At 64.5% G+C, this 115343-nt stretch carries 93 protein-coding genes, 1 tRNA gene and 5 pseudogenes (2 of these 99 running past the window's edge); 62 read left to right on the forward strand and 37 right to left on the reverse strand.

Annotated features, from left to right (window positions below; all coding sequences use genetic code 11):
- Both purF and HWX62_RS24230 read left to right on the forward strand, forming a co-directional pair.
- Positions 1 to 169 carry the 3' portion of an amidophosphoribosyltransferase gene (gene purF / locus HWX62_RS24225; RefSeq protein WP_175931662.1) on the forward strand. It extends 1364 nt beyond the left edge of the window, so the window shows 169 of its 1533 coding nt (coding positions 1365–1533); the start codon falls outside the window, past its left edge; it ends in the stop codon at positions 167 to 169.
- Between the two features lie 259 nt (positions 170 to 428).
- Positions 429 to 1619 (forward strand): O-succinylhomoserine sulfhydrylase, encoded by a 1191-nt coding sequence (locus HWX62_RS24230; protein ID WP_175931663.1) that lies wholly within the window; start codon positions 429 to 431, stop codon positions 1617 to 1619.
- Positions 1620 to 1720: 101 nt separating this feature from the next.
- Here the strand turns inward: HWX62_RS24230 and HWX62_RS24235 are convergent, their stop codons facing one another.
- From HWX62_RS24235 to HWX62_RS24245, 3 genes are read right to left on the reverse strand one after another with little or no spacing between them, the layout of a single operon-like run.
- Positions 1721 to 2686, reverse strand: a complete 966-nt coding sequence (locus HWX62_RS24235; protein WP_175931664.1) for an NAD-dependent epimerase/dehydratase family protein — start codon at positions 2684 to 2686, stop codon at positions 1721 to 1723.
- A complete protein-coding gene (gmd, locus tag HWX62_RS24240) occupies positions 2673 to 3719 on the reverse strand; it encodes a GDP-mannose 4,6-dehydratase (protein ID WP_175931665.1) in 1047 nt (348 codons plus the stop codon). Before gmd ends, HWX62_RS24235 begins: the two co-directional genes overlap by 14 nt.
- Positions 3720 to 3754: 35 nt before the next feature.
- On the reverse strand, positions 3755 to 4819 hold the full coding sequence (locus HWX62_RS24245; protein ID WP_175931666.1) for an acyltransferase: 1065 nt from the start codon (positions 4817 to 4819) through the stop codon (positions 3755 to 3757).
- A gap of 445 nt (positions 4820 to 5264) precedes the next feature.
- Here HWX62_RS24245 and HWX62_RS24250 point away from each other — a divergent pair, with 445 nt between their 5' ends.
- Genes HWX62_RS24250 through HWX62_RS24260 form a run of 3 tightly spaced genes read left to right on the forward strand, consistent with a single transcriptional unit; the run spans position 5265 to position 11450 of the window.
- Positions 5265 to 7481 carry a hypothetical protein gene (locus HWX62_RS24250; protein WP_175931667.1) on the forward strand — a complete coding sequence of 739 codons (2217 nt, stop codon included), beginning with the start codon at positions 5265 to 5267 and terminating at the stop codon, positions 7479 to 7481.
- A gap of 37 nt (positions 7482 to 7518) precedes the next feature.
- Positions 7519 to 8985, forward strand: coding sequence for a flippase (locus tag HWX62_RS24255; protein WP_175931668.1), 1467 nt, complete (start codon positions 7519 to 7521; stop codon positions 8983 to 8985).
- Entirely contained in the window at positions 8982 to 11450 is a 2469-nt protein-coding gene (locus tag HWX62_RS24260) for a glycosyltransferase family 4 protein (RefSeq protein ID WP_175931669.1), read from the forward strand. Before HWX62_RS24255 ends, HWX62_RS24260 begins: the two co-directional genes overlap by 4 nt.
- 379 nt (positions 11451 to 11829) lie before the next feature.
- On the opposite strand, the gene HWX62_RS24265 is transcribed toward HWX62_RS24260, so the two are convergent.
- On the reverse strand, positions 11830 to 13005 hold the full coding sequence (locus HWX62_RS24265) for an acyltransferase (protein ID WP_175931670.1): 1176 nt from the start codon (positions 13003 to 13005) through the stop codon (positions 11830 to 11832).
- A 217-nt stretch (positions 13006 to 13222) separates the two neighbouring features.
- Between HWX62_RS24265 and HWX62_RS24270 the strand changes: the two genes are divergently transcribed.
- Together HWX62_RS24270 and galU are read left to right on the forward strand one after the other, a co-directional pair.
- A complete protein-coding gene (locus HWX62_RS24270; protein ID WP_006479318.1) occupies positions 13223 to 13366 on the forward strand; it encodes a hypothetical protein in 144 nt (47 codons plus the stop codon).
- 230 nt (positions 13367 to 13596) lie between these two features.
- Entirely contained in the window at positions 13597 to 14484 is an 888-nt protein-coding gene (galU, locus tag HWX62_RS24275; RefSeq protein WP_175931671.1) for a UTP--glucose-1-phosphate uridylyltransferase GalU, read from the forward strand.
- A gap of 374 nt (positions 14485 to 14858) precedes the next feature.
- Here galU and HWX62_RS24280 read toward each other — a convergent pair whose 3' ends face one another.
- Positions 14859 to 15977 (reverse strand): acyltransferase, encoded by a 1119-nt coding sequence (locus tag HWX62_RS24280; RefSeq protein WP_175931672.1) that lies wholly within the window; start codon positions 15975 to 15977, stop codon positions 14859 to 14861.
- A gap of 257 nt (positions 15978 to 16234) precedes the next feature.
- Between HWX62_RS24280 and HWX62_RS24285 the strand changes: the two genes are divergently transcribed.
- Both HWX62_RS24285 and HWX62_RS24290 read left to right on the forward strand, forming a co-directional pair.
- Positions 16235 to 16684, forward strand: a complete 450-nt coding sequence (locus HWX62_RS24285) for an HU family DNA-binding protein (RefSeq protein ID WP_006492882.1) — start codon at positions 16235 to 16237, stop codon at positions 16682 to 16684.
- A 279-nt stretch (positions 16685 to 16963) separates the two neighbouring features.
- On the forward strand, positions 16964 to 17755 hold the full coding sequence (locus HWX62_RS24290; RefSeq protein ID WP_175931673.1) for an AadA family aminoglycoside 3''-O-nucleotidyltransferase: 792 nt from the start codon (positions 16964 to 16966) through the stop codon (positions 17753 to 17755).
- Positions 17756 to 17905: 150 nt separating this feature from the next.
- Here the strand turns inward: HWX62_RS24290 and HWX62_RS24295 are convergent, their stop codons facing one another.
- From HWX62_RS24295 to HWX62_RS24305, 3 genes are all read right to left on the reverse strand, one after another.
- Positions 17906 to 18379, reverse strand: a complete 474-nt coding sequence (locus tag HWX62_RS24295; protein ID WP_175931705.1) for a VOC family protein — start codon at positions 18377 to 18379, stop codon at positions 17906 to 17908.
- Positions 18380 to 18775: 396 nt separating this feature from the next.
- Complete coding sequence (locus HWX62_RS24300; protein WP_175931674.1) at positions 18776 to 19936, reverse strand: porin; 1161 nt, start codon at positions 19934 to 19936, stop codon at positions 18776 to 18778.
- Positions 19937 to 20352: 416 nt separating this feature from the next.
- Complete coding sequence (locus HWX62_RS24305) at positions 20353 to 21288, reverse strand: YihY/virulence factor BrkB family protein (protein WP_175931675.1); 936 nt, start codon at positions 21286 to 21288, stop codon at positions 20353 to 20355.
- Between the two features lie 143 nt (positions 21289 to 21431).
- Here HWX62_RS24305 and fdnG point away from each other — a divergent pair, with 143 nt between their 5' ends.
- The 7 genes and pseudogenes from fdnG (at position 21432) to HWX62_RS24340 (ending at position 30939) form a co-directional block, all read left to right on the forward strand.
- On the forward strand, positions 21432 to 24503 hold the full coding sequence (fdnG, locus tag HWX62_RS24310; protein ID WP_175931676.1) for a formate dehydrogenase-N subunit alpha: 3072 nt from the start codon (positions 21432 to 21434) through the stop codon (positions 24501 to 24503).
- Positions 24504 to 24513: 10 nt separating this feature from the next.
- Positions 24514 to 25428: a formate dehydrogenase subunit beta gene (fdxH, locus tag HWX62_RS24315; RefSeq protein ID WP_059639188.1), complete on the forward strand. Its 915-nt coding sequence runs from the start codon at positions 24514 to 24516 to the stop codon at positions 25426 to 25428.
- Positions 25425 to 26051, forward strand: a complete 627-nt coding sequence (locus tag HWX62_RS24320) for a formate dehydrogenase subunit gamma (protein WP_027805740.1) — start codon at positions 25425 to 25427, stop codon at positions 26049 to 26051. Before fdxH ends, HWX62_RS24320 begins: the two co-directional genes overlap by 4 nt.
- A 389-nt stretch (positions 26052 to 26440) precedes the next feature.
- On the forward strand, positions 26441 to 27376 hold the full coding sequence (gene fdhE, locus HWX62_RS24325; RefSeq protein ID WP_175931677.1) for a formate dehydrogenase accessory protein FdhE: 936 nt from the start codon (positions 26441 to 26443) through the stop codon (positions 27374 to 27376).
- 74 nt (positions 27377 to 27450) lie between these two features.
- Complete coding sequence (selA, locus tag HWX62_RS24330) at positions 27451 to 28890, forward strand: L-seryl-tRNA(Sec) selenium transferase (protein ID WP_175931678.1); 1440 nt, start codon at positions 27451 to 27453, stop codon at positions 28888 to 28890.
- A pseudogene (selB, locus tag HWX62_RS24335) lies at positions 28887 to 30811 on the forward strand (selenocysteine-specific translation elongation factor). Before selA ends, selB begins: the two are co-directional and overlap by 4 nt.
- Before the next feature lie 32 nt (positions 30812 to 30843).
- Positions 30844 to 30939, forward strand: a tRNA-Sec gene (locus HWX62_RS24340).
- 131 nt (positions 30940 to 31070) lie between these two features.
- Here the strand turns inward: HWX62_RS24340 and HWX62_RS24345 are convergent.
- Positions 31071 to 31488 (reverse strand): annotated as a pseudogene (locus HWX62_RS24345) (transposase); the annotation flags it as partial.
- Between the two features lie 60 nt (positions 31489 to 31548).
- Between HWX62_RS24345 and HWX62_RS24350 the strand changes: the two are divergent.
- Together HWX62_RS24350 and HWX62_RS24355 are read left to right on the forward strand one after the other, a co-directional pair.
- Positions 31549 to 32373: pseudogene (locus HWX62_RS24350) on the forward strand (IS110 family transposase); the annotation flags it as partial.
- A 293-nt stretch (positions 32374 to 32666) separates the two neighbouring features.
- A protein-coding gene (locus HWX62_RS24355) for an IS5 family transposase (protein ID WP_175931680.1) occupies positions 32667 to 33484 on the forward strand; the annotation gives its coding sequence in 2 pieces (ribosomal slippage) (positions 32667 to 33015 and positions 33015 to 33484; 819 coding nt in all).
- A 60-nt stretch (positions 33485 to 33544) separates the two neighbouring features.
- Here HWX62_RS24355 and HWX62_RS24360 read toward each other — a convergent pair.
- A complete protein-coding gene (locus HWX62_RS24360) occupies positions 33545 to 34729 on the reverse strand; it encodes an MFS transporter (protein WP_175931681.1) in 1185 nt (394 codons plus the stop codon).
- A 91-nt stretch (positions 34730 to 34820) separates the two neighbouring features.
- On the opposite strand from HWX62_RS24360, the gene HWX62_RS24365 reads away from it, so the two are divergent.
- The 3 genes from HWX62_RS24365 to HWX62_RS24375 all read left to right on the forward strand — a co-directional run bounded on the left by HWX62_RS24365 (position 34821) and on the right by HWX62_RS24375 (position 37424).
- Positions 34821 to 35639 (forward strand): helix-turn-helix transcriptional regulator, encoded by an 819-nt coding sequence (locus tag HWX62_RS24365; RefSeq protein WP_244136087.1) that lies wholly within the window; start codon positions 34821 to 34823, stop codon positions 35637 to 35639.
- Positions 35640 to 35973: 334 nt separating this feature from the next.
- Positions 35974 to 36909 (forward strand): N-acyl homoserine lactonase family protein, encoded by a 936-nt coding sequence (locus tag HWX62_RS24370; RefSeq protein ID WP_161785081.1) that lies wholly within the window; start codon positions 35974 to 35976, stop codon positions 36907 to 36909.
- 116 nt (positions 36910 to 37025) lie between these two features.
- Positions 37026 to 37424, forward strand: coding sequence for a RidA family protein (locus HWX62_RS24375; RefSeq protein WP_175931682.1), 399 nt, complete (start codon positions 37026 to 37028; stop codon positions 37422 to 37424).
- 74 nt (positions 37425 to 37498) lie between these two features.
- Here HWX62_RS24375 and HWX62_RS24380 read toward each other — a convergent pair whose 3' ends face one another.
- The gene (locus HWX62_RS24380) at positions 37499 to 38029 is read right to left on the reverse strand and encodes a MarR family transcriptional regulator (RefSeq protein WP_175931683.1); all 531 of its coding nucleotides are present in this window, start codon (positions 38027 to 38029) and stop codon (positions 37499 to 37501) included.
- Between the two features lie 761 nt (positions 38030 to 38790).
- Here HWX62_RS24380 and cnbCb point away from each other — a divergent pair.
- The 21 genes and pseudogenes from cnbCb to HWX62_RS24485 all read left to right on the forward strand — a co-directional run bounded on the left by cnbCb (position 38791) and on the right by HWX62_RS24485 (position 63166).
- Entirely contained in the window at positions 38791 to 39705 is a 915-nt protein-coding gene (gene cnbCb / locus HWX62_RS24385; RefSeq protein ID WP_034184936.1) for a 2-aminophenol 1,6-dioxygenase subunit beta, read from the forward strand.
- A gap of 51 nt (positions 39706 to 39756) precedes the next feature.
- Positions 39757 to 40572, forward strand: a complete 816-nt coding sequence (locus HWX62_RS24390; protein WP_175931684.1) for a tRNA U-34 5-methylaminomethyl-2-thiouridine biosynthesis protein — start codon at positions 39757 to 39759, stop codon at positions 40570 to 40572.
- A gap of 106 nt (positions 40573 to 40678) precedes the next feature.
- Complete coding sequence (locus HWX62_RS24395; protein ID WP_175985244.1) at positions 40679 to 42154, forward strand: 2-hydroxymuconic semialdehyde dehydrogenase; 1476 nt, start codon at positions 40679 to 40681, stop codon at positions 42152 to 42154.
- Positions 42147 to 42932 carry a fumarylacetoacetate hydrolase family protein gene (locus HWX62_RS24400; RefSeq protein WP_175931686.1) on the forward strand — a complete coding sequence of 262 codons (786 nt, stop codon included), beginning with the start codon at positions 42147 to 42149 and terminating at the stop codon, positions 42930 to 42932. Before HWX62_RS24395 ends, HWX62_RS24400 begins: the two co-directional genes overlap by 8 nt.
- Positions 42933 to 42941: 9 nt before the next feature.
- Positions 42942 to 43712, forward strand: coding sequence for a fumarylacetoacetate hydrolase family protein (locus HWX62_RS24405; RefSeq protein WP_175931687.1), 771 nt, complete (start codon positions 42942 to 42944; stop codon positions 43710 to 43712).
- A gap of 5 nt (positions 43713 to 43717) precedes the next feature.
- Positions 43718 to 44149 (forward strand): RidA family protein, encoded by a 432-nt coding sequence (locus HWX62_RS24410; RefSeq protein ID WP_175931688.1) that lies wholly within the window; start codon positions 43718 to 43720, stop codon positions 44147 to 44149.
- Positions 44150 to 44234: 85 nt separating this feature from the next.
- Entirely contained in the window at positions 44235 to 45176 is a 942-nt protein-coding gene (locus HWX62_RS24415; protein ID WP_175931689.1) for an acetaldehyde dehydrogenase (acetylating), read from the forward strand.
- A gap of 10 nt (positions 45177 to 45186) precedes the next feature.
- A complete protein-coding gene (gene dmpG, locus HWX62_RS24420; RefSeq protein ID WP_175931690.1) occupies positions 45187 to 46224 on the forward strand; it encodes a 4-hydroxy-2-oxovalerate aldolase in 1038 nt (345 codons plus the stop codon).
- A gap of 27 nt (positions 46225 to 46251) precedes the next feature.
- Entirely contained in the window at positions 46252 to 48567 is a 2316-nt protein-coding gene (locus HWX62_RS24425) for a molybdopterin-dependent oxidoreductase (RefSeq protein WP_175931691.1), read from the forward strand.
- A gap of 65 nt (positions 48568 to 48632) precedes the next feature.
- Complete coding sequence (locus HWX62_RS24430) at positions 48633 to 48848, forward strand: 4-oxalocrotonate tautomerase (RefSeq protein ID WP_175931692.1); 216 nt, start codon at positions 48633 to 48635, stop codon at positions 48846 to 48848.
- Positions 48849 to 49090: 242 nt separating this feature from the next.
- Entirely contained in the window at positions 49091 to 50167 is a 1077-nt protein-coding gene (locus HWX62_RS24435; protein ID WP_175931693.1) for an AraC family transcriptional regulator, read from the forward strand.
- Positions 50168 to 50225: 58 nt separating this feature from the next.
- Complete coding sequence (locus HWX62_RS24440; RefSeq protein WP_175931694.1) at positions 50226 to 51092, forward strand: arylamine N-acetyltransferase; 867 nt, start codon at positions 50226 to 50228, stop codon at positions 51090 to 51092.
- A gap of 297 nt (positions 51093 to 51389) precedes the next feature.
- Positions 51390 to 51794, forward strand: coding sequence for a heme-binding protein (locus HWX62_RS24445; protein ID WP_175931695.1), 405 nt, complete (start codon positions 51390 to 51392; stop codon positions 51792 to 51794).
- A 118-nt stretch (positions 51795 to 51912) separates the two neighbouring features.
- A complete protein-coding gene (locus HWX62_RS24450) occupies positions 51913 to 52527 on the forward strand; it encodes an NAD(P)H-dependent oxidoreductase (protein ID WP_175931696.1) in 615 nt (204 codons plus the stop codon).
- Between the two features lie 372 nt (positions 52528 to 52899).
- On the forward strand, positions 52900 to 54336 hold the full coding sequence (locus HWX62_RS24455; protein ID WP_175931697.1) for a cytosine permease: 1437 nt from the start codon (positions 52900 to 52902) through the stop codon (positions 54334 to 54336).
- Between the two features lie 192 nt (positions 54337 to 54528).
- The gene (locus HWX62_RS24460; protein ID WP_175931698.1) at positions 54529 to 55308 is read left to right on the forward strand and encodes a cyclase family protein; all 780 of its coding nucleotides are present in this window, start codon (positions 54529 to 54531) and stop codon (positions 55306 to 55308) included.
- Between the two features lie 494 nt (positions 55309 to 55802).
- On the forward strand, positions 55803 to 56906 hold the full coding sequence (locus HWX62_RS24465; protein WP_175931699.1) for a porin: 1104 nt from the start codon (positions 55803 to 55805) through the stop codon (positions 56904 to 56906).
- Between the two features lie 464 nt (positions 56907 to 57370).
- Positions 57371 to 59621, forward strand: a pseudogene (locus HWX62_RS24470) (glycoside hydrolase family 3 C-terminal domain-containing protein).
- A gap of 353 nt (positions 59622 to 59974) precedes the next feature.
- Positions 59975 to 61033 (forward strand): alpha/beta hydrolase, encoded by a 1059-nt coding sequence (locus tag HWX62_RS24475; RefSeq protein WP_175931700.1) that lies wholly within the window; start codon positions 59975 to 59977, stop codon positions 61031 to 61033.
- 7 nt (positions 61034 to 61040) lie between these two features.
- Complete coding sequence (locus tag HWX62_RS24480; RefSeq protein ID WP_175931701.1) at positions 61041 to 61787, forward strand: glucose 1-dehydrogenase; 747 nt, start codon at positions 61041 to 61043, stop codon at positions 61785 to 61787.
- Between the two features lie 238 nt (positions 61788 to 62025).
- Positions 62026 to 63166: pseudogene (locus tag HWX62_RS24485) on the forward strand (IS3 family transposase).
- 89 nt (positions 63167 to 63255) lie between these two features.
- On the opposite strand, the gene HWX62_RS24490 reads toward HWX62_RS24485, so the two are convergent.
- The gene (locus tag HWX62_RS24490; protein WP_175931707.1) at positions 63256 to 64179 is read right to left on the reverse strand and encodes a LysR family transcriptional regulator; all 924 of its coding nucleotides are present in this window, start codon (positions 64177 to 64179) and stop codon (positions 63256 to 63258) included.
- Between the two features lie 1347 nt (positions 64180 to 65526).
- Here HWX62_RS24490 and HWX62_RS24500 point away from each other — a divergent pair.
- The 6 genes from HWX62_RS24500 to HWX62_RS24525 all read left to right on the forward strand — a co-directional run bounded on the left by HWX62_RS24500 (position 65527) and on the right by HWX62_RS24525 (position 74682).
- Entirely contained in the window at positions 65527 to 66207 is a 681-nt protein-coding gene (locus HWX62_RS24500) for a response regulator transcription factor (protein WP_175931703.1), read from the forward strand.
- Positions 66208 to 67189: 982 nt separating this feature from the next.
- Positions 67190 to 70405 (forward strand): YadA-like family protein, encoded by a 3216-nt coding sequence (locus HWX62_RS33335; protein ID WP_175985250.1) that lies wholly within the window; start codon positions 67190 to 67192, stop codon positions 70403 to 70405.
- Positions 70406 to 70631: 226 nt separating this feature from the next.
- Positions 70632 to 71771 (forward strand): DUF2827 domain-containing protein, encoded by a 1140-nt coding sequence (locus HWX62_RS24510; protein ID WP_175928730.1) that lies wholly within the window; start codon positions 70632 to 70634, stop codon positions 71769 to 71771.
- An 88-nt stretch (positions 71772 to 71859) separates the two neighbouring features.
- Positions 71860 to 72972 (forward strand): EAL domain-containing protein, encoded by a 1113-nt coding sequence (locus tag HWX62_RS24515; protein WP_175985248.1) that lies wholly within the window; start codon positions 71860 to 71862, stop codon positions 72970 to 72972.
- Between the two features lie 62 nt (positions 72973 to 73034).
- Positions 73035 to 74189: a DUF2827 domain-containing protein gene (locus tag HWX62_RS24520; protein WP_175928177.1), complete on the forward strand. Its 1155-nt coding sequence runs from the start codon at positions 73035 to 73037 to the stop codon at positions 74187 to 74189.
- A gap of 25 nt (positions 74190 to 74214) precedes the next feature.
- Positions 74215 to 74682 carry a DUF4019 domain-containing protein gene (locus HWX62_RS24525; protein ID WP_175928178.1) on the forward strand — a complete coding sequence of 156 codons (468 nt, stop codon included), beginning with the start codon at positions 74215 to 74217 and terminating at the stop codon, positions 74680 to 74682.
- 303 nt (positions 74683 to 74985) lie between these two features.
- Here HWX62_RS24525 and HWX62_RS24530 read toward each other — a convergent pair whose 3' ends face one another.
- Positions 74986 to 75222, reverse strand: a complete 237-nt coding sequence (locus HWX62_RS24530) for a hypothetical protein (RefSeq protein WP_244136089.1) — start codon at positions 75220 to 75222, stop codon at positions 74986 to 74988.
- 854 nt (positions 75223 to 76076) lie between these two features.
- Between HWX62_RS24530 and HWX62_RS24535 the strand changes: the two genes are divergently transcribed.
- Positions 76077 to 76289, forward strand: coding sequence for a hypothetical protein (locus HWX62_RS24535; RefSeq protein ID WP_175928179.1), 213 nt, complete (start codon positions 76077 to 76079; stop codon positions 76287 to 76289).
- 60 nt (positions 76290 to 76349) lie between these two features.
- Here the strand turns inward: HWX62_RS24535 and HWX62_RS24540 are convergent, their stop codons facing one another.
- Both HWX62_RS24540 and HWX62_RS24545 read right to left on the reverse strand, forming a co-directional pair.
- A complete protein-coding gene (locus HWX62_RS24540) occupies positions 76350 to 76775 on the reverse strand; it encodes an NUDIX hydrolase (RefSeq protein WP_175928180.1) in 426 nt (141 codons plus the stop codon).
- An 85-nt stretch (positions 76776 to 76860) separates the two neighbouring features.
- Positions 76861 to 78249 (reverse strand): nucleobase:cation symporter-2 family protein, encoded by a 1389-nt coding sequence (locus HWX62_RS24545; RefSeq protein ID WP_175928181.1) that lies wholly within the window; start codon positions 78247 to 78249, stop codon positions 76861 to 76863.
- 76 nt (positions 78250 to 78325) lie between these two features.
- Here HWX62_RS24545 and HWX62_RS24550 point away from each other — a divergent pair, with 76 nt between their 5' ends.
- The gene (locus tag HWX62_RS24550; RefSeq protein ID WP_244136090.1) at positions 78326 to 78466 is read left to right on the forward strand and encodes a hypothetical protein; all 141 of its coding nucleotides are present in this window, start codon (positions 78326 to 78328) and stop codon (positions 78464 to 78466) included.
- Between the two features lie 23 nt (positions 78467 to 78489).
- Here the strand turns inward: HWX62_RS24550 and HWX62_RS24555 are convergent, their stop codons facing one another.
- A complete protein-coding gene (locus HWX62_RS24555) occupies positions 78490 to 79467 on the reverse strand; it encodes a LysR family transcriptional regulator (RefSeq protein ID WP_175928731.1) in 978 nt (325 codons plus the stop codon).
- Positions 79468 to 79600: 133 nt separating this feature from the next.
- On the opposite strand from HWX62_RS24555, the gene HWX62_RS24560 reads away from it, so the two are divergent.
- The 3 genes from HWX62_RS24560 (at position 79601) to HWX62_RS24570 (ending at position 82051) form a co-directional block, all read left to right on the forward strand.
- Positions 79601 to 80320, forward strand: a complete 720-nt coding sequence (locus tag HWX62_RS24560; RefSeq protein ID WP_175928182.1) for an SDR family oxidoreductase — start codon at positions 79601 to 79603, stop codon at positions 80318 to 80320.
- A gap of 241 nt (positions 80321 to 80561) precedes the next feature.
- Positions 80562 to 80897 carry a putative quinol monooxygenase gene (locus tag HWX62_RS24565; protein WP_175928183.1) on the forward strand — a complete coding sequence of 112 codons (336 nt, stop codon included), beginning with the start codon at positions 80562 to 80564 and terminating at the stop codon, positions 80895 to 80897.
- Positions 80894 to 82051 carry an iron-containing alcohol dehydrogenase gene (locus HWX62_RS24570; protein WP_175928184.1) on the forward strand — a complete coding sequence of 386 codons (1158 nt, stop codon included), beginning with the start codon at positions 80894 to 80896 and terminating at the stop codon, positions 82049 to 82051. Before HWX62_RS24565 ends, HWX62_RS24570 begins: the two co-directional genes overlap by 4 nt.
- A gap of 40 nt (positions 82052 to 82091) precedes the next feature.
- On the opposite strand, the gene HWX62_RS24575 is transcribed toward HWX62_RS24570, so the two are convergent.
- Positions 82092 to 84272 (reverse strand): ornithine decarboxylase, encoded by a 2181-nt coding sequence (locus HWX62_RS24575; protein ID WP_175928185.1) that lies wholly within the window; start codon positions 84270 to 84272, stop codon positions 82092 to 82094.
- 527 nt (positions 84273 to 84799) lie between these two features.
- On the opposite strand from HWX62_RS24575, the gene HWX62_RS24580 reads away from it, so the two are divergent.
- Both HWX62_RS24580 and potE read left to right on the forward strand, forming a co-directional pair.
- A complete protein-coding gene (locus HWX62_RS24580) occupies positions 84800 to 87100 on the forward strand; it encodes an Orn/Lys/Arg decarboxylase N-terminal domain-containing protein (RefSeq protein WP_175928186.1) in 2301 nt (766 codons plus the stop codon).
- A 75-nt stretch (positions 87101 to 87175) separates the two neighbouring features.
- Entirely contained in the window at positions 87176 to 88561 is a 1386-nt protein-coding gene (gene potE / locus HWX62_RS24585; protein ID WP_175928187.1) for a putrescine-ornithine antiporter, read from the forward strand.
- Positions 88562 to 88564: 3 nt separating this feature from the next.
- Here potE and HWX62_RS24590 read toward each other — a convergent pair whose 3' ends face one another.
- Entirely contained in the window at positions 88565 to 89473 is a 909-nt protein-coding gene (locus tag HWX62_RS24590) for a LysR family transcriptional regulator (RefSeq protein ID WP_175928188.1), read from the reverse strand.
- Between the two features lie 197 nt (positions 89474 to 89670).
- On the opposite strand from HWX62_RS24590, the gene HWX62_RS24595 reads away from it, so the two are divergent.
- The gene (locus tag HWX62_RS24595; protein ID WP_175928189.1) at positions 89671 to 90255 is read left to right on the forward strand and encodes a putative glycolipid-binding domain-containing protein; all 585 of its coding nucleotides are present in this window, start codon (positions 89671 to 89673) and stop codon (positions 90253 to 90255) included.
- 4 nt (positions 90256 to 90259) lie between these two features.
- On the opposite strand, the gene HWX62_RS24600 is transcribed toward HWX62_RS24595, so the two are convergent.
- Together HWX62_RS24600 and HWX62_RS24605 are read right to left on the reverse strand one after the other, a co-directional pair.
- Complete coding sequence (locus HWX62_RS24600) at positions 90260 to 91252, reverse strand: sulfonate ABC transporter substrate-binding protein (RefSeq protein WP_175928190.1); 993 nt, start codon at positions 91250 to 91252, stop codon at positions 90260 to 90262.
- Between the two features lie 211 nt (positions 91253 to 91463).
- Positions 91464 to 91871 (reverse strand): DUF427 domain-containing protein, encoded by a 408-nt coding sequence (locus HWX62_RS24605; protein ID WP_175928191.1) that lies wholly within the window; start codon positions 91869 to 91871, stop codon positions 91464 to 91466.
- A 371-nt stretch (positions 91872 to 92242) separates the two neighbouring features.
- Between HWX62_RS24605 and HWX62_RS24610 the strand changes: the two genes are divergently transcribed.
- Complete coding sequence (locus tag HWX62_RS24610; RefSeq protein ID WP_175928192.1) at positions 92243 to 93904, forward strand: ABC transporter substrate-binding protein; 1662 nt, start codon at positions 92243 to 92245, stop codon at positions 93902 to 93904.
- Positions 93905 to 93948: 44 nt separating this feature from the next.
- On the opposite strand, the gene HWX62_RS24615 is transcribed toward HWX62_RS24610, so the two are convergent.
- From HWX62_RS24615 to HWX62_RS24640, 6 genes are all read right to left on the reverse strand, one after another.
- Complete coding sequence (locus tag HWX62_RS24615) at positions 93949 to 94896, reverse strand: TauD/TfdA family dioxygenase (RefSeq protein ID WP_175928193.1); 948 nt, start codon at positions 94894 to 94896, stop codon at positions 93949 to 93951.
- Between the two features lie 157 nt (positions 94897 to 95053).
- On the reverse strand, positions 95054 to 96007 hold the full coding sequence (locus HWX62_RS24620; protein ID WP_175928194.1) for a TauD/TfdA family dioxygenase: 954 nt from the start codon (positions 96005 to 96007) through the stop codon (positions 95054 to 95056).
- A 149-nt stretch (positions 96008 to 96156) separates the two neighbouring features.
- On the reverse strand, positions 96157 to 97002 hold the full coding sequence (locus HWX62_RS24625) for an ABC transporter ATP-binding protein (RefSeq protein WP_175928195.1): 846 nt from the start codon (positions 97000 to 97002) through the stop codon (positions 96157 to 96159).
- Between the two features lie 41 nt (positions 97003 to 97043).
- Positions 97044 to 97859 (reverse strand): ABC transporter permease, encoded by an 816-nt coding sequence (locus HWX62_RS24630; protein ID WP_175928196.1) that lies wholly within the window; start codon positions 97857 to 97859, stop codon positions 97044 to 97046.
- 35 nt (positions 97860 to 97894) lie between these two features.
- Positions 97895 to 98737: an ABC transporter permease gene (locus HWX62_RS24635; protein WP_175928197.1), complete on the reverse strand. Its 843-nt coding sequence runs from the start codon at positions 98735 to 98737 to the stop codon at positions 97895 to 97897.
- 14 nt (positions 98738 to 98751) lie between these two features.
- Positions 98752 to 99819: an ABC transporter substrate-binding protein gene (locus HWX62_RS24640; protein WP_175928198.1), complete on the reverse strand. Its 1068-nt coding sequence runs from the start codon at positions 99817 to 99819 to the stop codon at positions 98752 to 98754.
- Positions 99820 to 100047: 228 nt separating this feature from the next.
- Here HWX62_RS24640 and HWX62_RS24645 point away from each other — a divergent pair, with 228 nt between their 5' ends.
- The gene (locus HWX62_RS24645) at positions 100048 to 100422 is read left to right on the forward strand and encodes a phage protein NinX family protein (protein WP_175928199.1); all 375 of its coding nucleotides are present in this window, start codon (positions 100048 to 100050) and stop codon (positions 100420 to 100422) included.
- A gap of 28 nt (positions 100423 to 100450) precedes the next feature.
- On the opposite strand, the gene HWX62_RS24650 is transcribed toward HWX62_RS24645, so the two are convergent.
- The 5 genes from HWX62_RS24650 to HWX62_RS33245 form a co-directional block, all read right to left on the reverse strand.
- Entirely contained in the window at positions 100451 to 101437 is a 987-nt protein-coding gene (locus tag HWX62_RS24650; RefSeq protein WP_175928200.1) for an ABC transporter substrate-binding protein, read from the reverse strand.
- 315 nt (positions 101438 to 101752) lie between these two features.
- Positions 101753 to 102964 (reverse strand): LysR family transcriptional regulator, encoded by a 1212-nt coding sequence (locus HWX62_RS24655; protein ID WP_175928201.1) that lies wholly within the window; start codon positions 102962 to 102964, stop codon positions 101753 to 101755.
- 61 nt (positions 102965 to 103025) lie between these two features.
- Complete coding sequence (locus HWX62_RS24660) at positions 103026 to 103754, reverse strand: aspartate/glutamate racemase family protein (RefSeq protein WP_175928202.1); 729 nt, start codon at positions 103752 to 103754, stop codon at positions 103026 to 103028.
- A gap of 21 nt (positions 103755 to 103775) precedes the next feature.
- Positions 103776 to 105329: an NCS1 family nucleobase:cation symporter-1 gene (locus tag HWX62_RS24665; protein WP_175928203.1), complete on the reverse strand. Its 1554-nt coding sequence runs from the start codon at positions 105327 to 105329 to the stop codon at positions 103776 to 103778.
- 315 nt (positions 105330 to 105644) lie between these two features.
- Positions 105645 to 105767, reverse strand: coding sequence for a hypothetical protein (locus tag HWX62_RS33245; protein ID WP_279610473.1), 123 nt, complete (start codon positions 105765 to 105767; stop codon positions 105645 to 105647).
- A gap of 252 nt (positions 105768 to 106019) precedes the next feature.
- Here HWX62_RS33245 and HWX62_RS24675 point away from each other — a divergent pair, with 252 nt between their 5' ends.
- On the forward strand, positions 106020 to 106571 hold the full coding sequence (locus tag HWX62_RS24675; protein WP_006491052.1) for a DUF3005 domain-containing protein: 552 nt from the start codon (positions 106020 to 106022) through the stop codon (positions 106569 to 106571).
- Between the two features lie 64 nt (positions 106572 to 106635).
- Here HWX62_RS24675 and HWX62_RS24680 read toward each other — a convergent pair whose 3' ends face one another.
- Positions 106636 to 107397, reverse strand: a complete 762-nt coding sequence (locus HWX62_RS24680) for a DUF4397 domain-containing protein (RefSeq protein WP_175928204.1) — start codon at positions 107395 to 107397, stop codon at positions 106636 to 106638.
- Positions 107398 to 107840: 443 nt separating this feature from the next.
- Here HWX62_RS24680 and HWX62_RS24685 point away from each other — a divergent pair, with 443 nt between their 5' ends.
- Entirely contained in the window at positions 107841 to 108173 is a 333-nt protein-coding gene (locus tag HWX62_RS24685; protein WP_175928205.1) for a hypothetical protein, read from the forward strand.
- Positions 108174 to 108288: 115 nt separating this feature from the next.
- Here the strand turns inward: HWX62_RS24685 and mmsB are convergent, their stop codons facing one another.
- The 3 genes from mmsB to HWX62_RS24700 all read right to left on the reverse strand — a co-directional run bounded on the left by mmsB (position 108289) and on the right by HWX62_RS24700 (position 112167).
- Entirely contained in the window at positions 108289 to 109179 is an 891-nt protein-coding gene (gene mmsB / locus HWX62_RS24690) for a 3-hydroxyisobutyrate dehydrogenase (protein WP_175928206.1), read from the reverse strand.
- 23 nt (positions 109180 to 109202) lie between these two features.
- Complete coding sequence (locus tag HWX62_RS24695) at positions 109203 to 110729, reverse strand: CoA-acylating methylmalonate-semialdehyde dehydrogenase (RefSeq protein WP_175928207.1); 1527 nt, start codon at positions 110727 to 110729, stop codon at positions 109203 to 109205.
- A gap of 118 nt (positions 110730 to 110847) precedes the next feature.
- Positions 110848 to 112167: an MFS transporter gene (locus HWX62_RS24700; protein WP_175928208.1), complete on the reverse strand. Its 1320-nt coding sequence runs from the start codon at positions 112165 to 112167 to the stop codon at positions 110848 to 110850.
- Between the two features lie 157 nt (positions 112168 to 112324).
- Between HWX62_RS24700 and HWX62_RS24705 the strand changes: the two genes are divergently transcribed.
- Complete coding sequence (locus HWX62_RS24705) at positions 112325 to 113284, forward strand: LysR family transcriptional regulator (protein ID WP_175928209.1); 960 nt, start codon at positions 112325 to 112327, stop codon at positions 113282 to 113284.
- Positions 113285 to 113315: 31 nt separating this feature from the next.
- On the opposite strand, the gene HWX62_RS24710 is transcribed toward HWX62_RS24705, so the two are convergent.
- Positions 113316 to 114038: a haloacid dehalogenase type II gene (locus tag HWX62_RS24710; RefSeq protein WP_175928210.1), complete on the reverse strand. Its 723-nt coding sequence runs from the start codon at positions 114036 to 114038 to the stop codon at positions 113316 to 113318.
- A 212-nt stretch (positions 114039 to 114250) separates the two neighbouring features.
- A complete protein-coding gene (locus HWX62_RS24715; RefSeq protein ID WP_109342213.1) occupies positions 114251 to 114889 on the reverse strand; it encodes a hydrolase in 639 nt (212 codons plus the stop codon).
- A gap of 119 nt (positions 114890 to 115008) precedes the next feature.
- On the opposite strand from HWX62_RS24715, the gene HWX62_RS24720 reads away from it, so the two are divergent.
- On the forward strand, positions 115009 to 115343 hold the beginning of the coding sequence (locus tag HWX62_RS24720) for a LysR substrate-binding domain-containing protein (RefSeq protein ID WP_175928211.1). It continues 559 nt past the right edge of the window; 335 of the gene's 894 nt are visible here — the first part of the coding sequence; its start codon is at positions 115009 to 115011; the stop codon falls past the right edge of the window.

Raw genomic sequence — 115343 nt, forward strand, 5'->3', positions numbered from 1 at the left:
GCGCTTCGAGGCGTCGTGCTTCGACGGCAACTACATCACCGGCGACGTGACGCCCGAGTATCTCGATGCGATCGAGCGCGCGCGCCTCACGCCCGCGTCGCAAGCCGACCGCGATACGGCGAGCGACACCGAGCGCTCGCAGATGAACCTGCAGCTGTCGGTCGAGTAACGCCAGCGCACGCTTCGATCGAGGCGTGATAGGATGTGGCCTTGCGTCGATTTGATATCAGCTTGCGGACGCGGGGCAACTTCCCAAAACAGCTAAAGCGAAGGCCGGCGGCAGCCGGCCCGAGTCGATCGCTGTCGTACCGCACCGAAGCCCGCTGATGCCGACGCATAGCGGGCTTTTTGTTTTTTGGCCTCGGTTTTGACCGGGTCCGCGCCGCCTGAACGACCGTCGGCGCGGCCCTCGAATACGGAAAACGAACATGGACGACTCCCTCAACTTCGATACGCTTGCCGTGCGCGCGGGCACGCTGCGCAGCGACTTCAACGAACATTCGGAAGCGCTGTTCCTCACGTCGAGCTTCTGCTTCTCGAGCGCGGCCGACGCGGCCGAACGGTTCGCGAATTCGGAAGACTATTTCACCTATTCGCGCTTCACGAACCCGACCGTCACCATGTTCCAGGAGCGTCTCGCGGCGCTCGAGGGCGGCGAGGCGTGCATCGCGACGGCGTCGGGGATGGCCGCGATCATGTCGGTCGTGATGTCCGCGCTGCAGGCGGGCGACCACCTCGTCAGCTCGCGCAGCCTGTTCGGCTCGACGCTCGGGATGTTCTCGCAGATCTTCAGCAAGTTCGGGATCACGACGACCTTCGTCGACCCGACCGACCTGAACGCGTGGCAGGAAGCGGTGCGGCCGGAAACGAAGATGTTCTTCCTCGAAACGCCGTCGAACCCGCTGACCGAACTCGCCGACATCGAGGCGATCGGCAAGATCGCGAAGGCGGCGAACGCGCTGTTCGTCGTCGACAACTGTTTCTGCAGCCCGGTGCTGCAGCAGCCGCTGAAGCTCGGCGCGGACGTCGTGATGCACTCGGCGACGAAATTCCTCGACGGGCAGGGCCGCGTGCTCGGCGGCGCGCTGGTCGGCTCGAAGGAATTCATCATGGGCAAGGTGTTCCCGTTCGTGCGCAGCGCAGGCCCGACGCTGTCGGCGTTCAACGCGTGGGTGCTGCTGAAGGGGATGGAGACGCTGTCGCTGCGCGTCGAGAAGCAATCGGCGAATGCGCTGGAGATCGCGCGCTGGCTCGATTCGCATCCGGCGGTCAAGCGCGTGTTCTACCCGGGCCTTGAATCGCATCCGCAGCACGAGCTCGCGAAGCGCCAGCAGAAGGCGGGCGGCGCGATCGTGTCGTTCGAGCTGAAGGGCGACACGCCCGAGCAGCAGCGCGCGAACGCATGGCGCGTGATCGACAACACGAAGCTGCTCTCCATCACCGGCAACCTCGGCGACACGCGCACGACGATCACGCATCCGGCGACGACCACGCATGCGCGGATCACGCCGGAAGCGCGTGCGGCGGCGGGGATCACCGAAGGGCTGATCCGTCTCGCGGTCGGCCTCGAGCACGCGGGCGACATTCGCAACGATCTTTCGCGGGGCCTGGACGGCTGAGCGATACAGCCGCGTGTCGGATCGACATCGACGAAACGGGCCGCTCGAGAGAGCGGCCCGTTATCGTTTCGGCGCATGCCGTCGCGCGTGCGTTTTCGCGTTCAGTGAGCGGCGTGCCCGTGCGGTGCGGCGCGCATCGCGTCCACCATCCACCGCAGCGTTTGATCGAGCGGCGTGACCGGCAATTCGCCCACCGCGCGCCGCAGCTTGTCGCGTGAGCCGCTCAGGCTTTTCACTTCGTTGTGTCGCACGAAGCGCGGATCGATCGTCACGTCGATCACGTAACCGGCGATGCGCGACAGCATCGCCAGCACTTCCTTCAGCGAATACGCGCGCTCCGAGCAGACGTTGAACGTCTCGCCGGCCGGCGCGGCTTCGATGAGCTTCAGATAGGCGGCCGTCACGTCGCGCACGTCGGAGAAGTCGCGGCTCACGTCGAGGTTGCCGAGCGAGATCCGCGGGGCGTTGCTCGCATAGTGTGCGACGAGCTTCGGCAACAGATACGCATCGCTCTGGCCGACACCCGTGTAGTTGAACGGCCGCGCGATCACGATCGGCAGCCGGTCGGCCCAGAGCTTCGCCGCATATTCCATCGCGAGCTTGCTGACCGCGTAGTCGTTCGCCGGAGCGGGCGCGACGGTTTCGTCGAGCACGCCGGCCGTCGAGTTGCCGTAGATGTTCGCGCTGCTGGCCAGCAGCACGGCCGACGGACGGCGATCGAGGCCGGCGAGCGCCGCCAGCAGGTTGCGCGTGCCGACGATGTTGACCGCGTAGGTCTGCGACGGCTCGTCCTGCGCGACATGCGCGCGCGCGGCGAGGTGCACGACCGCGTCGGGCCGTGCGTCGGCCGCGGCCGCGCGCATGGCCTGCGCGTCGAGCAGGTCGACGGGCAGCAGCGTGCAGTGCGCGAACGCCGGATCGGCGGGGCGCGGCGCGCCGGGCGCGACCGTGCCCCAGACGTCATAGCCGGCCGCCTGCAGGCGTTCGGCCATGTAGCGACCGGTGAAGCCCGTCAGGCCCGTGACGAACGCACGGCGCGACGGACGCCCGGTGTCAGAACGTGTCATGGTGTTGGTTCCGCGTCAAATCCGCTTCGACCATCATCTGGCAAAGTTGTTCGAGCGTCGTCTTCGGTTCCCAGCCGATTTTGCTTTTCGCCTTGTCCGCACAGCCGATCAGCAGGTCGACTTCGGCCGGGCGGTAGAACTTCGGATTCACTTCGACGAGCACGTTGCCGGTCGATGCGTCGAGGCCGCGCTCCTGCTCGCCCTTGCCGGTCCATTCGAGCTGGTAGCCGGCCGCCGCGAACGCCATCCGCACGAAGTCGCGCACCGTCTCGGTGCGATTGGTGGCCAGCACGTAGGTGTCGGGTTCGTCGGCCTGCAGCATCCGCCACATCCCTTCGACGTATTCGAGCGCGAAGCCCCAGTCGCGTTTCGCGTCGAGATTGCCGAGCTCGAGCCTGGTCGCCTTGCCGAGCCGGATCTTCGCAACGGTGTCCGTGATCTTGCGGGTGACGAATTCGCGGCCGCGCAGCGGCGATTCGTGGTTGAACAGGATCCCGCTGCTGCCGAACAGGCCGTACGATTCGCGATAGTTCACGGTCATCCAGTGCGCGTACAGCTTCGCGACGCCGTACGGGCTGCGCGGATAGAACGCGGTGGTTTCCGTTTGCGGGATGGCTTGCACCTTGCCGAACATCTCGGACGTCGATGCCTGGTAATAGCGGGTCTTCGGGCTCACGACGCGAATCGCCTCGAGCAGGTTCAGCGGGCCGATGCCGGTCACTTCGGCGGTCGTCGCCGGCTGGTCGAACGACACGCCGACGAAGCTTTGCGCGGCCAGGTTGTAGAGCTCGTCCGGCTGCGTGCGTTCGAGCAGGCGCAGGCTCGAGCCCGCGTCGGTCAGGTCGTGCTCGACGAGCGTCAGGTTCGGGTGCGTGTCGACGCCCAGCTCGGCGATACGCCAGAAATTCACCGAGCTGGTGCGGCGGTAGGTGCCGGTGACTTCGTAGCCCTTGTCGAGCAGCAGTTTGGTCAGGTACGCACCGTCTTGCCCCGAAATTCCGGTGATGATGGCCTTTTTACGCGTTTGGCTCATGGCGTTGTCCTGGTAGAAACGATGGGTGATGAAATTCAGGCGGTCGTGCCGGCGGCTGCCGGCACCGCGCGGCGCACCGGCCCGCGCGTCAGGCGCCGTTCGAAGCCGTACCAGCTCAGGGTCGCGTACGCGAGCGTGATCGCGAGCGCGAGCGCGGCCGTGACGAAGCGGTTCAGGTGCAGCGGCCACAGCGCGTACAGCACGCTCAGGTGGATCAGGTAGACGGTGTAGCTGACGGTGCCGACGTAGACGAGCATCGGGTTCGTCAACACGCGCTGCACGAGGCCGCGGCCGCGCAGCGCGATCACGACGATCGACGTGCACAGCAGCAGCGAGATGCTGTAGAGCGCCGCGTTCGACAGCGGCGTGTTGGCGGCGCGAAAGCGCGGGAACGACAGGTGCAGCCAGCCGAGGATCGCAAGCGACACGAGCGCGCCGACGATCGCGAGCGGGTAGAACGGCTCCAGCGCGCGCCGGTCGCGGCGCAGCACGATCGCGAGCAGGGCGCCTGCCGCGAGCAGGTCCATCCGGAACGGCGTCAGGTAGTAGATCGGCCAGAACGAATCGAACCACGGCGTCGCGATCGCGCGCAGCACCGGCGCCGCGACGATCAGCGCGGCGGCGACCCACAGCAGCGCGCGCTCCGAGCACCACAGCACGACGAACGGCCAGAAGATGTAGAACTGCTCCTCGACCGCGAGCGACCACAGTACGTTCAGGCTGTCATGGCCGATGCTGCCGAGCGACAGCCCGATATTGGTCGAGAAGAACGCGAACCACGGCCAGTGCGGCAGCCAGCTCGCGCCGAACAGGAGCGTCGATACCGCCAGCAGCAGCACGTACGGCGGCAGGATGCGGCGCACGCGGCGCGCATAGAAGTGGCTGAAGTACGACTGCCCGCGCGCCTTGCGATCGAGCAGGATGCCGGTGATCAGCAGCCCGCTCAGCACGAAGAACAGATCGACACCCATCCATAGCGGCGCCTTCAGCGCGTGCTGCAGGAATACGGCGCCCACCGCGATCGCGCGCAGCCCGTCGAGCTGCACGATGCGGCCGTGTTGCGGCGGGGCGAGGTCGACGGGGCGCGAAAGGGCCGTCATCGTGCGGCTCCTTCACGACCTGCGTCCGGTGCGTGTACGTATCGCATGCGTTTAAATGGATTAAGAAATCGGAAACGATTCTAGGGAAAAGAAATCGGCAAAAAAACGCGTGTCATTTATCTGACGGCGAATAAGCAAATGCCGGTTATTACGATCGCGGAATGAAAGGTTGACGCTCTGGCAGGCGCGACAGGGCTGCGTGGAGCGGAATTTTCTACGCGACGGGGCGCGGAGGGCGGTCGTTATTGCCGTTTTCGGCCGTCATTGGCTTGCTGTTCCGGCGCGATATTTCAGGCGGAAACATCCCCAAATATTTCCAAATTTCTTGTGATTATTTTTGCTTGTAACCTGCATCGCGACGTTTGAAACCCATTTAGCGACAGGGCGCACTGGCGGCACGCCGCGGCGGCGCCGGTCGCTGTTGCATCGAGTCTGGAGAAGCGCATTGCGACGTCTGATTCTGGTTGGCGTGACGGCATGCGCGGCGCTGCTGACGAGCGCCGTGGCGGCCGAGACGGTGTTGCCCGCGACGACGTCGTGGATCGGCAACACGTTCGGCTATGGCGACGGCACCTGGACGCAGATCGACATCCGCGCGATCGCGGTGACACCCGAGGGCAAGGTGTATACGAATGCGCCGTGGGACGAGAGCGGCGCGGAGGCGAGCGTCTACCAGGACGGCAAGATGCTCGGCTTCGCCGGCGGCACGCATGGCTGGGGCAACCTCGGCGGCAGCGCGATCGCGGTGAACGGCAAGTACGCGTATGTCGCGATCGGCGTCGGCAACGAGCGCGGCCACCTGCAGTCGCCCGGCATCTGGCCGGACAAGGGCAAGCAGTGGTTCGGCATCTCCCGCCGCACGATCGGCGACATGAAGCAGCCCGCGCCGTTTCGTGCGTCGCCGCAGGTCGCACCGGGCGGGCGGGCCGATGCCGGCCGCGCACGGATGGCCGCCAGCTTCATGATGATGAACGAGGTGCCGGCGCCCGCGCGCTCGGAAGTGGGCGAGGCGAAGGCGGAAGTGGGCGGCCTCGCGGCCGACGACAAGACGCTGTTCGCGACCAATCCGTCGCACGACGCGGTGGTGGTGTACGACGCGGAGACGATGCAGCAGAAGGGCACGTGGAGCGCGCACGAGCCGGGCCGCATCGCGCTGGCGGGCGACGGCACGCTGTGGCTCTTGACCGATACGCTGGGCGGCCCCGCGCATCTCGCGCACGTGCGGGCCGACGGCCGCAAGCTCGACGACGCGCCGGCGCTGCCGGAAGGCACCGACGCGGTGGACGTGGCGGTCGATGCGAAAGGGCGCGTGCTCGTCGCGGACAACGGGCCGCGCCAGCAGATCCTGATCTTCTCGAAGGGCGGTAAGGGTTATGCGCAGACGGGCACGCTCGGCGAGCGCGGCGGCATCTTCGCGGGCCCGGTGCCGGGGCGGCCTGGGCCGCAGCGCTTCAACGGGCTGACGGGCGTCGGCGTCGACCGCGCCGGCAACATCTATGTGGCGATGAACGGGATCGGGCCGCGCCACGACACGATCGGCGCCGGGCTCGGCGCGGTGCTGGAAAGCTACACGCCGGACGGCAAGCTGCGCTGGCAGGTGCAGGGGCTGCTGTTCGTCGACGGCGCGTGGCTCGACCCCGCGCGGCCGAACAGCGTGTACACGGGCAACAAGCGCTTCGAGCTCGACCTGTCGAAGCCGCCGGGCCAGGACTGGAAATATGTCGGCTTCCTGTCGAACCGCTTCAAGTATCCGGACGACCCCGTGTTCCACACGGACCAGTATCCCGGCATGCCGATCGCGCGGCGCGTCGACGGCCGCACGTTCCTGTACCTGACCGACATGTACGCCGATCACCTGAAAATTTACCGCTTCGACGCGAAGCGCGACGGCGAAGTCGCGATTCCGTCCGGCCTGATCGCGGGCCGTGCGCGTCCGGTCGACAAGGTGCCGAACAAGCCGCCGGGCGGCGACTGGCTGTGGCGCGACGCGAACGGCAACGGCCGGCTCGACGCCGACGAGTTCGAGACCAACACGACCGGCAAGGCAAAGGCGGGCGGCTGGGGCTGGTGGGTCGACACGAAGGGCGACATCTGGCGCACGAGCGACGTGCGCGGCATTCACCGCTTCAGCTACGGCGGGCTCGACAAGGCCGGCAACCCGATCTATTCGTACGACAAGGTCACGACCTACCCGATGCCGCAGCCGTTCACGCAGCTGCGCCGGTCGATCTACGACGCGCAGACGGACACGCTGTACGTGACCGGCTACACGGCCGACGCGCCGCCGCAGCCGGGGATCAACAAGGAAGTCGGCCGCGTGCTGGTGCGCTTCGACAAGTGGTCGAGCGGCGCACCGGTGCTGCGCTACCAGGTCGCGCTGCCGTGGCAGCTCGATGCGAAGCCGATCCTCGACCTGATCGGGATCACCGTCGAGGGCCGCTACATCTTCACGGTGGAGCCGGTCGGCAAGATCCACGTGTACGACAAGGAAACCGGCAAGGAAGTCGGCGTGATGAGCCCGGGCGCGGAAGTCGGCAAGGCGTCGGGCTGGGTCGACGTGCCGTTCGGCATCAGCGCGTTCCGGCGCGAGAACGGCGAATACCTCGTGTTCGTCGAGGAAGACGCGCGCGGCAAGGTGCTCATGTACCGCTGGAAACCGTGACGGGCGGCGCGCCGTCGTCGTCACACAAGGCAGAAGCATGGACAAAGGCATACTCAAGAACGTTTCGATCAACTTCATCGGGCTGATCCTGCCGACCTTCGTGTCGCTGGTGACCGTGCCCGCGTACATCCACGCGCTCGGCGTCGAACGCTACGGCGTCGTGAGCCTCGTGTGGACGCTGATCGGCTATTTCGGGATCCTCGATCTCGGGATGAGCATGGCCGCGCAGAACCACATCTCGAAGGCGCTCGCGAGCGGCAACGCCGACGAAAGCGCGCGCGTGTTCTGGAGCGCGTTCTGGCTGAATCTGGGCACCGGCGTCGCGGGCGGGCTGCTGATCTATTTCGGCGCGTTCGTCTATACCGCGTATTTCACGAAGGTGTCGGCCGCGATGCAGCACGAGGTGTATCTGGCGCTGCCGTGGCTCGCGCTCGCGATTCCGCTGGCGAACGTGTCGTGGGTGTTCGCCGGTGCGATCAACGGCGCCGAACGGTTCGGCGTGTTCAACACGAACCAGACGATCGGCACGTTCCTGTTCCAGCTGCTGCCGCTCGGCGCCGCGTGGTGGATCGCGCCGAACCTGCAGACGGTGCTCGCCGCGGCCGTCGTCGCGCGGCTGATCGCGGCGGTGATGCTCGGCCACGCCAGCATCAAGGTGCTCGGGATTCGCCGCATCGATCCGCCGCAGTGGGGCACCGCGAAAGGGCTGTTCAACTTCGGCGGCTGGATGCTGATCGCGAGCACGACGAGCATGATCGCCGACACGCTCGACCGCGTGATGCTCGGCGCCGGCATGGGCGCGAAGTTCGTCACCTACTACACGGTGCCGCAGAACCTCGTCACGCGCCTGAACATGCTGCCGAACGCGCTCGTGCGCACGCTGTTCCCGCGCCTGTCGGCGGTCGGCCGCGATCATGCGGATACGCTCGCGCGCCAGTCGCTCGAGTTCCTGAACGGCGTGTTCACCCCGGTCGGCATCATCGCGATCTTCGCGCTCGCGCCGTTCCTCACGCTGTGGGTCGGCGCCGATCTCGCCGCGCATTCGGCGCCTGTTGGCCGCGTGCTCGTGATCAGCGTGTGGCTCGTCGGCCAGGCGAGCGTCACGCGCATCCTGATCCAGTCGCAGGTCAACCCGGCCCGCGCGGCATTCGCCGGGCTCGTCGAGATGCCGTTCTTCGTCGGCGGCCTGTGGCTCGGCATTCATCACTTCGGGCTGATCGGCGCGGCGGTGGTCGTCGCGGCGCGTGCGCTGGTCGACTACGGCGTGCTGCTGTACCTGTCGGCGATCCGGATGCGCGCGATCGTGCTCGACATGCTCGCGCATCTCGCGTTCCTGCTGGCGAGCCTGTTCCTGGCGCAGGCATGGCCGGGGCTGGTCCAGTCGATCGGCATGTGCGCGGTCGTGCTGGTGCTGAACGTCGCGTGGTCGCTCACGATGACGCCGGGGCTGCGCGCACTCGTGCGCGACCTGTTTGTCCGTCTCAATGCGAGGAGAACAGCATGAATCGCGATCTGGCGGAACACGCCGTCCTGAATCTCGCCACGGCCGATGCCGCCGTGGCCCACGCCGGCGACGCCGCCGCGCTGCACCGCGCGGTGCCGGCCGAGCGCGCCGGCGCGCGGCACCCGGCGCGCGCGCTGCGCGTGGCGATCGTCCACGACTGGCTCGTCACCTATGCGGGCGCCGAGCGCGTGCTCGAACAGATCGTCGCGTGCTTTCCCGACGCGGACCTGTTCAGCCTCGTCGATTTCCTCGACGATCGCGCGTTCGTGCGCGGCAAGCCGGTGACGACGTCGTTCATCCAGAAGCTGCCGTTCGCACGCACCAAGTACCGCAGCTACCTGCCGCTGATGCCGCTCGCGATCGAGCAGCTCGACGTGTCCGAGTACGACCTCGTGATCTCGAGCAGCCACGCGGTCGCGAAGGGCGTGCTGACCGGCCCGGACCAGGTGCACATCAGCTACGTGCATTCGCCGATCCGCTATGCGTGGGACCTGCAGCACCAGTATCTGGAGCAGTCGAACCTCACGCACGGGCCCAAATCGCTGCTCGCGCGGATGATCCTGCATTACATCCGCAACTGGGATACGCGCACCGCGAACGCGGTGGACGGCTTCGTCGCGAATTCGGCGTTCATCGCGCGGCGCATCAAGAAGGTCTACCACCGCGACGCGGCGGTGATCTTTCCGCCGGTCGACGTCGACGCGTTCTCGCTGAACGCGGTGAAGGAGGATTTCTACCTGACCGCGTCGCGGATGGTGCCGTACAAGAAGATCGACCTGATCGTCGAAGCGTTTTCGCGCACGCCCGAGCGCAAGCTCGTCGTGATCGGCGACGGCCCCGAGATGCAGAAGATTCGCGCGAAGGCCGGCCCGAACGTCGAGATCATGGGCTACCAGCCGTTCGCGGTGCTGCACGACCGGATGCGGCGCGCGAAGGCGTTCGTGTTCGCGGCCGAGGAGGATTTCGGGATCTCGGTCGTCGAGGCGCAGGCATGCGGCACGCCGGTCATCGCGTACGGCAAGGGCGGCGCGCTCGAAACCGTGCTCGACCCGCAATCGAACCTGAACCCGACCGGCCTCTTCTTCGACGAGCAGACGCCGCAGGCGATCGTCGCGGCCGTCGACGATTTCGAGCGCGCGCCGCAGCGCTTCACGCCCGATGCCTGCCGCGCGAACGCGGAGCGGTTTTCCGCCGATACGTTCCGGCGGCGCTTCCTCGACTACGTGGAGCACGCGCTGCCCGGCTCGACCGCGCAGCGCGGCACGGCCGCGCCTCTGCCGGTCGTGCGCGGCCCGGCGACGCTCGTGCTCGACCAGAGCGGCGTGCTCGGCGGCGCCGAGCTGTCGCTGCTCGAGATCATGAAGCACATGCGCGCGAACGCCGACGTGCTGCTGTTCGACGACGGCCCGTTCCGCGCGGCGCTCGACGAGATCGGCGCGCGCGTCGACGTGGTCGACCAGGGCGCGCTCGCGGGCGTGCGCAAGCAGGGCGGCGTGTCGTTCGGCGCGGTGATGCAGCTCGTGCGGCTGGTGCGCGACGTCGCCCGGCGCGCGCGCCGCGCCGAGGTGATCTATGCGAACACGCAACGCGCGATGGTGGTCGCCGCGCTCGCCGGGCGGCTCGCACGCAAGCCGGTGGTCTGGCATCTGCGCGACATCGTCAGCACCGATCATTTCGGCGGCAAGCAGTTGCAGGCGATCAAGTACTGCGCGCGGCTCGGCGTCACGCGCGTGATCGCGAACTCCGACGCGTCCGCGCAGGCGTTTCGTGCGCTGACGGGCTTCACGCCGCAGCACGTCGACGTCGTATTCAACGGCATTTCGGCCGAACCGTTCGATGCGCTGGAAGGCGTGAGCCAGGCCGCGCTGCGCGCGCGCCTCGGGTTGCCCGTAGACGCATGGCTGGTCGGCTCGTTCAGCCGTCTCGCGCGCTGGAAGGGGCAGCACGTGCTGCTGGAGGCCGCCGCGCGGCATCCGGACATGCATGTGGTGCTGGTCGGCGCGCCGCTGTTCGGCGAGGACGACTATGCGGCGCAGCTGCACGAATACGTCGCGCAGCACGGGATGGACGCGCGCGTGCATTTCCTCGGGTTCCAGCGCGACGTGGCCGCGTGCATGACGGCGGTCGACGTCGTCGCGCACACGTCGATCACGCCGGAGCCGTTCGGGCGCGTGATCGTCGAGGGGATGCTCGCCCGCCGGCCGGTCGTCGCGGCGCGGGCGGGCGGCGTCGTCGAGATCATCGAGGACGGCGACAACGGGCTGCTCTGCGAGCCGGGCAACGCGGCCGCGCTGGCCGATGCGCTGGCGACGCTCAAGCGCGACGGCGCGCTGCGCGAGCGGCTCGTCGCGAGCGGGCGCGCGACCGCGGTGCGCCGGTTCGGCACCGAAACCTACGTGGAGCGGGTCGAGAAGATCCTCGCGGATACGGCGAAGGCCGCCAGGGCCGCGCACGCGAAGAAGTAACAGTCGGCGCGAGCCGGCGGGAACGAGCTCCCATGCGGCGTTGCGCTGCGCGGGGGCGTTGCTTTTCGGCGGGCGAGATGTCTGTTTTGGGGCGGCGGGCGGCTGGTTTGCCGCCCACGTCCGCGTCGGGCGCGCGCGTGGCCAGGATCGTCATCGGGAACGGGACCGGGCCGTCGGCAACGTGAAGCGAGCGGGTGATGCCGCCGCAGTCGTGCCGCGGAAACCGCGTGGAGGCGGCTTACGCGGGCCGTAGCGCCGTCGGAGAGCGGCAGGCTGCCCGCCGCTTGCGAACCGGCCCGCAACCGTGTGCCGCCCATGAAAAGCCCCCGCGCAGCGAGACGCCGCGCGGGGGCACTTGAGCCGACCGGGCCGGCCCGCGTCAGACGGTCTGTTCGGGCGCCGGCGCGACGACGCGCGCGGCGCGGGCCGGCTTGAAGCTGGCCGACCACATCATCGCCGGCCGTTCGAACATCCGGTAGAACAGGTACGCGACCGGAATCGCGACGGCCATGAACGCGAACGACGGCCAGATCGACAGTTGCAGTTCGGAGTGGAACAGCACCGAGCCGAGGCAGACGAACAGCGGCAGGTGGACCAGGTACAGCGAGTAGCTGAAGTCGCCGAACCAGCCCAGCACGCGCAGCGGCGGCGTCGGGCGCGGCGGGCGGGCGAGCGCGCGGTACAGGAAGCACGCGAAGCCGGCCGACCACAGCTGGAACGCGCCGTACTGGCCGACATGGAATGCGCCGCAGCCGGCAGCCAGCAGCACGGCGGCCGCGACGTACCATGCGCGCGACGGCACGACGGCCGTGCCGCGCGACTGCTGCGCGCGCACGTCGGCGATCCATGCGCCGATCGTCCACGACAGCCAGTACGACGTGAAGAACTGCAGGTCGTGCCGTTCGAGCAGCCACGCCGACCCGACGTTGACGAGCGCGACCGCGGCCACGACGGCCGGCATGCCGATGCGCCGGCGCAGCGCGAACAGCAGCGGGTAGACCGCGTAGAACTGCACTTCGAGCGACAGCGTCCACAACGCGCCGTTCGACCCGTACGTATAGCCGGCGACGCCCTGCAGCGAGAACAGGTTCACGAGGAACGCGACGAGCCCGACGTCGCGGATCTTGTGGCTGACGGGCTCGATCTGCAGGCTGACCGAATCGAGCGCGAGCGTGAACAGCAGCGCGGCGAGCAGCACCGGATAGATGCGCGCGAAGCGGCGCACCCAGAAGTTCGGCGCGTCGAGCCGGTACGCGGGATTGGCCGCGAGCTTGAGCGCCGCGTTGCGGTGGATGCAGTAGCCGCTGATCACGAAGAAGATCGGCACGCCGGCGGAGCCCCATGCGAACGGGAAGGTCAGGTAGCCGGCAATCACGCCCGGGCTCAGTGCATGACCGTAAGCATGATGGAAGCTTTGCATGCCGACCCAGACGACCTGGCGGCAGTGGAAATAGGCGACGAGCAGCGCCGCGAAGCCGCGCATCGCGTCGATCACGTGTTCCTTGTGGTCGGCGACGGGCGGCGCGGCCAGAGACGATCCGCTGAAAGCTTGCATGCGATTCGATTCCTTGCGACGGATGGACGGGAAGTTTCATCCAATCGTAATGCGCAAGAATTCCGTCAATGAATAAAAAAATCTCGCCCGGAAATATCGGAATTCCGCACCATGGGTTTATCGCGGCCTGATAGCGGCTCGTCGCCGGGCTTGAATTATTTGCCGATTTTTTTCTGATAGTTTGAAGCTCCAGTTGATTGATGCAAGGAGCGGCAAGATGGACATGCATTGGATCGCGAGCGCTGCAGTACTGCTGGTCATGGCCGTTCTGTCGGCGTACCGAGAGGCGCTGAAGAACGAACCGATCCGCCCGGGCCTCGAGCGGGGCGGCGTGCCCTATATCGAGGAATTCGAATCGTAAGCATTTGTATCCGGAAAATCGGTAATTTGTTTCTGCTCCGGCAATCGGTTCGGCAATATCGACCGGATTGAAGCGATTATATTTTTTCCGGAATAATTGGGCAATCAGTTCATATCGAAAACGAGCGGAGCGGAATTGGCAGTACCGTCGATTCTCGATATGCCGTTCGGAATACAATCGCGCCGGGTCGCGGGTCGACGCGGCGCAGTCAACGCTATCAGGATGCGAACATGTTGAAAGTCACCAAGGCCGTGTTCCCCGTTGCCGGTCTCGGCACGCGGTTCCTCCCGGCAACGAAGGCGAGCCCGAAGGAAATGTTGCCCGTCGTCGACAAGCCGCTGATCCAGTACGCGGTCGAGGAAGCGATCAACGCCGGTATCACCGAGATGATCTTCGTCACCGGGCGCAGCAAGCGCGCGATCGAGGATCACTTCGACAAGTCGTACGAGATCGAGGCCGAACTCGAGGCGCGCGGCAAGGAAAAGCTGCTCGAGCTCGTGCGCGGCATCAAGCCGAGCCACGTGAACTGCTTCTACGTGCGCCAGCCGGAAGCGCTGGGCCTCGGCCACGCGGTGCTGTGCGCGGAAAAGCTCGTGCACGGCGAGCCGTTCGCGGTGATCCTCGCCGACGACCTGCTGCACGGCGAACAGCCGGTGCTCAAGCAGCTCGTCGACGTGTTCGACCACTATCACAGCTCGGTGATCGGGGTCGAGACGATCGCCCGCGAGGACAGCCGCTCGTACGGCGTCGTCGAAGGCCGGGAGTGGGAAGAGGACATCATCAAGCTGTCGGGCATCATCGAGAAGCCCGCGCCCGAGGATGCGCCGTCGAACCTCGGCGTGGTCGGCCGTTACGTGTTCATGCCGACGATCTTCGATCACCTGCGCAAGCTCAAGCCGGGCGCGGGCGGCGAACTGCAGCTCACCGACGCGATCCAGTCGCTGCTCGCGAACGAGCAGGTGCTCGCGTATCGCTACTACGGCACGCGTTTCGACTGCGGCAGCAAGATCGGCTATCTGAAGGCCACCGTCGAGCTCGCGCTCCAGCATCCCGAAGTGAGCCGCGAATTCGAGGCCTATCTGCGTACCTGCTTGCCCGCGCTGGCTGCCGTCGCTTAAGCGGCCGCGCGCTCCGTCGTTTCAGGTGGTGGTTGTTCCGTTGGCCCCGGCCGCTTGCGCGCCGGGGCTTTTTTGTTTTTGGCGAGCGCGAGCGCGGGGTGCGCAGCGCTTGCCTGCCGGGCCGGGAAGGTGAGAAGGGCGGTGCCCCGCGACGCGCGAAATGTGCGGATGAGGGGGGATGTCGCGCGTGAAACCGGTGCCGAAGCATGCGCCGCGTGACCGGATCGGCGGATGGGTTGCACGCCGTGCACGACGCTCGCGCGGGTGGCGCGCGATGACATGACAGCGGCCGCCATGCAGCGGCCACCGCCGGGCGCTACCGGTATCGACGCGTTTCCCTTCCGGGCCCGCCGCGCGCCGCGTGCGCGTGCCGCTCAGCGCGGCGATGCGCTCGCTTGCGCGGCGAAGTGCCGGGCCAGCCGCGCGGCGATCGGCTTCTTGAAATCGAGCAGCCGCTTTTCGAGATATCGCCAGGACAGGTGCGCGAGCAGCACGGCGAGCGCGAATTGCAGCATTTCCGGCAGCGCGTCGCGGACGATGTCGGGTATCGGCACGTGCGCGAAGGACGCGGGCAGCACGCCGAAGCGCGCCGGAATCAGGTTGTGGAACAGGTAGAAGCCGTAGCTGATCGTACCGAGATAGACGAGCGGCGCCCAGTCGAGCAGCGCGACGACGGGATGCTCCGGCTTGCTGACGATCCATAGCATCAGCGCGCCGAGCGACGCGGACAGGCCGAGATCGGCGAGCCCCGCGAGCGCATCGGGCAACGCGGTGCAGGCGGGCAGCACGAGGAAGAACGCGACGCCGGCCGCGCCGAGCCAGCCGGGCGGTATGCGGCGCGCGGCGGCGTGGCCGCGATCGGCGAGCGCCATCGCGCCGACGCCGCCGAGCGCGATCAACGCGAAATTCCACGGGGAAAACGCGTAGATCAGCACCGGCGACGCATCCGCCACGTAGAGCGCGAGATGCGCGAGCGCGCACAGCGTGACGGCCGAGACGCCGAGCGCGACGTGTCGCGCGGCGGGCACCGCGAGCAGCGCGAGCGGTGCGATCAGATAGAACTGCTGTTCAACGGCGAGGCTCCAGAAATGCGACGTGGAGCCCGGCCACCCGTCCTTGACGACGCCGATCCAGTAATTCGACAGGAACACCGCATGCCATGCGAGCCCGAGATTGACGCCGCGCTGGTAGAACAGCGCGTGCGCGATCGCGAGCGCGGCGAGCAGCAGGTAGTACACGGGAAAGATCCGCAGCGCGCGCTTCGCGAGGAACAGTGCGAGCGCGTGGCGGCGCGTCATGGCGCCGCATTCGAGCGCCTGACGGTTGCGATGCAATTCGCCGACGATCAGGAATCCGCTGATGAGGAAAAACGTCCACACGCCGAGCTTGCCGACGTCGATGGCAAGGACGTGACCTTTGTGGGACAGGAAAACGAGGATGACGGCGAGGGCTCGCAGGCCGTCCAGTCCTTTGACGTGTCTGACTTCGCGCATGGAGGCATCCGGGCATTGAGCGTGCCCAGTATAGGTGCGCAAATATCGAACGTAATTCGCGGTCGGACGTATACGTGAAGGCGTTTTTTGACGTTCGAGCGTCGATGAAGTCGGTCGCGCGCAACAAAACCTGCGGGAAACCCCGCGAAAACGCATAAAAGTACTGCACGAAGCGTCAAGGCGCTTGTAGAATCCGGCGTTGAAGCGCGCGCGTTGCACGCTTCGTGTATCCAACGACCACACCTGGTAGGAGAAACATGGCGACTTCCGCAAAAAAGGTGGCCAAGAAGGCTGCCGCACCGGCGACCAAGAAAGTGGCTGCCAAAAAGGCTGCGCCCGCGAAGAAAGTAGTGGCCAAGAAGGCTGTCGCGAAGGCGGCACCGGCTGCTCCGACGCCGCTGAAGGACAAGTTCACGAAGGCATCGCTCGCAACGCACATCGCTGAGCGCGCGGCTGTCGAAGTGAAGGCGGTCAAGGCAGTGCTCGCCGCACTCGAGAACGTCGTGCTGGGCTCGGTTCACAAGAAGGGCGCAGGCGAGTTCACGCTGCCGGGTCTGCTGAAGATCACGGCACAAGTCGTGCCGGCGAAGAAGAAGCGCTTCGGCAAGGATCCGTTCACGGGCGAAGAGCGCTGGTTCCCGGCGAAGCCGGCCAGCGTGCGCGTGAAGGCACGTGCGCTGAAGAAGCTGAAGGACGCGGCAGCATAATGCCGCGCAACGACTGCCGAATGCATGTCGGCAGCCGTTGCGATGTCCCGAGATCCCCGTACGCGAAAGCGTGCGGGGATTTTTATTGCGCCGCGCAAAGGGCGCGGCAGCGAACGGGCGGCGCGGCGATGACGGATTGCCCGGCGCACGCCGCGCGGCGAATCGCCTGCCGCCGATCTGCATCCGTATCGGTATCCGCATCGCCGAACGGCGCGCTTCATGCGCGCGAGGCGTTGTTTCGTCGCGTTCCGCTGCGAGCGCGTCGACGGGTTTGCCACCATGGTTGACTGCATCCCCCACGACATCGCCGCACAGGTCGCCGCCGCACGCGCCGTGATCGAACGGCATGTCGGCACGACGCTGCAAGCGATTCACCTGTTCGGATCGGCGCTCGACGGCGGCCTGAAACCGCGCAGCGACATCGATTTGCTGGTGACGGTAACGGTGCGCCCGGACGAGGCGGTGCGACGCGCGCTGATGTCGGACCTGCTCGGCGCGTCGGCGCCGCCCGGTTGCGACGGCGGCATGCGTGCGCTGGAGGTCACCGTCGTCGCGCACGGCGACGTGGTGCCGTGGCGTCATCCGGCGCGCCGCGAGCTGCAGTTCGGCGAATGGCTGCGCGGCGACCTCGAAGCCGGCATCGTCGAGCCGGCGCTCGTCGATCACGATCTGGCCATCCTGCTGACGAAGGTGCGACAGCACAGTGCCGCGCTGGTCGGCCCGCCCGCGGACGTGCTGTTCGAGCCGGTGCCGGCGTGCGACTTCGTCGCCGCGCTGCTTGCCACCGTCGCGCAGTGGCAGAGCGAACCCGACTGGCGTGGCGACGAATGCAACGTGGTGCTCGCGCTCGCACGTATCGGGTACAGCGCTGCGACCGGCAGGATCGCGCCGAAGGACGTCGCCGCGGCGTGGATGCTGGAGCGCGTGCCGGACGCGCATCGGCCCGTTGTGGAGGCTGCGCGTGCCGCCTATCTCGATGGCGACGCGCGCGCGGCAATCCTGTCGGGCGAACCACTGGCCGCATTCATCGGCTACGCGCGGCGCACGATCGAATCGATGCTGTCGGCGTAGCAGCAGGTGACGACGAGGCACGTTACGGGCTCACGGCCGGCGTGCCGCGGATAACGAGCGCTTTGAGTCGGCGCGAATGCGCAAACCGTCGAGCCGAACGCGTGTCGGCTCGCGACGCGGCATCGCGCAAGCACAGCCCGACGCCGATCGTCAGCCCGCCGTGCCCGCAAACGCGGCTTTCAACGCGGCATCGTCGAACTTGGTCATCTGCATCATCGCCGCGGCCACGCGCGCCGCCTTGACCGTATCGCGGTCGGCCATCATCGGGATGAGCGCTTCCGGAACGATCTGCCATGACACGCCATAACGATCCCTCAGCCAGCCGCAGCCGTCGGCCGTGCCGCCGTTGTCGAGCAGGGCGCTCCAGTAGCGGTCGAGTTCCGCCTGGTCCGCGCAGCTGACGAGCAGCGAGATCGCGTGATTGAACGTCTCCGTGCGCGGGTGGCTCATCGCGAAGAACGGCTGCCCGAACAGCTCGAATTCGACCATTCGCGTGCCGTCGGTGCCGGGCACCGCCGTGACGCGCACGATGCGCGAATCCGGAAAGATGCCGGCATAGAAGGCCGCTGCTTCTTCGGCTTCGGTCGAATACCACAGAAAAGGCGTGATTTTCTGAATCGTCATGGCGAGTCTCCTGTCTGTATGGGTCCGGGGCAAAAACCATGTGCCGCCATCGATACGACGGACGACGCCTGCCGAAATCGACACGCAGTGCAAGCACATCCTGCTCCGGTCGAGCCGGCGCCGCCGGCTGTGCGGATGGTAGTCGCCCTGGCGTGAAACGGCGAGCCTCCCGGATATCGGAAACGGTGTTGCGGGCGCATCGCAGCCGCCAGGTGCCGCTGCTGGCCCGCCGCCCTATGTCGGGGCCCGGCTTGGGCGCGGAGGCCGTGCGGGCGATGTCGGTTCCGTCTGCCGGCCGCAGGACGAAAAAAAGCCAGCCGCGGCCGAAACCGGGGCTGGCTTTCCAGGTCGGCGCGCAAGGCGTCGGAGACGCCATGCACACCGGATACTTCGTTTTTAGAACTTGTGACGCAGGCCGAGTGCGACGATTTCCTGCGAGCTCTTGCCGGCGATGCCGTACGAGCCGATCGACGCTTGCGCATCGCTGCCGTCCGCGTTGTGGCCGCTTGCGTGCTGGTATGCGCCGACCAGGTACACGTCGGTGCGCTTCGACAGCGAGTAGTCCGCGCCGAGCGAAACCTGGTGGTACTTGGCGTTGTTGTCGCCGCTACCCTTCGTGTAGATGTAGCCGAGGCCGAGCAGCAGCGGTGCCGATGCCTGGTACGTGACGAAGCCGCGACCCGTGTTGTACTTCTGGTTCGTGCCGAACGTCGACGCGCCGTCAGCCTTGTACTGGGCGTTGCTGTAGCCTGCACCGACCGTCACCGGGCCGAATGCGTACTGGGCTGCCACTTGCGCGATGCCGATCGACGTCGACGACGTGAACGCGTTGTTGATGAAGGTCGTGCCCGAGTCTCCGTCGAAGATTGCGTCCGACGTACCGGTCCAGCCGCTACGCTTGCCGGCCGTGAGCGCCGATGCGTTGTTCGCGTGGAAGTAGCCGGCAGCCACGCCGAGCGGGCCGTTGTTGTAGGCTGCGGCTGCGGCCCACGTCTGACCCTTGCCGGTCGAGCCGGCGACGCCGCCGAGTGCGTACATGCCTTCGAACTGGAGGCCGGCGAACACCGGCGACGTGTACTTGATCGCGTTGCTGACGCGCAGGCTGTTGTCGTTGTTGTCGACGTCGCCCGGCGTGGCGAACACGCTGCCGAAGTAGTTGTCAGCCGTGACTGCCTGAACCAGGTCGACCAGCGGGTCGTACTGGCGACCCAGCGTCAGCGTACCGTACTGGTCGCTCTGCAGGCCGACGAACGCCTGGCGGCCGAACATGCGCTGGCCTTGGCCCAGTGCGCCCGATGCCGAGTTGAAGCCGTTTTCCAACTGGAAGATCGCCTTCAGGCCGCCACCGAGGTCTTCCGAACCCTTCAGGCCGAAGCGGCTGCCTTGCAGGTTGCCGCTACCCATCGACCACGAATTGTTACCTTGACCGGCGTTACCGTGAACGTACGTGATCGACGTGTCGATCACGCCGTAGAGCGTCACGCTCGACTGAGCCTGAGCGGCGCCAGCGGCACCCAGCAGGGCGAGCGACAGGGTCGAGAGAGCAAGTTTCTTCATCGTTGAGTTTCTCCACGCAAGTGATTCATCGTTATTTGTTGCGGATTGGAGAATAGCTCAGTGCCATACACGCAAGAAAGCTTAAAAAATAAAGTGTCTCGAAAAGGTAACAGCGGGAAAAAGTCCATATATATCAAGCACATCAGCAACTGTTCCTGTTTGCGAAATAGTTGACAATTGCTGCGCTGCGATTGTTTCAATAGTTGACGCAGATGTCGGTAGACCCCCTGTTTTGGCCCGTTGCGGCAAGGAAACGAGGGTGTGCAAACGTTTGCGGTTGCAGGTGCGTGCGCGCCGACGCGTCAAGAAAGCGCCGACGCCGCGCGAATGCGCGGCGGACGACGGGGTTGCAACGGAGCAGAGGGTGTGCCGGGCGGCGCGGGATCGATGCGCAGCCGCTTCGGAGAGTGGCTGAATCAGTCGTCGTGCGGGCGATCGTCGGCGCGCGCCGCTCGAGCGGACGCGGCCGGCGCCGAATCCGCGGCCGGCCGATGCGCGTTGCCGCGGGCCGCCGCGAACTCCGCGCCGAGCAGCAGCACGATCGCGGAGAAGTACAGCCACATCAGCAGGACCGCGAACGATCCGGCCGCGCCGAACGCACTCGCGGTGCCCGCATGCGCGAGATACAGCGCGAACAGCTTCTTGCCGCCCGAGAACAGGATCGCGGACACGATGCCGCCGGTCGCGGCGTCGCGCCATGCGACGCGCGCATCCGGCAGGAACTTCATCAGCGACGCGAACGCGGCCGCGAGCACCGCGATGCCGACGAAGAACTGGATGAGGTTCGTGACGACCACGTACGGCGAATTGCCCAGCAGCCAGGTGCCGACGAAGGTGATCGCGGTGTCGAGCACGAGCGACACGATCAGCAGGAACGCGACGCCCAGCACGAGCCCGAACGAGATCAGCCGCACGCGTACCAGCCCGAGCATGCTCGACCAGCGGCTTTCGGTGGCCGGCCAGATCACGCTGAGCGCCGCGCTGAGCGATGCGAACGTGGCCGACGCGCCGATCGCGAGCGCGGCGAACGAGATCAGCGTGGCGAGGCCGCCGCGCTCGCCCGCGCGGTGCGCGTTCTGGACGATCGTCTGGATGGAGGCCGCCGCGTCGTCGCCGATCAACTGGTGCGCCTGTTCGAACACCTGGCCGCGAGCGGCATCGTCGCCATAGAACCAGCCGGCCACCGCGATCACCATCACGAGCGTCGGCGCGAGCGAGAACGCGGAGAAAAACGCGATGCCCGCGGCCATCGCGGAGCAGCGGTCGGACGAGAAGCGCTTGAACGCGGTGAGGGCCCAGTTGGCCTGCTGCTGGGCGAGACGGGTGGCTTCGGAAGTGATCGGTCGTTTCATGACGGTTCGGTCGCGCGTGGAACGCGGATCATTGCAGGTTCATCGGACAAATCGGTATTGATCCGAGGATTCGATCATAGTTGCCTGAACTGTCTATAATTCCTTTCAGTCGTACCCCACCCCACAATAACGCCGAGACCGCCATGCTACAAATGTCCCGGCGCCAGTTCCTGAAGGTGACGGCCACGTCGCTTGCCGGATCGAGTCTTGCCCTGATGGGCTTTTCTCCGTCCGAAGCGCTGGCCGAAGTCCGACAGTACAAACTGGCGCGCACCGTCGAAACGCGCAATACCTGTCCTTACTGTTCAGTAGGTTGCGGCATCCTGATGTACAGCCTCGGAGACGGCGCGAAGAACGCGCAGCCGAGCATCATCCACATCGAGGGCGATCCCGACCATCCGGTCAATCGCGGCACGCTGTGCCCGAAGGGCGCGAGCCTGATCGATTTCATCCACAGCCCGAACCGCCTGACGCACCCCGAGTATCGTGCGCCCGGCTCGGACAAGTGGGAACCCATCTCGTGGAACGACGCGCTCGACCGCATCGCGAAGCTGATGAAGGCCGACCGCGACGCGAACTTCGTCGAGACGGCCGACGACGGCGCGAAGGTCAACCGCTGGCTCACGACCGGCATGCTGGCCGCGTCGGCGGGCAGCAACGAGGTCGGCTACCTGACGCACAAGACCATCCGCAGTCTGGGGATGCTCGCATTCGACAATCAGGCGCGTGTCTGACATGGCCCGACGGTGGCAGGTCTTGCCCCGACGTTTGGCCGTGGAGCGATGACGAACCATTGGGTCGACATCAAGAACGCGGACGTGATTCTCGTGATGGGCGGCAATGCAGCCGAGGCCCATCCGTGCGGTTTCAAGTGGGTGACGGAGGCGAAGGCGCACCGCAAGGCGCGGCTGATCGTCGTCGACCCGCGCTTCACGCGTACGGCCTCGGTGGCCGATTACTACGCGCCGATCCGCACCGGCACCGACATCGTCTTCCTGGGCGGCGTCATCAACTATCTGCTGACGAACGACAAGATCCAGCATGAGTACGTGAAGAACTACACGGACTTCTCGTTCATCGTGCGCGAGGATTTCGCGTTCAACGACGGCATCTATTCCGGCTACGACGCCGAGAAGCACGCGTACCCGGACAAATCGAGCTGGGACTACGAGCGCGGCGACGACGGCTTCGCGAAGGTCGACCCGACGCTGCAGCATCCGCGCTGTGTCTACAACCTGCTGAAGCAGCACTACGCGCGCTATACGGCTGACATGGTCCAGCAGGTCTGCGGCACGCCGAAGGACAAATTCCTGAAGGTGTGCGAGATGCTCGCGACCACGGCCGTGCCCGGCCGCGCCGGCACGGTGCTGTACGCGCTCGGCTGGACCCACCATTCGATCGGCGCGCAGATCATCCGCACCGGCGCGATGGTGCAGCTGCTGCTCGGCAACATCGGCATCGCCGGCGGCGGGATGAACGCGCTGCGCGGCCACTCGAACATCCAGGGGCTGACCGATCTCGGGCTGATGTCGAACCTGCTGCCGGGCTACATGACGCTGCCGATGCAGGCCGAGCAGGATTTCGACGCGTACATCAAGAAGCGCGTGCAGCAGCCGCTGCGGCCGAACCAGTTGAGCTACTGGAAGAACTACAAGGCGTTCCACGTCAGCTTCATGAAGGCGTGGTGGGGCGACGCGGCCACCGCCGAGAACAACTGGGCGTACGACTACCTGCCGAAGCTGGACAAGCAGTACGACCTGCTGCAGGCGATCGAGCTGATGAATGCCGGCAAGATGAACGGCTACATCTGTCAGGGCTTCAACCCGCTCGCGGCCGCGCCGTCGAAGGTGAAGACGGCGGCCGGCCTCGCGAAGCTGAAGTGGCTCGTGATCATGGATCCGCTCGCGACCGAGACGTCCGAGTTCTGGAAGCCTCACGGCGACTACAACGACGTCGATCCGTCGAAGATCCAGACCGAGGTGTTCCGCCTGCCGACCACCTGCTTCGCGGAGGAAAACGGCTCGCTCGTGAGTTCGAGCCGCGTGCTGCAGTGGCACTGGAAGGGCGCCGAGCCGCCGGGCGAAGCGAGGAGCGACCTCGAGATCATGTCGGGGCTGTTCCTGCGCATGCGCAAGATGTACCAGACGGACGGCGGCAAGTACCCGGACCCGATCGTCAACCTGACCTGGCCGTACGCGAACCCGGAAAGCCCGACGCCCGAAGAGCTGGCGATGGAGTTCAACGGGAAAGCGCTCGCCGATCTGCCCGATCCGAAGGACCCGGCGAAGACGCTCGTGAAGAAGGGCGAGCAGCTCGCGGCGTTCGCGCAACTGAAGGACGACGGCACGACCGCGAGCGGCTGCTGGATCTTCTGCGGCGCGTGGACCCAGGCCGGCAACCAGATGGGGCGGCGCGACAACGCCGACCCGACCGGTATCGGCCAGACGCTGAACTGGGCGTGGGCGTGGCCGGCGAACCGGCGGATCCTGTACAACCGCGCATCGTGCGACACGAGCGGCAAGCCGTTCGACCCGACCCGCAAGCTGATCGGCTGGAACGGCAGCGCGTGGAAGGGCGCCGACGTGCCGGACTTCAAGGCGGACGAACCGCCCGAAAACGGGATGGGGCCGTTCATCATGAATCCGGAAGGTGTCGCGCGCTTCTTCGCCCGTGCGGGGATGAACGAAGGTCCGTTCCCCGAGCACTACGAGCCGTTCGAGACGCCGCTCGCCGCGAACCCGCTGCACCCGAACAACCCGCAGGCGCTGAACAACCCGGCTGCCCGCGTGTTCCCGGACGACCGTGCGTCGTTCGGCAAGGCGGCGGAGTTCCCGCACGTGGCGACCACGTACCGGCTGACCGAGCACTTCCACTACTGGACCAAGCATGCGCGGCTGAACTCGATCATCCAGCCCGAGCAATTCGTCGAAATCGGCGAAGACCTCGCGAAGGAAGTCGGCGTCGCGCATGGCGAGCGCGTGAAGGTGTCGTCCAAGCGCGGCTACATCGTCGCGGTCGCGCTCGTCACGAAGCGGATCAAGCCGCTGATGATCGAGGGCAAGAAGGTCCAGACGGTCGGCGTCCCGTTGCACTGGGGCTTCAAGGGTCTGACGAAGCCCGGCTATCTCGCCAATACCCTGACTCCGTCCGTGGGCGACGGCAACTCCTATACACCGGAATTCAAGTCGTTCCTGGTGAAGGTCGAAAAGGCGTAAGGGGGAAGAGATGGCATTGCAATCGCTGGATATCAAGCGCGTCTCGGCCACCACGACGCCACCGCCCACGGTGCGCGAACCGGTGACCGGGAGCGTCGCGAAGCTGATCGACGTATCGAAGTGCATCGGCTGCAAGGCGTGCCAGACGGCATGCATGGAGTGGAACGACCTGCGCGACGAAGTCGGCACCAACGTCGGCGTGTACGACAACCCGGCCGACCTGAGCGAGCATTCGTGGACGGTCATGCGGTTCTCCGAATACGAGAACCCGGCGGGCGACCTCGAGTGGCTGATCCGCAAGGACGGCTGCATGCACTGCGAGGATCCGGGCTGCCTGAAGGCGTGCCCGTCGCCGGGCGCGATCGTGCAGTACAACAACGGCATCGTCGACTTCCACGAGGAGAACTGCATCGGGTGCGGCTACTGCGTGACGGGTTGCCCGTTCAACGTGCCGCGGATCTCGAAGAAGGATCATCGCGCGTACAAGTGCACGCTCTGTTCCGACCGCGTCGCGGTCGGCCAGGAACCGGCCTGCGTGAAGACCTGCCCGACGGGCGCGATCGTGTTCGGCACCAAGGAGGACATGAAGCAGCACGCGGCCGAGCGGATCGAGGACCTGAAGGAGCGCGGCTTCGAGCATGCGGGGCTGTACGACCCGCAGGGCGTCGGCGGCACGCACGTGATGTACGTGCTGCATCACGCGGACAAACCGTCGCTGTACCACGGGCTGCCCGACAACCCGTCGATCAGCCCGATGGTGAAGCTGTGGAAGGGCATCGCGAAGCCGCTGGCGGTCGCCGGCCTCGCACTGACCGCGCTGGCCGGGTTCTTCCACTACACGCGGGTCGGTCCGAACGAGGTCACGGACGACGAGGAAGCCGCCGCTCGCGACGAGGCGCGACGCATCAAGGAGGACGCGAAATGAACCACGACGACCCCAACCTGATCGTCCGCTACACGCCGAACGAGCGCACGAACCACTGGATTACCGCGATCACGTTCGTGCTGCTCGCGCTGTCCGGGCTCGCGCTGTTCCATCCGTCGATGTTCTGGCTCACCGCGCTGTTCGGCGGCGGCCAGTGGACGCGGATCCTGCATCCGTTCGTCGGTCTCGTGATGTTCGTGTCGTTCGCGATTCTCGTGGTGCGCTTCTGGCACCACAATGCGCTCGACGCGGACGATCGCCAATGGCTCAAGCAGATCGGCGACGTGCTGACCAACCAGGAAGACAAGCTGCCGCCGGTCGGGCGCTATAACGCCGGGCAGAAGCTGCTATTCTTCACGCTGGTGGCATGCCTGCTGTTGCTCCTGCTGTCGGGAATCGTGATCTGGCGGCGCTACTTCTCGTTCTACTTCCCGATCGGGGTGATCCGCGCGGCCGCTGTCGTGCATGCCGTGGCGGCCTTCGTGCTGATCGCGAGCATCATCGTGCACATTTACGCGGCGTTGTGGGTGAAGGGCTCGATCGGCGCGATGGTGCGCGGCACCGTCACGCTGGGCTGGGCCCGCAAGCATCACCCGAAGTGGTTCCGTGAAAGCGTGAAGTAACGCAGCGGAGCGGGGCGGTACGCCGATTGCGGCGCGCTGCTCCGCCAACCGCAGGAATCGCCCGAAGCGCCGATTCGTCGGCGCTTCGTTGGGGGCTGTTTGCGCATGGAACGCGCATGCGAATGCCCGAAATCGCCCGCAGGGCAAGGAGTGAGGAGCGCCGTTTGGCCGAGCCAAACAAGTGACGAGCGACGCCGCCATGTGGGCGATTTCGGGCATTCCCCTAAAATAGATAATTAGACACGGGTTGCCACGAGACGGGCCGCTCGCCACGTTGCGCTCCTTACGAATACGTCAGTATTCGCTGCGTCGCGCGCCTCGCGAGCGGCCCGTCTCGTGGCAACGCATGCGCGTTCCATGCGCAAACAGCCCCCTTGGAAGATATTTTCGTGACACAACGCATTCTGGAGCCGACCGAGATCTCGGCACTCGATCATTCGGCCATTCCGCGCTTTCGCCTGCCGGAGCGCGCGACCGCGTTCGCGGCGCGCGCCGCGCGGCTGCGCAAGCTGGCCGACCTGAACCCGATCAGCGGCTACCTGCGGCTGATGGCCACCGTCGCCGACGCACAGCACGCGACGCTGCAGACGCTGGAGCTGCCGCTGCCGTCGAAGGAAGCGATCGCCCGCGCGCAGGAACATTCGATGCCGGTCGTGCCGGCGCTCGACGGCGAGCGCGATGCGCGCTGGCGCGCCGTGCTGTATGAACTCCTCGACCGCGTCGAAGGCGCCGGGCTCGTCAATCCGCAGCTCGCGAAGCTGCTCGACCGGCTGCGCCTGATGGCGCCGGCCGAGCTCGACGCGCAGGCCGACGCGATCCTCGCGCTGCGCTTCGCCGAGGTCGATCCGGCCACCGCGCCGTTCCTGACGGCCGCGCTGCAGGTCGCATGGACGGACCTCGCGAGCCGCGTGACGCCGACCGACGTCCCGTATCTCGACCAGCCGGGGCTGTGCCCGGTATGCGGCACGCATCCGGTCGCGAGCGTCGTGCGGGTCGGCGGCCAGTATCAGGGCTACCGTTTCCTGCAGTGCGGGCTGTGCACGACCGAGTGGCACATGGTGCGCACCAAGTGTTCGCACTGCGATTCGACGAAGGGCATCGCATATCACGGGGTCGAAGGCGGTAGCGAAGCCATCAAGGCCGAATCGTGCGACGAATGCAAGACCTACCGCAAGATCGGCTACCAGGAGAAGGACTACGAGTTCGAGCCGCTGGCGGACGATCTCGCGAGTCTCACGCTCGACCTGCTGATGAACGAGGCCGGCTACCAGCGCAGTTCGCCGAACCCGCTGCTGTGGCCTGACGTCTCGCGCGAAGCGGACTGACGGCACGGGGCCGGGGCGGCGCGCGAGCGCCGGCCCCGGCCGACCGAGAAGCATGAGACTGGAGCCATCACTACGTGACCGAACCCGGTGTGAATGAATTGAACGCGGTACTGGCGCGCGTGCCGTCCGTCGAGCGCGTGTTGTCGTTGGCGCCATTGCAAGCGCTGATCGCGGACTATGGCCGCACGCGCGTGCTGAACGCGGTGCGCGCCGAACTGGAGCGCTGGCGTACCGCCGCCCAGCACGATCCCGCCGCGGCCGAGCCGCTCGACGAGCCGCGCATCGCCGCTGCCGTCGCGCGTGCGTTGGCCGCGCAGAGCGCGGGCGCCGTGCGCACCGTGTTCAACCTGACCGGCACCGTGCTGCACACGAACCTCGGGCGCGCGCTGCTGCCCGACGACGCGGTGCGAGCGGTGGTCGACGCGCTCACGCGCCCCGTCAACCTCGAGTTCGATCTCGCGACCGGCCGCCGCGGCGATCGCGACGACCTGATCGACGCGCTGCTGTGCGAACTGACGGGCGCGGAGGCCGCAACCGTCGTCAACAACAATGCGGCGGCCGTGCTGCTGACGCTGTCGGCGCTCGCGACGAAGCGGGAAGTGGTCGTGTCGCGCGGCGAGCTGGTCGAGATCGGCGGGGCGTTCCGCATTCCCGACATCATGAGCCGCGCCGGCGCGAAGCTGCGCGAGATCGGCACGACCAACCGCACGCATCTGCACGACTACGCGGACGCGATCGGCCCGCGCACGGCGCTGCTGATGAAGGTGCACTGCAGCAACTATGCGATCAGCGGCTTCACGAAGGAGACGACGCTCGCCGAACTCGCGCCGCTCGCGCGCGAGCACGGCGTGCCGGTTGCCGTCGATCTCGGCAGCGGCACGCTGGCCGACCTGTCGCAATGGGGCTTGCCGCACGAGACGACCGTGCAGGAGACCGTCGCGGCCGGTGCGAACGTCGTCACGTTCAGCGGCGACAAGCTGCTTGGCGGCCCGCAGGCCGGCCTGATCGTCGGCGACCGCGCACTCATCGCGAAGATCAAGAAGCATCCGCTCAAGCGCGCGCTGCGTGTCGGCAAGCTGACGCTCGCGGCGCTCGAACCCGTGCTGCGCCTGTACCAGTCGCCCGAATTCCTGCGCGACCGGCTCACGACGCTGCGCCTGCTGACGCGTTCGCAGCGCGAGATCGCCGACGCCGCCGAACGCGTGCGGCCGGCGCTGCAGGCCGCGCTCGGCAGCGGTTTCGACGTGAGTGTCGAACCGATGTTCAGCCAGATCGGCAGCGGTGCGCTGCCGGTCGATCAGTTGCCGAGCGCCGGGCTCGTCGTGCGCTCGGCGGACGGCAAGCGCAGCGGTCGCGCGCTCGCGCAGCTCGAGAAACGGCTGCGCGCATGGCCGCGCCCGGTGATCGGCCGCATCGCCGACAACGCGCTGCGGCTCGACCTGCGCTGTCTCGAAGCGGCCGACGAAGCGGCGTTCGTCGTGCAATGCGTGCCGCTCTCGGGGCCTGCCGCATGATCGTCGGGACCGCGGGACACATCGACCACGGCAAGACCACGCTCGTGCGCGCGCTGACGGGCGTCGATACCGATCCCTGAAGGAAGAGAAGGCGCGCGGCATCTCGATCGAACTCGGTTATGCGTATACGCCGCTCGACAACGGCGACGTGCTCGGCCTGATCGACGTGCCGGGCCACGAGAAGCTGATTCATACGATGGCGGCCGGCGCGTGCGGCATCGACTTCGCGCTGCTCGTGATTGCCGCCGACGACGGTGTCATGCCGCAGACGCGCGAGCATCTCGCGATCCTGCAACTGCTTGGTGTCGCGCATGGCGCCGTCGCGCTGACGAAATGCGATCGCGTCGATGCCGCGCGCATTGCCGAGGTGCGCGAAGAGATCGCCGCGTGGCTGCATGACTCGACGCTGGCCGGCGCGCCGCTTTTCGAAACGCGTGCGACGGCGGCCGACGATCCGGGCGTCGCCGCATTGAAGCAGCACCTCGCGGAAGCCGCGATCGCGTGGCGTGCGCGTCGCGACGACGGACTGTTCCGGCTCGCGGTCGATCGCGTGTTTACGCTTGCCGGGCAGGGCACCGTCGTGACGGGGACCGCGTTCGCGGGCCGCATCGCGACCGGCGACACGCTCGCGATCGTGCGCACCGGCGATGCGGCCCGCGTGCGCAGCATCCATGCGCAGAACCGGCCAGTCGATGCCGGCCGCGCCGGCGAGCGTTGCGCGCTGAACCTGGCCGGCATCGACAAGGCCGACGTCGAGCGAGGCGACACCGTCGCCGATGCGCGGCTCGTCGCGACGTCGCCGCGCCTGGACGTCGAGCTGACCTTGCTCGCGGACGCCGGGCTCACGCTCACGCACTGGGCGCCGCTGCACGTGCATCTCGGCACGCTGCATCGCGTGGCTCATGTCGCGCTGCTCGACGGCGACACGCTTGCGGGCGGCCAGCGGATGCGCGTGCAACTGGTATTCGACGAGCCGGTGTTCGCGCTGCCGGGCGACCGCTTCATCGTCCGCAATCCGCAGGCGACGCGCACCATTGGCGGCGGCCGGGTGCTCGATCCGTTCGGGCCGGCACGCAAGCGCCGCACGCCCGCGCGCCGCGCGTGGCTCGATGCGCTCGCGGCATGGCTCGACGAGGGGCGCCTCGATGCGTTGCTCGCGCAGGCGCCGCTCGGCATTGCGCGCGCGACGCTCACGCATCTGACGGGGTTCGCGCCCAACGCACTGGCATTGCCGGACGATGCGCTGTCGATCGGGCAGCGCGATGCCGCGGCGAACGAAGGCGCGGTGATTGCGCGTGCGCACTGGCGTGCATTGCAGACGCGGGCGGTCGATACGCTGCGTGCTTACCATGAGCGTATGCCCGACGAGCAGGGGCTCGACGCCGCACGCCTGCGGCGCATGGCTGCGCCGCTCGTCGGCGATGCGCTGTGGCGTGCACTCGTCGATGCGCTGGTGGCAGGCGGCGACGTCGCGCGCAGCGGGCCGTGGCTGCATCTGCCGTCGCATTCGGTGAGCCTCGACCCGCGCGAGGAAGCGCTGGCGCAGCAACTGCTGCCGCTGATCCACGCAGGGCGCTTCGATCCGCCGTGGGTGCGCGACCTGGCCCGCGACACGGGTGTGGCCGAGGACGCGGTGCGCACGCTGCTGCGCAAGCTCGCGCGGCGCGGCGACGTGCACCAGATCGTGCGCGACCTGTTCTATCACGCGGACATCGCACGCGAGCTGGCGGAACTGGTCGCGCATCTCGCGCCGTCGCGCGGCGGCGGCCTCGATGCCGCGACGTTTCGCGACGCGACGGGGCTCGGTCGCAAGCGCGCGATCCAGATTCTCGAGTTCTTCGATCGGGTTGGGTATACTCGCTTCCACCGCGATCTTCACTACCTGCGGCCTGACAGCGGTTGGGTGGGTATTCAGGCGTAGGCGCTCGTTGTTCTCGTGATTCTTTTCCCCACGGAAGGCATTCGTATCCGGTGGTACGGCCGGGCTTCAAACCCGGTTGGGGGTGTCAGACACTCCCGGGTAGGTTCGACTCCTGCTGCCTTCCGCCAGTCATGGCTTCCCGCGCGCTCTGGCGACTTCCGTCAACGCACCGTAGGTCGCTGATTTCAAAGCGATTTGTGGGTAACGGCGTGCTTGCCGCTTCCGCTCGCGTCCCGCGCAATTTCCGCACAAAGTATGGGTACTGTTCCAGCAGGAAGCCTTGGATCTCGCGTACGGTCATGCCTCGGGCATACATGGCGACGATCTTGTCGTCGAAGCCCGTGAAGCGCCGTTCGTGCTTGGGAATCAGGATGGGTTCGAAGCTGCCGTCGCGGTCACGCGGCACCTCGATACGGATCGGACCGTCTTCGGTCAGAACCGTCTTGGTCCCTTTGCCGTTGCGCTGATTCGTGGCGTTGGCCGGCTTGGCAGCACCGGGAGGGTAGCCGAGATGATGGTTCATCTCGCCGCCCAGTGCCCGTTCGATCAGCGCCTTCTTGAGCGCCAGCGTCGCGATTGATGGCTTCAGCCGTCATCGGACCGTTGCCGAACTGCTCAAGCAGCTCGGCCGGAATCGTCGGCAGAGCCGCCGGCTGGGCTTTCGGTTTGCGAGGCATAAATTCTCCTTGGGAGCATGTTATGCCTTAAACACAAAATTCCTGACAGGCCCCAGCGAGTTCGGACACGCCGTCAAGCTGATCTCTCCACAATTCGTGCGCCCGTTCGTCAAGAGTAACAAGAACGACTTCGTTGATGCCGAGGCAATATGCGAAGCCGCGTCTCGCCCATCGATGCGATTTGTAACGCCAAAGACGGAATCGCAACAGACACTTTCCGCGCTCCATCGAGTTCGCCAAGCTCTAGTTCGCGATCGAGTATGCACGACCGACCAGATGCATGGATTCCTGCTTGAGTTCGGAATCAGCCTTCCTGTCGGCCACGCCGTTGTAAGGCGCCTGCCCGCGGTACTGGCCGAGTATCGACTGCCGCCGCGTCTCGTCGCGATCCTCGATCGGTTGCATGAGCACTTCAAATATCTTACTGAGCAGATTCGCGATATCGAGAAAGAACTCGAGCGGCCACTCGCCGATGACTCCCTTGGCCAGCATCTGATGACGATTCCCGGCGTTGGAACGATCACTGCCAGTCTTCTTGCCTCGGAACTCGGCGATGGCAAGCAATACCGATGCAGCCGTGATCTCGCCGCTGCCGTCGGGCTGGTGCCGAGGCAATACAGTACTGGTGGGAAGTCAAATCTGCTCGGAATCTCCAAGAGAGGTGACAAGAATATCCGCCACTTGCTGGTCCAGTGTGCTCGAGCATTTATGCTCCGACTGGACAAGCAGTCGGGCCGGATGGCCGACTGGGGCCGCTCGCTGCTGGCGCGACGACATTCCAGCGTGGTTGCTTGTGCCTTAGCGAGCAAGCTTGCCCGAATCGCATGGGCGATCGTGAGCCACAACACTGTATTCGAGCAACGAGCGGCCGTCACGGCTGCATGACGAGGTGTCATCATTCTTTTACCGAAGTCAACTCATCTGGTTTTGCGACTGCTGATTATTGATGACGTGAACGGCAAACCGGCCTGGCGGACACCCTGAAAGGTTAACGAGCTTCCTGAAGCTGCAGTTGTTATCAGGATCGCCGGGCGCGATTCTCATCGTGGCGCGAGGAGCGTTCCTCACAACGACGCCGGATAGATTTGTGCAAAGCCATCACATATCAACATCAGTGTTGCAAAAACGGGGGTGACCATAGATCAACCTCGGGCATCGGAGCAACCGAGGCCGAGGAGATGGGCAAGCCGACCATCGACGACGAATTGTGGACACTGATCGAGCCGTTACTGCCGCCATCCAAGCCGCGGCGCAAGAAGAACTCGGGCCGTCTGCCTGTTTCGAATCGCGCCGCGCTGACCGGCATCTTGTTCGTTCTCAAGACCGGACTACGCTGGCGCGACCTGCCTGTCGAGATGGGTTGCGGCTCGGGCGTGACATGTTGGCGGCGGCTGCGCGACTGGCAGGCGGCCGGCGTGTGGGACCGCTTGCACGAGCTGCTGCTCGCGAAGCTTCGAGCAGCAGAGCAGATCGACCTCCCGCGAGCCGCTGTCGATTCATCATCGATTCGCGCCGTTGGGGCGGGCCAAAAACTGGGCCAAACTCTACCGATCGCGCTCGACCCGGTTCGAAGCACCACATCGTCACCGATGCCAACGGCACGCCGCTTGCCGCGATCCTGACCGGCGCGAACGTCAACGACGTCACGCAATTGCTGTCGCTGATCGACGTGATTCCACAGATTCGCGGATTGCGCGGCCACCCACTGCAGAGACCGCGTGTGGTCTACGCCGTCCGCGGATACGACTCCGAGCGACATCGAAAAGCGTTGCGCAATCGTGGTATCGAACCGGTGATTGCCGAGCGTCGTACCGAACACGGCAGCGGCCTTGGAAAATATCGCTGGGTCGTTGAACGCACGCATGCTTGGCTGCATTACTTCCGTCGCTTCCGTATTCGTTTTGAACGCCGTGCCGACATTCACGGCGCGTTCCTCAAACTCGGTTGCTGCCTGATCTGCTGGAATACGCTCCGGCGCGCCGAGCAGCTTTTATGAAACCGTCTCTTAAGATTTGTGTGATGTGTCGCTCGTCGTTATCGGCTTGCTTGCTGGAAGTCAGGCCTCGACGTGGACTTTCCTGCCCGCGAGCAACCCGGCCCATGCCCCGAGGAGCGCGACACCTGCTGCCATGAGTAGCGCAACCGACCAGCTTCGTTGCCAGTCGTGGATTGCACCGACGACCATCGGGCCAGCCGCCGCCATCAGATATCCGATGCATTGCGCCATGCCGGAAAGCGCCCCCGCCCCCTCCGCGGAGCGGGTGCGCAGGCCGACGAAGGTCAGGCCGAGAATCATGCTTGCCCCACTTCCGAAGCCCAGCAGCGCAGCCCAAACCACGGCTAGGCCCGGCAGGTAGATCAGCCCGAGCAGCGACGCGGCGGATATCAAGCTGACCGACACAGCCGCCGGTCGCTGATCCGGCATGCGTCGAATGACGGGCGCGAGAATCAGTCCAGGGATGGCTGTCGCGAGTTGCAGCACGCCGTGCATGGAGCCGGCCTCGGCAGGCGGCAAGCCCTGGTCGATCAGGATGGTGGGAAGCCAGCTGACGGCGATGTAGAAAATCATGGCGTTGAAGCCCATGAACAGGGTCACCTGCCACGCCAGGGAGGACCGCCAGACGTTCGTTGGTTGTGCTGGCCGAGCGCTTCGGGCCACGGCCTCGTTCCGATGCGCATGACGTCGAGGCGCCCACACGGCCAACGCGATGCCGGGCAGCAGAATGAATGTGGCAAGAGCGGTTTGCCATCCATAGGCCTGTGCCAGAGGGGTGACCAATGTTGATCCGAGTGCGCCGCTGGCGCCCATCGTCAACGCGTAAGCGCCTGTGAGTGAGGCAACGCTGCCCGCGAAGTCGCGCTTGATCAGGCTGGGCAGCAGCACGTTACCGAAAGCAATGCCGACACCGATCACCGCTGTGCCGAAATACAGCAGCCACGCCGTGCCGGAGGAGCGCAGCGCAATACCCAGCGCAACGAGCGCCAATGCTCCGACGATGGTCCGCTCGAGTCCCACCTTACGGGCTATCGCCGAACTGATCGGCGAAAAGGCAGCGAACGCGAGCAATGGCAGTGACGAGAGTGCACCGACTGCCACTGTGCTCAGGCTGAAGTCTCTCTGAATAAGGGCAAGTACGGGAGCCAGCCCGGTAAATGGAGCCCGGAGATTCACCGCGAGAAGCAGGATGCCGGCAATCAGGGCGAGGTCCGAAGGCGCCCGGCGGATGGTTGAAAAGGTCACGAAGAAAGCGATTCTTTGATGGGGGAGCCTCCGACTTTACGGATTCTTCGAACGAACTAATATAGAAGACGTGACCAATGATCTCTAAAATATGACAATGCCATCCAGGATGCGGGTCACCTCTCCCGAGCAGTTCAACTCAGACGATTTCAAGCAGCCCGCAGTCGCGATACGGGTGCACTTGGAAGGGGAACAATCCGAGCATCCTCAACACAGCCATCGCAAGGGACAACTGATCCTGATGATCCAGGGCTGGGCGACCTGCGAAGTCCCGCAGGCTTTGTGGTTCGTGCCGCCTCAGCATGCTGTCTGGATCCCTGGGGGAACACCCCATAGCAGTCGCGCATCTCCCGATGCTCAGCTTTACTTCCTCTTCATCGAGCCAGGCGCTGTCCGGATGCCGGATTACTGCTGCACGCTGGCCATCACACCGCTGTTGCGTGAACTGATTCGCCACCTGGCTCGCGGAGAACCGGCTTACCAGCGTGGAAGCAAAACTGAAAAAGTGGTGGCCGTGTTGCTGGACCAACTGGCAGAGGCACCTGTCCAGCAATTGCATCTGCCTATTTCGCAGGCGCCGGCCATCAGACGCATGCTGGAGACCTTCTCTGTGGACCCGTCTGACCGCACAACGCTTTCCCAGTGGGGTGCCCGACTTGCGATGAGCGACAGAACCCTGGCCCGGCTCGTAGTTCGCGAGACGGGCTTGACGTTCGGACGGTGGCGTCAGCAACTGCATCTCATCGTCGCCCTTCGGCAACTGGCCGACGGGACGTCGGTGCAGCAGGTGGCCGGACTTCTGGGCTACGACTCGGTGACGGCGTTCATCACCATGTTCAAAAAGGCGCTGGGCAAGTCGCCAACCCAGTATTTCGCCAGTCTGCGCAACCGCGACCCTGAAGCCCCATAGGCATCCCCGCTCTGCATCCAGCGAATGAGCGGGTTTTCACCTACAGGTGGGTATTTTTGTATTCCTTGACAGCGGTTCTGCGGCGCACCTAAGATTGGTTCACATAAAGTACGTGTACGTATTTTATGCCGACGCAACTGCCGGCCGCTGATGGACGGAACCGAGTGCCTTGACGTTCCCGCAACCCCATACGAATTCGTAAGGTCCTGGAGCGCTACGCCTGCTCGGCAAGCGGGTCTTGTCGGGCGATTGGGTTCCGTGCGAGAGTCGTCCAATAGACATATTAATTCGGTATACGAAATTTCACATACATCATTCATATCAGGAGACTCACGTGAGCGCCCCATCTATCATCGGCTCCCAACCTATGCGAGACACGGATTACTCGATCTGGGCGCTCGCATATTGCCAGGCAGATATGCCGCAGGACTTTTTCGGCGGCGCCGGCATCTACAGCAACGCCGGCACCATCCGGATTCCCATGATCTACACATTGCTGGTCGGGGGCGAAGTCGGTGGCAAGCAGCATGTTGCGCTCGTCGACTGCGGATTTCGCAATGACCATTGGCTGACGCGCTACCCGTTCTCCAGCTGGGAAGAGCCGCGAGACGTATTGGGACGCATCGGTTTTGCGCCGGAGGACGTCGATACGATCCTGGTGACGCACATGCACTTCGACCATATGGGAAATTTCGAAGCCTTCCCGAACGCCAAGCTGTATGTGCAGCTCGACGAGTATCTGGGCTGGTCACAGGCGGTCTGTGCGGTCCATCAGCACGAAACCGAGGAAGAGAAGGCGTGGGTGTTCTCCTCGTTCGATCCGATGGATCTGATCCGTGCGGCGCAGGGCGTTTCGGAAGGTCGGATCAAGTTCATCCGCGGCGACGAAGAGGTCTTGCCGGGCATCACGGCCCGCCTCGCCAAGGACAGTCATACGTTCGGCTCGCAGTGGTTCGAGGTGAATACACGTAACGGTCCATTTGTTGCCGCCGGCGACATTGTCTACTGGTACTCGAATATCGACCGCATGTGGCCGCCCGGCTATCACCAGGGTAACGCGTTCAATCAGATTCACGTGTACCGCCAGATGCGCGAACTACTCAAGCAGAAGACGGAGCGAGTCATCCCCGGTCACGATCCGGAGGTCTGGAACCGCCACTCTTCTTGGGAAGCACCTCCGAACGGGAATCAGATTGCCGAGGTCAATCTGAAAGAAGGGGATACGTCACGGCGCCCCGACGTAACCGCGTCGAAGATCATCAGTATCTGAACCCGGTGCGTTTCGCGGGCGGGAGCGCGGCACTCGGAACCCGTCCGCCTGCCGGTGCTGACATCGCGGCCGCGGCAGATGATCGAATCCAAAACCTGCAAACTTTCAGGGTAACCATGCATCGCGAAATTGTTTCGTCGAACGTTCTGCCAACGCCACGTTTTCGTTATAGCCCCGTCGTGCGGGTCGGCCCTTTTGTTTTTGTCTCTGGCCTCGTTGGGCTGGACCCGTCGACCGGCAGTCTCGCTGATGGCGGGGCATATGGGCAGACGGCGCAAATTCTCGGAAACCTGAAGCGGCTATGCGATGAACAGAGCTGGACGCTTTCTGACCTGGTCGTGGCGCGGGTGTTCTGTGCGAACACGGCAGACGCCGCAGCGGTGAATGAAGCGTGGGAGGAAGCGTTCGAACATGTCGAGCCGCCCGCCAGAACATTTGTGACTGTCAGCAGATTGCCGCTTGGGGCTGCCGTGGAGATCGAATTTCAGCTCTTGCCAGGGGAGCGGCGGAGTTGAGCGCCGTCGTCGTGAGAGATGCATCGGGAGCACGTCCAGCGTGCCCCGATTTCCGATGCGTGCAAGGACTGCGGTCACAAACCCGCTTCGGGCTCCGATTCGACGATCAGTTTCAGGCACTTCACAAAAAGCGGCCGGTATTCTTCCGGTAGTTTATCAAGCAGCTTTTTCTCGACTCCGGCGTCTCGCGGCAGCACACGGTTCAGCGTCTCGATGCCGTTCTTGGCGATGTGCAGGCGATAAGCTCGCTGGTCGTCTTCCGAAGGACTCCGTACGAGCATCTCGTTCGCGCAGAGCCTTTTCACCATCTCCGCGATCGTGTTTCGGTCCATGTGCAACTGATCGGCCAACTCGCTTTGCTTCAGACCGGGGTGTTGAGCAACCACCACGAGGGCGGCCTTTTGCCTCGGCGTCAACGATTCGGATGCGAACTCCCGGCTGAATATGTCTTCTGCAATGAAGTGTGCTCGCCTCAGCAGGTGAGAGGCCACCTCTTCCAGGCGGAAGTGATCCAGAGCATGTTGCGCTTCCTTTGACAGGCCGATCGAGCTGGAACCCGCCGACTTGTTCTTTGCGGGTTTGTCGTTCTTCTTGGGTGAAGGCATAGGAAAGAAGACAGTCAAATGAGAAAGAGGTCGTTCGGGTAATCGGGCTCCAGACGTGAGACGAAGTGAAAGGAACACGAATACGGTGAAAGGAAACAGTTGCCATTATCGATGGTTCGGCTGCGCGGTTCAACTGGCATGGGACCGCGATCGGGAGCCGGCGCACGACTGGTCACCGTGCATGGGAGGAGCCATTTCGGCTGCGCGCGGTTCGATGGCGGCGGTGTCGCTCATCGACACGTCGGCGGTTCTCCGCCGCTCGAGAACACGCCCATAACGTACGCACACGTATTATATTGAATAAATGACATGTTGCGGTGGTTCATTGTGGTGCGGCAAAAACGGCGATCATGTCCGTTGCTTCATCGTGGGACCCCTGGCGGGCTCGCACGGTGCGCGAAATGCCTTTTAAAAGTGCAGGAATCCCCGTGTTCTCATGAGCAGGCGCCACGGTTCTCGAACCGACTGGATTGATGGGCCGTCGGCAGGGTTTGTACCTACACCGTATGCAAATTTGAACCCTTGACACCATGGCGACACGGCTCCTATTATCGAATCAACAAAGTACGTATACGTACATTTGTGATTCGAGAGAAAGGCGCAGGTAGCGGAGAAGGTGCAAGACGGGTAAGCGGTTTTCAAACCATAAACCGGTCATGGACGAGCGTCCGATTTGAAGGGTGACGTCAACGGAAGAAGCCAAAGGGCGGCGGCCGTGATCAACATGAACGTTCCACTTCCAGAAAGGTAGGAGAGAAAGTATGGCCACCGGAGAAATTGTCAGCGGTTTGCTGGCCCCCCATCCTCCGCACATGCTCTATGCGGAGAACCCTCCTCAGAACGAACCCAAATCGTCAGGCGGCTGGGAGCAGCTGCGCTGGGCATACGAGCGGGCGCGCAAGAGTCTGGACGAGCTGAAGCCGGACGTATTGCTGGTTCACTCGCCGCACTGGATCACATCGGTGGGGCACCATTTTCTCGGCGTCGAGCATCTGTCGGGACGATCGGTCGATCCGATTTTTCCGAACCTGTTCCGCTTCGAATATTCGCTGAACGTCGACGTCGAGCTGGCAGAGGCGTGTTGCGAAGAGGGCCGAAAGCTGGGCCTCGAAACGAAGATGATGCGCAATCCGCGCTTCCGTGTGGACTATGGAACCATCACGACGCTCCACATGATCCGCCCCCAATGGGACATTCCGGTGGTCGGTATCTCGGCAAACAACACGCCTTACTACCTGAGCATGAAGGAAGGCTTGGCCGAGATGGATTTGCTGGGGCAGGCGACGCGTGAAGCGATCATCAAGTCGGGCAAGCGCGCGGTCCTGCTGGCGTCCAATACGCTGTCGCACTGGCACTTTCACCAAGAGCCGGTTCCGCCGGAAGACATGAGCCAGGAGCACCCGTTCAGCCACGCCGGCTATCAATGGGACATGCGGATGATCGACCTGATGCGTCGCGGGGAAATGAAGGAGGTGTTCCGCCTGCTGCCGCAATTCATCGACGAGGCGTTCGCTGAAGTCAAGTCCGGGGCGTTCACCTGGATGCATGCGGCGATGCAATATCCGGAACTGGCTGCGGAGTTGCATGGTTACGGCACCGTCATCGGCACGGGCAATGCCGTGATGGAGTGGAACCTCGTCAAAGCCGGTCTTGCGCACGAAGCTACGTTGTCCTGATGGCAGGCGCGCAAACGAGCTTCCCTGGTCCCTTTCTAGAGTGTGAACATCATGTCTATTGTTTCCGCGTTCATTGTTCCCGGTAGTCCGCTGCCCGAGCTTCGTTCCGACGTGCCGGGATGGCACCAATTCAAGCTGGCCATGCAACAGGCCGGCACTGCATTGAAAGCGTCCAAACCCGATGTCGTGCTGGTGTACTCGACGCAATGGTTTGCCGTGCTCGACGAGATCTGGCTGACCCGAAGGCGCAGCCAGGACGTACACGTCGACGAGAACTGGCACGAGTTCGGCGAGCTGCAGTACGACCTCTATAGCGACGTGGACCTCGCGACGCTGTGCATTCAGTCTTGCCAGAGCCAGGGTATCAACGCACGCGGCGCGGATTACCAGAACTTCCCGATCGACACGGGCACGATCGTCGCCAGCAGCGGCCTGGGGATCGGAGGGGAGGATCTGCCGCTGGTGGTGGCGTCCAACAATCTCTACGACAACGGCGAGGCGACGGCAAAGCTGGCGTCTATCGCGGTCTCCAGCGCGCAGCAGCAGGGGAAGAAGGTCGCCGTCGTGGGTGTGGGAGGACTGTCCGGAAGCGTTTTCACGAAGGACATTGATCCCAGTACCGATCACATCGTCAAGCCGGAGGAAGACGAGTGGAACCGGCGGATGCTGGCGCTGTTTGAAGCAGGCGATGCCGACTCGATTCGCGAACTGTTCCCCGCCTACGCCAAAGGCGCGCGTGTCGACATGGGCGGCAAGCACTTCAGCTGGGTGCTCGGTGCGCTCGGCGGCACTTTCGCGGGCGCCAAGGTTCACCACTACGGCCCGCTGTATGGGAGCGGTGCTGCGGTCATTGAATTCCGGATCTAATGCCGGGGCCGAACGGGGCTGCCCGTTCGGCCCCGTCCGAACCCGAAGCTAAACAGTTCGACATGCGCGGCGAAAGTCGCGAGTCGGCGTAATCAAGGTAAAACGGATGAAGCACTATCGAAATTTTGTAGATGGCCGATGGGTCGAAAGCACGCGTACGTTCGAAGATATCAGCCCTGTCGACGGTTCTCTGGTTGCGATAGTCCATGAGGCAAGCCGGGATCTGGTGGATCAGGCGGTCAAGGCCGGGCACCGGGCAGTCGCGGGCGAGTGGGGGCGCACCGGAACGGCGGAGCGGGTCGCCATGCTGCGCCGTATCGCCGACGAGATGGAACGCCGCCAGGACGATTTCCTTGCCGCCGAGATGGCGGATACCGGCAAGCCCCTTGCGATGGCGTCGAGCATCGATATCCCGCGGGGCATCGCAAACTTTCGCGCGTTCGCCGATATGCTCGCCACCGCGCCGCTCGACAGCCATCGGCTGGATCTCGCCGACGGCGGCTACGCGCTCAACTACGCTGCCCGCAAGCCACTGGGCGTCGTGGGCGTGATTTCCCCATGGAACCTGCCGCTGCTGTTGCTGACCTGGAAGGTCGCGCCGGCGCTGGCATGCGGTAACGCGGTCGTGGTGAAGCCTTCCGAGGAAACGCCGGGTAGCGCGACGTTGCTCGCCGAGGTCATGGAAGCCGCCGGCGTACCGCCCGGCGTGTTCAACCTGGTCCACGGTTTCGGGCCGGACTCCGCCGGCGAATTCATCTCGCGTCATGAGGACATCAGCGCCATCACGTTTACCGGGGAGTCGCGCACGGGTACGACGATCATGCGTGCAGCGGCAGAGGGGGTGAAGCCGGTCTCATTCGAGCTTGGCGGCAAGAATGCGGCGATCATTTTCGCCGACTGCGATTTCGACAAGATGCTCGACGGCATGATGCGTGCGCTATTCCTCAATAGCGGCCAGGTGTGCCTGTGTTCGGAACGCGTGTATGTCGAGCGGCCGCTCTTCGATCGATTCTGCGCGGCGTTGGTCGAGCGGATCAAAGCGATGAAGATCGACTGGCCCAACGACCCGAATACGCACATGGGGCCGCTCATTTCGGCCAAGCATCGCGACAAGGTGATGAGCTACTTCGGCCTGGCGCGCGACGAAGGGGCGACCTTCCTGACCGGCGGCAAAGCGCTGCGTTTCGGCGATGAGCGTGACGACGGCGCGTGGGTGGAGCCGACGGTGATCACCGGCCTGCCGGACGATGCGCGATCGGTGCGCGAGGAAATCTTCGGGCCGATCTGCCATGTTGCACCGTTCGACAGCGAGCGCGAAGTGATCGCCCGCGCCAACGATACGCGGTACGGCCTGGCCGCGACGATCTGGACGTCGAACCTGAGCCGTGCGCATCGCGTGAGCGAGTCGATGCGTGTGGGTATCAGCTGGGTCAATACCTGGTTCCTGCGCGACCTGCGCACGCCGTTTGGCGGGGCGGGCCTGTCCGGTATCGGACGCGAGGGCGGGATGCATTCGCTCAATTTCTATTCGGAGCTGACCAACGTTTGCGTGCGCGTTGACGAGGAGATCGAGCATGTCTGAACGAGTCCAACACGTGGCCGACCTGCTCGACCGGGCGGCCAGAACGGGGCAGCCGATTGCGCCGGTGCGTGAGCACTTCACCGGTGGCGTCGCCGAGGCGTACGCGGCACAAGACCTGAATACGCAGCGTCAGGTACGCGAAGGGCGCCGTGTGACCGGCCGCAAGATCGGACTGACTTCGCTCGCCGTGCAGAAGCAACTGGGCGTCGATCAGCCCGACTTCGGAACGCTGTTCGACTCGATGGCGGTCAACGACAACGAGGAGATGGCCTGGTCTCGGCTGATGCAGCCGAAGTGCGAGGCCGAGGTGGCGCTGGTGCTCGAGCGCGACCTCGACGGCCAACACATCGTCATGACCGATCTCCTGGCGGCGACCGCTTACGTGCTGCCCGCCATCGAAGTGGTCGGAAGCCGCATCGCGAACTGGGACATCAATATTCTCGACACCATTGCGGACAATGCATCCGCGGGCCTCTACGTGCTGGGGCAGCGTCCGGTCAAGCTTGCCGATCTGGACCTGCGGCTGGCCGGCATGATCATGGAGCGCAAGGGGGACGCCGTGTCGCTCGGCGTGGGTGCCGCGTGTCTCGGTCATCCGCTGAACGCAGCGCTCTGGCTTGCGCGGACCCTCGTCGACATGGGGACGCCGCTACGCGCCGGCGACGTGGTGCTGACCGGCGCCCTCGGGCCGCTTGTCACGGTTTCCCCCGGCGACGTCATCGAGGCGCGCATCCAGGGTCTCGGTAGCGTACGTGCGCGCTTTGCCGAGGCCGGTTGAGGAGATTTCATGAAAATTCAACGTATTGCCAAGCGTCTCGACGATGCTGCAGTGAGCGGGCAGGCCACGCCGCAATTGACCGGTGACGATGCCGTGACGCTTGAAGAAGCCTATGCCGTGCAGCGGGCGCTGGTAGGCCATCGTCTGGCGCGTGGGGCGCACCAGATCGGCATGAAGATGGGTTTCACGAGCCGGGCCAAGATGGCGCAGATGGGCGTCTCCGATCTGATTTGGGGCCGGCTCACATCCGACATGTGGGTCGAGGAAGGCGGCAGCATCGCACTGTCGGACTACGTTCATCCGCGAGTCGAGCCGGAAGTGTGCTTTCTGCTGGGCAAGCGGCTCGAAGGCAAGGTTACGCCGCTGCAGGCTCTCGCTGCAGTAGAGGCGGTGGCGCCCGCGCTCGAAGTGATCGATTCGCGCTACCGCGACTTCAAGTTCTCACTGCCCGATGTCGTGGCCGACAACGCTTCGTCGTCCGGCTTCGTGGTGGGTCAGTGGCACGCACGGGACACCGATGTGGGCAATCTGGGGCTGGTGATGTCCTTCGATGGTCGCCCCGTGGAAATGGGGACTACTGCTGCCATCCTCGGCGCGCCGATTCGTGGATTGGTCGCTGCCGCGCGTCTGGCGGCGCAGCAAGGCGAGGCGCTCGAAGCAGGAAGTCTCGTTCTGGCAGGGGCGGCAACTGCAGCTGTCGCGTTGCGCCCAGGCGTGGCGGTGAGCTGCGAGTTTCAGAACCTGGGCAAGGTGGTGTTCAACGTCCGGCGCGAGGAGTGAATCGTATGACAGAGACAGTCCAAAAGCACGCGGCGGTCGTGGAGGGCAAAGCCCGGCCCCTCGGGGCGTACCCGCACATCAAGCGTGCAGGGGATTTCCTGTTCGTATCGGGCACGAGCTCCCGGCGCGCCGACAACACCATTGCCGGCGCGGAACTCGATGCGTCGGGCAGGGCACGACCGGATATCGAGGTACAGACGCGAGAGGTCATCCAGAACATTCGCGACATCCTCCGCAGCGCCGGCGCCGACCTGAAGGATGTGGTCGAAGCGTGCAGCTATCTGGTCAACATGAACGACTTCCCCCTGTACAACCAGGTCTACTCGGAATTCTTCGATGTGGACGGGCCGACGCGCACGACCGTGGCCGTGCATCAGCTGCCGCATCCTCATCTCGTCATCGAAATGAAGGTCGTGGCATACAAGCCAATCAGTTGAAGTGAAGGGGGGACTCCACGACGTTCGCGGCGGCCGGCATGGCGCCGCGCCCGTGGTACTTCCCACAAGCGAAAGGAAGAATATCGTGTCAGCGAATCGCGTACTAGCGGCGATCATCGGGTCGGGCAACATCGGCACCGACTTGATGATCAAGATCCTGCGTCATGGCAAGTCCCTGAAAATGGGCGCCATGGTCGGCATCGATCCACAATCGGACGGCCTGGCGCGCGCTGCGCGTCTCGATGTACCGGTGACGGCCGGCGGCATCGACGGCCTCCTCGCGATGCCAAATTTCAGCGACATCCGCATCGTGTTCGACGCGACGTCGGCAGGTGCGCACAAGCGTCACAACGAACTGCTGCAAGCAAAGGGCGTCCAGGTGATCGACCTCACGCCGGCTGCGATCGGCCCGTACGTGATTCCGGCGATCAATATCGACGAGCATCTCGATTCGCCGAACATCAACATGGTGACGTGCGGCGGGCAGGCCACCATTCCGATGGTGAAGGCCGTTTCGCGCGTGGCGAAGGTGCATTACGGCGAAATCATTGCATCGATCTCGAGCAAGTCGGCCGGCCCCGGCACGCGGGCTAACATCGACGAGTTCACCGAGACCACGTCGAAGGCGATCGAGGTGATCGGGGGCGCCGCGCGCGGCAAGGCCATCATCATCCTCAACCCGGCCGAGCCGCCGCTCATCATGCGCGACACCGTGTTCACGCTATCGGAAATGGCGGATACGAAGGCTATCGAGAAAAGCATCGCCGAGATGGTGGAATCCGTGCAGGGCTATGTGCCCGGATACCGGCTGAAGCAGCGTGTCCAGTTCGAGGAAATCTCCGCGGCGAACCCGTTGAACGTGCCGGGCCTCGGAAAGCTGTCGGGCTTGAAGACCACGGTCTTTCTGGAAGTCGAAGGCGCTGCGCACTACCTTCCTGCTTATGCGGGCAATCTCGACATCATGACCTCCGCCGCGCTTGCGTGTGCCGAGCGTTTCGCGCAGACGCGCCTGGTAGAAGCCACCTGAGGACCGCATCATGAGCAAGAAGCTTTACATTTCCGACGTCACGCTGCGTGACGGCAGCCATGCCGTGCGTCATCAGTACAGCATCAAGAGCGTTCGCGAGATCGCGCAGGCGCTGGATGATGCGCGGGTGGACAGTCTGGAAGTCGCCCACGGCGACGGCTTGTCCGGTTCCAGTTTCAACTACGGCTTTGGCGCACATACCGACGTCGAGTGGATCGAAGCCGTGGCCGATACGGTCCAGCACGCGAAGGTCGCGACGTTGCTGATTCCCGGTGTCGGCACTGTGCACGACTTGCGCAATGCCTATGACGCCGGCGCTCGCGTGGTACGCGTCGCCACGCACTGCACCGAAGCCGACGTCTCGAAGCAGCACATCGAATTTGCCCGCAATCTGGGGATGGACGCTGTCGGGTTCCTGATGATGAGCCACATGAACACACCGCAAAAGCTCGCGGAGCAGGCGAAGCTCATGGAGAGCTATGGCGCGTCGTGCGTGTATGTGGTCGATTCGGGCGGCGCATTGAGCATGAACGACGTACGCGATCGCTTCCGCGCGTTCAAGGATGTGCTGAAGCCGGAAACGCAAACCGGCATACATGCCCACCACAATCTCAGTCTGGGTGTAGCAAACTCCATCGTTGCCGTGGAGGAGGGGTGCGACCGTATCGATGCCAGCCTGGCGGGAATGGGCGCCGGTGCAGGGAATGCACCACTGGAGGTCTTCATCGCCGCGGCAGAACGGATGGGCTGGAACCACGGTTGCGATCTGTACAAGCTCATGGACGCCGCGGACGACATCGTCCGTCCGTTGCAAGACCGGCCGGTGCGCGTCGATCGCGAAACGCTCGCGTTGGGCTATGCCGGCGTGTACTCGAGCTTTCTGCGCCACGCGGAAGCTGCCGCAGCCCGATACGATCTGAAGACGGTGGACATTCTCGTCGAGCTCGGGCGCCGTAAGATGGTCGGCGGCCAGGAAGACATGATCGTCGACGTCGCGCTCGATCTTCAGAATGCGCGATCCAGTTCAGCGGCCGCGGCCGATCGCTGACCCAGCCTTACTCTCGGAACCCGGAAAATGAGCGATTCGAAGTGGATTCAGACTGCGTCGCACTGGGGCGTCTATGACGTTCACCTGAAGGACGGTGAAATCTCGGGCGTGACTGCGTTCAATGAGGATCCGGGCCCACCTGCTCTGATTCAGGCACTGCCGCAGATGGTGCGCAGCCCGCTGCGCATCGATCAGCCATACGTTCGCGCCGGGTATTTGAAGAGCCGGGAGGGGTCTCGAGCGGGGCGCGGCGCGGAACCATTCGTTCCGGTCACGTGGGACGTCGCAATGGATCTGGTCGAAGACGGGCTGCGCAGAGTCAAGTCCGAGTTCGGCAATGAAGCGATATATGGCGGCTCCTATGGTTGGGCTAGTGCAGGGCGGCTGCACCATTCCCCCAGCGTTCTGAAGCGATTCCTGGGGCTGTTCGGCGGCTACGTCGACAAACGGGGCAATCACAGCTTTGGCGCGGCGATGCACATCGCGCCGTATGTGATCGGTTCGTCCGACGTCACGTCGATGGCTGTCCCATGGGTGCACATTGCCGAACATACCGAACTCGTCGTCATGTTCGGTGGCGCCCACGTCAAGAACATGCAGATCGACGCAGGAGGTGCCGCGGTCCATGAGGCCGAGCAGTGGATCGCGCGCATCGCGCGCTCGAACGTCGAGTTCGTCAACATCAGCCCGGCCCGCGACAACGTGTCCGAACCGCTGAAGGCAGACTGGCTCCCGATCGTTCCGAACACCGATACGGCGATGATGCTGGGGCTTGCGCATGTGCTGGTGAGCGAGAACCTGCATGACAAGCGATTCCTCGACGTCTACTGCGAGGGATTCGAGCCGTTCAGGCGTTATCTGCTTGGGGAAACCGACGGCGTGCCGAAGGATGCGGCATGGGCCTCGCGCATCTGCGGCGTGGCCGCGGACACGATTCGCGATCTTGCTCGCAGGATGGCGGCGCATAAAACGCTGATTGCGACAGCCTGGTCGGTCCAGCGCGCCGATCACGGCGAGCAGCCGGTATGGATGACGATCGCTCTGGCCAGTCTGCTCGGGCAGATCGGCGAGCCGGGTTGCGGATTCAGTTTCGGTATTGGCGCCGTTGCGGGGATTGCCGTCCGCCGGCCTCGCGACATTCCGCGTCCGACCTTTCCTCTTGGCCCCAATCCCGTGCGCGCTTACGTACCGGTCGGACGCGTGGCGGACATGCTGCTCGAGCCGGGCTCCGAGCTCGAATACGACGGGTCGACGATCCGGATGCCCGATATCAAGCTGATCTATTCGGTTGGCGGCAACCCGTTCCATCACAACACGAATCTCAACCGGTTCGTGCGAGCGTGGCGCCGGCCGGATTTCGTGGTCGTGCATGAACCGTGGTGGAGCCCGCCGGCCAGATATGCCGATGTCGTGTTGCCGGCGACGACGACCATGGAGCGCAACGACATCCTTGCGACGGAATTGCAGCGTCACTGGATCGCGATGCATCAGGTGATTCCGCCCGTGGCACAGTCGCGGAACGATTTCGATGTATTTGCGGAGCTGTCGGAACGGATGGGCTTCGGGAACGCTTATACCGAAGGACGTAACGAGATGGAGTGGCTGCGCCATATGTATGCTCAAGCTTGCGAACGCGCGATCGGCTTGGGATATGCGCCGCCGGATTTCGATTCGTTCTGGGAGCAAGGGTCGTATGAATTCCCATCCAGCGACGAGTATCTGGAGCCGGCGCTGTTGGCGGATTTCCGCGCCGATCCCGCGGCACATCGCCTCAAGACGCCCTCTGGAAAGATCGAACTCTTTTCGCAGCGGATAGCGGAGTACGGGTATGACGATTGCCCACCGCATCCGACTTGGCTGGAACCGGCTGAATGGCTCGGTGGCGAAAAGGCGGCAAGATTTCCGCTGCATCTGCTATCGAATCAGCCCGCCGGCAAGCTGCACAGCCAGCTCGATCCGAGCCCGGTCAGTGTTCAGTTCAAGCGCAATGGCAGAGAGGTGTTGAATCTCTCGCCGCGGGACGCCGCCGAGCGCGGTATCGAAGACGGCGATATCGTCCGCGTCTATAACGATCGCGGGGCATTTCTCGCATCGGCGCGGGTGAGCGGGGATTTGATGAACGGCGTCGCACAGATTCCGACAGGCGCATGGTTCGACCCTGAAGACCCCGGCGCCGATTGCTCTCTCGAGAAGCACGGCAATCCCAACGTAGTGACGCTCGACAAGGGGACATCCCGGTTGGGGCAGGGATCGGTCGCGCAAACGGTGCTGATCGAGGTCGAGAAGTTCGCGCAGCCGCCGCGCGTCACGGCGTTCGACCTTCCCGTGTTTTCCTCGGAGTAAGCGCCGGAACGTCGTTCCGGCCGCCGCGCAGGCAACTCGAAAACCATCGAATCAAGGAGAGGACCGTGCCTTTGATACAGGTCATGCTCGTCGACGGTCGGACGACGGCAGAGAAAACAGCGTTGATCGCCGGTTTGACCGAAGCAGCTGTGACTGCGCTGGGTGCACCGAGAGAGTCGGTACGGGTCATCCTGCAAGAGGTGCCGCCCGCACACTGGGGCGTGGGCGGTGTACCGAAGTCTTCAGTCGCCGCCGCCTCGCCACCAGGCAAGGGCGCATAGCGTCGACCTGATTCCGAAAGCGGATGCGGAACGGCGCTTCGAGGGTTTCCGATAGTCTTGACACTGAAATTTGCGGTGATTAAATTCAAAGAAAAATGCGACGTACACGTACTTAGTCGGGCGTACCTATGCATGCTTTGATGTGGTTGTGACGGTCGGGAACTGCATTCTCTGAGCGACATCCGGGCCGGGGAGTCTCTGGAAGCGGTGCTCCCGTCCGTCCCCGGGAAGCTGAGGATGTCATGAACACTTATCCGAGTTTGTACAACGGCACGCGGGACGCCTTCGAGCATTTTGGCGTTCACTTCGAAGGCAGGATGAATCGAGAAAGCGTGATCGACCTGGTAGGGCAAGCAATCAAGCCGCACGAGATGTCGGTTGCCGGAGGTCGCGGCGAAATCGACGCAGCGCTGCGCTCACTCAAGATCGGTAGTTTGCGCGTCTTCTATCTGCAGTACGGAGCGGAAGTCCAGGTTGACTGTGACGAGCTGGAAAGCTTCACGCTGGTTCAGATGCCCGTTCGCGGCACCTCGCTCTACTCGGTCGGAAAGCAGCTGGTGTCGGGCAGTCCCGATGTTGCTGCCATCCTGTCGCCTCAAGAGGCGATACGGCTGCAATTTTCGGCCGAGTTGGAACAAATCGTTGTCCGTATAGAACAGAAGGCGCTGGAGCGCGCGTGCATGGAGCATATCGAATCGCTTCCCAGGCAAGGTTTGCGCTTTCAACCGAAATTGTGTCTTTTCGGGCCAGCCGGCCAGGCGTGGCTGGCTACGCTGTCTTACATTCTTCAGGTCAGTGCGGCGTGTCCCGACTTGCTCGCGCGCCCCGCCTATTGCGAACGCTGGGAACGTCTGCTGATCGATACGCTGTTGCTCGCGCAACCCAGCAACTGGTCGGAAAACCTGAATGACATGTGCGACCGCAGGACGGTCAGGCCGGCCTACGTGAAGCGCGCCGAGGACTATATGCGGGCGCATCTCACTGAGGCGACCTCGGTGGAGCAGATTGCCCGTGCCGTCGGAGTGAGTCCGAGGGCGCTTTTTTATGCGTTCCGCCAGACGCACGGTCAGTCGCCGATGTCGTTTTTGCGTGACCTGCGCCTGAAGGCCGTTCACGCGGAACTCACCGCGGGCGATCCGGCGACGACGCGTCTGACGGAAGTGGCGTTGCGTTGGGGTTTCGAACATTACGGTCACTTCACGTCGCACTATCGCCGTCGATTCGGTGTACGCCCTCAGGATACGCTGAAGGACGTGGGGCGCTTTGGGCCTGCGGCGCACGATGGTCGGATCGAACAGATCGAGGCTTTCGCAGGCTAGCGAGGGCATGCTTGCGACGCGTACGAGAACCGGTTTTTCAAGTGACATGGAGCAAGCAATGACCGAACCGCACGAGGCGCCCGATCTCGCCGGATACTTCAAGCGTATCGGCTATCAATCGGCCGAGCCGCCGTCGGGACCTACCCTCGACACGTTGTGTTCACTGCACCGGTTGCATCCCGAGGCAATCCCTTTCGAAAATCTCGACGTATTGCTCGGCCGACCGGTGCGAATCGACCTCGCATCGATCCAACGGAAGCTGGTGCAAGCCGGTCGGGGTGGTTACTGCTTCGAGCACAATCTGCTGTTTCGGCACGTGCTCGAACTGCTGGGTTATACAGTCCGAAGCTACGCCGCGCGTGTGCTTTGGGGCCATGACGCATCACTCGGCATGCCGCCGCGTACGCACATGATCCTGGTTGTCGAGGTCGACGGGGAGCGCTATCTGACCGATGTCGGCTTCGGCGGGATGACGCTGTCCGCCCCGCTCTTGCTGCAGACGAATCTCGAACAGACGACACCGCACGGCGTATTCCGGATTCAGGATTCGCCCTTTGAAGTCGGCGCCGATCGTGCAGGCCTACCGGCCTTCGTGCTGCAGGTCCAGCTCGAGGATCAGTGGAAGTCGGTGTACCGCTTCGATTTCGACCCGCAGTACCCGGTCGACTACGATATGTCGAATCACTTCGTGTCGACATATCCGAGCTCGGTGTTCGTGAGCAACCTGCTTGGCGCGCGCCTTGCACCGGGCAGGCGTATCGGACTTTTCAACCGCACGCTGCATATTCACGATCAGCAAACCGGAACGCACAAGCGGGAGCTGTCGGATGTGCAGGAACTGCGCAGCGTCCTTCATGGTGAATTGGGCATCACTTTGCCCGAGGAGTCCGCCGCACTCGACGCGGCGCTCGCACGCCTTCCGTGAAGGGGCGGTAACGCGACACACCATCTCGGCCAGTACGGCCGCGCCGCGAGTGCATCGTGCGCCCCGCTGGCGCGGTAAGGCCGTCAATACCCAACCAGTTGTTACTGGTAACGCGGGCTACTGAATCTCTCTTTCGCTCACGGGATTTATGTTGCCGAAACCGGATGGCGGCGCGATTTGTGTCGCCAGACGATAGGTTCAAGCGGGTCCCGTGTTCGACGCCATTTTCGCGCCTACCCACCCCATACCGTTCCACGGCGTGGTACCGCGCGCTGAAACATCTGGAGAGAAACGAAGGTGCAAAGAAAGTCTGTTTTGACCGTCGCAGAGGTTGAACGAATCATGGATGCGGCACATGCCGAGGCCGAATCGAACCAATGGCCGGTAGCGATCGCCGTGGTCGATGACGGTGGTCATCTGCTTGGCTTGCTTCGGCTCGACGACTGCGCGCCGATCGCCGCCGAAATGGCCATTGGCAAAGCACGTACGTCGGCGCTCGGACGCCGCGAGTCGCGGATGTACGAGGAAATGATCAACGCCGGCAGAACGGCATTTGTCAGCGCGCCTCTCGTCGCGACGCTGGAGGGTGGCGTGCCGGTCGTTGTCGACGGGCAGGTGGTCGGCGCCATTGGTGTCTCGGGTGTCAAGCCTAGTGAAGACGCCCGGATTGCGAAGGCGGGAGCGAATACGCTCGGCCATTGATGCAGGTTGTCGGTATCACCGTGGTACCGGCTGCCAGCGAACAGGCGAAGCCCGCCGCGTGTTTCGCCTTCAATCGCGGTGGGCCTGAACGCCGATTTGATTCAGCATGGATTGACTGATGAACGCTACAAATTTGCTTCTGCTTGATTGCAGCCCGCGGAACGACAACTCGACAAGCCGGTACTTCACCGAGCATTTGTTGCCAACGTTGATGGCCCGCACCGAACGAAACATTCAGGTGACACGGCGCAAGATCGGCACTGAGCCGCTGCCGCCTCTTACAGCCGAATATGCCGAATCCCTGCTTTTACCTGCCGCGGAGGCAAGAGAGCGGTATGGCGCGGCGCTTGCTGTTTCCGATCAACTGATACAGGAGCTCGACGCAGCGGACGTACTGTGGATCTCGACCCCCGTGCATAACTTCACGGTGCCAGCTGCACTCAAGACCTGGATCGACCTTGTCGTTCGCCGCGACGTAACGTTCGTGGCAACGGAAAAAGGCAAGGTGGGCTTGTTGCGCGATCGTCCTACGTATATTGCGGTTACATCCGGCGGCGCGATGTTTCACGAGCCGCCTCGCCAGCCGGATTTCTTTCGTCCTTACCTGACCACCGTGTTGGGCGTCATTGGTATCAAAGACATTACCTTCGTGCATGCCACCGGCCTTGCTTTTGTTGAAGAGCCGCTTGCTGTGCTCGAAGAAAAAGCAGCGCAATGGACTATCCGCGATTGAAGCAACCGTGATCGCATCGATGCGAGACGACGACCATGTCGACACCGCGGTTTGTGGGTCGGCACCGGGCGATGCTTTGCGATTGAAAGGCGGGACGTATTGCATGCTGAACGCTGTTGTAATGGGTAGGAATACGAAGGATATAAGTATTTAGCGGGGTCCATTTCTGCCTAGTTGAGCGACAGAGGCAGCCGATATGAGCATGATGGATTTGCCGTTTAACGTCGTTTGATCCGAATTGTGGTTTCCCCTATAGACAGCATTAAATCGGCCGACTACTTTCCATATAGTACGTACACGTACATATATATTGGATGTGACGTTCGAGCCATCGGGCCAGCGAGTGACTAGCGGTATCAACAGGAGCGAGAAATGAAGGAAGAAAGTTTGAGCGTGAAGATGGAGGATCACGCACTGGAACCCGTGCCGGACGATGCTCGGCAAGGATGGTTGTCTTTGACCTGGAGTACGGCTGGCATCGTCGTATCCCTGGTTCAACTATTTTTCGGTGCGTTGGTTACGTTCGTGGCCGGTATCAAGATCGGCTTGCTTGCCGGGGTCGTTGTGACCATTGTCGGCGCGCTGCTTGGCTGGGCATGCGGCCATGTCGCGTATCGATCGGGTCTGTCCAGCACCGTCATGTCCCGTTACTTCGGGTTCGGTCGCAGAGGGTCGATCGTCTCTTCGCTGATTTTTGCGTTCATGATCATCGGGTTTCTAGCGCTCGAGAATGCGCTGTTGTACAAGGGCTTCATCTTTTATCTGGGGATCGCGGATACGCTCACTGCCCGAATCGTCATTTATGGCTTGATGACGATCCTCTGGGTGTTCCTCACGGCATATGGATTCAAGCTCGTTGCCCGTGTCTCGTCGATCGCTCTGATTCTGTCGCTGATCGTGCTGGCCTACATCATGGAAGTGGTCATTTCCAGCAGTCCGCATACTGCAGCCGACCTGTTTTCGTTTGGATCGCAATTTCCGGTCGATACGCTCAAGGCGATGGGTGCAGGCAGCGACATGCACAAGTTCATCTTCGCCGTGAACGTCCTGATCGGGTCCGCGGGCGCGCTTGCATTGTTCGACGCCGATCTCGGTCGGTATGCTCGCCGCTCGCGAGATATTGGAATCGCCGCGTTGCTGGGTAATCTGTCAATGGATGTGCTGATGCTCGTGCTCGGCGGTGTGATCATGTACGCGGGTATCCCTTCGCTCGTGGATTTCTACATGCATACGGCCGGTATGACGCGGGAGGCCGCGATGCACGCGTCGCTGCAAAGCCCGGACAGCATTACCGCCGCATTCGTGGTCTTCGGTGGTGTGATGGGGGCTTTGCTGATGGTCCTTGCACAGGGCAAGACGCAGGTGCTGAACACGTACAGCGCGTCCTTGTCGCTTTCCAATCTTTTCGACGCACTCAACTTCCGTCCCGGCCGACTGACGTTCGTGGTTCTTGCCAACATCGTTGGATTGCTGATGCTCTACGGGCAAATTCTTGCGCTGGTCAATTCCTGGATCACGATCCTCGGGGTGCTGACGACGGCGTTTGCGGGCATTGTCGTCGCTGACTTTTTCATCGTCAGGCGTGTCTCGAAGGAAGAGCTGGATTTGAAGGCGCCGGCGGAGAATGTCAATTGGGCTGGGGTCGTCACGCTGATCGTTGCGGTGATCACCTCGCACTATCTGCTCGCACAGATCATTCCCGTGGAAGCAATCACGACCGTTGTGATTTGCATCGTGGTTTATCCCGCATTGCGCCTGACGGTTCTCAAGCCGAACCGGGCGGGGCGCCCAGCAGCAGCGATGCTCTGACCGGCATCGTTCACGAAGCGATATCGCGGCAAGCGTATTGCAGTTGACGCGGCCACCGTGTTTTATGCTCGACGAGACCATGAGCCGGCGCGCGGCATTGCGCTGCTCGATGAGGAGTCGGGCACACCATCGATGGCTACGTCGGAACTGATTTTCAAGCCGTAACAAAGAGAGAGTGAAGGAGTACTACGTATGAGCAATATCCTGAAGCAGTTTTCGGAAGCGATCGCACAGGGCGCGATCGAGGTCATTGACTTGAGCCATACCTTGCAGGCGCGCACGCCGATCATCGGACTGCCGCCGCAGTACGGTCAGACGGCCCCGTTCCGCCTGGACGAGATCTCGAACTTCGACGAGCGCGGGCCGAATTGGTATTGGAACAACTTCTCGTGCGGCGAACACACCGGTACGCACTTCGATGCGCCGGTGCACTGGATCACTGGCAAGGACTATCCGGACGGTGCGACGGATACCATCTCGGTGCAGAAATTCATCGCGCCGGCGTGTGTGATCGATGTCTCGGATCGGGTGAAGGAAAACGAGGATTTTCTGTTGACCGTTGCCGATGTCGAGGCATGGGAGAAGGACTACGGGCGGATTCCTGCCGGCGCGTGGGTGTTGATGCGAACGGGCTGGTCGTCGCGCAATTTGACCGACGGCTTCTTGAATACGCGTGAGGACGGTGGTCATTCGCCGGGACCGTCGGAAGATCTGCCGCAATTTTTGGCCAAGGAGCGCGATGTGATCGGTTTTGGTACGGAACCCGTCGGCACCGACGCCGGACAGGCCTACGCGTTCGCGAAGCCGTTCCCGTGTCATCACACGATGCACGGCAGCAACAAGTTCGGCCTGTCGAGCCTGGCGAACCTGGACCGCTTGCCGCCCACCGGATCGATGTTGATTACGCCGCCGCTGAAGATCAAGCGCGGTTCGGGTAGCCCGTGCCGGGTACTCGCGCTGGTGGAGCGTTAAGCATCCAGTTAGGTTGGGGGCACGGTTGGCTCGGTGCCCCCGAATTCTATAACCCGCATTTACTCCTCGCTCCTGGGATATCTATCCCGGACACGCCTTCCTCGGGCGTTATCGCTTCTGCCGGCTTCGATTTCCGGCACGAGGCGGAACCGTCGCCGATAGCAGACATGCCGGCGCTCCATCTCGAATCCTCAGTTCGCGATCTCGAGTCACACGACATTCCGACGTCAAGCATCTCCGATATCTCGCCATGTTGTGGTCCGCATACCGTGATCACGCTGCGTCGCCCGGCGCCCCAATTGCAGCGCAAAGAACATCTAGATCGATGTCGATGATGTAGGTGTACTCATCTTCGTCATTCGGATTAATCGTGCACAAATTGGATGGCTGGACGACTTTTGGACTTCGATGATCGAGTCGTGCCCGGTCGTGGATGACACCGAATCGGGTGCGGCTAGCGAAGTTCAATCTTGATCGGCGAGAGGAGAGCAGGGATGAAGGGGGAGGCAATCAAGTGCAGGACGGCCGCGTTGACTGTTGCGGTTGCAGCATCGTTCGGATGCTTTGCGATCGCTGCACATGCGCAAAGCAGCGTCGAAATATACGGGGTGCTGGATACAGGCCTCGATTACGTCAGCAACGTCGGCGGGAAGAGGCAGTTCTCTTTCGGTAGTGGTGTGATGGCGCCGAACTTGTTCGGATTTCGCGGCAAGGAGGACCTGGGCGGAGGGTTGTCGGCGACGTTCGTGATCGAAGGGCAATTCAACGAAGGAACGGGCGCCTCAATCGGAAACACGTTCGGTCGACTGACTTATTTGGCGCTGGCCGACCAAAAATGGGGCCGCGTGACCCTGGGTAATCAGTATGACTTCATGTTCACGTCGCTGGCGATTCGGCGTTACGGCCCAGCGTTCCCGGTCGTTACGCTTCAGAACCTGCGGCAAGGCCCCTTCAACGCGTTGAACGTTCCCAATCTGCCGGCCGGCGGATTCGATTTCGACCGCGTCTCCGGTCAACGTCTCGCCAATGCGATCAAGTACGAGAGCCCGGATATCAAGGGATTCAGCTTTGGCGCCATGTACGGGTTCGGCGGCGTTGCGGGCGCATTCTCGCAAAATAGCTCGCAGAGCTTCGGTATCGACTATGGCAATAGTCTGTTCAATCTTGACGCTGCCTACACGTATGTCCGTTACCCGACCATGAACAACGGGAATTCCGGCATCCGGACCTTTGGCCTCGGTGGCGGTGTGTTTGTCGGGCCGGCCTATGTCGACCTTCTCTATACAAATACGAGAAATACGGCAACTGGCGGAGCCGTGAATGTGTACGAGGTCGGTGGCATGTATCCCGTCAACCCGTTCCTGCGTATCGAAGTGGCTTATCAGTTCATGGACGGAAACGCGGTACTTAATGGAAACAAGGCGCAGCAAGTCAATACGACGTTCGACTATTCCCTTTCCAAGCGAACGGACATATACGCGACCGCTGCGTTCCAGCGCACGTCAGGCAACGGCGCGCAAGCGCAAATCACATTGTTCGGTCCTTCGTCCGGACGGAACCAACTGGCGCTGCGGGTCGGCATGCGGCACATCTTCTGATCTGGTCGCCTGCGTTGACGGAGACGTCTCGGCTCGTTTCGACGATATCCAGGCGAGCAAAGGTCGACGGGGCTGAAGTTCGTGCTCTCTGCGCAGGATCTCGACGTCCATAAACAGCTCGTCAACGCGTCGCACGGCGTCATCGAGCCGTACTTGGAGCGGATCGGTGGCGCGTGTCTTCCGGCGTGCCTCCATGCCGGCAAGTGCCTCGTCGCCCTCGGCGATTGTCACACCGACTTCGCGCGACACGGTGTCGACGGGTTTGGCAGGCGGCAGGCGAAGGGGCCCGCACGCTTGACACCAGTCGACCAGCGTTTGACATCGCCCGCGCCAGGGGCGCTTCCAGTCGCGCTACGCGCGCCTTCCGGAACCTCTGCGCAATCGCATTTGTATCAGCTTTCACTTCACGACCATCTGATCCCATTTGATTCGTGATGTTAAATAATTAACCAGTCGAGGACATAATGAAGAATAAGAATTTTCCGGGTCTCGTTGCAACACTGTTCTTGTGCGGCGCGGCTGCGGTGATCGTGTCGGCATGTGGTGGAGATGACATCGTCGGATCCAGCGATCCCGACTCGGTTGCCGACGCGCGTGCTGCTGCGCTCGTCGCTCAGATGACGAGACGAGAAGATTCAACTGGTGCACGGCACGGGCGATCCATTTGCGAGCTTTGGCGGGCCGTTTCCGCCAGGGATTAATGGCGCTGGGTACATCCGCGGTATCCCGCGACTCGGAATTCCGGCATTCGCAATGGCCGATTCGACCAGCGGAGTCAACGTGCGCGATGCCGGTGCAACTGCACTGCCTGCGCCAATTGCTCTTGCCGCGAGCTGGGATACCGACCTTGCAGACGAGTACGGCGCGCGTATCGCGACGGAACTGCGCACGCTCGGCTATGCAGAGGGCCTCGGTGGCGGTGTCAATCTGGCGCGCGAGCCGCGCGGAGGCCGCACATTCGAGGATCCGGTTCTGAGCGGTACGATGAGCGCGGCACGAACCACGGGGACGCAGTCGCGCAACGTTATCGCGACGATCAAGCACTTTGCGATGAACGGCCAGGAAACGAACAGGACGACGAGCAACTCGATCGTCGACGAACGGACGATGCGTGAAACGGAATTGCTTGCGTTCGAAATCGGAGTCAAGCAAGGTCGGCCCGGGAATGTCATGTGCGGATACAACCTGGTGAACGGTACATATTCGTGCGAGAACGCGTATTTGTTGACCGATGTGCTGAAGAACGAGTGGCGATTCGAGGGCATCGTACAGTCGGATTGGACCGGAAACCACAGCACGGTCGCTGCCGCACTCGCGGGTCTCGACGAAGAAGAGCCGGGCGATATTGGCGATCGTCCCACCGGCATCCCGGGCTTTACGCTAACTCCGTACTTCAGTTCCGGGTTGAAAGCCGCGGTGACCGCAGGCACGGTGCCTATGACGCGCTTGAACGATATGGTCCATCGAAAATTGCGCACGATGATCCGGTACGGGGTTTTCGATTCGCCGCCGACGCCAGGCGGCACGATTGATCAGGCTGCAGGCAATGCGCTTGCCTTGCGGGTTGCACAGCAATCCGCGGTGTTGCTGAAAAATGCTGCACCGTCCGGTTCCATTCAGCCGGTACTTCCTCTCGCCTCGAACAGTCTCTCCTCAATCGTGCTAATCGGTGGGCATGCGGATGTCGGTGTGATGTCGGGTGGTGGCTCCGGTACCGTACCTCCGGTCGACGGCAATGCAGTCACCACTTGCAAGCCGGCCAATGCATTCGATAGCAGCTGTGCGAACTGGTACAAGTCGGCACCGCTCGCGACGATCCGGCAGAAAGCGCCTAACGCGCAAGTTACATATTTTGATGGCACGGACGCAAACGCGGCAGCCGATGCCGCAGCACAGGCGGATGTCGCGATCGTGTTCGCGACCCAATTCGAGCACGAGGATACCGACTTGCCGAACCTCAGTTTGCCGAACAAGGCGGCAGACCCAGCTAACGAAAGTTACGACCAGAATGCGCTGATCACGGCCGTCGCCGCAAAGGCGAAACGCGTGGTCGTGGTTCTCGAAAACGGGAGCCCCGTCGTGATGCCGTGGCTTGCCGAAGTGCATGGCGTGCTGGAAACCTGGTACCCGGGCGTGCAAGGTGGACAAGCGATTGCCGATCTGCTGTTCGGCGATGTCAATCCGTCAGGCAAGTTGCCGATCACATTCCCGATGCAGGAGTCGGATCTGCCGCAGCCGACGATTTCCGCAACGAATCTGAACGTCGACTATAGCGAAGGCCTGCTGATTGGATACCGCTGGTACGACGCGAAGCAAATCCGTCCGCTGTTTCCGTTCGGGTTTGGCTTGTCCTACACGACGTTTGCCTATTCCGCATTGAGCGCGAAGGTAGACGGCGCCGGCAAGGTGACCGTTACGTTCTCGGTTCTGAACAGCGGCGCTCGTGCCGGAGCTGAAACCGCGCAGGTCTATGCAGTGTTGCCCGCCGGGCTTGGTGAGCCGCCTCAGCGACTTGTCGGCTGGCAGAAAGTTTCGCTCCAACCTGGGGAGTCACGGCAAGTGAGCATTACCGTGCCGTCTCAATTGCTGTCGACTTGGGACGCGTCGAAGCATGCGTGGAAGTTGAATAGCGGGACCTATCACATGATCGTCGGTTCATCGTCGCGTGACACCAATGCGTTGAGTACATCAATGACCGTGACAGGTCAGTTGTGACACGATCGGCCCTCGTCGTGGCAGCTATTGAAACCACTTCGTTTCAGTGAAGATGAACGACGCGTCTGTGGCCCTACTGACTGCCGCGACTCTGGCTGCCGGCAGAGTTGGACTGGTCCAAGATCATGCCCTTGCCTCCGCTTTTCGCCTTCCCGGCGGGTTGTGACGATGTGTCGCGATTTGCGGATAGCTCTGATACGCGCCATGCATCGAGCCGGTATCTTGACGCCCGAGCACCCGTCCACCTACACTTGCTTATAGTACGTGTACGTTCAAAATGCGGGTTGCATCGATGTACGTACCGGGAATTGTGACAGCGCGAGGCGTTTGCCTGCCTATAGGCAGGAGCGCTGATGACCAGGACTGTCCTGCCCGGAAAAAGCAAGCAGTTGCCGTGCATGTTCATCACCATGGGAGGGGAGATGCGGAGAGTTGTCGATGCGGGCCGCAGGAGGGTTTTATCAGGCGCTATCGCGGCAACGGCCGCCGCGCTTGCGAGTAAAGTTGGCGCCCAACAGAGCGCACAGCATGGCAAGCCCGTGTGGCTGGATTTCGATCAGGCATCGTTGGACAGGGCTTATGACCAGGAGGCTTATGCCCCCAACCTGGACACCGTGATCAAACGTTGGGAGACCAATAGCGACGATGCGCGTACCCGGCTGGGCGCACCCAGAAAACTTCAGTACGGGCCGACGTCTGTTGAAACGCTGGACTTGTATCCGGCCAATGCGAAAAAGGCTCCGATTCACGTTTTTGTTCACGGAGGAGCTTGGCGCGCCGGCTCGGCAAGTCAGTTCGGTTTCATTGCCGAGATGTTCGTGCAGCGAGGCGTGCATTTTATTGCTCCGGATTTCATCAACGTGATCGAGGCCGGGGGAAACCTGATGCAGATGTCCGAGCAGGTCAATCGATGCCTGGAGTGGGTTTACAGGAATGCAGCATCGTTTGGCGGCGACCCTGACCGGATCTATCTATCCGGTCACTCCTCGGGGGCGCACCTGGCGGCTGTTGCGCTCACCACGAACTGGGAGAGGGACTTCCGGCTGCCGGGCGATTTCATCAAGGCCGCGACGCTGGTCAGCGGGATATACGATCTGAAGCCTGTGCGCCTGTCGTCACGGAGCAAATACGTGAAGTTTACCGACGAGGCGGAGGAGCGTCTGAGCCCTCAGCGCCATCTCGATCAATTGCGGGTACCGCTGGCGTTGGTGCACGGAACGCTCGAGACGCCCGAGTTCATGCGGCAAAGCGACGATTTTGCGGCGGCCGTTCGGAAAGCGGGCAAGCCTGCGAGTCTGGTCATTGGACGAGGCTATAACCACGTCGAGATACTGGAAACGCTCGGCAACCCATACGGAGTTGCCGGGCGCTATGCGCTCGCGCAGCTTAACGGTGAAGCATTCAACTCGTGAGGAAAGTATGGCTAGTCTTGAAGGAAAGGTCGCACTGGTAACCGGTGCGTCGAAAGGAATCGGGGCTGCAATAGCCAAGGCGTTCGCAGCGCATGGCGCTGCAGTAGTCGTGGCCTATGCATCCAGCAAGTCCGGCGCGGATGCCGTGGTGGACGAAATCACTGGGCAAGGCGGAAAAGCAGTGGCCGTCACAGGAGATGTATCGAAAGAGACCGATGCTGCCAATCTGGTCCAGGCGGCCATTGATGAATTCGGGCGCCTCGACATCTTGGTGAACAATTCCGGCGTCTATGCGTTTGGCCCCATAGAAGAGGTGTCGGCAGCTGAGTTCCACCGGCAGTTCAATACCAATGTGCTTGGACCTTTATTGGTCACGAAAGCTGCAGTGAAGCATCTTGCCGAGGGCGCGAGCATCATCAATATCGGGTCGGCCGCGTCCCACGTCCCGCGAGCGGGGAGCGTGGTTTACACAGGCACCAAGGCCGCAGTCGATGCGATTACCGGTGTTCTGGCTCAAGAGCTGGGTTCGCGAAAAATTCGCGTGAACTCGATCAACCCGGGCTATGTGGTGACTGAGGGGACACATAGCGCCGGCTTTCCCGGTTCGGATGCCGAGGCCGACATGATTGCCAGAACGGCCCTCGGACGTGCTGGGCAGCCCGACGACGTCGCAGACATTGCTGTCTTCCTTGCTTCCGATCAGGCTCGTTGGATCACGGGCGAAATTCTTCTGGCTACCGGCGGCATGCGTTGACGGCCGTGCACGCTGATGGCAGACGGTAAAAGTGGCCCGTGAACGGGACCATTCCGGTGTTTTCTCTCCCCGGTCTGAAAGTGAGGGCCTCAGGCGCATCGCCGACCACGACCTTGTCAGCGAGGGCTGCCGGTCGGCGCGGTTGTTGGGTAGAAGTTATGTGAATCAGTTGATGTGGACCGGCCAGCCTTTCGTAGACATCTTCGAGCCACAATTTATGGCGACCGAGGAGGTTAGCATGAGCGGCAAGCGGTACACGGATGAGTTCAAGATCGAGGCAGTCAAACAGGTAACCGAACGGGGTCATTCGGTGACAGAGGTGGCCCAGCGTTTGGGCATCACGACCCACAGCCTTTACGCATGGAAACTGAAGTTTGGCAGGCCCGAGGTCGTGCGGCAGGCGGAGCTGGATCAGAGCGCCGAGGTTCGGCGACTGAAGGCCGAGCTCAAGTGCATGACTGAGGAACGCGACATTTTAAAAAAAGCCGCCGCGTACTTTGCAAAGGGATAACGGCAGGGTACGCGTTCATGCGATCCCATCTCGGCGAGTTCCACCTGCACTCGATGTGCCGAGTCCTTGGCGTGCATCGCAGCGGCTATTACGTCTGGCAGCGGCAGATAGTTGAAGCCCGCAAGCGCGAGGATGATCGATTGCTCGGTTTGATCAAGCATTCCTGGCTAGCCAGCGGCGGCGTCTATGGCTACCGCAAGGTCACGGTGGATTTGCGTGAATCGGGCGAAACGTGCACCCGTCACCGCGTCCATCGCCTCATGAAAGGCGAAGGTCTGCGGGCAGAAGTGGGCTATGGCAGCAAGCCGCGCTATCGGGGTGGTCCGGTCGGCGTAATCGCCAACGTGCTGAACCGTGAGTTCGCACCAACCGCACCGAACCGGGTCTGGGTAACGGACATCGCGTACTCCGGACTTACGAGGGCTGGCTGTATCCGGCGGCTGTTATGGATCTGTGCTCGCGCCAGATCGTCGGTTGGGCTACGCGCTCGACGATGACCAGCGATCTGGTTTTACAGGCGTTGTTGGCTGCGGTTTGGAAACGCAAACCGGGACCCGGTGTCATGGTGCATTCCGATCAGGGCAGTCAATTCACGAGCGATGACTGGTGGTCATTCCTGAAGGCGCACCATATGGTGCCAAGCATGAGTCGGCGTGGTAAATGCCACGACAATGCCGTGGCCGAGAGCTTCTTCAGCGCCCTAAAAAAGGAGCAAATCAAGCGGCGTATCTATCCGAGTCGGGCGACCGCGACCTCGGACCTGTTCGATTACATCGAAATGTTTTATAACCCGGTTCGTCGGCATCGTTCCGCCAGCGATCTTTCGCCGATTGAGTTTGAGCGGCGCTACGCGCTAAACGGCTCGTGAGTGTCTATGAAACTCTGGCCAGTCCAGTGGTTTACATCCGCGGTAAGTCAGCGACTGCAAAGCACGTCCGACAGGCTTCCAAAGAAGCGCTATTTCGCTTGCGTCTCGCGGTTCCAGACTTTCAGATGCTCAACGAGAAATTGCGCGAAACCAGCCGCAGATGGCGACAACGCCCGGGTCACAGGCCGGTAAATGCATACCTCGCGGATCGTCTCCGGTTCGACCACTCGGCGCATCGTAAGACCGAAGGTGCGTGCTAATGGTTTCACATAGTCGGGTGTCAGCGTAACAGCGAGTCCTTGTGCGGCAAGACCGAACGCAGTTGTGACGTTGTCGACAACCTCCATCGGAGCAATTCGGGAGTGAGTGGGCCGGTCAGCAAGCATTTGATCGACACTCGCCTCATGGTCGCGACTAGTCGCGATTATTGGTAGACCACGGAGATCTTGCCAAAGTATCCGCCGACGACGTGCAAGCGGATGGCTCGGTGCACACCACAGGACCCACGGACTAGGGAAGAGCGGTTCGCGTTCAACGCGCTCGCCGGTAGCTTTGTCGGGGCCCACGGCCAAGTCAACGTCGCCATTTGCGACGCGATCTACCAACTGGTCGACACTGGTATCGATCAGCCGCACGACGACCTTCGGCTGTTGGTTTCGGTAGTCTGCAATGGCAACCGGCAATGCCGTACTCGCCAGAACGAGCGGTGCGCCAACACGGACGATGCCAGCTGCGCGGTTGCGAATATCGCTTGCGGCTTGCTCGGCAGAATGCAGGTGGCGAAGTACGGATTCGGCAGACGGTAGGAAGTCTCGGCCCGCAGACGAAAGCTCCACGCGCCGTGTCGTGCGGTCGAAAAGCCGAAAGCCGAGTTCGCGCTCTAATTCCGCTAACAATTGGCTTACGGCCGAAGATGTCAGGCCTAGCCTTGTCGCTGCACCGGCGATGCTGTTCAGATCGACAATGGCGAGAAACGCCTCGAATTGTCTGACGGTAACGCGCGTAAGAGCCATCGAAACATTATAAAGGGAAGCTAACGAATCGCCAAAAATTGACTGATTGTTGTTCGGTCGTCGTTGGCTGACACTAAGATACCGCCAAATTGTAGCGGCGACGATTCGCAAACAAACACCGTAGTCATATGTGGAGGTCTTCTCGAGGGTCGCAACCACTATAAGCAGTACCGATTTTCCGGACTGTAAGATGCCCGGTCAGTTTCAGCAGGTTTCGGCCGTCGATCAAAAATCAATTCGGGGTTGTTCATATCAACGTATATGTATTGCTTGAGCTGCTATTGGTCACCCTCAGCAGCACCTTAAAACAAAATTGACGTTCATGCCCGATTGTGGGGCAATTTCGTGACAAGAATTCAGTGTTGGATATGGTGATTTCCATGAGAATACTTCCTTATTGACGGATTGTTGCATTTGTATTGCTGTTCGTGAAATCGATATCGATACGCTTTGATCGTTGTTTGATAATGGACCGGAATATATCAGGATTGAGGTCGACTTGTGACTATGATGGAGTCTTGGAAAAATTACCAGGAGATGAAGGCAAGACTGGAATTGCAGCTGGACTTGGAAAGAAGGCGACTGTTTGATTCGGTTCTTGCCGAGATCATAGAGTGCGTCATGGTTTTTGGAATCACGGAGCGCGACATATTCCAGTCGGATCTGACGAGGACCAGAAAGCGTAGAAAGGCGAAATACTTCGATCCCATCACGGGCAGTACATGGTCCGGAGTAGGGCGTGAGCCGCACTGGATCAAGGGGCGGGACAGGGCGGAATTTGTTATAGACGAAGCCGACTCGGAACAATGAGAGGGATGGATATTCGGCGCGTAGAGTTAATAGGTGCATTGCATTCGCAATGATTTAAGAATATGAGAATTTCGTCGATTGACGGTGACGGAAATGGACGTGCTCGTGAAAGAACGCGGATGTGAGGCAACGGCGGTGCAGGGTGGGGGGCGCCGTACCGTCACTTCAGTATCCGTTGATTCGGGAAACAATTTCAGACGTCGAGTTCAATTCTACAAATGCTCGGATGAGAGCTAAGCAAGATGAGCCCCGGAGGGAAGCTTCAGCTTCGCAATTTGAGGGTCCGCTGTATCCAGCAGGATTGCTCCGTCCGATTTTTTCGTCAGTTCCTAGGGCCAATCGTGTATCGATCTATACGCGTTGCTGGGGCTGTCTGTGGACGTGCTCGACAGCGCTTTAAACAAAAGGAACGCTTATGCCCGAGTATGGGGCAATTCCGTGACGAGAATTCAGTGTTGGCTATCGTGATTGCCATGAGAATACTTCCTCATTGGCGGATTGTTGTACTCGTATTGCTGTTCGTACTGGTTTAAAGGCATGAGAATTTTGGTGATTGATGGTGGCAGAGCGAGCGGTCTTATACCGGCCATTTTGCGAGAACAAGGGTGTGAGGTGACGGCTGTGGAGAGCCGAGAAAACGCCGTGCGTCTGCTGCAACAGACGATGTTCGATTTCGTAATTCTGGCATGGGTTTTCCCGAATGGATCGGCATCCAACTTGCTTCATTGGATTCGCGCGAATCTTGGCCCTCATATGCCGGTCGCTGTTTTGGTAGACGACTCTACGGGCGAGAAAATTGCGGAGGCGCTAAATTCTGGTGCTGACGATGTGATAGCGAAATCGGTTGGGCGAACCGAACTGGTCGCCCGGGTGAATGCGCTTGTGCGACGGACGTTTCTCGCCCGGGGGGATGGTCTCGCAATTCGCGCCGGCGGGTATCTCATACCCAATACCGGGACTTGTATATACATTAATGGGAATCCCGTTCGGATGACAAGAAAGGAAATGGATATTATTGTTCTATTGTTCCAGAATATCGGAAAAATCGTGCCGCGGAAGTATTTGATCGAGGCCGTATGGGGGCGGGGTGGAGATATGGTGTCGCGATCATTGGATACTCATATGTATCGCGTTAGAAATAAGTTGAAATTGAATAATGAAAATGGACTGATGCTGAGGTCGGTATTCTCGGTTGGGTATAAGCTTGAGAGCTGCTGATTTGGTCATTATGTGGTGGGTGTGAGGCGGTCGCGAGGCTTGGTTCCGTTGGTGCTGGGTGAGGCGATAGTAAAAAATTTCCATTGAAATCGAGATATTTGATGTTGCGGTAAGTGCATATTTTTAATGGATGTCGCCAAGCAGTCATCAGATTGTAAGTCTGCACGATGCGGCTCGCTTGAATCTTGCCGGGTCAGGACTACGTGGGGCCTTTCCCGTGCATCGAGTGCCGCACATAAATTATCATCGTTCTGATGTTCAGTCTCCAGCGTAGGCCCAATATCGGCCGCCTGGACGCATGCTCGTGGTTGGCAGTCGTTCGCGCGTTCGCCCGAGATGGTGATCATTGGCTCAGCTTGCACTGCATCGTTAATGGAAAAGTTGTCTGCGCGTGCTTCTTGAGCCCGAACATGCTGCTTGTCATCGCTGCGGTTCCCAGATCGATTCTTATGCCAAACCCTCTCGATACTGAAAACTCGTGCTGGAATATCGCGAGACGAATGTGAGGTGGGCGCTTCATCCCACTCGATAGCAGACGCCTCTATGTCAGGCTGGATGGTTCGGTCTGTTCGAGAGAGCGTGCCTGAGGTTTTCAGATAATTCGTCTTGCCGAAAGAGTTGTCGCGATGCAAGCGTATTCGAGTGTCTCGCCAGCACGAGCATCACTTCGATGCGTTGCTATTACACTCCCCATTTATACGACGTGGTTTTCCATTCATTGGTCGCTAGCAGCGACCAATGTCGCTTGGCCCTCTCAACATTGCTTTAACCAAAAATGACATTCCCGCCCAGTTATGGGGCGGTTTCGTGACAAGAATTCAGTGCCGGCTACGGCTATCGCCGGGAGAATACTTCGTAACTGGTGGGTTTCGATCGCGCTTTACTCACCGTTGGTTCGTCAAGTCCGCTACATGTTGTTTGTCTAATAAATATGGAGCCGGACTATGGCGGTGATTTTTATGAAATAACGGTGGGTAATTAAATGAATAAGAGTTATAGAACAATCTGGAATGAGGCGCTCGGAGCCTGGGTCGCTGCCTCGGAAATTGATTTGGCACGGGGAAAGCCGAGTAAGCGTGCGGCAGTCGCGATATTGGCGATGCCGTTGATGTTAGCGTCCCAGGTAGCATTTGCGCAGTATTCGGGGGGGACGACGTCTTATGCTCAGGCATTTGGTAGTATTGCGATTGGTGGTGGGGGCGGAGGCCCTACCACAATTGCGCAGGGACAGCAGGATGTGGCAATTGGCTCTCAGGCTAATGCTGATTCTCGGCTGGCTTCCGGTGGTCCTCAGCCCGCTACTGCTGTCGGGTATGCGAGCTATGCGGTTGTCTATGGGACTGCGCTGGGATCCCAATCCTCAGCTTCCGCTACGAACGCTACCGCGATTGGCGCGCATTCCACAGCGACTGCGTCGAACGCTACCGCGATCGGCTACGGATCTAGTGCCGGGAACAGCAACGCTGTTGCTCTCGGATCGGGATCGGTGACGTCCGCTGCGGTTGCTACGACGGGTGTTACGCTTGACGGAACGACGTATAGCTTCGCCGGAACAACGCCCAGTTCGACGGTGAGCGTAGGCGCAGTTGGCGCAGAAAGAACAATTACTAATGTCGCTGCTGGGCGGATTACCGCTGCGAGCACTGATGCAGTCAATGGATCTCAGCTTTTCGCTACAAATCAGGCGTTAACAGCAATCGGATCGAATGTGACCAGCCTTTCTACGGCTGTGGTTACGGCTGTGGCCGCCTCCACTGCTGCGACTAGCTCGGTCACATCACTTTCTACATCGATCAATAGCACAAATAGCTCGGTCTCGTCGCTGTCGACCGGCCTGAGCGCGACCAACAGCACGGTGAGCTCGCTGTCGACGTCGGCGTCGACGGGGATCAGCACGGCACAAAGCGGGGTGATGTCGCTGTCGACCGGCCTGAGCGCGACCAACAGCACGGTGAGCTCGCTGTCGACGTCGGCGTCGACGGGGATCAGCACGGCGCAGAGCGGTGTGACTTCGTTGTCGACTGGGCTGAGCACGACCAACAGTACGGTGACGTCGCTGTCGACGTCGGCGTCGACGGGGATCAGCACGGCACAAAGTGGCGTCACGTCGTTGTCGACCGGCCTGAGCACGACCAACAGCTCGGTGAGTTCGCTGTCGACGTCGGCGTCGACGGGCATCAGCACGGCCCAAAGCGGGGTGACGTCGCTGTCGACCGGCTTGAGCACGACGAACAGCTCGGTGAGTTCGCTGTCGACGTCGGCGTCGACGGGGATCAGCACGGCACAAAGCGGGGTGATGTCGCTGTCGACCGGCCTGAGCACGACCAACAGCACAGTCACGTCGCTGTCGACCTCGACGGCATCCAGCGTGGGCTCGCTGTCGACGGGCTTGAGCACGACGAATAGCAATCTGGATTCACTGTCGACGTCCACGTCGTCGGGTCTGTCGACGGCCAACAGCTCGATCACGTCGCTGTCGACGTCGGCGTCGACGGGGATCAGCACGGCGCAAAGTGGGGTGACGTCGCTGTCGACCGGCCTGAGCACGACCAACAGCACGGTCACGTCGCTGTCGACCTCCACGGCATCCAGCATGGGTTCGCTGTCGACGGGCTTGAGCACGACGAATAGCAATCTGGATTCACTGTCGACGTCCACATCGTCGGGTCTGTCGACGGCCAACAGCTCGATCACGTCGCTGTCGACGTCGGCGTCGACGGGGATCAGCACGGCGCAAAGCGGGGTGACGTCGCTGTCGACCGGCCTGAGCACGACCAACAGCACGGTCACGTCGCTGTCGACCTCGACGGCATCCAGCGTGGGCTCGCTGTCGACGGGCCTGAGCACGACGAACAGCACAGTCACGTCGTTGTCGACCTCGACGGCGTCGAGCGTGGGCTCGCTGTCGACGGGTCTGAGCACGACGAACAGCAACGTGGCGTCGCTGTCGACCTCGACGGCATCCAGCGTGGGCTCGCTGTCCACTGGCTTGAGCACGACGAACAGCAACGTGGCGTCGCTGTCGACCTCCACGGCATCCAGTGTGGGTTCGCTGTCGACGGGCCTGAGCACGACGAACAGCACGGTCACGTCGCTGTCGACCTCGACGGCATCCAGCGTGGGTTCGCTGTCGACGGGCCTGAGCACGACCAACAGCAATCTGAAGTCGCTGTCGACCTCGACGGCATCCAGCGTGGGCTCGCTGTCGACCGGCTTGAGCACGACAAACAGCACCGTGACGTCGTTGTCGACATCAACCTCAAGCAGTGTCAGCTCATTGTCGACGGGCTTGAGCACTACGAACAGCAATGTGGCTTCGTTGTCTACGTCCACATCGACCGGTCTCAGCTCGACGAATAGCAGCGTTACATCGCTCTCGACGGGCTTGAGCACGACGAATAGTAGCGTTGCCTCGCTTTCGACCGGGCTGTCCACAACGGACAACGCCCTGGCATCCCTTTCCACGGCTGTGGCGCCGCTGACGTCGATCAAGACCCAGACCACCGACGGTAGCACTGCGATCGGCGCTGGGGCATCAGCCACGCCGAACTCCACCGCGGTGGGCCAAGGTGCCAGCGCCTCGGGGGCAAATTCGACCGCGCTGGGACAGGGAGCAACTGCATCCGGGGAAAACTCGACGGCTGAAGGGCAAGGCGCGATTGCCTCCGGGAAAAACTCCAAGGCGAATGGTCAGGCTGCTGCCGCAACCGGCGACAACTCAACCGCGTTGGGCCAAGCGGCAACGGCTTCCGGTCTCAACACGTTGGCAGTGGGGCAAGGCAGTACGGCCAGCGCGCCGAATTCCGCTGCAATTGGTGCAGGTTCGGTAGCTTCACAGCCGAACACCGTTTCCTTCGGCTCCACTGGCCATGAGCGTCGTTTGACAAACGTGGCACCTGGGATCGATGGAACGGACGCCGCCAACATGAACCAACTGTGGCGTGTCCAGTCGAGCGTCAACGAGGTGGCACGTCGAGCGTACTCGGGTGTTGCTGCGGCAACCGCGTTGACCATGATTCCGGAGGTTGATCCTGGAAAAACGATCGCCGTCGGGATTGGGACCGGGAGTTACCAAGGTTACGGGGCAACTGCACTGGGCGTATCGGTGCGATTCAGCGACAACCTGAAGGCGAAGCTTGGCGTCGGGATCAGCAGTAGCGGCAGTACGTACGGGGCAGGTGTCTCGTACCAGTGGTAAATCGGTGATTGACTCTCCGGGCGTGGCTTTCATGCTGCCGCCTGGAGAGCCGAAAATCGACATTTCGAGAGATGTCCTTTGTGAAAGGTGAGGGGAGTCGGGCACGTTCCGACATCCCATCGTACATCGTTTGCTAATTTTCCTAGTGCGTAGTCGTAGAAACCGGCGCTGCTCTCAGGGGCAGTGATCCGGTATCTAAGCTACGAGAGAATTCTTGATGCAGTCAATGATCGGTCCGCGCTCCAGCAGAAATCGCGATGACCCGTGCCTGGCCGTGGGCATCTCGCTGTTTGCGCGCGATGGTCAGATGATCTGGGAAAACGGCATCCACCAGAACATCGCGTACCTCGCGATGATGCTCAAACGCTCGGATCGCATCGGCCCCGTCTATTTCCTTAACGGCGGTGACGCCAACGCGCTACCGGCCGGGCTCGAACTCGACGGCCTCGACATCCCGCTCGTGAAACCTGTCGACGTCACGTACGAGCTCGACGTCGTGATCGAGATGGGCGCGCAATTGCCGGTCGAATGGATGCGGCACATAAAGGCACTTGGCACGAAGCTCGTTGCATGCTACGTCGGCCATACTTACAGCGGTCTCGCCGAAACTCCGATCTTCGTTAAGCCGTCGGGACACATCTTCAACGGCACGCAGTTCGACGAAGTGTGGGTACTCGAGAAGTCGCAGAAGATCGACGTGCCCCTCTTGCGCACGCTCACGCGCGCGCCGGTCTACACGATTCCGCATCTGTGGTCGCCGTACTTCCTCGATCGCCGCATCGCCGCGCTGGCGAGCGAAGGCGTGATGTTCGGCTATCGGCCTGGCCACCGCTCATGGCATCTCGCTACACTCGAGCCGAACATTTCGGTCGTGAAGTCCTGCCACTATCCGATGCTTGTGTGTGACGAGTTCTATCGTGCGCATCCGGATGCGGTGCAACATCTGTTCGTGGTTAACTCCGTGCACATGAAGGCGCATCCGACGTTCGTGCACTTCGCGAACAGCCTCGATCTGGTGCGCCAACACAAGGCGACGTTCGAGCAGCGCATGGACCTGCCGGGCTTCATGGCGCTTAACGCGGACGCGGTAGTGTCACATCACTGGGAAAATCCGCAGAACTATCTCTATTACGACGTGTTGTATGGCGGGTATCCGCTGATCCACAACTCGACACTGCTGGGCGATGCCGGCTATTACTACCCGGACTTCGATTCCGTCAGTGGCGCCCATGCGCTACATGATGCGTGGCTGCATCACGACGAGCGGTTCGACGACTATCGCGCGAAAGCGGACCGGTTGCTGCATTCGGTCTCGATCGACAACCCCGCGAACCTGGACGCGTTCGTCGCGCGTCTTGTGGCCTGAATTGGAGCTAACGCATGTTGGACTCCAATGCCCGGCAAGCGCCCTGCGGGGCAGGTCGATCGTCGCCACCCAGCTCTAGGGAGGCGGCATGAGTCACTGCGTAAAGGCGCTGATGCAACCTGCTCTAGAGCCGAATGTAACGTGTCACGCGGATTCGGACATCAGGACCGCCGGCATGGTGCTGGCGGCGATCGCTCGAGGCAGGGTGATACTGTGTGCTCAGCCGATTGTGAGCGTGCAGGACGATGAACAGGTGTTGTATCACGAATGCTTGGTACGTATCGTCGGCCCGGACGAATGTCCAATCGCCTATCCATCAGCGTTCATACCTGGTCTGGAACGTCTTGGTCTCATGCGATTCCTCGATCGCTATGTCGTGGGCATGGCCATCGAATTCATGGAGTCGAATGTCGATCTGAGCTTGGGCGTCAATATTTCCGCGCAAAGCGCCAATGATATTCAGTGGTGGGAATCAATCCTCCTGCGACTCGAAAGCAGGCCGGAAGTTGCTAGTCGCCTGGTCGTGGAGATTACCGAGACCACGCAACTGTCGTCGGTGTCAGGGCATATGTTTGTCGAGCGCCTCCAGCGCATCGGTTGCGGTATCGCCGTGGATGACTTCGGTGATGGATTCAGCGTCGAGAATTGCTCCCGAATCCCAGCCCCCGATATCGTCAAGATCGCGGGCCGCATGGTACCGACCGATGCCGATGACGGGGTGGCGCACAATCGGTTCAGAAAAATGGTGGCCTGTGCCCTAAACCATGCAAGGCAAGTGGTGGTAGAGGGTATAGAAAGCGTTGACGAGTTGCGTATGGCCGCGTTCTATGGGGTGCAATGGGTGCAGGGTTACCACACGGGCCGGCCCGGGCGATTACGAATGGCGGAATGCTCCGCCGTCGGACCGATAGAAGAATCGATGCGTCAGTTCGAGCGTCTCGCAGATGCATTGATGGATCGGCAGGGCGAAAAAAAATCCCGTGACGATGCGAGGCGCGCCTATTCGTTTGGACTGTCATGCAGTTTGTATGGAAGACATTCCGCCATCGCCAAAGGCTTGCACGATGACCTTATCGATGAGATGCGAATGAACTCAGGTCATTCGAATATATCGGTACCGTTGCTTCAGTGTTTTGTGGTGCTTGGCCGGCTCAATGGCCGGACATTGGCCGGTTCGTTCGGCCCGGGAGCTTCTTCGTGACACAAGGCGCCATCGAGGCTGAGTACTGCAATCGCGCGAAGTCGCTCAAACTTGAGGAAAGCATGGCAAGGTTAAATACTCGCGCAGCGCCGGCTGCCGGGAAAGGTCTCGTCGTCGGCGTGTCGCTGTTCGTGCGCGGCGTAGGCCAGTCGCTGTGGGAAAACGGCATTTTCCAGAACTGCCTGCTGCTGATCCTGCTGCTGCGCCAGTCGCCGCTCGTCGCGGATGCCGTGATGGTGAACGGCGGGGAACAGGTCGCCGATCCGCAGATGATGCTCGGCGAGTGGAACGTGCCGCTGCTGTCGATGGACGAAGCGCTCGAGCGCTGCGACGTGCTGATCGAAATGAGCGCGCAGTTCGGCGCGGACTACCTGCGCGCGTTCCGCGAGCGCGGCGGCAAGGTCGTCACGATGCGGGTCGGCAACGACTACGTGATCGACATCGAACGCGCGATGTTCGACAAGCCGTCGGGCTTCCTGTTCTCCGGTGCGCCGTACGACGCGGTGTGGACGATTCCCGAGTTCGAGCGCTCGTGCCTGCACTACTACCAGACGGGCCTGCGCGCGCCGGTCACGATCGTCCCGCACATCTGGCATCCGATGCTGTTCGACAAGGCGCGCGCGACGCTCGGCGACGGTTTGTCGTTCGGCTATCAGCCCGGCAAGCCGCGCTGGCGCGTGACGATGTTCGAGCCGAACATCTGCATGGTGAAGACGAGCATCATTCCGATGCTCGTGACCGAGGAAGCGTATCGCGCGAAGCCCGGCTTCCTCGAGTTCGTGCGCGTATGCAACACGCTGCACCTGAAGGAACACGCGACGTTCGTTCACTTCGCGAAGAGCCTCGACATCGTGAACCACGGGATCACGACGTTCGAAAGCCGCTATGCGGTGTACGAGTTCATGGCCGCGTACGGCGACGCGGTGGTGTCGCACACGTGGGAGAACGCGCAGAACTACCTGTATTACGAGCTGCTGTACGGCGACTATCCGCTGATCCACAACTCGCCGTTCCTCGGCAAGGCCGGGTATTTCTATCCGGACTTCGACTGCCAGGCCGGCGGCCGCGCGCTGCTGAAGGCGTTTGCCGAGCACGACGCGAACCTCGACGCATACCGCGAGCAGTCGAAGCACGTGCTCAGCTCGGTCAGCATCTACAACCCCGAGAACGTCGCGGCCTATACGGACGCGATCGCCGCCCTCTATCGCGACGCGTGACGCGCCGCCCTTTCCGGACCCAACAATGAACGCACACTCGCCCCTGACCCGCGCAAAATGGCTGATCGGCTGTGCCGCCGCATCGATCGCGATCGGCGCGCACGCGCAAGCAGCCGGCGAATCGGCCGACACGCTGCTGCGCGACTCCGATGCCGTATTCAAGCAGCTCGACGCCGGCCAGTACGGCGCGGTGTGGACCGACGCCGCCGCGTTCGTGAAGGCGCGCATCAAGCAGGACCAGTTCGCGGCCGACATGCAGCATGCGCGCCAGTCTGTCGGCGCGGTCAGCCATCGCGGTTGGGCCCAAGTCACGCGCATCCGCTACACGAATGCGTCAACGATACCCGACGGACTCTACGCGAACGTCGACTTCGCCACGACGCTGAAGAACGGGTCGACCGTGTTCGAGAAGATGAGCTTCCGTCTCGAAGACGACGGAAGCTGGCGTTTGACCGGCTATGTGCCACGCCAAGTGCAGGATCTTGCCCAATAATTGTAGGGCAAGTTCGGCTGAAGATCGTCCGCCGGTACGACGTCGGGTGCGTACGGAGCTGCTGGATCGAGTTACCCGATGGCGCTCTGACGCTGGGACAGGGGGACTCCGACGTGGGACCGCTCGCGATAACCGATCCTGCCGATCGAAGCGCATCTTGTCGCGCGGGTGGCGACGTGATGGCACGCGCGCTGCTTATGCGCTATGCGGGCGCCCAAACTTATAGCGGTGCGGGCAGTTTGAGAAAGATGAGTAATGTGCGGCACACGACAAGATGGGCAGGCGAATGCGCTGAGGACCTGATCAGGAGAGAGTCGTCGCGACCATGATGCCGAATGCGAGGCCAAGCGCAATGCCGGCGAACCGACCGTAGATCGATGCACGCACGTTTTCGTCCAGCTCGAATGGCGAGCGTTTGTACTTCCATATTGTGTTGAATACTAGCGGACGCGTGAGCAGCATCACGCAGGCGATCAACACCGGTGTCGCCATGAGCATCACGACGCGCGTGCCGGTCCAGTCGGCGCCATGCATCATCATTGAGACGAGCACCGCGAGGGGGCACCTCAACGCACAGGCCGAGCAGTGTACCCTCAACGAAGGAATTTCCGGGTGACTGCAACATGGTTCGTTCGTCCGTTCGAATCAAATCCGCGCCCGCTATGGAGCAGTTGGGGGGGGGGCGACGGGGCCCGTATCGGTGGCCGTAGTCGATCTTGTGGGCCGACCTATTTGTTGGCGTGCCGATCTATTACTACGCATTGCCAGCAATGCGGATTCACGTGCGCGCCAATCCGGGTACCTCGAGCATTGGCTGCACCAGCATGGCGATCTGATCTGCACGCGTGCGATTTCGCAGGCTCTTTCGTGAGACGGGTTGGATGCACGGATGCTTGGTCCGCTCGTCGTTTAATTTTACATAATTAACACTCTCGTCGGACCGCATGCCAGCATCGTGGCGGCTTGTTGGGAGCGTCCCGAACGTAACCGAGCCCGTGAGGGCAACTTTGGGGGCATTGGGGCGGGAAACTGCTCGGCGTCCCTTTGCCATCAGGGTGTTGCGGCCGATATTGGATTGCCGCTGAGCCAAATATGGGTAGGATTGTGGGTAGGAGGCTATCTGCGACTGCGGGAGTCTTACCTGGCGGGTCTCCGCGACCGATGGTTGCAGTTTGCTGCCTTCCGCCATCCCGCTTTCTCGCGATCCAGCCTGCTTCAGGCGACGCACGCATGCGTCGGGCGTCGTCGCCGCGCAACGGCCGCGACCGTGCAAACTTGATCGGGAAAAGCACCAGAAGTGCGGGAATTATTTCCCGGCTATAGTGGAATGACTGAAGGTAGACACGGCGCTTTTTGCCGATACCGTTCAGGTCATGACTGTAGACGGGTGCTGTATGAAAAATAAAATCGACAAGACCGCCGGACCGATCTGGGGTGTGGCTGCAGGTTTGCTTCTCGCGGTGGCAGGATTGAGTCTCGGCATCTTCCCGACGTCCTTGTACGGCTCGGGAAGCGCGAACGACTTCATGGCGTCCGGCGTGGCGATGCTGGGCATCTTCCTCGTCGTCTATTCCACGCACGAACTGCGAAGAAAGCGCGCGCACTGAGCGTTCGCGCACCGCCGATCACGACAATCGACCCGAGCCGGCCGACGGCTCGCGGGTGCGTTACGTCTTGCGGATCTCATGGTTGTAGACGAGTTCGACGATTCGTTTCGTCGGAATGCTCGCGCGCAGCGCATCGACGCCGTCGATCGGAAACCACTTGCACTTCTCGATCTCGTTGTTCGCTTGCGGCGTCTGATCCGGCCCGACTTCCGTGAAGAACACGTGATGGATCTTCGCGAGCCCGGTGAACTGCATCGAGTACACGAGAGGCTGGCCGGTCATGCCGGTTTCTTCGCGCAACTCGCGATGCGCGGCTTCGAGCGGCGTTTCCCCGCGCTTGATCGTGCCGCCGGGAAGGGCCCAGCGCGATGCCGCACGCGTGACGAGCAACACGCGCTCGTCGCGATAGCAGACGACGGTCGCGCGTTCCTTGATCGGAACGGCACTCGTTTCGGAGGCTTGGTCGGGCGCGAGGGTTTGGGGCATGCCGTGATTCTAACCAGCGCAAATCGATCGGCCAAGGCGACCTGACCGGGTTTGACGATCGGCTTGTGCCGCGCGGTGCGTCCGGTTACTTCCTTTCCGGCAGGAACCAGTTCATCACGAGCGCGCAGATGCCGCCCGTCGCCACGCCCGATTCCAGCACGTTCTTCAGTGCATGCGGCAGGCTGTTCAGGATGTCCGGCACCTGCGACACGCCGAGGCCGAGCGCCAGCGACACCGCGATGATCAGCAGCGCGCGGCGGTCGAGGTGGACGCCCGCGAGGATGTTGATGCCCGACGCCGCCACCGCACCGAACATCACCATCGCGGCACCGCCGAGCACGGGCTCCGGCACGGCCTGCAGCACGCCCGCGACGACCGGGAACAGGCCGAGCACCACCAGCATGCCCGCGATCCAGATGCCGACGTGACGGCTCGCGACGCCGGTGATCTGGATCACGCCGTTGTTCTGCGCGAATACCGAGCTCGGGAACGTGTTGAACACGCCGGCCAGCAGCGAGTTCGCGCCGTTCACGAGCACGCCGCCCTTGATGCGCTGCATCCACACCGGCCCTTCGACCGGCTCGTTCGAGATCTTGCTGGTGGCCGTGACGTCGCCGATCGCTTCGAGCGACGTGACGAGGTAGATGATCAGCATCGGCACGAACAGCGCCCACGAGAAGCCGATGCCGAAGTGCAGCGGCGTCGGCACCTGGAACAGCGCGGCCTGGTGCATGCCGGTGAAGTCGAGGCGGCCGAGGAACGCGGCCGCGAGGTAGCCGATCGCGAGCGCGATGACGAGCGCGGTGCTGCGCACCCAGACGACCGGCACGCGGTTCAGCAGGATGATCGTGCCGAGCACGAGGCCCGACAGCGTCAGGTTCTCGGCGCTCGCGAACGTGCCCTTGGCCATCGCGCCGAAGCCGCCGCCCATGCTGATGAGGCCGACCTTGATCAGCGTGAGGCCGATCAGCAGCACGACGATGCCGGTGACGAGCGGCGTGATCAGGCGCTTCACGAACGGCAGGATGCGCGACACGCCCATCTCGACGAACGACCCGGCGATCACGACGCCGAAGATCGCGGCCATCACGGTCTCGACCGGCGTGCCTTGCTTGACCATCAGGCTGCCGCCGGCGATCAGCGGGCCGACGAAGTTGAAGCTGGTGCCCTGGACGATCAGCAGGCCGGCGCCCAGCGGGCCGAAGCGCCTGCACTGGACGAAGGTGGCGATGCCGGAAATCACGAGCGACATCGACACGATGAGGGTCGTATCGCGGCTGGACACGCCGAGGGCCTGGCAGATCAGCAGGCCGGGCGTGACGATCGGCACGATGATCGCCAGCAGGTGCTGCAGCGCGGCCACGAAGGCGACCGTCGGCGCCGGCCGGTCGTTCGGGCCGTAGACGAGGTCGCGGGCCGCTTCTGCGGCGTCGGCGCCATGGGAGGCGGATTGGGCGGTGGAGGCGGGTTGCATGGCGAGCGGGCCGGACGAGGTGGAAAGTGCGGCATTTTAGCCGAAGGGGCTGCCGGCGCCGCCCGGCCGTGCCGCAATGGTCGGGATTCGGCGGGGCGCGGAACACGGCCGTGTCGGCCGCGCCGACGAAGTCGGCGAAGCGATCGCGTTCCTGCTGGGCAACCGCTTCATGAATGGTGAAATCCTGCACATCGACGGCGGCGGCCGGCTGGTCTGAGCCGCGTGACGTCGGCCAGTGGGTCAGCCGGCGGCGCGGGCTCCCTTGCCGCGCGCCGTGGCGCGTGGCGGGCGGGAATCCGGATACGCGCGCTGGCAGATGGCGATGACCGTATCGCGCAGGCGGCGATGCACGGGGTCGCCGTGCATGCGCGGATGCCACAGCGCGGACACGAGAATCGCCGGCAGGCGGACGGGGGGCTCGAAACTGCGCAGCCCGAGGGCTTCGACGAGCCCCGGCGAGCACGCGTTGCCCAGGCTCGAGCGCGGCACCAGCGCGATCAGGTCGGTGCTGGCCGCGACATGCATCGCGTCGGGGTAGCCCGGCACGACGACGTGCACGGCAGGCCCGGGGCCGGCCTGGTCGGCCAAGTCGTCGGTCGGCCCGCCGAAATCGCCGAGCTGGGCCGCCATGACGTGGCGGCACGCTGCATAGCGCGCGGGCGTGATCCGGGCCGACGCGAACAGCGGATGGCCGGCGCGCGCCACCGCGACGTGCCAGTCGTGAAAGAGCATGCGCGCGCGCAGCTCGGGCGTGTCGTCGCGGCGCTTGCCGATTTCGAGGTCGACCGTGCCGTCGCGCAGCGCTTGCGGATCGCGGTCGAGCTTCGGGACGAAGCGGATACGCACGTGCGGCGCGACGTCGGCCAGTGCGGCGACGACCGGCCCGGACAGCATTTCCATGAACGACGCGGCCGCCCGGATCGTGAACGTGGCCGCGAGCGTCGCGAGGTCGACGTCGGCCGTCGCCGGCCGGAGTACGGCCCGTGCATCGCGCGCGACGGCATGCACGCGGTCGCGCAACGCGGCTGCGTGCGGCGTCGGTACGAGCTTGCGCCCGGCGCGCACGAGCAGTTGATCGCCGGTCGCGATGCGCAGCCGCGTGAGCGTGCGGCTCATCGCGGACGTGCTCAGGCCCAGCCGGCGCGCGGCGCCGGTCACGCTGCCTTCCGACAGCAGCACGTCGAGCGCGGTGACGAGGTTCAGGTCGATGTCTTCCATGCTGAAAGGATACGCTTTCGTGCGACCAACATGGCGTTGCATGCAACTATCGATTGCATGTGGTGCGTCTGGCGCCTTCCATGGTGCGCGCCTATAGTGGGTGCAAGATGAAACACGGCAAAGGCGAACAACCATGCAACCGACTGAATCGAATCGACGCAGCCTTCCCGCGATCCTGCTCGTCGCGGCGTCGCGCGGCCTCGGGCTGGCGATGGCGGAGACCTTCCTGAACAAGGGCTGGCAGGTGACGGGCACCGTGCGCGAAGGATCCGGGCGCACGAAGCTGCACGACCTGGCCGACCGGTTCGACGGCCGGCTCGAGATCGAAACGCTCGACATCTGCGAGCCCGCGCAACTGGCCGTGCTGCGCGAGCGCCTGTCGGGCCGGCGCTTCGACATGCTGTTCGTGAATGCGGGCACGACCAACGACCCGAACGAAACGATCGGCGAAGTGACGACCGACGAATTCGTGCGCGTGATGATCACGAATGCGCTGGCGCCGATGCGCGTGATCGAGACGCTGCAGGATCTCGTGCCCGACGACGGGCTGATCGGCGCGATGTCGTCGGGGCAGGGCAGCGTCGCGAACAACGTCAGCGGGATGCGCGAGGTGTATCGCGGCAGCAAGGCCGCGCTGAACCAGTTCATGCGCAGCTTCGCCGCGCGTCAGGCCGATACGCGCCGCGCGATGGCGCTGATGGCCCCGGGCTGGGTCCGCACCGAACTCGGCGGGCCCGACGCACGCCTGACCATCGACGAAAGCGTGCCGAGCCTCGTCGACGTGCTGCTGGCGAAGCGGGCGCGGCCCGGGCTCGAATACCTCGACTATCTGGGGCGGACGGTGCCGTGGTAGCCGGGGTGGCGGCGCAAGTGCGCGGCGGCCGGCCAGGTTCCGGCTCGCCGTGAACGCGCTGCGCGAATCGGCCTGCTGTCGGCGGCCCGTTCGCGGCACGGCAAAGGCCGTGCCGATTCAATACAATGCGACGACGCGTCAGTGATACGGTGCCGCCTCATCGCGTTTGAATCCATCCGGTTCGTAGCGGATCGTGTGCGTTCCCGTCGTGACGGCCTCGTGTCGAACATGGAGCGCATGTATGAACGAACCCTATCTGCAAGTGATCGCGCATTATTTCGCGAAGCCCGGCAACGGCGACCGCGTGGTCGAACTGCTGGCCGAACTCGCGCCGGCCACGCGGGCCGAGCCGAAGAACCTCGACTACGCGTATTTCCGGTCGCCGGAGCACCCCGACCACATCGTGATCCTCGAGCGTTACAGCGATGCCGACGGCCTCGACGCGCATCGGGAAACGCCGCATTTCCAGCGGATCGGTGTCGGCGAGATCATTCCGCTGCTCGATCGTCGAGAAGTGATCCGCTACATGGTGCAGCCGGACACCGGCACGGCGACGCCACCGGGAGGCGCCCGATGAACCCGTTTCAATTCCGTACCGTTCCAACGCAGATCGTCGAATTCGGCGCCGCGCGCCGGCTCGGCACGCTGTTGCGCGAACGCTTTCCGGCGCTCGTGCGGCTGTGCGTCGTCACCGATGCGTTCCTGCATCGCAGCGGCGTGCTCGCGCCCGCGCTGGAGAGCCTCGCCGCGCACGGCTGGCAGGTCACCGTGATCGACGACGTGATCGCCGATCCGCCCGAGCACGTGGTGCTCGACGCGACCGCGCGGGCCGTCGAGGCCGATGCCGAGATCGTGCTCGGCCTGGGCGGCGGCTCGTCGATGGACGTCGCGAAGCTGATCGCGGTGCTGGCGCCGGGGCAGCAGGCGCTGACCGACATGTACGGCGTCGACAAGGTCGCGAGCGCGCGGCTGCCGCTCGTGCAGATGCCGACCACGGCCGGCACGGGCTCCGAGGTCACGGCCGTGTCGATCGTCACGGTCGGCGACGCGCGCAAGATGGGGGTCGTGTCGCCGCACCTGTTCGCGGACGTCGCGATCCTCGATGCGGAACTCACGCTCGGGCTGCCGCGCGCGGCGACGGCCGCCACCGGCATCGACGCGATGGTGCATGCGATCGAGGCCTACACGTCGGCGCGCCTGAAGAATCCGGTGTCCGACATGCTGGCCACGCACGCGCTGACGCTGCTGACGCGCAACCTGCTGGCCGCCTGCGACGACGGGCGGAACCGGCACGCGCGCGAAGCGATGCTGGTCGGCGCGATGTTCGCGGGGCAGGCGTTCGCGAACGCGCCGGTCGCGGCCGTGCACGCGTTGGCCTATCCGGTCGGCGGCATTTTCCACGTGCCGCACGGGTTGTCGAATGCGCTCGTGCTGCCGCACGTGCTGCGCTTCAATGCGCCGGCCGCCGCGCCGCTGTATGCGGAACTGGCGGCCATCGTCGCGCCGTCGGCCACGGGCAGCGACGACGCGAAGACGCATGCGCTGATCGCCGAGATCGACCGGCTGATCGTCGCGACGGGCATTCCGCGCACGTTGCGCGAGGTCGGCATCGGCGAGGCCGACCTGCCGAGGATGGCGTCGGACGCGATGCTGCAGACGCGCCTGCTCGTGAACAATCCGCGCGAGGTGACCGAGGCCGACGCGCTGGCGATTTACCGGCAGGCCTGGTGACGCGAAGGACGGCGCGTTCGGGCGCGACCGCCCACCGTGCTCACATGCGCGCCGCGTCGGCGCCGGCCGCGACCACGTAGGCCGACGCCTGCTTCGTGCCGTCCGGCCTCGTCTGCAGGTACACGCCCTGGATTTCCGGCTCGAAGCCCGGCAGCGCGTTGATTCCGGCTTCGAGCGCGCGGAAGTAGTCGAGCGCCGGGCCGCCCCACACTTCGCCGGGCACCACGCAGAAGATGCCGGGCGGATAGGGCAGCGCGCCTTCGGTCGCGATCCGGCCTTCGATGCGCTCGAGCGTGACGAGCTCGACGTTGTTGCGGATCAGCTCCGTATTCGCGGCCTGCGGCAGCATTGCCTGCTTCGGGAACCGCGCGCGCCGGAACATCTGTTTCTGCAGATGCTTCATGTCGTGGCTGCGGTAGAAGTCGTGCATGCGCTGGCACAGCTGCCGCAGGCGCATCGAGCCGTACAGCTCCGGATACGCTTCGCACAGCGACGGAATCGCGTCGCGCAGCGGCGTGTCCTGGTCGAGATGGCGCTCGAACTGCGCGAGGTGCGCGACCAGGTGCTGCAGCTTGCCGAAGCTCTCCGACGGCGTGAGCAGGAACAGGATCGTGTACAGGTCGGCCTTCTCCGGCACGACGCCGTGTTCGCGCAGGTAGCGCGCGAGGATCGGCGCCGGCGCGCCGAACGGCGCATATTCGTGCGTGTCGCGATCGATGCCGGGCGTGGTCAGCAGCAGCTTGCACGGATCGACGAAATACTGGTCGTCCGCATAGCCTTCGAAGCCGTGCCACGTGTCGGCCGGATGGAAGCGGAAGAAGCGCAGGTCGTCGACGATCTGCTCGGTCGGATGGTCGGCCCACGGGCGGCCGTCGATCTGCTGCGGAACGAACGGGCGGATCTGGCGGCAGGTTTTCAGCAGCAGCTTGCGCGCGTCGACGCCGTGCGCGACGCAGTCGCGCCACAGGCGCTTGCCGGCGGGGCCGGCATGCATCTGCGCGTTGACGTCGAGCGCCGCGAACATCGGGTAGAACGGGCTCGTCGACGCATGGATCATGTACGCGTTGTTGAAGCGCCGGTGATCGCAGAAGCGCTTCTGGCCTTCGATGTGGCTGTCCTTCTTGTGGATCTGCGACGTCTGCGAGAAGCCGGCCTGCTGCTTGTGCACCGACTGCGTGACGAAGATGCCGGGATCGTCGGGGCCGAGCGTCAGCATCAACGGTGAGCAGTCCTGCATCATCGGGATGAACTGCTCGTAGCCGACCCACGCCGAATCGAACAGGATGTAGTCGCACAGATGCCCGATCCGGTCGACGATTTCGCGCGCGTTGTAGATCGTGCCGTCGTAGGTGCCGAGCTGGATCACCGCGAGCCGGAACGGGCGCGGCAGGTCGGCGCGCTCGGGCGCGACGTCGCGGATCGCGTCGCGAATGCGCGCCTCGCCGAGCGCCGCGCTGTCGACGCCGCCGATCAGGCCCCACGCGTTGCGCGCGGTCTCGAGGTAGACCGGCCGTGCGCCGGACAGCACGAGCGCGCCGAGGTGCACCGACTTGTGATTGTTGCGGTCGAACAGCACGAGATCGTCGGGCGCGAGCAGCGCGCTCGTGACGACCTTGTTCGAGGTCGACGTGCCGTTCAGCACGAAGTAGGTCTTGTCCGCGTTGTAGATCCGCGCGGCGTTGCGCTGCGCTTCCAGCGCGGGCCCTTCGTGGATCAGCAGGTCGCCGAGCCGGACGTCCGCGTTGCAGAGGTCCGCGCGAAACAGCGTCTCGCCGAAGAAATCGAAGAACATCCGGCCGAGCGGATGGTTCGAGAAAAACTGGCCGCCCTGGTGGCCCGGGCAGTCGAATTCGACGTAGCCGCGCTGCACGTAGTCGCGCATGACCTTGAAGAACGGCGGCAGCAGGTTCTCGCTGTAGATGTCGGCGGCGGCGGAAATCTGCCGGCCGTGGTAATGGCGGCCGCCGTGCCGCAGCTGGATCACGCCGCTCGCGCTCGGCAGCACCGACGGCGGCACTTCCTGGTCGGGCTCGACCGCGACGAAGAATGGAATCGCGAAACCGGTTCTCTCGACGGTTTTCAGCACCTTTTCCGCGGCATCGATGCCGACGACGATTGCCGCGATATTCGTGAAATCGGTCTGAAATACGTCGACCTGTTCATGCGTGGTGAGGAAGGCGCCGATCAGCGCCGGCTCGACTGCGATTTTCAACAGGCTCACGCGAACTCTCCGGTAAATGACCTGAAACGGGAGCCGCATTCATGCCGGTGCGTCATGTTGACCCGACACGCGCTGCAGCCGATTGAAAACGGTTCCGCGAATGCCGGACGCTGAATACCGATTGCGCACCGCATCGGAAAGCCTGGCGGGAAACCTTGCGCGGCGCGGCGCTGCCGCGATCGGGCCGTGCCCGGCGCAGCCGATCCTAGCAACAAAGGCACGCGAATTCAATCGAACCGAATCGGTCATGCCATTACCGCATGAGCACGATCAAATAATCGGGAATGGGCGTGCTGCGGCGCACACAAAAATGATCCAATGACGAAATCCGATTCGAAAGGCGCCGATGGTTTCACCGAAACGTCAGCTTTTCAGGGAAAGGTATCCATGGCATAGTCGGCTCCGAATTGCATGGCCAATCGAGCCGGAAGGGCGAGCGTCTCATGCCGCTGCCCGCGACTTGTTGTCCGCGTGCTCGTGAGACGAACGATACCAATCGAAGCAACGCAACAGCGAGGGGAAACACCATGAACACTTCCGTCGGCGGCATTCGTCGTCTCGGCATGCGTGCGCTACTGGTCGACGACGAAATCGCGCAGGAAACCGCGACCGGGCGCGCGGTCCGCACGCTGAGCGCGGAGCTCGCGCAACGCGGTATCGACGTGTTGACGGCCACGTCCGCCGACGATGCGATCGTGCTGATCCGCTCCGACCCGTCGATCCAGTGCGTGCTGCTCGACTGGGATCTCGGCGTGGACGGCCATGGGCCGTCCGAGGCGGTGGTCGATGCGATCCGGCATCGCAACGGCGGCGTGCCGATCTTCCTGCTGGCCGATCGCAGCGTCGCGTCGACGGTGCCGGCCGCGGTGATGGGCAAGGTCGACGATTTCGTATGGCTGCTCGAGGATACGGCCGACTTCATCGGCGGACGCATCCACGCGGCGATCGAACGCTATCGCTCGACGGTCCTGCCGCCGATGTTCGGCGCGCTCGCGAAGTTCTCGCGCGTCTACGAATACTCGTGGCATACGCCGGGTCACACCGGCGGCACCGGCTTCCTGAAATCGCCGGTCGGCCGCGCGTTCTTCGAATACTTCGGCGAATCGCTGTTCCGCTCGGACCTGTCGATCTCGGTGGGCGAGCTCGGCTCGCTGCTCGATCACTCGGGGCCGATCGGCGAAAGCGAGCGCTATGCGGCGCGCGTGTTCGGCGCGCATCGCACGTATCACGTGACGAACGGCTCGTCGACGTCGAACCGCATCATCCTGATGGCGAGCGTGAGCCGCGACCAGATCGCGCTGTGCGACCGCAACTGCCACAAGTCGGCCGAGCACGCGATGACGATGTCGGGCGCGATCCCGACCTACCTCGTGCCGACGCGCAACCGCTACGGGATCATCGGGCCGATCGCACCGGAGCGCCTCACGCAGACGGCGATCCGCGAGGCGATCGCATCGAACCCGCTCGCGGCGGGGCTGGCGGACCGCCAGCCGAAACACGCAATCGTCACGAACTCGACGTACGACGGCCTCTGCTACAACGTGACGCGCGTGGAGGAGCTGCTCGGCGCAAGCGTCGACCGGCTGCACTTCGACGAAGCGTGGTACGGCTACGCGCGTTTCAATCCGATCTACCGCGACCGCCATGCGATGCACGGCGATCCGCGCGATCACCACAAGGACCGGCCGACGGTGTTCGCGACGCAGTCGACGCACAAGCTGCTGACCGCGCTGTCGCAGGCGTCGTACATCCACGTGCGCGACGGCCGCAGCCCGATTCCGCATGGCCAGTTCAACGAAACGTTCATGATGCATGCGTCGACGTCGCCGAACTACGCGATCATCGCGTCGAACGACGTCGCGGCCGCGATGATGGACGGCCCCGGCGGCGCCGCGCTGACGCGCGAATCGATCGAGGAGGCCGTCGCGTTCCGGCAGATGATCGCCCGGATGAACGGCGAATTCGCCGCGAAGGGCGACTGGTTCTTCGAATGCTGGCAACCCGACACCGTGCTCGAGGCGCGCACGGGCCGCACGCTGCCGTTCCACGAAGCGCCGCCCGAACTGCTCGCGAGCGACCCGGCGTGCTGGGTGCTGCGCCCCGGCGCGCAATGGCACGGCTTCGGCAATCTCGAGGACGGCTACTGCATGCTCGATCCGATCAAGGTGTCGATCGTCACGCCGGGCGTGGCGCCGGCCGGCGGCCTGATGCCGGTCGGCATCCCGGCGAGCGTCGTCACCGCGTATCTCGATGCGCGCGGCATCGTCGTCGAGAAGACGACCGATTTCACGATCCTGTTCCTGTTCTCGATCGGCATCACGAAAGGCAAGTGGGGCTCGCTCGTCAGCGCGTTGTGCGATTTCAAGCGCGACTACGATGCGAACCTGCCGCTCGACATCGCGATTCCGTCGCTCGCGAAGGCGCATGGCGCGCGCTATGCGGGCATGGGGCTGAAGGATCTGGCCGACACGATGTTCGCGGCGATGGAGCAGCTCGGCACGACGCGCCTGATGTCGGACGCGTTCTCGATCCTGCCGAAGCCGGAGATGAGCCCGGTGCGCGCGTACGAGCATCTCGTGCAGGGCCGCGTCGAGCAGGTCACGCTCGACGAGCTGGCCGGGCGCACGGTGGCCACCGGCGTCGTGCCGTATCCGCCGGGTATTCCGCTGCTGATGCCGGGCGAGAACGCGGGGCCGGCCGGCGGTCCGGTGCTCGGCTATCTGAAGGCGCTCGAGGCGTACGACCGGCGTTTCCCGGGGTTCGCGCACGACACGCACGGCGTGGAGGTCGAGGACGGCACGTACCGCGTGTACTGCCTGACGGCCTGAAGCCCGAAGCCCGAAGCCTGATCAGGCGAACGAGCGACCGGCCGCGCGGCGGCCTCACATCGAAGGATCGACATCATGGACAACGCAGCACGCGTATCCGACGCGGCCCCGGCGGCCGCGCAGAAGCACCGGATGAACGTCTGGCAGCTCACCATTCTCACGGCGGTCAACATGATGGGCTCCGGCATCATCCTGCTGCCGGCGAAGCTCGCGCAGGTCGGCACGATCTCGCTGCTGTCGTGGATCGTCACGGCGGGCGGCTCGCTCGCGCTGGCCTATGCATTCGCGCGCTGCGGGATGCTGAGCCGCAAGCCGGGCGGGATGGGCGGCTACGCGGAGTACGCGTTCGGCAAGGCCGGCAATTACATGGCGAACTACACGTACGGGCTGTCGCTCGTGATCGCCAACGTCGCGATCGGCGTCACGGCGGTCGGCTACGGCACCGTGCTGTTCGGCGCGACGCTGTCGCCGCTGCAGACGGGCCTGTGGACGATCTTCCTGCTGGTGCTGACGACGGTCGCGAACTTCGGCGGCTCGCGCATCACCGGCCGGATCGGCGCGGTGACGGTGTGGGGCGTGATCGTTCCGGTCGTCGTCGTGTCGCTGATCGGCTGGTTCTGGTTCAGCGGCGCGACCTGGGGCGCCGCGTGGAATCCGCACGACCTGCCGTTCGGGACGGCCGTCGGCAGCTCGATCGCGGTGACGCTGTGGGCGTTCCTCGGGCTCGAATCGGCGTGCGCGAACTCGGACGCCGTCGAGAACCCGGAGCGCAACGTGCCGATCGCCGTGCTCGGCGGCACGATCGCGTCGGCGATCTTCTACATCGTGTCCACCAACGTGATCGCGGGGATCGTGCCGAATGCGATTCTCGCGCAGTCGAACGCGCCGTTCGGCATCGCGTTCGCGACGATGTTCACGCCGGCCGTCGGCACGATCGTCACCGCGCTGATGGTGATTGCGTGCATCGGCTCGCTGCTCGGCTGGCAGTTCACGGTCGCGCAGGTGTTCAAGAGCTCGGCGGACGTCGGCTACTTCCTGCCGGTGTTCGGACGCGCGACGCGCACCGGCACGCCGATCGTCGGCATGGTGATCCTGCTGGTCGCCCAGGTCGCGCTCGCGCTGATGACGATCAGCCCGGAGCTGAGCAGCCAGTTCCAGAAAATCGTCGATCTCGCGGTCGTCACGAACCTCGTGCCTTACGTGATGTCGATGGCCGCGCTGATCACGATCCAGAAGGTCGCGAAGGTGCCGCCGGCCAAGGCGCTGGTGACGAACGCGATCGCGATGGTCGCGACCGCGTACAGCTTCTATGCGTTGTTCAGCTCGGGCGAGCAGGCGCTGATGCTCGGCGGCCTGTGCGTGTTCCTCGGCTGGACGCTGTTCGGCTTCGTCAGCGCGCGCTTCTACCAGATGGAAGTCGACGCGCACGTGAAGGAGCCGGGGAAGTCGCTGCAGGTGTGACGGTCAACGCCCGCGCGGCGTCAGCCGCGGCGGGATTTCCCGTTTCAGCAGATCGACGACGGCCCGCACGCGCGGCGGCAGCGGCCGCTGTGCGTGCACCAGCACGTTGAGCGCGAAGTCGGGCACGTCGTAGCGCGGCAACAGGCGCACGAGCCGGCCGTGCGCGAGCGCATCGGCGCAAGCCGGGTGCTGGACCACGCCGATGCCGCCGCCCGCCGCGATCGTGTCGAACATCGGCCGCCAGTGGCTAGTCGTGATGACCGTGCGGATGCGCGCGTATTCGACCGCGCCGCCGTCGCGCTGCAGCGGTACCTGTTCGTTCGCGAACACGCCTTTCACGCGGACGAACGGATGGTTCGCGAGATCGGCCTGCGTGTCGATCGGGCCGTGCCGGTCGAGATACGACGGCGAGGCGACGAGCACGCGGCCGACCGCGCCGAGCGCGTACGCGACGAACCCGCCGTCGCGGAGCTGGCCGACCCGGATCGAAACGTCGACGCCCTCGGTGACCGGGTCGACGATCTCGTCGTTCAGCACCAGGTCGACGTGCAGTTTCGGATACGCGGTACGGATCTGCATCAGCACGCCCGGCATCACGACTTCGCCGAAACATTGCGGCGCCGCGAGCCGGATCGCGCCGTCGAGCGCATTCTCCGGCTTCGAGACCGACGCGACGGCCATGTCGGCCGCTTCGAGCAGCGCCTTGCTGTGTTCGTAGAAGAGGCGGCCTTCCTCCGTGCACGCGAGGGTGCGCGCGCTGCGCATCAGCAGCCGCGTGCCGAGATGCCTTTCGAGTTTCTCGATGCGCTCGCTGACGGCCGGCTGACCCATGTCGAGATCCCGCGCCGCGCCGGACATCGTGCCGCGCTCCACGACCCTGACGTAGATGCGCATCGTCGCCAACAAATCCATGGAGTCGCGCCTTGTATCTTGCTGTTCGAGGATGACCGATCGACCGATGGTACCAAAGCCGTATCGACGCGATGGTGTGCGTCGGGCCGATATTGGCTATCGGCGCCATACGCGCTTGGTGCCGTCGAAGCCGCGTGCGTTTGCCGGCGCCGTGAGCGAAAATCGGCTTCCTTCCGCGCGACCGACAGGAGGTACGAATGACGCAACGCAATGACAGCCGACGGATGCACTGTGTCGCCTGGCAGATCGTGCAGACGTGGCAGGCGGCCGAATGGTGCCGGCTCGTCGAATCGCAATCGGGCATCGACCTGTCGGGCTCGGTGGCGGGCGCGATCGACGGCGCGCCGTTTCGTATCGATTACGCGATCGCATGCGGCGCCGACTGGCTCACGCGCTCGGCACGCGTGACGCAGTGGACCGGCACGGCGCCGCCACGGCAATGGGACATCGCCTGCGATGCGGGGCGGTGGACGATCGACGGCGTCGATGTCCCGGCGCTCGCGGGCGCGACCGACATCGATCTCGGCTTCAGTCCGTCGACCAATACGCTGCCGATCCGGCGGCTGGCGCTCGCCGTCGGCGAGTCCGCGGAGATTCGTACCGCGTGGCTGCGCTTTCCGGATCTCGCGATCGTGCGCGGCGAGCAGCGCTATACGCGCACCGCGCCGCACGTGTACCGCTACGAGAGCGGCACGTATGCGGCGGATATCGGAACCGACGACGCAGGCCTCGTCACCGATTACGACGAATGGCGGCGCATCGGCGCGGCATCCGCGTCGTGACGCGTCAGCGCGCGCTGGCGACCGACAGCTTGCCGGGGATCAGCTTCAGCGTGCTGAACGCGTCGGCGATGCTCTGCTGATACGCGACCGTCGCATCGGTGATCGGCTGCACGCCGTAGCCGGCGCGCTTGAGCGCGACTTCGAGCGTCGGCGCGTCGAGGCCGACGAGCGGCGACAGTTGCGCGGCCACGTCGGGCACGTGATCGCGCGCCCAGCGGTCGACCGCGTCGACTTCGTCGAGCAGCGCGCGCAGCACCTGCGGGTGCGCGGCCGCGTACTTGCGCGCCGCGAGGTAGTACTGCGTGTTGCGTACAAGCCCGTCGCCGTTCGCGACCACGCGTGCGCCGAGCTGCCGTTCGGCGGCGGCCAGATAGGGATCCCAGATCACCCACGCATCGACGCTGCGCTGCACGAACGCGGCGCGCGCGTCGGCCGGCGTCAGGTAGATCGGCTGGATGTCGGCATACGTGAGGCCCGCGTGTTCGAGCGCCTTCACCAGCAGGTAGTGGACGTTCGAGCCCTTGTTGAACGCGACCTTCTTGCCGCGCAGTTGCGCGACGGTGCGGATCGGCGAGTCGGGCAGCACGACGATCGCCTCGCCCCGCGGCGCGGGCGGTTCGTTGCCGATGTACACGAAATCGACGCCGGCGGCCTGCGCGAAGATCGGCGGCGTTTCGCCGACGGTGCCGACGTCGATCGCGCCGGCGTTCAGCCCTTCGAGCAGTTGCGGGCCGGCCGGGAATTCGAGCCATTGCACGGTGACGCCCTGGCTCGCGAGACGCTTCTCGAGCGTGCCGCGCGCCTTGAGCACGACGAAGTTGCCGTATTTCTGGAAGCCGATGCGCAGCCGCGTGCCGTCGGCGTCGGCACGCGCGGGGCCGGCCGCGAGCGGCCCGAGCGCGAGGCCGGCCAGCCCGACGGCCGCGCCTTGCAGCCACTGGCGGCGGCGCGGGTCGACCGGGGTCGTTTCAAGGTCTGCGTGCGGTGTGTCGTTCATCGAGGCGTCCTGCTGGCGGGTTCGCGGATCGCGCGGGCATCGCGCGATCGGCACGGGATGCGGCCGGTGGCGGGCGATGCGCGCGCGGCCGGCCCGCGCCGGATTCGAGACGATACGGCCAGCCTGGGACGACGGCCAACCAATGAATCCGCATATGCAAATCACCGGCCGGACGATACGTGAACGACGACGCGGCAGGGCGCCGCCGCGCTCACTCGGTGACGAGCAGGCTTTCCTCGATCGAATCGACGCGGTCCGGATAGAACGCGAGGTGCCCGCGAATCGACTCGACGGCCGGATTCGGATGCTCGTACGTCCATACGGCATTGATCGAGCGTTCGCCGCCGGCGGGGATCGAGTAGTACGCGCAATCGCCCTTGTACGGGCAGTAGGTCGCGTGGTCGGTGCGTTCGAGCAGCGACATGTCGGCATCCTCGCGCGGAATGTACAGCACGGCCGGATAGCTGGCCTCGCGCAGCACCAGCGCATGGCGCGTATCGGCGACGACCTTGTCGGCCACCTTCACGGTCACGCGGGACGAATGCGGTTCGATCAGGATCGGATGATCGGGGCCCGGCGACTTCACCGGACGAGAGGGCGTATCGGGGTTCATCGACATTCGTGGGTCCTCCAGAAAGGGCGGCGCGCACGGACGCGCCGTGCCGGCCCGTGCGCGCCGGGCGGATTCCCGCGCGCCGGTGCCGGCGTCGGCCAACCGCTACGATGCACCCATTCCGCGGAAGTTGCAGGGGGACGGAAGGGCGCCCGCAGCCGTGAGCGAATGGCGCTGCCGGATGCCGCCGGGGCAGGGCATCGCGGTGGGGTGCGCGAGCATGCCTGCGACGCTCGGATGGACATTCCCATGCAGCGGCAGCGGGATGCATTCGCGACGATAAGCAACGCGGAATTAATTGGTAAGCGATCGGCGCGTGGCGCGCGAAGATCGGCGGTCGGCATTCGCACGACATCCCTTTTCTTCCCTCCGCCACCATGAAGAATCCTTTCGTTTCGTCAGCCGCGCGCCGGATGCGCGGCGTATCGCACGCCGGCGCCGCGCTGCGCCGCATCGCCGCGTCGCTGCTGCTGGCCGGCGCCGCGACGCACGCGTTCGCGGCGCCCACGGGCAACACACTGGTGTACTGCAGCGAAGGCAGCCCGGCCGGGTTCGATCCCGGCCAGCACACGACGAGCACCGATTTCGATGCGAGCACGTACACGATCTACAACGGGCTCGTGCAGTTCAAGCGCGGCACGCTCGATCTCGTACCGTCGCTCGCGACGAGCTGGGACGTGTCGCCCGATCAGCGCACGATCACGTTCCACCTGCGGCGCGGCGTGAAATTCCAGACCACCGCGTGGTTCAAGCCGACGCGGCCGTTCCAGGCCGACGACGTCGTGTTCACGTTCCGCCGGATGCTCGATCCGGACGATCCGTTTCGCAAGGCCTATCCGGTCAGCTTCCCGTATTTCGGCGATCTCGGCTTCGACCGCAACATCGAGCGCATCGAGAAGGTCGACGACTATACGGTGCGCTTCGTGCTGAAGTCGCCCGACGTCGTGTTCGTGCGCAATCTCGCGATGGCGTTCGCGTCGGTGCTGTCGGCCGAATATGCGGGGCAGCTCGCCGCGCGCCATCGCGAGTCGGACATCAACCAGTTCCCGGTCGGGACGGGGCCGTTCCTGCTGCGCACGTACCAGAAGGATGCGCTGATCCGCTACGACGCGAATCCCGACTACTGGAAGCCGGACGACGTGAAGCTCGCGCACCTCGTGTTCGCGATCACGCCCGATCCGGCCGCGCGCTTGCAGAAGCTCGTGGCCGGCGAGTGCCAGGTGTCGGTGTTTCCGCGGCCGGCCGATCTCGAGACGGTGCGGCGCGACCCGAAGCTGACGCTGTTTTCGGGGACGGGCTTCAACGTCGGCTTCGTCGCGTACAACACGCAGCATCCGCCGCTCGATCGCGTCGACGTGCGGCGCGCGCTCGACATCGCGATCGACAAGGCGGCGATCATCAAGACCGTGTTCAACGGCGATGCGACGATCGCGACGAACCCGATGCCGCCCGCGCAATGGTCGTACAACCCGCGCCTGAAGGACGCCCCGCGCGATCCGGCCGCCGCGAAGGCGCTGCTCGCGCAGGCCGGCTTCCCGAACGGCTTCGACCTGACGCTGTGGGCGATGCCCGTGCAGCGTCCGTACAACCCGAACGCGCAGCTGATGGCGCAACTGATCCAGCAGGACTGGGCGAAGATCGGCGTGCGCGCGAAGATCGTCAGCTACGAATGGGGCGAATACAACCGTCGCGCGAAGCACGACGGCCAGCACGATGCGATCCTGTACGGCTGGTCGGGCGACAACGGCGATCCCGACAACTGGCTCGGCACGCTGCTCGGCTGCGAGGCGGTGCACGGCAGCAATCTCGCGAAGTGGTGCAACCAGGACTTCGAGCGGCTCGTGACGGCGGCGCGCTCGAATGCGGACGTCGCGAAGCGCACGGCGCTGTACGAGCAGGCGCAGGTGGTGTTCAAGGACCAGGTGCCGTTCACGCCGATCGCGACGTCGATCGTGTCGCTGCCGATCTCCAGGCGCGTGCACGGGCTGACGTTCTCGCCGCTTGGCGGGCACCGGTTCGACGGCGTGTGGCTCGAATGATGCGGGCGGGGCCGGCGCGCCCGTGCTCGCCGGCATGCGTCGCGTCAGTCGAGCGCGACGGCGGCCGCCGTTTCGACCGGCGTGCCTTCGAGCGCGACCGACGGCCGGCCGTCCGGGCCGACCGGCACGTCGCCGATCAGCGTCGTCCGATAGAGCTGGCGGTCGAAGTCGAGATCGAAGATGTCGACGGGCGCGAGATGCGCGGTCGCACGGTTGTCCCAGAACGCGATGCTGCGCGGCTCCCACTTGAAGCGGATCGTGAATTCCGGCCGCGTCACGTGCTCCCACAGCAGTTCGAGCAGCGCCTGGCTCTCGCGCGGCGTCAGCCCGACGATCGATTTCAGGAAGCTCGGGCTCACGTACAGCGCGCGTTCGCCGGTCTCGGGATGCACACGCACGAGTGGATGTTCGGTCACGAGCGGGCGGCGCTCGACCGCGTCGTCGAATGCGCCGGTCGCGCGCGCGCCGGGCGGCGGCGTGAAGCGATGGATCCCGCGCAGCGTGTCGACGAAGCCGCGCAGCGGCGCGGACAGCGTTTCGTACGCACGCACGAGGTTCGTCCAGTGCGTGTCGCCGCCGTACGGCGGGATCGTCACGCCGCGCAGGATCGATGCCCACGGCGGGTTCACGGCGGCCGTCACGTCGGTATGCCAGCCGGTCCAGGGCCGGCGTACCGGCTCGCCTTCGAAGCGCGTCGCCTTGCGATGCTTCGCGATCGAATAGACGGCCGGATGGCCGTCGACGTGCCCGAATACCGGGTGGCCGACCGTCGGCTCCCCGAACTGCGCGGAGAACGCGACATGCTGCTCGTGCGTGAGGAATTGTTCGCGGAAGAATACGACGCGCCATTTCAGCAGCGCGGCGCGGATTGCCGCGATCTGCGGCGTGGTCAACGGTTGCGTGAGGTCGACGCCGCGGATTTCCGCACCGATGTGGGCGGACAGCGGGATCACGTCGACCGGCTGGGCGGCGGGTTCGGGTAGGGCGCTCATGCGACGCTCCTGGCGAAAGTGAACGGGGAAGGCGGACGACATCGTTGCGCGAGCAGGCGTCGATCCGGTGGCGTGCGGTTCATGGCGGGTGTCCTGCAGGAGGTGGCGCGGCGGCGCGCGGGAAAGGGAAACAGGGCGCCGCCGCGGGACGTGTGCGTTATTGCAGCGTGGCGCCCGGCCCCTTCAGCAGGACGCTGCGGCGGCCGTCGATGCCGACCGGCACGTCGCCGTGCACGGTCGCGCGGCGCACGACGCGTCGCGCATCGCCGTAGTCGTTGATCGCGTAGTGCTGGGTCGCGCGGTTGTCCCAGATCGCGACGTCGCCTTCCTGCCAGTTCCAGCGCACGGTGTTCTCGAGACGCGTCACGTGCTCGTGGAACACCTGCAGCAGGTGCGCGGAATCCTGCGCCGACAGCCCCTTGAGCCGCTGCACGAAATGCCCGAGCACGAGCGTGCGTTCGCCGGTCTCCGGATGCACGCGCACGACCGGATGCTCGGTTTCGTAGACGGTCGACGTGAACACTTCACGGTAGCGCTTCAGTTGCGCGTCGTCGGCATGCACGTGCGTCGACGCATAGTCGTACGCGTTCGTATGCAGCGCCCACAGCGTATCGGCGAGCGCGCGCAGCGAATCGGGCAGATGCGCGTACGCGGCGGCCGTGTTGGCCCATACGGTATCGCCGCCGAACGGCGGGATCACGACCGCGCGCAGGATCGAGATCTTCGGGTACGCGTCGACGAAGGTCACGTCGGTGTGCCACGAATTGGCGCGGGCGCCGTGCGCGGAATCGAGTTCGAGCAGGGCCGCGCTGCCGTCGACGGACGGCACGGTCGGGTGCGCGACCGTATCGCCGAAGCGGCGCGCGAACGCTTCCTGTGCGGTGTCGTCGAGATGGTGCTGGCCGCGGAAGAACAGCACCTTGTGACGCAGCAGCGCGGCGTTCACCGCATCGAACGTCGCATCGTCGAGCGTGGCCGATAGCCGTACGCCGGAAATTTCGGCGCCGATCCGGCCGGCGACCTGGCGAAGCTGAAGCGGGACGGCGGCCGTGCGCGGCGCGGCGTGCGAAGCAGGCGAGGACGAGTGAGCGGCGTGCTGGACTTCGGACATCGGGAGTCTCCTGGGAGTCGGGTCGGTCGAGGCTCCATTCAAGCAGGCGCCGCGCGGAACCGGAACCGATGAATCGTCACAACCTTAGCGTGCGCGCTGCGATGAACGATATCTGTCGTGATGCTGAACAATGCGCACGCGTGGCATCGCTACCACGCGAGCCGCCATTCGCCGATCCGGTGCGGGCGCGCCGTGTCGATGCGCCGGCCGCCCGAAGCGTCGTCGCCCGGCGGCTCGCCGTCGTCGAAATCGGCGAGCACGGTGTCGCGCAATTGCGCGAACGCCGGCGAATCGCGCCGGCGCGGGCGCGGCAGCGCGACGTCGACGATACGCGCGATGCGGCCCGGACGCGGCGCCATCGTGACGACGCGGTCGCCGAGATAGACGGCTTCGTCGACATCGTGCGTGACCAGGATCATCGTGATGCGCTCCTGTTCCCAGATGCGCAGCAGTTCGTTCTGCATCTTCGCGCGCGTCTGCGCGTCGAGCGCGCCGAACGGCTCGTCGAGCAGCAGCACGCGCGGCCGGTTCACGAGGCCGCGCGCGATCGCGACGCGCTGCGCCATCCCACCCGACAACTGGTTCGGAAACGCGTGCTCGAAGCCGTTCAGCCCGACGAGCGCGATGTGCTCCGCGATCGCGCGCCGTTTCGCGGCGGCGTCCAGCGGCGCGTTGCGCAGTGCCGCACCGATGTTCTGCTCGACGGTCAGCCACGGAAACAGCCGGTGATCCTGGAACACGATGCCGCGCTGCAGCGACGTGTCGCGCACGCGTTCGCCGCCTGCGCGGATTTCGCCCGCGTAGTCGGTGTCGAGCCCGGCGACGAGCCGCAGCAGCGTCGACTTGCCGCAGCCGCTCGCGCCGACGATCGTGACGAATTCGCCGGCGCGCACGTGCAGCGATACGTCGTCGAGCACGGCAAGCGCCGCGCCGCGTTGCGCGTAGTGCTTGCTGACATGGAGGATGTCGAGCGAATCGGAGGTCAGAGTCGTCATGGCGGTACGAGGAAGAGGGCGATACGGGAGGAAAGGGGCGCTCAGCGCGTCAGGTCGCCGCGCCGGGCCAGCACCTTGCGTTCGATCGCCCGCGCGGCCGCGTTCAGCGCCCAGCCGGTCACGCCGACGACGACGATCCCGAACAGCACGAGATCCATCCGGAACTGCTCGCTGCCGTCGATCAGCGTGTTGCCGATTCCGCTGCCGGCGACGAGCAGGTATTCGGCGCCGAGCGTCGCGAGCCACGAATAGATCAGGCCGAGATACAGGCCGGTGAAGATCGACGGCAGCGCGGCCGGCAGGATCACGTGGCGCACGAGCTGGAGCCGCGAGTAGCGCAGCGCGCGGGCGACGTCGACGTACGCGCGCGGTACCGCGTGAATGCCGTCGCAGGTATGGGCGGCGACCGGCAGCAGCGCGGCGAGCGACAGGAATACGACCTTCGCGACGTCGCCGAGCCCGAACCACACGGAAATCAGCGGAATCCACGCGAACAGCGAGATCTGCTTGAACGTGTCGAAGCTCGGGCCGACCATCCGCGCGGCGATGCGCGACAGCCCGAGCGTGGCGCCGAGCAGCAGCCCGCCCGTCGCGCCGATCGCGAACCCGCACGCTTCGCGCGCGAGCGATGCCGACAACGCACGGCCGAGCGCGCCGCTCGCGGCCTGCGCCCACGCGGTGCGCAACACGTCGGCGGGGCCGACGAGCAGGCCGCTTTTCACGAGGTGGGCGGAAGCGATCGCCCACCAGAGCGCGAACGCCGCGAGCGGCAGCACGACGCCGCGCCAGTCGGGCGCATGCAGGCGGCGGGCGGCAGTTGCGGACGGGGTGGGTGACGGCGTGGCGGCGTGCGGCACGGGACAGTCTCCTTCGGTTGGGCAGGCAGGCCGGTTCAGCCGCGAAACGCGGACGGCACGCCGCGGCGCAGGCGCGCTTCGAGGGCGTCGAGCGCGCGGTTGATCAGCAGGCCGACCGCGCCGACCACGACCACGGCCGCCATCACGAGATCGAGCTGGAACAGTTGCCGCCCATACACGATCAGGTAGCCGAGCCCTTCGGACGACGCGACGAGTTCGACCACGACGAGCGCGAGCCACGACTTCGTGAACGCGAGCCGCACGCCGGTCGCGAGCGTCGGGATCGCGGCCGGCAGCACGACGTGGACGATGCGTTGCCGGCGCGTGTAGCCGAACCCGCGCGCGACTTCGTCGAGGGCGGGCGGCGTCTGGCGAAATCCTTGCAACGTGCTCAGCGTGACCGGGACGAGCGCCGCATGCGCGATCAGCAGGTACTTGAGCGGTTCGCCGACGCCGACGAGCAGCAGCAGGAACGGCAGCCAGCCGAGCACCGGGATCTGCACGAGCGCGTTGAAGCTCGGCAGCACGTACGCTTCCAGCGTGCGCGACAGCCCGAGCGCGACGCCGATCGCCACACCGAGCAGCGTGCCGGCCGCGAAGCCGACGAGCACGCGCTGCAGGCTGATCAGCGTATGGCGCGCGAGATCGCCGCTCGACGCGAGCTCGGCCAGCGTGTCGACCACGCGTTCGGGCGGCGGCAGGATCTGCGGCGCGATCCAGCCGCGCGCGCTGCCGACGCTCCACAGCGCGAACAGCAGCGCCGGCAGCAGCCACGGCGCGAGCTGCCACGCGAGCCGTTGCAGCGCAGCCGCGCGGCGCCGTGGCGCGGCGAGCGCGTGCGATTCGGACGACGGGACGGGAAACGCGGTGTCGCTCATCGGGGCCGGTCCGGTCAGGAGAGCGGCTTGCCGGCGGCGTCGTAACGCGGCCAGTAGTTGTCGAGCTTCAACGTGCGCAATGCATGGTCGAGATACTTCGGCTCGAACCAGCCGTCGACGTCGACCGGCTGGCGAATCAGCTTGAGGTTCAGCGCATCCTGCGCGACGGCCTTGTAGCGCGCGATGACGAACGGGTCGATCAGCGGGGACAGGCGCTCCTTCAGGCGCTGGTTCGCATAGTCGGCCTGCCATGACGCATACGGCACGCCGCTTTTCGCCCACAGCTTGAACAGCGCATCGCGGTTCGCTTCGTCGGACGACCATTGCGCGCCCTTCACGAACGCGGTGACGACGCGCTGCACGATGTCCGGGTGCGCGCGCTCGAAATCGTCGAGCACGAGCAGGTGAGTCTGGCGCGTCAGTTGCGGGCCGTCGTTCTGCGATTCGTAGATGATCTTCGCGAGGCCCGCGTCGCGCAGCTTGTACAGCCCGTAATCGCCCACCGATGCGTCGATGCCCTTCGACGCGAGCGCGGCGAGCGAGCTGGCGGCGTCGAGGTTGATCACGCGCAGGTCGCGTTCGCCGAGGCCGTTCTTCGCGAGTGCGTTGTCGGCGACGAGCTGCAGGTTGGTGCCGCGGAAGATCGACACGCGGCGGTCCTTCAGGTCCTTGATCGAGCGGATCGTGGAATCGGGCGGCACCGCGATCTTGATGCCCGAACGCACGCTTGCCGCGAGCAGCAGGCGCGTCTTGATTCCGTTCGAGCGCGCGAGGACGGCGGGCAGGTCGCCCTGGTACGCGAAGTCGAGTGCCTTGTTGGCGATCGCCTCGTTGACGGCCGGGCCGGCGCCCTTGAAGAACAGCCATTGCACCTGGATGCCGTCGGCGGCGAATTCCTTTTCGACGAGCTGCTGCAACTGCACGGTCGCGGCGCTCGATCCGCCGAACGTCGGCGGATCGCCGGCACCTTGCTGGGCGACGCCGATACGAATGACGGCAGGTTTGTCGGCGTGCGCGGCGGCGGCCGGCAATGCAATGAGGGACGCGATCAGCAGCGATCGCAGCAGGCGCAGTGGAAGCATGAATCGATCGATCAGGAGTACGTTGTCGGGGCGGCGGTGCCGGCTGTCGGGTGTCGGTCCGTCGGATCATTCTCGATGACCGGTCTGGGCCGGACAAGCAACGATTTGAACTATGCTTATCGCGGTGCGACGGGGGACGAAATCCTGTCGCGCGTGGAACGCAGTCCTTGCGGCCGTGCATACGGCACCCAGGGCGTCGTTCGGGAGAACGGTCATACGGAGAGGGCCATGCAAGTCCAGGACCTGACAGGCGCGTCGCTGGATTACTGGGTCGCGATCGCGGAAGGTCACGATGCGCCGCGAGCCGACGCGTCCGGGTGCACGTCGATCCGCGAACCGGGCGGTGTGCCGACGCCGTTCGCGCCCTCGTCGTCGTGGGCGGACGGCGGCCCGATCGTCGAGCGGCTGCCGTTTGCCGCGTTCGAGCGCGACGGCGGGCGGGGCGCCTGGCGTGCGGTGCTGCACCGCGCCGTGCCGGCCGCGGGCGAACGCTGCACGTTCAACCAGTCGGGGCCGACGTTGCTGGTGGCCGCGATGCGCACGCTCGTCGCGTCGACGTTCGGCGACGACGTGCCCGATCTCGAGATGGCGCGGCCGCGCTGAGCGCGCGTCGCGCCTCGCGTGGCGCCACTCAGGCCGACACGTCCCGGATGGCGATCGACGCGACGTCGACGCGGCGCGGCAGGATCGCGTCCGCCGCCGCACGATCGGCGACGCGCTGCAGCACGTCGATGTCGGCGCCGCTGAGGCTGCGCTGCGCGAGCGCGGCCCGGCGTGCGATATCGGTGGCCGCATCGGGCGGCAGGCGCGTGAGCGACGCATAGACGCTCGCGTAGTCGGCCGGGTGCGCGAGCGCCCATTGGCCCGCGCGGGCGAGCCGCGCGAGCACGTCCGCGAGCGCCGCGCGCTTGCCGCGATCGTCGAGCGTTTCGACCGGCGACGTGAGGAACGCGAGCCCCGAATTGATGCCGCTGCCGTCGCGGACGACACGCGCGCCGCGTCGCACCGCATGCCCGTAGTACGGATCGAACGTGGCCCAGATGCCGATCCGCTTCGCCTCGAACGCAGCGAATGCATCGACCGGCAGCACGAAGCGCACCTCGACGTCGCGCGGCGCGAGCCCGTGTTCGCGCAGCGCGCCGTACAGCTGGTATTGCGAGATGCTGCCGCGCGCCGACGACACGACGACGGTTTGCCCCTTCAGGTCGGCCACCGAGCGGACCGGCGAGTCCGGCTGCACGACGATGCCGAGCGACGCCGGCGAGCCGACGCGCGTCGCGACGATCCGCAACGACGGATCGCCGAGCGCGGCCGTCAGCACGGGCAGGTCGCCGGCCGGCGCGAGATCGATCGCGCCCGCGCGCTGCGCTTCGAACAGCGGCGCGGCGCCCTGGAAGTTGGCCCAGCGGAACCGGTACGGCGTGCCGTCGAGCACGCGCGCGGCTTCGGCGAGCGCACGCAGGCCGCCGGCCTGATCGCCGAGGACGAGCGTGACGCCCGACAGGTCGGCGCCCGCCGCGCGGGCGGGCGGTGCGAGACCGCCGGCGAGCGGCGCGGCGGCGAGGGCGGCAAGGCGCTGCAGCGTGCGGCGGCGCGCCGTGGCGAAAGAGTGAGTCATCGGCGGCGTGTCCTCGGTGATCCGCGCGCGGATGGCGCGGCTGCCGGGCAGGTTACGGAATCGCTTTCCGGCCGACAAACATCGAATCGTGAAATGCATATTCGCGCGGCGACGGTGCGCGGCGACCGGCCCCAATGGACGGCCGATGCGCCGACGGTGAGCGGCGTGCCGGCTGTCGTTGCATGCAGGTTGCTTGCGCAATCGATGCGTGAACGCGCGTGACGTCGCGCACGATCACGATGTCGACGCTCGGGGCGAGCGTTTCGCCGACATGCGGCGGCCGTGCGGATCGGGCAGGCTCGGCGGCGGCGCCGGTCAGGGCGACTTCGTCGCGATGCGATGGATGCGTGCCGCCTGCGCGACGCGCGCCCGGTGCGACGCATGACAATGCGTGGCCCGCCTGCGGCGCGTGCGCCGTGTGGGCTCCGGTGGATCGGCGGCGCTCGGCGAGGTTTTTGCGGCGTCCGCCTCGGCCCCGGAAGCGGCAACGGCGGTAGCGGTGGTAACCGCGGCGACCGCGGCGACCGCGGCGACGGCCGGCAGCCTCGCCTCGGCGTCGAGCCATGCACGCGTCGCTTCCGCGATCAGTCCGCGCAGCCACCGGCCGCCTTCCGCGCACGATCCCGATTCGTTCCACGTCATCCGGTACACGATGTCCGGCGGCTCGGCAGGCAGCGCGACCGCGGCGAGCGGCAGCAGCTTCGCGTAGTGTCGCGCGAGCCGGTACGTGGTGGTGAGGATCAGGTCGGTGCGCACCAGCGCATGCGCGGCGAGTTCGAAGTGCGGCAGCGTGACGGCGATGCGCCGGTGCAGGCCCACGCGTTCGAGCTGCCGGTCGATCGCGCCGGACGCTTCGAGCCACGACGGCGTCGGGCACAGCTGCGGCGCCGCCACGAACGTGGCGGCCGTCATCGCGCCGCGCCGCGCGAGCGGATGCGTCGTGCGCATCAGGCACACGACGCGGTCGTCGAACAGGTCGTCCTGCCGGAAGCGCGACTGGCGCGCGGGCCGGTTGTCGATCACGACGTCGAGCTCGCCGTCGGCCAGCGCGCGCTCGTCGTCGAACCCGTCGCCGAGCGGATGAAACACCAGTTGCGCGTTCGGCGCGCGCTCGCGAAACAGCGCGACGAGCTTCGGCACGAACAGCACGTTCAGGTAGTCGGGGCAGCCGATCCGGTAGGTGCGCACCGACGTGCGCGCGTCGAACCTCGGCTGCTGGATGCGGATGAAGTCGATCACGCGCAGCGCGTTGCGCAGCGGCTCGATCAACCGCGCGCCGAACTCGGTCGGCACCATCCCGTAGCGGCTGCGCACCAGCAGCGGATCGCCGAGCAGCGTGCGCAGGCGCTTGAGCGCGGCGCTCGTCGCCGGCTGCGACATGTTCAGGCGCACGGCCGCGCGCGACACGGTACGCTCGGTCAGCAGCACGAGCAGGATGCGCATCAGTCGTGCATCGAGCACGTCGAGCGCGCCCGCGGCGTCGGACGTGTCGCGGAGCGGGGCGGCCGGGTCTAGCGGGTCTCGCATGGCGATACGCGTCCCGGCGATACGGGGCGTGCGCGCGGCGCGGCAGCCGGCCGGCGGCCCGTCATCGTGCGAAGGTGCCCGGCCAGCCGACGATCCGCTTCGGGCGCGGCGGCGCATACGTGCGGACCTTCGACGTCTTCAGCTTCAGGCGCACCAGCGACTCGGCGAGCGCGACCGCGGCCGATACGCCGTCGACGACCGGCACGCCCATGCATTCCTCGATCTGCCGGTCGAGCCCGGCCATTCCGCCGCAGCCGAGGCAGATCACTTCCGCGTGGTCGTCCTTCACCGCGCGCTGCGCCTCGCCGACGATCGACTCGATCGCGCGGGCCGGATTCTCCTCGAGTTCCAGCACCGCGAGGCCGCTCGCGCGCACCGACGCGCAGCGCGCATCGAGCCCGGCGAGCTTCAGGCGATCCTCGATCAGCGGCACCGTGCGGTCGAGCGTCGTGACGACCGAGTAGCGATGGCCGAGCAGCATCGCGACGCTCGCGGCCGCTTCGGTGATGTCGACGACGGGCACCGTCAGCAGTTCCTGCAGCCCTTCGCGGCCATGCTCGCCGTAGCCGGCCTGGATCACCGCGTCGTACGGTTCGTCGTAGCTCGACACGCGATCCATCACGGCGATCGCCGCGAGGTAGCTTTCGAAGTTGCCTTCGACCGACTCCGCGCCGAAGCGCGGCGTGAGTCCGACGATCTCCGTGCCGGGCGACGCGGCGGCTTGCGCCTGCGCGGCGATCGCGTCGGTGATCGATGCGGTCGTGTTGACGTTGACTACCAGGATCCTCATCGGTGACTCCGTATGCGTGTGTCAGTGTTGCGCGCAGGCGACCGCGATGTGTTCGCCCGAACGCGCTTCGTAGTGCCGTTTGCGATCGGCCAGCAGCCAGTACACGCTGCCGGCGATCGCGGCGCCGAGCAGCCACGAGAAGGGCGTCATCGCGCCGAAGGCCGGCACGACGGCGAGCGTGATCGAGATCAGCGCGGACGGCGCGAGTGCCGCGAGCGCCTTGCGGTTCACGCCGCGCGTGTAGAAGTACGTGCCCGTCGGCGCTTCGGTATAGAGATCGGGCACGTTCACGCGCTGCTTGCGCACGAGCCAGTAGTCGACCGTGATGATCCCGTACAGCGGGCCGAGCAGCGCGCCGAGGCCGGACAGGAAATAGACGATCACGATCGGGCTGTTGTACAGGTTCCACGGCAGGATCAGCACGGCGATCGTCGCGCTGATCAGGCCCGCGCGGCGAAACGACAGGCGGTGCGGCGCGAGGCTCGTCAGCACGAAGGCCGGCGCGACGAAGTTCGCCATGATGTTCACGGCCACCGTCACGATCAGGAACGCGAGGCAGCCGAGCACGAGGAACAGCTTGTTCGGCACCGTTGCGATGATTTCCGTCGGGCTGTGGATGATCTGGCCGTTCAGCTTGAACTGCGCACCCGCCAGCACGAAGCTGATCGTCGCGAATACCAGGATGTTGACCGGCAGGCCCCAGAAGTTGCCGACGCGAACCGTCTTCGCGCTCGGCGACGAACGGGCGAAATCGCAGAAGTTGAGCACCAGCGTGCCGTAGATCGCGAGCCACAGCGAGCCGCCCGCGAAGATTTCGGTCCACATCTTCAGGCCCGTCATCGGCTTGCCGATCGACATCGCGAGATGGCCGCCGGTGCGGCTGAACATCCACGCGGCGAGCGACAGCGTCGTGACGAGGATCACCGGGCCGGCGAGGCCCTCGTACTTGCGAACCATCTCCATCCCGTACGTGAGGATGCCGATCTGCACGAGCCAGATCGCGACGAACGTGATCCAGCCGAGCGTCGACAACCCGAGGATCGCGTTCTGGTCGAATGCGGCGAGGCCCGGCCAGATCGCGGTGAGCAGCACGCGCAGCACGACGGACGCGAGATAGGTCTGGATCCCGAACCATGCAATCGCGATCACCGCGCGGATCATCGCGGGCAGCATCGCGCCGTAGATGCCGAAGCTCATCCGGCTGATCACCGGGAACGGCACGCCGGTCTTCTGGCCCATGTAGCCGGTGAGGTTCATGAAGCCGTACACGAGCACCGCACCGATCGCGAGCGCGGCAAGCATCTGCCAGCCCGACAGGCCGAGCGCGAACAGCCCGATCGCGAACGAGTAGTTCGCGATGTTGTGCACGTCGTTGGTCCAGAGCGCAAAGATGCTGTAGCGGCCCCAGGTGCGGCCTTCGGCCCGGGTCGGCGCGAGGTCGGGGTTGTGCAGCCGCGGGCTCGGCGCGGGATCGCGCGCGGCCGTGTCGGTTCGATGCGATGCGTCGTCATCCGCGCCGGGCCCGAGGCCCGCGCGGTGGATGGCTTCCAGTTGCACGCCGTTGTCTCCTTCCATGTGCGGGGCGCGAAACCCGCCGCGTGTGTACGCGGCGCGGGCCCGGCCGCCGTGGACGTTATGTCTCGGATTTGTTCGCGAGTATGGGCGGCGGGCCCGGCGATGGGAAATTAAATATTCGGCTGGGCGTCATTCGAAAAACGAATGGAGCGCGTGCGGCCGAGGCGGCCGGGGGCGGCACGCAAATTGCGAATCAACGGGTTCCATCCACATCGACATCAGCGGAGGTGTCATGCAGCGATATTCATTTCGTCACGTATCGCGAGCCGTCTTCGCCGGGATCCTGATCGCGGGCCTGGCGGCGGGTGCGGGCTGTCAGAAGAAGAGCGAGAACGACACCGGCACCGGTGCGAGCGCCACGGGCGGCATGTCGCCCGCGCCTTCCACCGCGCCGTCGGGCACGCCGAGCAGCGGGGCCGCCGGCGGCAGCGGCGACACCGGTGCGAGCCTGCCGGGCGCGGCTTCCGCGCCAGGCGGCGCGAGCGGCGGCTGACGGGCGGTCGGGGCGCCGAGGCGGACGGCGCGTCGGCGCGCCGTCCGTCGCCGAGGGGCCGTGCCGACCGGCACGCGCGCCGGAGGGCGCGCGTGCGCGGCCGCGCGCATGAAAGATTTGCAAGGACCGTTGTAGCGATTTCCGGCCCGGCGGCGCCGGTGTGATGCCGGCGTCCGCCGGCCGGCCAAGGAGGTGCGATGCAGAACGCGGAATCGAACCCTACCCCGGAAAAGCAGCGGGAACAGATCGAGAAGAGCCCGGTGAAGACGCCGGCGGCCGGCGACATGCCCGACGCGGCAACCCAGGCGGCGCAGGTCGCGCGGCGTCCGCTGACGCCCGAGGCCGTCGCCGGGAAAATGCCGACCGGGCTGCCGGCGATCGACGTCGACGCGCATGCGGTCGACAGCGGCGATCCGGTACGCCGGGCGGCCGGCCGGATCGTCACGCTGGACAACGCGAACATGGCGATGACCGACAACACGGTCGACGTCGACGGCAAGGGCATGGAGGCGCGCACCGGCGCGTCGGAGCTGCAGGACAACGTGATCTATTCGAACGCGTCGCTCGACGAGGCGGTCGATACGCCCGACGAAGGGCTCGGCGGGATCGAGAGCCGGCCATCCGGCAACATGCCGCAGATCGCGACGCGGCCGGGCTGGCGCGTGCGCCATGTCGGCGACGTCGATATCGAGCACGGCGACGGCACGCGTGCCGAGCACGTGATCTGCCTCGAGCGGTCCGACGACTGAGGCGGGCGCCGACGCGCGGCGGCCGGAGCGAGTCGCACCGGCCGCCGCGCGTCGTTTCCGGCCCTTACTGCGGCCCGAGTTCCTGCGCGGACGTATCGGCGTCGTTGCCCTGCGCGACGAGCACGTGGATGTCGTTCGGCGTCACGTCGCCGACCCCGCCCGACGGAATCGTCAGGAGCAGCCAGTCGGCATTGTTGCCGATGCTGACCGGCGCGGTCTTGAGGATGGGCGACTTGCTGCCGGCCGTCGTGACGACCACCTGGTACGTGCCGCCGTTCAGGTAGACGGAATCCTGCGTCGTGGCCGGTACGGCGTTCTGGTAGGCGGCGCCGGCCATCGTCGGGCTGACCGTCGTGATGTCGGTGCCCGGCGCCACGACGTACACGTCGACGTTCTGCGCGTTCGGCGATGCGTTGAAGCTGCGCACGCGCGCCTTGTCCGACAGCAGGCCCTTGTCGTACGGATCGTCGATCACCGAGATCAGCGACGTCGTGCTCGGCAGCGCGATCGTCGTGTAATGGTGACCGTTCGCCGCGCTGAACGATTGAGAGGCGACGGTCGTGGTCGTGCCCGATACGTCGTAGCTCGCGTTCTGCGTGCCCGAATCGATGTCGTGATAGCGCGTCACGCCCTTGTAGGCGACGCCCGACTGATCGATCTTCGCATTCAGGTAGTAGTCGAGGTTCGGGCCGGCCGGCACCGCGTTGATGAAGCGCGCCTGCGGCTTCGAGATGCCGAGTACGGTGCCGGCGTCGTCGCCGCCGCCGCACGCTGTGAGCACGGAAATGACCGAGCACAGGGCCACTATCGTTCGTATTGATTTCATGTCGTCCTCTCGTTCAGGAAACCTGCATTGCGATGCGGGACCGCCGCGCGAAGGATCGCGCGGAGCGCAGCGCCGGTTGGAAGGAAGATGGCTGTCCGCCGGATGGCGGGCGCAGGAATGGTGCAAGCGATGTGCCTGTACGGAGACAGAGGCCGGCGAACGGCGGTGCTGGGCGCGGGATGGCGCGCGGTGCGGCGGGGGCGGACTGTACGATCGACGCGGTTGTAAAAACGCGCATCCGTGCGCTATGCGCCGGCCAGGGCGAAATGACCTGCCCGCCGAAAAAGATCGCCGACGATGGCTGTAAATCTTGCCTGATTCGGCCATCGTTTAACCATTCGAAACAATGTGTTCACCGAAAGGGGCATGATCTCCGGCGATCGAGCAGGCATACTGACGCCTATGTTGCTCAATGCACGTCGACCGGCGTGCGCTTGCCCTCCATGTCCATTCCAGTCTCTTTTCGAACCCTGCGATGGTTGACCATTGCGGCTGCTGCATGCTTGCTCGCCGCATGTTCGACTGCTTCCGACGTGACCGCGACGTCGAACCCGAACGTGTTCACCGTGACGACGCGCACGGTCGGCGTGTCGACGACGTGGGCCGATGCCCACGAGAAGGCCGTCAGCGAAGCCACCCACTACTGCACGCAGCGCGGGATGCGCGCGAGCGTGAAGCAGGAGTCGGTGACCGGCGGCCGCCGCATCGACGCCCGCTCCGAGCTCGCGTTCGAGTGCCATCCGACCTTCGAGACGGCGTCGAACCCGCGCGGTTGACCGACCGGCGGCATGGCGATGCCGCCTGCGTTTTCCTTCCCCCGCATGCAAACCGACCCGCGATGCCGTACCGGCGCATCGCGGGTCGGCGCACGTCCGCCGTCGGCGGGGCGCGTCAGGCCGGCCGCGCCTCGTACAGCTTCACGCACGCGGAGAAGTCGAGCGTGCCGAGCCCCTGCTGGCTCATCGACTGATAGAGCTGCTGCGCGAGCGCGCCCATCCACACAGGCTGATGCGCGCTGCGTGCGGCTTCGGTCGCGAGCCCCAGATCCTTCAGCATCAGGTTCGCCGCGAAGCCGCCCGTATAGCCGCGTGCGGCCGGTGCGGTGTCGCTCACGCCCGGATACGGGTTGTACGTCTCCGAACTCCAGCAGCGGCCGGTCGACGTGTTGATGATGCCGGCCAGCACGGCCGGCTCGATGCCGAGCGCGGCACCGAGCGCCATCGCTTCCGATACGCCCATCATCGAGATGCCGAGCAGCAGGTTGTTGCAGATCTTCGCGATCTGCCCGGTGCCGGTGCCGCCGCAGTGCACGACGTTCTTGCCCATGTCGAGCAGCACCGGGCGGATGCGCTCGAACAGCGCGCCGTGCGCGCCGACCATGAAGGTCAGCGTGCCGGCCTGCGCGCCGCCCGTGCCGCCCGACACCGGCGCGTCGACGAGCGGGAAGTCGCGCTGCGCGGCGGCTTCGGCCACCGCGCGCACGGTGCCGGGGTCGATCGTGCTGCAGTCGATCAGCGTCGCGCCGGCGCGCGCGCCGGCCAGCACGCCGTCGTCGCCGAGGTAGACGGCGCGCACGTGCTGCGCGGCCGGCAGCATCGTGATCACGATCGCGCCGCGCGCGGCCGCATCGCGCGGCGAGCCGGCCGCCGTCGCGCCGGCGCGCACCGCGGCGTCGACCGCGTGCGCATCGAGGTCGTATACCGTCAGCGCGTGGCCGGCCTTGAGCAGGTTGGCGGCCATCGGGCCGCCCATGTTGCCGAGTCCGATGAATGCGATTTCCATGTGCGGGCTCCTCGTGCCTGGCATCAGCGCAGCGCGATCGTCGTGTTCACGCCGCCGGCCGTCGCGTCGTCGTCGAACCAGCGCGCGGTGACCGTCTTCGTCTGCGTGTAGAACTGCACGACCTGCTTGCCGTACGGGCCCAGATCGCCGAGCTTCGAGCCGCGCGAACCGGTGAAGCTGAAGTAGGGCACCGGCACCGGAATCGGGATGTTGATGCCGACCTGGCCGACGTCGATCTCGCTCTGGAACTTGCGCGCCGCCGCGCCGCTCTGCGTGAACAGGCCGACGCCGTTGCCCATCGGGTTGCGGTTGACGAGCGCGATCGCGTCGTCGAGCGTCGCGGCTTCCATCACGACCACCACCGGCCCGAAGATTTCTTCCGTGTAGATCGACATGTCGGTCGTCACGCCCGAGAAGATCGTCGGGCCGACGAAGTTGCCGTGCTCGTAGCCGGGCACCTTCACGTCGCGGCCGTCTAGTTCGAGCTTGGCGCCTTCCTTCACGCCGGCGTCGATCAGCGACAGGATGCGTGCCTTCGCCGCCTTCGACACGACCGGGCCGACGTCGGTGCCGGCTTCGGCGCCTGCATTCACCTTCAGCGCCTTCGCCTTTTCGACGAGATCGGGCAGCCAGTCGCGCGCGCTGCCGACCAGCACGACGACGGACGTCGCCATGCAGCGCTGGCCGGCCGCGCCGAAGCCCGCGCCGACGAGTGCGTTGATCGCCTGCTCGCGATGCGCGTCGGGCAGCACGACCGCGTGGTTCTTCGCACCCATCATCGACTGTACGCGCTTGCCGTGCTGGCTGCCGAGGTTGTACACGTGCGTGCCGACGCGCGTCGAGCCGACGAACGAGATCGCCTTGATGTCCGGGTGCGTGCACAGGCGGTCGACCACCGTCTTGCCGCCGTGCACGACGTTCAGCACGCCTTGCGGCACACCGGCCTCGATCGCGAGTTCGACGAGCTGCATCGTCGACAGCGGGTCCTGCTCTGACGGCTTCAGCACGAACGTGTTGCCGCATACGATCGCCATCGGGAACATCCACAGCGGAATCATCCCGGGGAAATTGAACGGCGTGATGCCCGCGCACACGCCGATCGGCTGGCGCAGCGTGTAGGTGTCGACGCCGCCCGCGACGTTCTCCGCGAATTCGCCTTGCTGCAGCGTGCCGATCGAGCACGCATGCTCGACCACTTCGAGGCCGCGGAAGATATCACCCTGCGCATCGGGCAGCGTCTTGCCTTGCTCGGCCGTCAGCGTGTGCGCGATCCGTTCGAGATTGCGACGCACGAGATCCTGGAACTTCAGCATGATGCGCATGCGCGCACCGATCGGCGTCGTCTTCCAGGTCTGGAACGCGCGCTGCGCGGACGCGATCGCGGCATCGACCTCGTCGAGCGTCGCGTACGGCACGCGGCCGATCACTGCCTGCGTCGCGGGGTTGACGATGTCGCCCCATTCGGCGCTTTGCGACTCGACGAACGCGCCGTCGATCAGCAGCTTGGCGGTGGGCAGGGCGAGGGTGGTCTGGGGAACTGCGGCGTTCATGGAACTCTCCGGGGGAAACGGTGGTGATGCGAAGCAAAAGGGCGGCCTGCGTCCGCCGCGCGTGCGGGCACGGTGGACGGCAGGTCGAACTGAAATCGGGTGAGGCAGGCCCGCGTGCTCAGGCGCGCGCCGGACGCATCAGCGCGGTACAGGCAAGCGCGAACACGCCGAAGCCGACGAGGTACGCGATCACGTAGTGCGGCTGGCCGCCGCCGGCCTTGAGCAGCGACGTCGCGATCATCGGCGCGAAGCCGCCGCCGATCACGCCGGCCAGTTGCACCGACAGCGAGATGCCGCTGTAGCGGATTTCCGCGGGGAACTGCTGCGCGAACAGCAGCGATTCCGGCGCATAGAGGACCGGGAACACGACGCCGAGGCCGAGCACGATCGCCCACCATGCATACGACGTCTGCTGCGTGCCGAGCATCATGAAGAACGGCGCGGCGAACGCGCACATCAGCACGAGGCCGATCGCGAACATCCGGCGCTGGCCGATGCGGTCGCTCAGATGCCCGCACAGCGGCATCGTGACGAGCGACAGCACCGCACCGGCCGTGATCGCGTGCAGCATCTCGGCTTTCGGCAGATGCAACTGCTGCGTCGCGTAAGCGAGCGCGAACGTGACGACCATGTAGAACCACGTGTTCTCGGCCGCGCGGGCGCCGACGATCGTCAGCACCTCGCGCGGATGGCGGCGCAGCGCGGCCGTCACCGGCGATTTCTCGGCCTTGCCCTGCTTGCGGATCTTCTCGAAGTCGGGCGATTCCGGCACCTTCGCGCGGATGAACCAGCCGAGGCCGACGAGCGCGATGCTCGCGAGGAACGGCACGCGCCAGCCCCACGACAGCATGTCGGCTTCCGGCAGCGCGGCCACCGCGGCCATCGCCAGCGACGACAGGATCAGGCCGAGCCCGACGCCCGTCTGCGGCAGGCTGCCGAACAGCCCCTTGCGGCCCTTCGGCGCGTGCTCGACGGCCATCAGCACCGCGCCGCCCCATTCGCCGCCCACCGCCATCCCCTGCAGGAAGCGCATCGCGATCAACAGCGCGGCAGCCCAGTAGCCGATGCTGTCGTACGACGGGATCAGCCCGATGATCATGCTCGGCACGCCCATCAGCAGCAGCGTGATCATCAGCATCGACTTGCGGCCGATGCGGTCGCCGAAGTGGCCGAACACGATACCGCCCATCGGCCGGCCGATGAAGCCGACCGCGAACGTGCCGAACGCGGCGAGCGTGCCGACGACCGGGTCCAGCGACGGGAAGAAGATGCGGTTGAACACGAGCGCGGCGGCCGTGCCGTAGAGGAAGAAGTCGTACCACTCGATCGTGGTGCCGGCCATGCTGGCCCAGCCGGCCAGCAGGTAGTGCTTCGCGGTGCGCTCGGGCGCCGGCGTCGCGATGGTCGCATGCTCATCGAGGGTGGATCGGGTCTGCATGGTGTCTCCGGTTTTATTGCCCGCGGCTCATGGTCCGCAGGTCACGGTCGAGTATAGTTATGCGCAGATTCATCATGTACCGATAAAGAAACCGTTTGGATGTGCATTTATGCATATCGACGGCCGGCCCGGAGACGCCCGCCTTTTTCCTTCGCCGATGCGACATGCCACCGAGCCGGTTTCCGGCAACCTGAACTGGGACGACCTGCGCTTTTTCCTCGAGGTCGCGCGCACGCAGCGCGCAAGCGGCGCCGCCAAGCGGCTCGGCGTCGACTATACGACCGTCGCGCGGCGCATCCGCGCGCTCGAGGCTGCGATGGGCACGCTGTTGTTCGACAAGTCGCGCTCCGGCGGTTTCACGCTGACGGCCGAAGGGCAGCGGCTCGTCGCGTATGCGGATGCGATGGAAACGACCGTGCAATCCGCGTGCGACCAGGTCGCGAACACGGGCGAGGCGCTGTCGGGGCACGTGCGGATCGGGTCCACCGAAGGGTTCGGCTGCTTTTTCCTCGCGCCGCAGCTCGCGCGGTTTCGCGCCGAGCATCCGCACGTGACGGTCGACCTGCTGCCGGTGCCGCATTTCGTCAACCTGCCCAAGCGCGAGGCCGATCTCGCGATCACGCTCGAGCGCCCCGAGCGCGGGCCTTACGTGGTCACGAAGCTGTGCGACTACCAGTTGCGGCTCTATGCGACGCGCGACTATCTGGCGAACCACGCGCCGATCGCGTGCACGGACGATCTCGCGCGGCACGCGTTCATCAGCTACGTCGACGATCTCGCGTTCAGCAACGAACTGCTGTACCTGGACCGCGCGGTACCCGGCGCGACGGCGGGCCTGCGCACGACGAGCGTGATCGCGCAGTACTTCGCGGCGCTGCAGGGCGGCGGCCTCGCGATCCTGCCGTGCTTCATCGCGGCCACGCAGCCGGCGCTGGTGCCCGTGCTGCCGAACGACGTGGTCGTCACGCGGTGTTTCTGGCTGACGTGCCGCGAGGATCTGCGCAAGCTGCGGCGCGTGACCGCGCTGTGGGATTACCTGCGCGCGGCGGCGGACGCGAACCGCGCGTTGCTGTCGGGGGAGTCGGGGGCGCTGCGGTTCGTCGGCGAGCCGGCATAGTGGTCGACGGGCGGGGCGCGACGGGCGGCACTCAACCCGAGCACTCGAGCCGATCCGCGAGCTCGTTCAGGTCCCTGACGTCGAAATCCCACGCGTCGTCCGCTTTCAGGTCGGTCGTCTGGCCGGGCCCGTGCTCGGTCGGCCGCAGCACGAACGCGGTCGACAGCCCGAGCCGGCGCGCGGCGGCCAGGTCGCCGTTGTGCGCGGCCACCAGGCACAGCTCGGCCGGCGCGAGGCCGAGAATCTCGACCGCTTCGGTATAGACGGCCGGCGACGGCTTGTACGCGCGGGCCACCTCGGCGCCGAGAATCGCGTCCCACGGCAGCCCGCCGTGTTTCGCGACGTCGACCATCAGCCGGATATTGCCGTTCGACAGCGGCGCGATGATGTAGCGCTGCTTCAGCCGGTGCAGCCCGGCGACGGCATCGGGCCACGGATCGAGCCGGTGCCACGCGAGATTGAGCGCGTCGATGTCGGCGTCGGGTACGTTGTCGATCCCGAAACGGTCGAGCGTGCGGACCAGGTTCTCGCGATGCAGCACGTCGAGCCGCACGTAGCGGCGGCGCCCGCTGCGGATTTCTTCCATCGACGGCGAATATTCGGCGCGCCACGCATCGGCGAACGCGAACGGGTCGAGCGTCGGCGCGTGGCGGTCCAGGAATGCGGCCGCGCCGCGCGCGACACCGCTTCTCCAGTCGACGATCGTTCCGAAGACATCGAAAACGAGCGCCTTGATTTCGGCAGGGTTCGTCAAGGTGATCCAGTGAAGGTCGTTCGATGAGGGTTCACATCGCCGTGCCGCCGGATGGCGCGCCGGTTCAATCGACATTGAATCACGGATACGAAAACGCGGCCCGGGAGGCCGCGATGCGGGGCTCGCGCGCCGGTCGCGCCGGCGCCACGGAGCAGGGCAAGGGCACGCGGCGTCGGCCCGACAGCGCCGGCCGCCGCGCGCGCTCGGGCCGGTCAGCTCTTGTCGTACGAGAACTGGATGCCGGCCGTGCCGCCGGTTTCGATGAACAGGTTCATGAACGCCGGCACGGTGGCGCTGCGCGCCCAGTCGCGCTGCAATTCGCAGAACAGCTGCGCGACGCTGATCATCCGGCCGCCGGCCTGCTCGATGCGGCGGAGCGCGGCTTCGTGCGCGGCGACCGACGTGCCGCCGACCGCATCGACGACTACATACACCTCGTAGCCGGCCTTCAGCGCGTCGAGCGCCGGGAACGTCAGGCACGCTTCGGTCCACAGCGCGGTCATGATCAGTTTCTTGCGGCCGGTCGCCTCGACGGCCTGGCGGAACTCGACGTCTTCCCACGAATTGATGCTCGTGCGGTCGTAGGTCGGATAGCCTTCGAGCGCCGCGCGCAGTTGCGGGATCGGCGGCTTGTTCAGCCCGGTCTTCACGTTGACGGTCGAGTGAACGATCGGGAGGTCGTACGCCACCGCCGCCTTCGATGCGCCGACGATGTTGTTGATCAGCAGTTGGCGATCCATCGACGCGATGGAGTTCACCTGGACCGGCTGGTAATCGATGACGATGAATGCGGCGTTCTGCGGGGTGAGCAGGTGGTCGTTCGCGGGGTCGCGGATCGGTTCGCTTGCCATGGTTGCCTCCAGAGACAGGGCAGGATGTAAAAGGACACGTCGAACCAGAATGCTATGCGTGCGACAACGGCTGTTCCAGTCCCTTAAAATGCCGTCAGTGTTCGACCAGTGGAACAATCATGGATGACCTGAACGACCTCTACTACTTCGTGAAGGTGGTCGAGCACGGCGGGTTCACGCAGGCCGGGCGCGCGCTCGACATGCCGAAATCGACGTTGAGCCGGCGCATCGCGGCGCTGGAAGCGCAGTACGACGTGCGGTTGCTGCAGCGCACGACGCGTCATTTCACGGTGACGGAAACCGGACGCGAATTCTACGAACGCTGCCTCGCCGTGCTGGTCGAGGCCGATGCCGCGCGCGAGGTGGTCGAGCGCCGGCACGCGCAGCCGCGCGGCGTCGTGCGCGTCAGTTGCCCGACCGCGTTGCTCGAATACCGCGTGAGCGAGCTGATCGC

The sequence above is a fragment of the Burkholderia sp. BCC0506 genome (genome assembly GCF_902833145.1).
Classification (GTDB): Bacteria; Pseudomonadota; Gammaproteobacteria; order Burkholderiales; family Burkholderiaceae; genus Burkholderia.

What these genes read in the sequence shown, in the direction of transcription:
- HWX62_RS24400 (WP_175931686.1), top strand. Translation starts at nt 42,147, where the DNA reads ATGTCTGAACGAGTCCAACACGTGGCCGACCTGCTCGACCGGGCGGCC.
- HWX62_RS24480 (WP_175931701.1), top strand. Translation starts at nt 61,041, where the DNA reads ATGGCTAGTCTTGAAGGAAAGGTCGCACTGGTAACCGGTGCGTCGAAA.
- HWX62_RS24490 (WP_175931707.1), bottom strand. Translation starts at nt 64,179, where the DNA reads ATGGCTCTTACGCGCGTTACCGTCAGACAATTCGAGGCGTTTCTCGCC.
- HWX62_RS24395 (WP_175985244.1), top strand. Translation starts at nt 40,679, where the DNA reads ATGAAGCACTATCGAAATTTTGTAGATGGCCGATGGGTCGAAAGCACG.
- HWX62_RS24475 (WP_175931700.1), top strand. Translation starts at nt 59,975, where the DNA reads ATGACCAGGACTGTCCTGCCCGGAAAAAGCAAGCAGTTGCCGTGCATG.
- HWX62_RS24305 (WP_175931675.1), bottom strand. Translation starts at nt 21,288, where the DNA reads ATGAAACGACCGATCACTTCCGAAGCCACCCGTCTCGCCCAGCAGCAG.
- HWX62_RS24230 (WP_175931663.1), top strand. Translation starts at nt 429, where the DNA reads ATGGACGACTCCCTCAACTTCGATACGCTTGCCGTGCGCGCGGGCACG.
- HWX62_RS24465 (WP_175931699.1), top strand. Translation starts at nt 55,803, where the DNA reads ATGAAGGGGGAGGCAATCAAGTGCAGGACGGCCGCGTTGACTGTTGCG.
- HWX62_RS24460 (WP_175931698.1), top strand. Translation starts at nt 54,529, where the DNA reads ATGAGCAATATCCTGAAGCAGTTTTCGGAAGCGATCGCACAGGGCGCG.
- HWX62_RS24545 (WP_175928181.1), bottom strand. Translation starts at nt 78,249, where the DNA reads ATGCAACCCGCCTCCACCGCCCAATCCGCCTCCCATGGCGCCGACGCC.
- HWX62_RS24660 (WP_175928202.1), bottom strand. Translation starts at nt 103,754, where the DNA reads ATGAGGATCCTGGTAGTCAACGTCAACACGACCGCATCGATCACCGAC.
- HWX62_RS24695 (WP_175928207.1), bottom strand. Translation starts at nt 110,729, where the DNA reads ATGAACGCCGCAGTTCCCCAGACCACCCTCGCCCTGCCCACCGCCAAG.
- HWX62_RS24650 (WP_175928200.1), bottom strand. Translation starts at nt 101,437, where the DNA reads ATGACTCACTCTTTCGCCACGGCGCGCCGCCGCACGCTGCAGCGCCTT.
- HWX62_RS24665 (WP_175928203.1), bottom strand. Translation starts at nt 105,329, where the DNA reads ATGGAAGGAGACAACGGCGTGCAACTGGAAGCCATCCACCGCGCGGGC.
- HWX62_RS24440 (WP_175931694.1), top strand. Translation starts at nt 50,226, where the DNA reads ATGACCGAACCGCACGAGGCGCCCGATCTCGCCGGATACTTCAAGCGT.
- mmsB (WP_175928206.1), bottom strand. Translation starts at nt 109,179, where the DNA reads ATGGAAATCGCATTCATCGGACTCGGCAACATGGGCGGCCCGATGGCC.
- HWX62_RS24260 (WP_175931669.1), top strand. Translation starts at nt 8,982, where the DNA reads ATGAATCGCGATCTGGCGGAACACGCCGTCCTGAATCTCGCCACGGCC.
- HWX62_RS24405 (WP_175931687.1), top strand. Translation starts at nt 42,942, where the DNA reads ATGAAAATTCAACGTATTGCCAAGCGTCTCGACGATGCTGCAGTGAGC.
- HWX62_RS24235 (WP_175931664.1), bottom strand. Translation starts at nt 2,686, where the DNA reads ATGACACGTTCTGACACCGGGCGTCCGTCGCGCCGTGCGTTCGTCACG.
- HWX62_RS24525 (WP_175928178.1), top strand. Translation starts at nt 74,215, where the DNA reads ATGAACGCACACTCGCCCCTGACCCGCGCAAAATGGCTGATCGGCTGT.
- dmpG (WP_175931690.1), top strand. Translation starts at nt 45,187, where the DNA reads ATGAGCAAGAAGCTTTACATTTCCGACGTCACGCTGCGTGACGGCAGC.
- HWX62_RS24570 (WP_175928184.1), top strand. Translation starts at nt 80,894, where the DNA reads ATGAACCCGTTTCAATTCCGTACCGTTCCAACGCAGATCGTCGAATTC.
- HWX62_RS24290 (WP_175931673.1), top strand. Translation starts at nt 16,964, where the DNA reads ATGGTTGACTGCATCCCCCACGACATCGCCGCACAGGTCGCCGCCGCA.
- HWX62_RS24715 (WP_109342213.1), bottom strand. Translation starts at nt 114,889, where the DNA reads ATGGCAAGCGAACCGATCCGCGACCCCGCGAACGACCACCTGCTCACC.
- HWX62_RS24640 (WP_175928198.1), bottom strand. Translation starts at nt 99,819, where the DNA reads ATGCTTCCACTGCGCCTGCTGCGATCGCTGCTGATCGCGTCCCTCATT.
- HWX62_RS24605 (WP_175928191.1), bottom strand. Translation starts at nt 91,871, where the DNA reads ATGTCGATGAACCCCGATACGCCCTCTCGTCCGGTGAAGTCGCCGGGC.
- HWX62_RS24450 (WP_175931696.1), top strand. Translation starts at nt 51,913, where the DNA reads ATGAACGCTACAAATTTGCTTCTGCTTGATTGCAGCCCGCGGAACGAC.
- HWX62_RS24555 (WP_175928731.1), bottom strand. Translation starts at nt 79,467, where the DNA reads ATGGAAGACATCGACCTGAACCTCGTCACCGCGCTCGACGTGCTGCTG.
- cnbCb (WP_034184936.1), top strand. Translation starts at nt 38,791, where the DNA reads ATGGCCACCGGAGAAATTGTCAGCGGTTTGCTGGCCCCCCATCCTCCG.
- HWX62_RS24705 (WP_175928209.1), top strand. Translation starts at nt 112,325, where the DNA reads ATGCGACATGCCACCGAGCCGGTTTCCGGCAACCTGAACTGGGACGAC.
- HWX62_RS24270 (WP_006479318.1), top strand. Translation starts at nt 13,223, where the DNA reads ATGGACATGCATTGGATCGCGAGCGCTGCAGTACTGCTGGTCATGGCC.
- HWX62_RS24645 (WP_175928199.1), top strand. Translation starts at nt 100,048, where the DNA reads ATGCAAGTCCAGGACCTGACAGGCGCGTCGCTGGATTACTGGGTCGCG.
- HWX62_RS24680 (WP_175928204.1), bottom strand. Translation starts at nt 107,397, where the DNA reads ATGAAATCAATACGAACGATAGTGGCCCTGTGCTCGGTCATTTCCGTG.
- HWX62_RS24500 (WP_175931703.1), top strand. Translation starts at nt 65,527, where the DNA reads ATGAGAATTTTGGTGATTGATGGTGGCAGAGCGAGCGGTCTTATACCG.
- HWX62_RS24620 (WP_175928194.1), bottom strand. Translation starts at nt 96,007, where the DNA reads ATGTCCGAAGTCCAGCACGCCGCTCACTCGTCCTCGCCTGCTTCGCAC.
- HWX62_RS24610 (WP_175928192.1), top strand. Translation starts at nt 92,243, where the DNA reads ATGAAGAATCCTTTCGTTTCGTCAGCCGCGCGCCGGATGCGCGGCGTA.
- HWX62_RS24510 (WP_175928730.1), top strand. Translation starts at nt 70,632, where the DNA reads ATGATCGGTCCGCGCTCCAGCAGAAATCGCGATGACCCGTGCCTGGCC.
- HWX62_RS24565 (WP_175928183.1), top strand. Translation starts at nt 80,562, where the DNA reads ATGAACGAACCCTATCTGCAAGTGATCGCGCATTATTTCGCGAAGCCC.
- HWX62_RS24255 (WP_175931668.1), top strand. Translation starts at nt 7,519, where the DNA reads ATGGACAAAGGCATACTCAAGAACGTTTCGATCAACTTCATCGGGCTG.
- HWX62_RS24675 (WP_006491052.1), top strand. Translation starts at nt 106,020, where the DNA reads ATGCAGAACGCGGAATCGAACCCTACCCCGGAAAAGCAGCGGGAACAG.
- HWX62_RS24300 (WP_175931674.1), bottom strand. Translation starts at nt 19,936, where the DNA reads ATGAAGAAACTTGCTCTCTCGACCCTGTCGCTCGCCCTGCTGGGTGCC.
- HWX62_RS24535 (WP_175928179.1), top strand. Translation starts at nt 76,077, where the DNA reads ATGAAAAATAAAATCGACAAGACCGCCGGACCGATCTGGGGTGTGGCT.
- HWX62_RS24530 (WP_244136089.1), bottom strand. Translation starts at nt 75,222, where the DNA reads ATGATGATGCATGGCGCCGACTGGACCGGCACGCGCGTCGTGATGCTC.
- HWX62_RS24635 (WP_175928197.1), bottom strand. Translation starts at nt 98,737, where the DNA reads ATGAGCGACACCGCGTTTCCCGTCCCGTCGTCCGAATCGCACGCGCTC.
- galU (WP_175931671.1), top strand. Translation starts at nt 13,597, where the DNA reads ATGTTGAAAGTCACCAAGGCCGTGTTCCCCGTTGCCGGTCTCGGCACG.
- HWX62_RS24520 (WP_175928177.1), top strand. Translation starts at nt 73,035, where the DNA reads ATGGCAAGGTTAAATACTCGCGCAGCGCCGGCTGCCGGGAAAGGTCTC.
- gmd (WP_175931665.1), bottom strand. Translation starts at nt 3,719, where the DNA reads ATGAGCCAAACGCGTAAAAAGGCCATCATCACCGGAATTTCGGGGCAA.
- HWX62_RS24455 (WP_175931697.1), top strand. Translation starts at nt 52,900, where the DNA reads ATGAAGGAAGAAAGTTTGAGCGTGAAGATGGAGGATCACGCACTGGAA.
- HWX62_RS24560 (WP_175928182.1), top strand. Translation starts at nt 79,601, where the DNA reads ATGCAACCGACTGAATCGAATCGACGCAGCCTTCCCGCGATCCTGCTC.
- HWX62_RS24245 (WP_175931666.1), bottom strand. Translation starts at nt 4,819, where the DNA reads ATGACGGCCCTTTCGCGCCCCGTCGACCTCGCCCCGCCGCAACACGGC.
- HWX62_RS24685 (WP_175928205.1), top strand. Translation starts at nt 107,841, where the DNA reads ATGTCCATTCCAGTCTCTTTTCGAACCCTGCGATGGTTGACCATTGCG.
- HWX62_RS24425 (WP_175931691.1), top strand. Translation starts at nt 46,252, where the DNA reads ATGAGCGATTCGAAGTGGATTCAGACTGCGTCGCACTGGGGCGTCTAT.
- HWX62_RS24435 (WP_175931693.1), top strand. Translation starts at nt 49,091, where the DNA reads ATGAACACTTATCCGAGTTTGTACAACGGCACGCGGGACGCCTTCGAG.
- HWX62_RS24590 (WP_175928188.1), bottom strand. Translation starts at nt 89,473, where the DNA reads ATGGATTTGTTGGCGACGATGCGCATCTACGTCAGGGTCGTGGAGCGC.
- fdxH (WP_059639188.1), top strand. Translation starts at nt 24,514, where the DNA reads ATGGCATTGCAATCGCTGGATATCAAGCGCGTCTCGGCCACCACGACG.
- HWX62_RS24655 (WP_175928201.1), bottom strand. Translation starts at nt 102,964, where the DNA reads ATGCGAGACCCGCTAGACCCGGCCGCCCCGCTCCGCGACACGTCCGAC.
- HWX62_RS24265 (WP_175931670.1), bottom strand. Translation starts at nt 13,005, where the DNA reads ATGCAAGCTTTCAGCGGATCGTCTCTGGCCGCGCCGCCCGTCGCCGAC.
- HWX62_RS24410 (WP_175931688.1), top strand. Translation starts at nt 43,718, where the DNA reads ATGACAGAGACAGTCCAAAAGCACGCGGCGGTCGTGGAGGGCAAAGCC.
- HWX62_RS24615 (WP_175928193.1), bottom strand. Translation starts at nt 94,896, where the DNA reads ATGAGCGCCCTACCCGAACCCGCCGCCCAGCCGGTCGACGTGATCCCG.
- HWX62_RS24625 (WP_175928195.1), bottom strand. Translation starts at nt 97,002, where the DNA reads ATGACGACTCTGACCTCCGATTCGCTCGACATCCTCCATGTCAGCAAG.
- HWX62_RS24515 (WP_175985248.1), top strand. Translation starts at nt 71,860, where the DNA reads ATGAGTCACTGCGTAAAGGCGCTGATGCAACCTGCTCTAGAGCCGAAT.
- HWX62_RS24390 (WP_175931684.1), top strand. Translation starts at nt 39,757, where the DNA reads ATGTCTATTGTTTCCGCGTTCATTGTTCCCGGTAGTCCGCTGCCCGAG.
- HWX62_RS24550 (WP_244136090.1), top strand. Translation starts at nt 78,326, where the DNA reads ATGGTCGGGATTCGGCGGGGCGCGGAACACGGCCGTGTCGGCCGCGCC.
- HWX62_RS24595 (WP_175928189.1), top strand. Translation starts at nt 89,671, where the DNA reads ATGACGCAACGCAATGACAGCCGACGGATGCACTGTGTCGCCTGGCAG.
- HWX62_RS24320 (WP_027805740.1), top strand. Translation starts at nt 25,425, where the DNA reads ATGAACCACGACGACCCCAACCTGATCGTCCGCTACACGCCGAACGAG.
- HWX62_RS24365 (WP_244136087.1), top strand. Translation starts at nt 34,821, where the DNA reads ATGACAATGCCATCCAGGATGCGGGTCACCTCTCCCGAGCAGTTCAAC.
- potE (WP_175928187.1), top strand. Translation starts at nt 87,176, where the DNA reads ATGGACAACGCAGCACGCGTATCCGACGCGGCCCCGGCGGCCGCGCAG.
- HWX62_RS24700 (WP_175928208.1), bottom strand. Translation starts at nt 112,167, where the DNA reads ATGCAGACCCGATCCACCCTCGATGAGCATGCGACCATCGCGACGCCG.
- HWX62_RS24375 (WP_175931682.1), top strand. Translation starts at nt 37,026, where the DNA reads ATGCATCGCGAAATTGTTTCGTCGAACGTTCTGCCAACGCCACGTTTT.
- HWX62_RS24285 (WP_006492882.1), top strand. Translation starts at nt 16,235, where the DNA reads ATGGCGACTTCCGCAAAAAAGGTGGCCAAGAAGGCTGCCGCACCGGCG.
- HWX62_RS24540 (WP_175928180.1), bottom strand. Translation starts at nt 76,775, where the DNA reads ATGCCCCAAACCCTCGCGCCCGACCAAGCCTCCGAAACGAGTGCCGTT.
- HWX62_RS33335 (WP_175985250.1), top strand. Translation starts at nt 67,190, where the DNA reads ATGAATAAGAGTTATAGAACAATCTGGAATGAGGCGCTCGGAGCCTGG.
- HWX62_RS24380 (WP_175931683.1), bottom strand. Translation starts at nt 38,029, where the DNA reads ATGCCTTCACCCAAGAAGAACGACAAACCCGCAAAGAACAAGTCGGCG.
- HWX62_RS24295 (WP_175931705.1), bottom strand. Translation starts at nt 18,379, where the DNA reads ATGACGATTCAGAAAATCACGCCTTTTCTGTGGTATTCGACCGAAGCC.
- HWX62_RS24600 (WP_175928190.1), bottom strand. Translation starts at nt 91,252, where the DNA reads ATGAACGACACACCGCACGCAGACCTTGAAACGACCCCGGTCGACCCG.
- HWX62_RS24580 (WP_175928186.1), top strand. Translation starts at nt 84,800, where the DNA reads ATGAACACTTCCGTCGGCGGCATTCGTCGTCTCGGCATGCGTGCGCTA.
- HWX62_RS24280 (WP_175931672.1), bottom strand. Translation starts at nt 15,977, where the DNA reads ATGCGCGAAGTCAGACACGTCAAAGGACTGGACGGCCTGCGAGCCCTC.